The sequence below is a fragment of the Thermocladium modestius genome (assembly GCF_055398215.1).
In genome coordinates this window covers 1,469,088-1,584,430 of sequence record NZ_AP043731.1, presented here as the reverse complement: position 1 = coordinate 1,584,430, position 115,343 = coordinate 1,469,088, and the positions used below count along the sequence as shown (strand labels likewise).

The window sequence follows — 115,343 nt, the reverse complement described above, 5'->3', positions numbered from 1 at the left end:
AAGTACTTGCCGGCTGGGCTATCGATTGGTATGGCGTTGGCGGGCGATATGTGATCCGTGGTTATCCTATCCCCCAACAACAAGAGGACGCGGGCGCCCTTTATGCTGCTAACCTTACTGGGCTCCAGCGACACGTCGTCGAAGAAGGGCGGCTTCCGTATGTAGGTGGACGATGGATCCCAAGCATACAGCTCACCGCTGGGTGCTTTCAATTGCTCCCACAATTGATTGCCCCTGAATACGTCTGAGTACTTCTCCTTGAACAGCTCGGGGACTAGGGCATTCTGTATGGCCTCCTTTATCTCAGCCATGGTTGGCCATATATCCCTCATATAGACGGGACGACCGTTGGGATCGATGCCTATGGGCTCGTTATAGAGGTCTATATCCATTCTCCCCGCCAAAGCGTACACCACTACAAGCATTGGGGAGGCCAGGAACGCGCCCCTGGCCAATGGATGTATCCTGCCCTCGAAGTTCCTATTGCCGCTAAGAACAGCGGTGGCGTAGAGATTCCCATCCCTCACGGCCTTGGCAACGGGCTCCGGTATTGGACCCGTGTTCCCAATGCACACGGTGCAACCGTACCCCGTCACGTGGAAGTTCAAGGCCTCTAGGTAAGGCAGTAGGCCAGAGTTCTTCAGGTACTCGGTAACCACGGTGGAGCCCGGCGCCAGGCTAGTCTTGACGTAGGGCCGCGCCCTGAGGCCCCTCTCCACCGCCTTCTTTGCAACCAAGCCCGCCCCCAGCATCACCGTGGGATTCGACGTGTTGGTGCAACTGGTTATGGCGGCTATTATAAGGGACCCATGGGTCAGCGTCGACGTGGTGCCGTTTATCTCGACCGGAACCTCCTTCTTCTCCTTGCTGAACGATAGTATCAACTCAGTCATGGCCTGCTTCGCCTTCTTCAACGGTATTCTCTCCTCGGGATTCCTTGGACCCGCTATGGATGGCTCTACCTTATCCAAGTTCACCTCAATCACCTCGCTATAATTGGGCTCCTCATCTCCTGTGTGGAACATTCCCTGCACCTTGAGGTACTGCTCCACCAGCTTGAGGGACGCCTCATCCCTGCCCGTGAGCGCCAAGTACTTCATGGTATCCTCATCCACAGGGAAGTATCCCGTGGTTGCCCCGTACTCGGGAGCCATGTTCGCCACAGTTGCCCTATCCCAAGTGGGCAGGTACTTCAAGCCGGGACCGTAGAACTCAACTATCTTGCCGACCACTCCCCTCTTCCTTAGGAGCTCCGTTATGGTGAGCGCCAAGTCCGTGGCGGTGACTCCCTCCTGCAACTCTCCCGTCAACTTCACTCCAACCACTTGGGGAACCTGTATGTAGTGGGGCTGGCCCAGCATCACTGCCTCCGCCTCGATCCCGCCCACTCCCCAACCCAGAACCCCTATGCCGCTTATCATGGTAGTATGCGAATCCGTTCCTATTACCGTGTCCGGATAAGCAATTGGCCCCGAGCCGGTGTCGGAGACGAACACGACCCTGGCCAGGTACTCCATATTTACCTGGTGAATTATGCCGCGCCCAGGCGGCACTATCCGCATATTATTGAAGGCGGATTGAGCCCACTTCAGGAACATGTATCTCTCCCTGTTGCGCTCCATTTCCTTCTCCATGTTCATGTCGAGCGCGTATCCCGTGCCGAAGTAATCAACCTGAACCGAGTGATCTATGACGAGCTCCGAGGGGACTATTGGATTGACTCGACCGGGATCCGAGCCCAGCCTCTTCACCGCGTCCCGCATTGCAGCCAAGTCGGCCACCAATGGAACTCCGGTGAAGTCTTGCATTATGACGCGGGCCGGCTTGTATGGGAGCTCCTTATCGGAGCCGCTGGGGCTCCAGTTGGCCACCGCCATCACGTCCTCCTCCGTCACGACCTTTCCATCATAGTTCCGCAACATGTTCTCAAGCAATATCTTTATGGTTATGGGGAGTTTCGATACCTTGGCCAAGCCCTCCTTCTCGAGTGCATTTATGCTCCATATTGTTGGCCTTGGATGCACGTCCATCTTTTGCTTTACCAGAGAGGTGTCGAACATGATTTATCGGGCGAAAGACGGGCTCCCCGAATTAAAAACATTTTCCAACGGGCGTTTCAGTTGGCGGGCGTTTTCCTGCATCGATATGAACCCAACCTATGTCATTTCTCCATTACATTCAACCTGACCCCCTCCCCCGCCCTTAAGGGCGAGGCTCGTCGTCATTTCATCAAGGCCTGTATTCATCTCATTTTCGAAATTAATCCCGTGGGCCGCCGCGATCCATATGCATTGGGCTGTGCTGCAATGCTTATAAATTATTTATTTGACATAAATAACCTATGAATAATAACGAAAGGCCGGGCTGGGAAGAACTGGAGTCGCTGGACGCCGGCGGATTGGGCATTAATCAATGGATGGCAATAATATCGATATCTCTGGGAATGTTCCTATGGGGCTTCCTGCTGGCGCTGGCGCCCCTGACCACTCGATGGCCCTTCGTGCCGCAAGACATGGTTGAATACGTCCTACTATCGGCGCCGACCGCATTAACTGCGGGTAATCTAGCGGTAGGCAAGCTCTCGGACTCGTATGGCAGGAAGTATACCTTCATGGTGACGCTCGCGCTCTACGGCATTGGTGCATTGCTCATATTATCCGCCAACAACGTGTATGGATTAATGGCTGGAATAGCGATGGCCGAGTTTGGCCTAGGAGGAGAGGAGCCCACCGCATTGGCCTATCTGGCCGAGATGATGCCGACAAGAAGGAGGGAGGAGGTGCTCATTGGTGTGACCAACTCGGCTAACATAGGCGCGGCAGTGGCCGCCGTCTTGGCCTTGGTAACTAGCATGTCAATTAACCTACAGAGGGAATTCTACGGCGCGACCATAGGGGTGGCCCTAGCCATAATGCTGTTGACTAGATTTATGATACCGGAATCCTACCGCTGGATGCTGTTCAGGTCAAGCAGGAAAAACAACTTAATTGGTTCAAGCAGCCTAAGGCTGAGGATATTCGTCCTTGCATCCATGGCAATAACAATCGTGCTTACCTACGCTCTACTGGCCTTGGTAATGGGACCCTACTTATTTCCGAGGTTAACATCATGGATAGTGTTCTTATATAACCTGGGAGAGGCCGTGGGCGGCGCGGTAGGCATAATAATGCTTAGGAGGATCGGCGTCAAATCGTTTACCTTAATGGCTTACCTGGGGGGATTCATAACGATGATGTTATTCATACCTCAATTGCTGCTCATGCCTAGCAACTTAATGACCTTCCTGCTACTGCTGCTGATCAACGGCGTATTCGGAGAGCTGGGCTGGGCCGCTAGGGTTGTGCTTGAACCGGAACTATTTCCGACCAGGACCAGATCCATTGGGATTGCGGCTGTTAGGGCCTCGGCCTATGTCATATACATGGCGTCTATCTTCTTCACGGCTGGCTTCACAATAAATGAATATATAATCTACAACGCCGGATTATGGGGACTGGGTTTCGCTGCCGCATTGACGTGGTACCTAGCCGGCGTGGAGACCAGATTCAGAACGCTTGAGCAGGTAAACGAGGGAGCAAGGAATGCTTGATTCAACGCGTGCATGCACGGAATGCGCGGAGCCCCATCGATCGCAGCCAAAAATGGAAAAGGAAAATCACTTGATTGAGGCATGACTCCCCTCACGGCGAATGCGCAGGCGAGGTAGATTCAGAAGCCGAGGAGCGGGTCCTTGGATGGGGAGTCGCGGGGGCGATCCAACGCCCTGGGCATGCGCGTCGCGCCACCACCGCGTCGTTTGGCATGCCTTAATCTATCTAATGCTTAAAGCTTATTTACCTCATTTATTCCAATAAACACATGAAGTATACATACATGTTCGATGAGGCTAATCCAGATGACGTGAAGCTGCTGGGAGGCAAGGCATCCGGCCTGGTCATGATGACCAAGCTGGGCCTCCCCGTTCCTTATGGCCTGGTGATAACCACTCAAGCGTGCAAGAAGTATTACAGGGACAATAAGCTGCCGGATGGATTGATGGAGGAGGTGAGGACGGGCATGCATAGAATTGAGGAGAAGATGGGAAGGAGGTTCGGGGACCCCGCCAACCCACTGCTGGTCAGCGTCAGGTCGGGCGCGGCGGTCTCCATGCCGGGCATGATGGATACGGTGCTGAATTTAGGGTTGAACGATGAAACAGTGAAGGGCCTAGCCAAGTACATAAACAGCGAGCACGCCGCGCTTGACGCCTACAGGAGGTTCCTCTCCATGTTTGGAAAGATAGTGCTCGGAATAAAGGAGGAGAGATTCAATGAATCGTTGAACAAGATTAAAGCCAAGTATGGAGTTAAGGAGGACCCCGAGATACCGGTGGAGGGATTAAAGGAATTGATAGAGGAGTACAAGGCCATATACAAGGCTGATGTTGGGTACTTGGTGGAGGACCCCTGGAAGCAGTTGGAGCTGGCCATAGATGCCGTCTTCAAGTCATGGAACTCCCCCAGGGCGAAGTTCTACAGGGAGGCCAATAGGATAACTCCCGACATAGCTGATTGCACCGCGGTGGCCATAGTGTCGATGGTGTTCGGCAACGCCGATTGGAGATCAGCCACTGGCGTGCTGTTCACGAGGAACCCATCCACGGGAGAGAACGAGCTGTACGGCGAGTACCTGCCGTACGCCCAGGGAGAGGACGTGGTGGCGGGGATCCGCACGCCCAGGCCAATATCGAAGCTTAAGGAGGACATGCCGGAGGTCTATGATGAGCTGTATAAGTACTCCAAGATGCTTGAGAGGCATAAGAAGGAGGTGCAGGACGTGGAATTCACCATAGAGAAGGGAAAGCTCTGGTTCCTCCAAACCAGGAATGCCAAGATGGGACCGATAGCGATGGTGAAGACAAGCATGGATATGTACAAGGAGGGCGTGTTAACGAGGGAGGAGGCCGTGATGAGGGTGAAGCCGGACCACATAACTCAAATGCTCTACCCACGAATAGACGAGGCGAACGCCCCGAAACCCCTCGCCAAGGGCCTCCCATCATCCCCGGGAGCGGTGAGCGGAAGGATCGTGTTCGACCCTGACTCCGCCGTTGAGTGGGCCAGGAAGGGAGAGAAGGTGATACTGGCCAGGGAGGAGACCAAGCCAGATGATGTGCACGGCTTCTACGCGGCGGTGGGCATACTGACCAGCAGGGGAGGCATGACGAGCCACGCGGCCGTGGTGGCCAGAGCCATTGGGAAGCCGGCCGTGGTGGGGGCGGAGGAGATACGCATGGATTACTCCAGGAAGGAGATGCGAGTCGGCGACTCCGTCCTGAGGGAGGGGGATTGGATCACCATAGATGGCTTCAGCGGCAACGTTTACGCGGGGAAGGTTGGAACGGTGGAGCCCAAGCTGCCCAGGGAGTTCTTCGAGTTCCTAGACCTGGCGGACTCCGTGTCCATATACGGCATAAGGGCCAACGCGGACACGCCGGAGGATGCATCGATAGCCAGGAAGTTCGGGGCGAGGGGGATAGGGCTTCTCAGGACGGAGAGGATGTTCAGGGCGCCGGGACGACTGGAGCTGTTCAGGCGCATAATACTGGCGGAGAGCGAGGAGGAGAGGAAGTCGCTGCTGGACGAGTTAATCCCAATGCTGAGGCAAGACTTCATGGAGATACTGGGAGTAATGGAGGGGTTGCCGGTCACGATAAGGCTATTCGACCCGCCCCTCCACGAGTTCCTCCCCAGCCTCGACGAGTTGATAAGCGAGGTGGAGAGGGCCAGGGCGAGGGGAGCCCCGGATAAGGAGAAGGAGAGGATGCTGGCCAGGGTTAGGGCATTAATGGAGGCTAACCCGATGATGGGGCACAGGGGAGTTAGGCTTGGAATAACCTTCCCTGACATATATAGGGCGCAGGTGAGGGCCATACTGGAGGCCGGGGTGGAGCTGGCCAAGATGGGGAGAGACGTTAGGGTTCAGATAATGATTCCCCAAGTGGCCGAGGCCAAGGAATTGGATTACGTCGTGAGCAACGTCGTGAAGCCCACAGCCGAGGAGACATTCAAGGCCAGCGGGCGATCCATTGAATTCAAGGTGGGAACCATGATGGAGACCGTCAGGGCGTGCTTGACCGCCGACGAGGTGGCGAGGCGGGTGGATTTCATGAGCTTCGGAACAAATGACTTGACCCAGGCAGTGTTCAGCTTCAGCAGGGACGACGTGGAGAACAAGTTCATGAGCAAGTACCTGGAGCTTGGCTTGCTTCCCTACGATCCCTTCACCACCATAGATGCCGGAGGGGTGGCGAAGCTGATGAAGATGGCAATAGAGCTAGCCAGGAACGCGAAGAAGGACATCGAGATAGGCATATGCGGGGAGCATGGGGGAGACCCCAAGTCGATAGAGATACTTGGATCTGCCGTGGGCGACGGGCTCAATTACTTTAGCGCATCGCCCTACAGGGTTCCAGCGGCCAGGCTGGCGGCGGCCCAGATCTCGCTTAAGGTAACCGGGAGGGCCCCAAAGAAGCACGAGTATTGAGCGTGCTTCCGCCGCAGCCATTAATTCAACGCCTTCCTCTTCATTACTTAAACGGACCAGGCTGGACTAGCCCTCGATTCTCTTGCCCATGTCATACAGCAGATTACGTAGGCTGTAGACCAACCTGTACTCCCCCACGCCCAACTCGCCCAGCCTCTTCCTTACCGTTTCCTCCAGTATCTCCTTGCTGGCGGCGTGAATCATGAAGTAGCAATTATAATCCCACTTACCCGGGACCGGTATCCTCTTCACCACGTGGGTCGACTCATCTATTAATGCCGCGCCCTCGCATTGGGCATCGGTGGCGTTGAACACAACCATTGAGTTCTCTCTTATGCCCACCGCATCCGGGTCGAACATTGCATAGAAATCCCGAACCACGCCGCGCTGCCTCAAGTCGCTCAGCAGATCCACCAGCTTGCCGACGGGCATGTCAACGATGGCCGCCGCCTCATCGAATGGCCTCTCCACTATCTTTATCGACCTTATGGAGTCGAAGAACTGCCTGGGCAGGCCCGTGTCCTCTATCGTTGGAACAGTCTCCGGTATTATCCTCATCTTGGCCCGGGAGACCCCCCTCAACACATCGAACTTAACATCTATCTTATAGGTCCGCTCCGCGTAGAGTATAACGTGGTCCTCTATGGAGAACTCATCCACTATCTTCCTTACCTTGGATTCCAGCTCGGCGGTGGTGGGGGCCTTGGTCACGTACCAAATGCTGTACCTGGGATGATCCCTCAGGAAGTTATGCGTAACCGTCTTATCCAGGTTTATGGCAGACGCCACCCTATCCACCCTATCCAGGGGAACCCGGAGGCCCACTAACGCCGCTATTTGCTTCCGTGCCTTATAGTTAGTCAACGCTCCTATCCTCCTCAACTGATTCCTCTCCTTAGCCTTGGAGAGAGCATCCATTACCCAGGACTCGCTCTTACCCAGCCTCTTACCCAACTCCTCGAAGGGCCTATCCACTATTGGAAAATCGTACTGAGCCTCCATAACCAGCTCCGCGAACTCCGGATCCATGCGCTCGCCTATTGCCGACCTCTATAAATAACTGATAAGCCGGCGGTGATAGCGATAGGCGGAGGAGCAAGATTTAAAAGGAGAAACATCACGGCAAGACACGCGTATCCCACCATTAATGAGGCGGGGGCCCGGCGTGTAGACCACCAAGCCCCCAGAATCAGTGGCAGAACCAGTCCAAGCCTTTCATATAAGGGAAACAATAAACTGGTTAAATAATACATGATATTCACGTCTCAGGGCGGGGGCTGTCTTATGGTTGGATGAATTGCGTGTCCAATTATTGGTAACGCTATTAGCTTCCCCATTCTATAAGGTTTTCAACCGATCATTGCTGCTGGATTCCTTGAATGGGGTGTTTCAATTTAAATAGCAAGGTTTTTTAACTTGAAACGAGTAAGTACCTTATGTCCATCCGCATTGTGACGTTCGATGTATATAATACATTGATAAGGTACACGGATAAATTGAGGAGCGAGGTGGCGAGCAACGTTGCCAAGTACTTCAATAAGTTGGGCTACGAGGTCTCGTATAATGCAGTGCTTGAGTTCTACTTGGCCGTTGAGAGGGAGGTGAAGGCGGCTCGAACCAGCAGTATGGCGCTGTCCCCGCCCGCGGAGAACGTTAGGCAGCTCCTAATGAAGGTGGCCAAGAAGTACGGCATAAGGCCCAGCGATAGATACATATCCGATCTGCTCAACGTGATTTCGGACACGGTGATCAACAGCGTCAACATGTCGCCCATAGAGGGCGCCTCGGAGGCATTGGCCATATTCAAGGAGGAGGGGTGGCGGGTCGGGCTTGTGTCCAATGTGGTGTTTTGGCCAGGCAAGGCGTCCAGGGCCGTGCTGAACAGGTTCGGGCTTGAGAAGTACATAGATTACGGCGTCTTCGCCGACGAGGTGGGCTACGCCAAGCCTCATCCCTACATATTCGACACGGCCGTCACAATGTTGGCAGAGGGCCGGGAGCCGGACGTCGTGATGCACGTCGGCGATAACTTCGCGGAGGACTTCGCCGGCGCATTGATGTCAGGGGCAGTGGCTGTTCTCTACGATGAGGAGGGCGAGTACATTAGGGGGGCCGGGAGCCCCCTGGAGGCGATTAAGTGCAGGGGATACGTGATAAGGAAGACAATGGATTCGACGCTGGTTCCCCACATGCTGGATAAGTGCTAGGAAAAACCTTAAAAAATGAGCCTAAAATGGGAGGTTTAGGGCCGGTAGTCTAGCCTGGAAGGATATCCGCTTGGCATGCGGGAGATCCCGGGTTCAAATCCCGGCCGGTCCACCAATGTTATCCTATCGTAAAATCAGAAATGGGGGGAAGGGGCGGATTTTCGCTGAAAAACTGCTCGGGGAATGATTGGGAGGAGCCTTTAAAACCCGGGCCTAAGTGCTAATGCATGCTGTTTGGTTCGATAAGGGACGTGCCGAGCAGCGACGTGGGGTCCACCATAAGGGGAACCCGCGGGTTCCGCATTCAATGGTTGATAACAAAGGAGAATGGTTCATCAAAGTACGCCGTGAGGAGATTCACGGTGGAGCCCGGCGGCAGGATGCCGCTGCACAAGCATAAATACACGGAGGCGGTCGTAATATTGAGAGGCGCGTTGAGGGTCAGGATAAACGAGGAGGAAAGGGTTTTGGGGCCGGGCGATTTCTTCTTCACGGGGCCGGGGGAGCCGCACTCCATCGAGAACGCCGGGAGAGATGAGGCGGAGTTCATTTGCACGATATCGTATGAGGACGACATGTCGATAACAGTGCTTGAGTGAGTTACATGTACTCCCAGATGCCCTTGCCCTTGTAGTTATAGACTATGCTCTTATACGCCGTTACTGACTCTATCGTGTAGCCCACGCCCTCCCTTCCCACTCCTGAGTCCTTCCTGCCGCCGAACGGGAAGTAGCCTATGCCGTGCTTCGGGTAGTCGTTTATGTATATGGCCCCCACCTCAAGCAGCCTCATTAATTTCCGTATCTTGTTGATGTCCTCCCCGAATATGGCTGCGTCCAGTCCATAACTGCGGCCGTTGGATAGGCGAATGGCCTCATCTATGCTGTTCACCTCAGTTATGGCCGCAATGGAGGCGAACACCTCCTTCTTGTAGAGATAGAGGCTGGGGAGCACGTCCTTGCTCACCTCAACCAGCGTCGGCTCTATGTAGTTCCCCCTCCTGGTTCCCCCATGCAGGATCTTACCGCCCTTGGACACAGCGTCCTGCGCCGCCTTCACTACCTCCTCCGCGGTGGCCTCATCTATTAGGGGGCCCATGGTCACGCCGCTCTCCCTTGGATCCCCCACCCTCACCTTGCTCAGCTCCTCCACTATCCTCCGCTTCAACTCATCGTATACCGGGGGCTCCGCGAATATGAACTTTATGGAGTCACAACGCTGGCCCGCATAGCTGGTGATCCCGGTAACTATCTTCGACGCGGCGGAGCCTATGTCGGCATCAGATAGAACTATTGCTGGATCGCCGCCGCCCAGCTCCATTATGTACTGCTTAATCCCGCCCGCTTTAATGACCTCCAGCCCGGCCTCGGTGCTGCCCGTCAGGGACACCACGGACACCCGCGGATCTGAGACGGCCCTACTCATCTGGGAGCCGGGGAGCGTTATTATGGAGAGGGCTCGGCGGGGGAAGCCGGCCATCTCCAGCACCTTGGCGAACATTAGGGCTATTATGGGGGTGGAGGAGGCGGGCTTCACCATTATGGCGTTGCCGGCCACCGTTGAGTACACCACCTTATTGGCCACATCGAATAGAGGGTAGTTGAAGGGGGTTATCGCCAGCACCACGCCCAGCGGCTCCCTCTTTATGACGGCCTCCGCCTCCAGGGTCTCCGTGCTCCAATCACCTGGAACGTACTCTCCGTATATCTTCCTCACGTCCAGGTCGGCTACTCTGAGTCTCTCAGCCGCCGCCTTGACCTCGCCCTCGGCGGCCGGGTATGTCTTTCCATTATTCAACACCAACACGTCCACGAAGTAATCCTTGAACTTAAGGAGGAGGTCCGCCGCCTTATGGTAGATCTCCAGTCTCTTCTCGCCCGGCGTGTCCCTTATGTCGAACCTGCCCTCATCATGCATGCGTTGAAGCGCGGCGTCTATGGCTTGGAAGTCCAGCCGCGGCACCTTGGCCAGCAGGCTCCCATCTATGGGGCTGCGCACGTCCTGCACCTCGCTTGCCTGCACCCACTCCCCGGCCAGGTAAGCCTTGAATACGGGTACTCCATTCCTTACCTCATATATGCCGCTGAATTCCTGTGGTAATTCCTTCATAATGAGGGGACTTCCCTCCTTCAATTTAAACCTTTAAGGTAACACCCGCCTATCCGGTCCACACTGTGCGTCTCAAGTGGACGGATAACACCTTCCCCTACTCCACGCCGAGGGGTCCTAGCACGTTGAGCGAGCCGGGGACGTAGGGGCAGAGAGGATCCTCCCCCAACGGGTCCCCGTTCTCCACGAATGCCCTGGACCTGGAGCCGCCGCACATGAACCTATACTCACACGAGCCGCACCTGCCCCCGAACTCAGCTCTCCTTATCGCCCTCAACACGGGGTTATCCCTGTATATCTTTACGAGGCCCTCCTTCCTAACGTTGCCCAGGGAGAGGGGCAGGAAGCCGCTTGGGCTGACCGTCCCATCATAGCCAATGAATATTATGCCATTCCCATCCCTGGTCCTGGCGAATTGGGGCTTGGCCGGCGGGCCAGGTGGTTCTCCCACCAACTCCTCCAGGCCGCGCCTCAATTGCTTGTAGAGCGGGCCGAGACTTATCTCAGCCCTTACCTTACCCGACTCAACGGCGTACCGCTGAAGAACCGCCCTTCTATGGAACGGCGCCTCCACGGTCCTCACCTGCACGCCGAACTTCGAGGCATCGTATAGGAAGTTAACCACATCCTCCGCCTCCGCCGGATCAAGGGACTCCAGCCCGGTTCCGCGGCCCACGTGTATGAGGAAGAAGACCTCCCACGCGTTCGCCCCGCTGTCCCTCACCAACTTGAAGAGGAGGGGGAGCTCCTCGACGTTCATCTTCATGACCGTCGAGTTGACTTGAAACGGTATGCCGAATTCCCTCAGCATCTTCATGGCGGCCAGCGTCCTCTCGAAGTGCCCCTCCACTCTCCTCACGAACTCGTGCGTGGTCGGCGATGCGCCGTCCAGGCTTATGGAGACGCTGGAGACCCCCAGCCTCTTTATCTCGGCTAGGTTCTCGTCGTTTATAGACGATGATACCGCCGGCGACAATGCAGTGGGCACCCCCAGGTCCCTGGCGTGGCCTATCAGCTCGAATATATCGCTCCTCATGAGGGGGTCGCCGCCCGTGAACACTATTATGGGGTAGGGCCTCCCGAAGCTGGCCACGTCCTCTATCAAGCGATGCCCCTCCTGGGTGGTCAATTCCCCGGGAAGCGGCTTCAATATGGCGTTAGCCCTGCAATGCCTACAGGAGAGGGGGCAGGCCTTTGTGGTTTCCCAGAAGACCAGGATGGGGCGCTCGTTTAGATCCAACGGCATGGATCGGCGAATCAACGAATAGTTTAAATAGCTTCCTCAAGAGACCAGCTCAGTGTTGAGACGGGGACGGTCCGATCAGTGACGAGAAGTTCCACGCACTGCATCAATGATGGTCAACGCGATGAGTACTCACCGTACTGCTCTACTATTGTCTTCAACAAGTTAATTGAATTCTCATCGTAATACTTGGATGAAGAGATCACCAGTATCCTTTCATCCTTCAACTTTATCAAGTACTCATACACCCCGTTCCTGACCCTCATCAAGACGCTCGCCCCCAATTGATCCAGCAACCCAGCCGAGCCGCTGTCCACAGAGCCGCTGCTCTCCACCACGGAGCCGCCGGCCACTATTGCTATGCCATCCAGGGACAACAACTCCCTCAACTCATCCAGCGAGGATGGAATGTAACCCACCTGCGCGTAGGCATACTCTATGTGGGACTTAGACATCCCCCGCACCTCCTCCCGCACCTCCTCCAACTTCTCGCTCAACTCCTTCAAGGCGGACCACAGCTCGCTCACCTGCGACTCCAGCCTACCCAGGGAATCGGGCGGGGGAGGAGGGGGAGGAGGGGGAATGGGCCTTACATCGCCCGCTGGCCTCGCCGCTTGGAGTCCCTGCTTGGGTGGAGGCGTTGATGATGGAGAGGGGGGAGGGGATTGAGGGGACCTCTGCTGGTTCGCCTTGGATTGCTGGGGCGTTTGTGCCTTGGATTGCTGCTTTGGGGCTTGCCTCTGCCCTCTCTGCCTCAACAGCAAAATCACTAGAACGGCCGCGAGGGCCACCGCTAGGGCAGCTATTATTTCAGGCATGAATGCAAGTAATGACATAGGGGATAGATAATAAGAAAAGTTTTTATATCTATCTGTGAACAAGGAGGCCTCGAATCTATTTCTTGATCGACTCAATCGCCTCAATCAAAAGCTTGACTCCCCTTCTTGCCTCCCCGACCGTGGTCTGAGACACGCTCATGCGCAGCCAAGTGGTGAAGCCGCCGGAGACGGAGAAGAAGCGGCCCGGCATGAAGGCCACTCCCAGCCTCAACGCGGCGCGGAGCAATTCCTCCGTGTCCACCCCGGCATTCAACCAAATGAAGAAGCCGCCAACCGGTTCCTGGAAGGAAACGCCGGAGGCCTTGAGGGCCTCGGAGGCGGCTGCCAGCTTCTCCCAGTAAAGCCGCCTAGCCCTCTCAACGGATTTAACCATCAATCCCCGCCTCAGGAATTCGGCGGCTATCAATTGCGTGATGGGGGGCGTGGATATGGTGGTCGCGCTCTTCACGTTGGCTAGGGCGGAGGCGGCCTCATTGGTAGTAATTATGAAGCCAATCCTGAGGCCGGGGGCGATTGTTTTGCTGAACGTGGAGAGGTGAATAACCCTGTCGCCGCCTAGCCTCGCCATGCTTGGGGGGAGCTCCGATACGGCTAGGGGGCTGTAGGGGTCGTCCTCCACCACCTGGAAATCGTACCTCTCCGCCAGCTCCAGCACTGCCTTCCTCTCCTCCAGGCTCATTACCCTGCCCGTCGGGTTTTGGAGGGAGGGCATTAGGTAAAGCAGTCGAAGCCCGACCCTAGCCGCTGCCTCCAGCCCATCCAGGTCCAGCCCCTCCTCGGTTAGAGGTATTGGAACGACGCGGGACGCGTATGTCTTGAACGCTGGGAGGGCCACGAAGTACGTTGGGTCCTCCACGGCGACGGCGTCATGGGAGCCCAGGAATGTCTTTCCAATCAGGTCCAGCCCCTCTTGACTTCCAACAGTTACCACCACGCCGCTTGGATCCCCGAAGCCCTTGAGCCTCACTATCTCTTCCCGAAGCTCCGGCAATCCCTGTGAGTCCCCGTACTGAAACGCGGAGGCGCCGCGTTGCTTGACTACTTCCATGGCTATGTCGACTATCTCGGGGAGTATCGTTGATGGATCTGGAATGCCGCCTGCCATGTTTATGACGCCGCCCCTGGCCCAAGACAATATGTCCGGTACCTTGGTATCGAAGTGCGCGTATCTCTCCGATAGCTTCACGCGCATCTATTTACTTTACCTATTTAAGCATTGCTAAATATATATTAATCCTAGCCATGCAATCAAGAGCGATTTCTACTAATTAAAACGAAAAAACATTTATTAGCGACAACGCGGAATCATCATAGATGAGCAATCAGCACGAGAGGCTGGCCGACATGATAATGGAGGCCAAGTGCGCGGTGGCATTGACGGGGGCAGGCATAAGCACGGCCAGTGGGATACCCGACTTCAGGGGCGCCAATGGGCTTTGGAGCAGGGTGAGCCCGGATAACTGCACGGGCGACGAGATGAAGGTAGATCCAGACGCCGTGTGGAGCTGCGTGATGGAGATATACCAATACGTGAGGGACGCCGCGCCCAACGCCGCACACATAGCCCTGGCAGAGCTGGAAAGAATGGGAAGGCTGTGCGGCATAATAACGCAAAACGTGGACATGCTTCACGAGAAGGCGGGCTCCAACGCCGTAGTTCCAATACACGGTAGGCTGGACGCCGCCGCGTGCCCCAAGTGCGGCGCCGTGGTCCCCATAACCACAGCGATAAGCAGTTGGAGGACCGGGTTCACGCCAATCTGCCCCAAGTGCGGCGCCGTGCTGAGGCCCAACATAGTTCTATTCAACGAGGACGTGCCGAGGCGGGAATACATGAAGGCATTCTATATGGCCAAGAACGCTGATCTACTGCTCGTCGTGGGAACAAGCCTAGCCGTGGCCCCCGCCAACGAACTGCCCCTCATAGTTAAGAAACACGGGGGCAAGGTGGCCATAATAAACGAATCCGCCACGGAGCTGGATGATGAGGCGGATCTAGTGATTAGGGAGAGAGCGGAGATCGCGTTGCCGGACGTGGTTAAGATAATGGAGAGCAAGATGACGCGTTGATCCAGCCCCAAGAATATCGAGACCCAGCCAATAGGAAGTTATTGATTAGAACCGGGCAGTTTTAATTTGGCATTAAAGGGAATCTAATTACTGTTTGGAGGTTTCATTCAGAGCCGAGTAATTCACCTTATACACCAACACCCACCCGTACGGCCTGGAGACGTACACTAATTGGAACCCAGGAGGCGGGGAGAGGTAGTTACCGTAGTACAGCAAGCCATACAATCCCTCCAACCATTGAGTGGCGTTGACGCCGGCAGGCGGGGAGTTCAATATGTTGAAGCCGTACTGCTGCGCGAACGGCTCTAGCTGCACGTTTATGTGAATACCCACCTGATTGGAGGGCGACGAGGCGGTGGTGTAGTAAGGCCAGGTGTTGAAGAACCACAGCGGTATCGGGAATATCTGGTTACCCCTCAACTGGGAATTACTCTCTATCTGGTTAATGCATCCCGTGAATTGACCAGAGAGGGAGGCGGCGTTCAGATTGAAGAGCAGTTGGTAGAGAGTGGAATTGCTGAGGGGCACGTTTATCTCCGTGTTGAATTGAGTGAGGTCGGCCGTGCCCAGCAAGTCGTTCAGTATGTACGAGGAGCTGTGGCCAGATATCAACGCCATCCAGTAGCTCTTCACGAAGTCCCCGCCGGTGGGGTACTCCGGTATCAAGCCGCACACATCTATGTTTTGTTGAGTGGTGGATCCTATGCTGAGGGCAGCCATGGGCGACGAAACCGGGACGGCGACTGCGCTGTACGGTATGAAGACCACCACGTACTGAGCCTTGAGCTCCCTCAATATGGCGAGGGACTTTGTGACGTTCCTCGTGACGAATGCCTCCCCTATCTGCGCTATCTGCGTCCCATTCACGGTGGAGTTATCCGCCAAGCTGCTCTTATTCCCTATTATGGCTGTCCAATACCCGTAATCCCACCAGGACGCCACGGAGGCGTGGGGAGGCAAGTTCATCTGCATCCAGTAAAGCGCGTCCAACCAATCCGATGATGGAACGGCGGGCGACGTGGTGGACACTATCTGGGGCGGGGCCGCGGCTATGGCCACCCCAGGAGCCACTTGCTGCGACAGCGCCACGGCGAAGAGGGCGATTATGAACACGGCGAGGGCCAGCATGGCCACCGTGCGGCGCTGGATGAGGAACCTAATCATCACCACGAAGCCCAGGGCCGTGAGGGGGAACCAGAAGAAGCCGAGGAGCATTATCAACCATGCCTCCGACGACGCGAAGTAGACGGCGGCGGTGGCGGCGAGGGACATCAATAGGCCAGCCACGTCGAACGAGGACAAGAGGAACGCCATCCCCGTCGCAGCGAAGGGAGGCGTGAGGGTCACGGTTTGGAAGAAGCTGTGGAAGGGCGTCGGGGAATGCTCAGCAACGCTCTGCACTATGGCGGACCTGGCCACCGGCAGCAGCGCGCCAAGGAACTTCCCGCCCGGCAGGTGGATTATGCCCAGGCCCGTCAAGGCGGCGGCCACAACCACCGCCGCGGCGGCCACGGCTATCACGTACTTGCCGTACCCAGCCACCTTCCTCACCTGAGCCCGGGTGAGGCGGAGGGCGGGAAGCGCTATCACGGAGAGGAGCGCTGCGAGGGACATGCCCGCGCCAAGCGTGAGGAGCGCGTGGAGGCCGTACCTCGGGGTCATGGATAGGAACGCGACGAAGCCCAGGTACGTGGCTAGGTAAACGTATATGATCCTTTCCAAGCTAACGCCGATTCCCATAACGCCGAGATTGATTACCTTGCCTTTATACGCCCTGTATATTCCATATATCAACATGACTATCATGAACAAGCCATAAACGTTCATTATGAACGTGAAGGAGCCCCAGAGCCACGCCGTGGCGCCGTTGACGGCGGCGCCCAGCACTGCGTACGGTATCCAGTCCCTCTTCCTCAACGCGTCTATGAATAGCCCAAAGCCGAGGGGAACAACGAATTGGAACAGCGTTGAGTCGGCGAACCACCCAGCCGATCCCCTCTGGGTGAATATTATGGAGTAGGCCGTCAACACCGCCGATAATAACCCCACGTACTTCCCCCCAATCCTGGATCCGAGGTAGTACATGGATAACACGGACAACGCGTTTATTACTCCCGGCACCATTATTACCGTGTACAGGAGGGATACGTGGAAGTGCTTCAATAAGTCGTAGGAGAGGAGCCCAGTGAACGAGACTCCCGGCGATAGAACAATTGCCCAATTGATGCCCCAGGGGTACCAGAAATTGGTGAATTTATAGGGATGACCATTAATGAAGCCGCCGCTCAACCACCACTCGATGCCCTTCACGGAGCCGAGGCTAAGCATGAATTGAGTCAGGTAATACCTTATATACGGATCGAACTCGTTTATGTAATAGCCCCATAAATAGACGGAGTACAGCCTTATATATAGAGCAAGGGCGAGCGTGGAGACCAACGCGGCGGCGACGCCGAATAATTGCGAGGAACGCAGCTCAGCGTCCAATAAGGGGACCTGCGCGGCTTCCTGTTTAGCCATACCCATCGCCGGCCACATCGGTATATAAAGATTTGCCTAAATCCCCCCCCCCCGCCTCCGCGGGTCTCAATAATAGCCCAGCTCCGACTCAATCATGGCCAAAAACCTGCACGCCACCTCGTGCGTCCTCATGGGCCTATCCCCTATCCTATACGCCTCCTGGACGACCGCGTACGTGGACTCCTCGAAGGAGCCGTGGGGGAATCCCCCCATTATGACGGCCACGTCCCCCAGGGATAAAACACGGCGCGCCAAGTCGCGGGCAGGCACCTTGACGCCCCTCGAGTCGTCAAGCATCACCACCCTGGAGGCCCGGGACAGAGACACGGCGTCGCCTATCCCGCCCCTCACCAGCCTGAGTAGGGGGGAACCGCTGGGAGGCACCGAGCCCAGCCGGAATAACTGCCGCATCAATCCAATGAAGTTATTGTAGTTCTGCGGCGGACGCTCGCGGGGATCCACTATTATTATCTCATCGTTGACGGTGTGGATCAACACTCGGAGGAGGCCAGCGGCGGAGAGGGGGCTGCCCATAGCCGTCAAGAGGAAGAGGTGAACTATATCCGGCCTGCCCCGCTTGTGGGGATTGGGGAGACGCCTTATCACGGACCTATGCCTGGAGACGTCCAGCACCTCGCCGTTCACCACCTCCAACGCCGCCTCCGCCAGTATCAGCGTGAGCACTCCGCAACCGGGGGCGGACGCATTTAAAGCTGGCCTCCCCTCCTGGGCGCTCGAAACCGTGAGGGCCTATGCTTATTAAGAGGCAATGGAGGGGACTGGGGTGGAGAGCTGGCTGAGGGCATTGGGCGATATCTTGATCGGCAACCTGCGGAGCACCATGCTTCCCCTCCCCGTCGATAAGGGCGTGTGCACGAGGTGGGCGGAGGGGCTTGGAGTGCCGAGGGGCGGGGACACGATAATCTATACATCGTGCCTTTATCAATTGGTGCCGGCCATAAATAAGCTCGTCTCCTTAGTGGGCGCGGCGTCCAGGGTGCCGGAGCTTGCCAGGAGGGCGCCTCTGGGATTGATGAGGGCCCTCACGAAGCCCGACGAGGCGGAGGTGGAGCGAATGAATGGGGTGGTGAGGAGGATAGCGGGGCTGCTTCGGAGGAGCGGGGTTGAGTTCGGGTACCTATACGAGGAGGAGCCGTACTCCGGCGCGTTGCTGTACGAGTTGGGGTTCGAGGAGGCATTCAAGGAGTACTCCGCCGTCGTGGCGAGGGCGTTGGGGAGGGCGCGCAGGGTAATAACAATTGACCCCCACACGCATAACCTTTTGAAGAACGTGCTGCCCAAGTACCAACGGCTCGATGCCGATGTCGTTAATTACATGGAGTTGGTCAGGGGAGTCAAGCCCAGCGGGGCGGTTGAGGGGGGAGTAGTCGTGCACGACTCATGCCTGTACTCCCGCTACCTTGGGCTGAGGGACGCGCCGAGGAGACTGCTGAACGAGGCCGGGGTGGCCAGGAGGGAGGACCCATACGTGACCGGGGTCGCCACGTCGATGTGCTGCGGGGGCCCCGTGGAGTCCATAAACCCATCCCTATCCAACTCCATAGCCGCGGCCAGGGCGAGGGACTTGAGCAGGCTATCGAAGACCATAGTGGTGGCGTGCCCCATATGCCTGGGCAACTTATCCAGGAACGCCCCCAGTGGGGTTAGGGTGGTGGATCTGGCCGAGGCGATATCATGAGGAGGGAGGATTGGGGCATTGCAATAGGGAGGGCGGTGGAGCACAACGTGCCGAGGACCATGAATGTGCTGGAGAAGTATCCCTACGTGGTGGAGCTGGCCCGCGAGTTGAGGAGGGCCAAGGAAGCCGTGGTGGCCGACATGGATCGATTCATAGATGAGGCGATGACTGCCGTCAAGTCCCTGGGCGGGAGGGCTTACCTGGCCGCCACGGCTGAGGAGGCCAGGAAGTACGTGGAGGGGGTCGTGGGCCGGGGAAGGGTGGTGGTGATGGGTAAGTCAATGGTGGCCGCCGAGGTGGGGTTGAGGGAGGCATTGAGGGAGGCCGGGAACGAGGTGTGGGAGACGGACTTGGGCGAGTTCCTGATTCAACTAGCTGGGGAGCGGCCTAGCCACATAATAGCACCGTCACTGCACATGACGCGGGAACGGGCGGCCCAAGTCATTAGGGATAAGCTGGGCATAGACGTGAAGCCGGACCCGGCCGACATTGCTAGGGCTGCTAGGGAGTTCCTCAGGGAGAAGTTCATAAAGGCAAACGTGGGCATAACGGGGGCCAATGCGGTGGCTGCGGACACAGGGGCCGTGCTGCTTGTGGAGAATGAGGGAAACATAAGGTTCACCACGGTGGCTCCCCCCATCCACTTATCGGTTACTGGGGTCGACAAGATAGTGCCCACGCTTCACCACGCAATGATGGAGGTCCTCGTCCAGGCCGCGTACGCGGGGCTTTACCCGCCCACATACGTTAACCTGGTGGCCGGCCCCTCCTCCACCGGGGACGTGGAGCAGGTTAGGGTGAGCCCGGCTGAGGGGCCCAGGGAGTTCCACTTGGTGCTTGTGGATAACGGTAGGCGGGCGGCCGCGAGGCACCCCGTCCTCCGGGAGGCGCTGCTCTGCATTAGGTGTGGGCGGTGTCACTTCCATTGCCCCGTCTATAGGGCACTGGATGGGGAGTGGGGCATTCAACCGTACTCCGGCCCCATGGGAATAATGTGGAGCGCGGTCATTCATGGCGTGGAGAAGGCGGGCCCGCACGCCGTTCTCTGCGTGCACGCCGGCACGTGCAGGGAGGTCTGCCCCATGGGGATAAACATACCTGAAGTGATTAATTGGGTAAGGACTCAATACGTGAATAAGGTGGCAGGGGGAAGAAGCGATTTTAAGCCCAGTCAAGCGGGCACGAAGCGTTAACTGCTCTCCATTAGGGATATGTCCTTGGTCTCCCTGAACTTCACGGCGGAGGCTATCGCTATTAAGCTGAATACGACGGCGTAGACGGGGTAGAGCGGGTACGCTATCGCGCCTAGGTAGAGCGAGACAAAGGACGCTGGGCCCGCGACAAACGCGTTGCCGAACTGGTAAGCCATGGAGTTCCCGGAGTACCTCACGTTGGTTGGGAATATCTCGGAAATCATAGATCCAAGGGGCGCGTAGCCGGTGCCGTGGGCCACTCCGTAGAGGAACATGAAGGCTAGGAATGCGGCCGCCGTCTTTACGTAGAAGGAGGGGTAGACTATGACGAGGAATATGAGGTTGGCCACTATCACCATCGCCCTCCTCCCGTACCTCTCGGACGCCATGCCGCCTATGAAAACGAATATTATGTCGGCCACCGCGAACAGTATAACGCCTATCTGGGCGAATGATGGGGTGACCACCTTAAGCAGCTCGAACAGGGATGGAATTAGCGCAGCCCCCACGTAGAAGAACGTGCCGGAGGAACCCGTGATAAGCGTGCCGAGGAGGAGCGGTAGCCAGTGCTTAGAGAACAATTCCTTAGCGGGAACCCTAACTATCTTCCTCTCCCTCTGGGCGGCCTCGAAGAGAGGCGTCTCGGGAATCCTCTCCCTTATGTATATCCCGATCGCCAGTATTATGAAGGCGAGGAGGTACGGTATTCTCCAGCCGTACGCGAACATCTGGCTCTGCGGGAGCACTGCGTCCAGCACGTAGAACGCGGCCGCGCCCAGTATGAGGCCTATGCCTACCGTTGATTGAATGAAGGCGGACCAAAAACCCCTCCTGCTCTGGAAGTTCTCCAGGGTGAGAAGCATGGCGCCGCCCCACTCGCCGCCCAAGGCGAAGCCGAGGATGAGACGCAGAACCACGAGGAGAATCAATGCCGCCGCGCCTATTTGGGCGTACGTTGGGAGAACGCCCACCAGGCCCGTGGAGAGACCGGATAGCACTAAGCTTATTATCAGCATGTTCTTCCTGCCTATCCTGTCCCCGTAGTGGCCAAACACGACAGCTCCGACCGGCCGGAAGAGGAAGCCTATGGCGAATATGAGGAGCGTCTCCGCTATCGCGTAGTATGGGCTGGTCTTGGGAAGGAAGTTCCTCCCGATATAGATGGCGCCGGACGAGAAGAGAAACACCCCGTACCACTCCAGTATCGTGCCTATCATGGATGCGGAGAGTATCTGCGTATCTCCTTTATTCATAACAAAACACCTATTGGCTATTTTTAAGCATTAACTTGCTATTTATAATGAGGCATTGCCTGTCTATTTGCAAATATGGGACGCATGGAGTGCCGCGGCTCAAAGCTTTAAAAGAGCGGGGACCGAGCTCCATTTAAGGCCCCGGTAGTGTAGCCTGGTTAACACGCGAGCCTGTGGACGCCGGCAGACAGCTTGAAAACCCGGGTTCAAATCCCGGCCGGGGCCCCACTTGCTTAAATGATTGAAGACCTCCATTGAACCGCCGGGGAGGAACCGCTTCAAGGACCGGGGCGGCTCTAGACCCCCATGTACCTCTTGCCGAGCCTCGACGCCGGCTCCCTCCAATCCGGGACCGGGGGGAACAACTCGTTCTCAGGGGCCGTCCTCACCTCCATCAAGGCGGGGCCGTCGGAGGATAGGAATGAGGTTAATTGATCCAAGTCGCCGTTGCCGACCGCCAGGAAGGCATCCAATCCATACGCCCTAGCCACGTCCACGTACTTGACCTCGGCGAATTCGTCAGTCAAAGCCGCGCCGTACCTAGCCGCGCTGGCGGCGTTTATCCACCCGAAGGATGAATTATTTATCAATATAATCTTCAAATCGATGCCCAGCCTCCTCACTGTCTCCAGCTCCCCCGCGTTGAACCCAAAACTGCCGTCGCTGGTGATCACCAGGACCCTGGGACCGCCGAGCCTTGCACCGATGCCGGCGGGAAGCGCGAAGCCCAGGGCGCCTATGGAGTAATCGTACAGGAACCTCCTGCCCGGCTTCCTGACCTCCATGAAGGCCGAGGTGTATATGGCCCCCACCCCCGGATCCACCGCCACCACCCAGTCATCGGGCAGGCTCCGCTGCAGCGCCTTAACTAGCAGAAGCGGGTCGACGCCCCTCCCTCCCTCATCAACCGCCGGTTGAAGGCTGGAGACCGAGGCCAGCCTCTCGCTCCTCACGTCTATCCTCTTCCTGCTGAGCCCCTTCTCCCTTGCAAGCTCTATCATTCGCCGCAACGTTAGCTTGGCATCGCCCATCAGGAAGACGTCGGTTCTATACATGTTGCCCAGATTGGCCTCGCTCACGTCCAGGTGAATCACGGCCTGGCTCCCTCCCCGCGGGGGCACCCTCCAGTCCCACGTGTCGACCGAGTCCGCGTTGGTTCCCACCAGGAAGACCAGGTCGGCGCCCGCCACCATTGAGTTGGAGAACGAGGAGCCGCCGCGGCTGCCAACAACTCCTATGGAGAGGGGGTTATCGTCTGACACCGCTCCCTTGCCCGATATGGTGGTGCCGACGGGCATCCCCATGAGGGAGCTCAGCTCCTCGACCTCATCCCAGGCCTTGGAGAATAGAACGCCCTGGCCGCAGATCATGACGGGGCGCTGGCTCTTCATTATCAAGTCGAGCGCGGCGGATATATCATCATCGCTGGGCCTGAATCGAATCGAGGGGAACGAGGAGAAGCGGGGCTGGGCGTACGCCTCGCCCTCATCGACGTCTCCCTCCCACACGTCGCTGGGCACCACCAGGACGACGGGGCCGGGGAAGCCCGTGGTTGCCACCCTGAAGGCCCTCCTGACTAGGCGGGGAAGGGAGGCGGGGGACTCCGCCTTGAGCACCTCCTTGGCGGCGTCCAGGAACATGGACTCCTTGGGGTACTCCGTCAATGTATTGCTGCGCTCGCTGCCGAGGGGAACGTCGGACACGACGGCTATCACCGGAACCCCCGACGCGCGGGCCTCGAGCAATCCGGGCAGCGCCATGGACGCCCCGACTCCCGGCAACTCCACGACTCCCGGCCTCCACGTCGTCCTGGCGTACCCATCGGCCATTATGGCGGCGTTCCTCTCGTCCCTCGCCATCACGTGCTTGAGGGAGGACTTCCTCATATCGGAGTAGAGAGGGAGGGCGGTCTCGCCGGGCAGGCCGAAGACGTGTGAGACCCCGTACTCCTCAAGCATCTTTATGAATGCCCTGCTGGCCCTCACTTGGACCACCCGTAGTGCTTCTTGGCGTACGACTCCGTTATTAACCCGTTCTCCAAGTCCCTCCGCACCGCCTCTGGGTCCCTCTGCATGGGGTCGCCGTAGCCGCCGCCCCCGGCAGTCCTTATCTCCAAGTAGTCCCCCGCCTCCAGCTCCACCGTCACCTTAGTATCAACCTTAACGCGCCTCCCCCTCCTGCCCACTATCACCTCGGTGGTGGCGCCGGGCCCTCCCCCCATTAAGCCCCACGGGCCGTGCCTTCCCCTATCGGCCAGGACAGTCACGGTCACCCTGCCCGTCCTCACCATGTATGACCTAACTATGCCGCTTCCTCCCCTGAACCTCCCCGGCCCCGAGCTGTTGGGGCGGAACTCGTACCTCTTTACCAGCAGAGGGAGACTCCTCTCTATCTCCTCTATGGGCGTATTCATCGTGTTAGTCATGTTGGCGTGAATCCCATCCACTCCATCCATGCCGTCCCTCCCGCCGAGGCCCACCCCTATCGTCTCGTAGAACGCCCACGTCCTGCCCTCGTGGACTCCCCCCATCATTACGTTATTCATGGAGCCGCCGGCGGCGGCGGGCACCTCCCTCGGCATCGCCTTGCTCATCGCCAGGTAGAGCAGATCGGCGTTCCTCTGGCTAGTCTCCACGTTGCCTCCAGCCACGGGGGCTGGGAAGGTGGGGTTAAGCACGGAGCCCTCCGGAGCCCTCACCTCTAGCCTGCTGAACGCGCCGTGGTTGAGCGGGACGTCCTCCCCCAAGAGGGTGCGGAACACGAAGTGGACCCCGCTTATCGTGACTCCCAGCACTGCGTTGAGGGGCATGGGGACTTGGGGATCCGTTCCCTCGTAGTCGACCAACACCTTGTCCTCGCCTATCACCACCTTCACGGCAAGCCTTATGTCTCCCCCGCCAGGCTTCTCCAGGTAATCCACGGCCTCATACGCTCCCCGCGGCACGGATTCCAGCCTCTTGATGAACATGGTCTCGGCGTACCTGAAGGCCTCCTCGTTGGCCTCCAGGAAGCTCTGGAGCCCGTACTTCCCAATCACCTCCAACACCCTACGCTCCCCCGTCAAGTTAGCGGCGGCCTGGGCCTTTATGTCCCCCATCCTCTCATAGGGATTCCTGGAATTAGAGGCGAAGAGGCTTATCACGTCCCTCTGGAACTCGTTTCTCCTCATCAATAGGACTGGGTTTATTATGAGCCCCTCCTCGTAAATGGACCTCGCGTCGAACGAGATGCTTCCCGGCACCTTGCCTCCCACGTCGGAGTGGTGCGCCTTATTGGCGGCGAACGCCACCAAGCGGCCGGAGAAGTATATGGGGCGTATCACTGTGACGTCGTTCAAATGCGTCCCGGCTATGTATGGATTGTTCACGACCACCATGCTCCCCTCCTCGAACTCCACGCCCTCCCTCCTCATGTACTCCACAGTGTTCTTCAGCCCCCAGGGAAGCGAGCCGAGGTGGACCGGTATGTGCTCCGCCTGGGCCAGCATCCTCCCCTCCGCGTCGAATATGGCGGCGGAGTGATCCATCCTCTCCTTTATGTTCGGCGAGTAAGCGGAGTTCCTCAGCACTATCCCCATCTCCTCGCTAGCGTAGAACAGGGAGCTCCTCATTATCTGGGAAGTGAACCTATCCATTCAAGTCACCTCCTCAACACCAGGTCCAGGTACTCATCCACCTCCCACCGCCAGCCCCCGTTCACCACCACGGTGGAGTCGTACCCCTCCACCACGGCCGGCCCCGATCCCTGAAAGCCCGGGGGGAGCCTCTCCCTCTCGTATATCGGCGCATCCACGAACTCGCCGGCCAGGTACGCTCGCCTCCTGCTGCGGGGCTCAGCGTCCCCGCCCCGCCTGGCGCGGCTCATCAGCTCCAGCTTGGGGACCTTTGCGCGGGCAACCACCTTGGCCGCAACAGCCTCCACGGGGTCGGGGGAGAAGTAGCCGTACAGCCTCCTGTGCTCCGCCTCGAACGCCTCCCTCAAGCCCGTCCCACCTCCGCGGTAGTTCACGGTTATCTCGAATGACTGTCCCCTGTACCTCATGTCGACCAACTCCTCCAGCTCCACGTCGTGAAAGCCCTCAGCCTTCATCTCGCCCACCGCCCTGTCGCGGAGCTCGGAGAATACCTCCTCCAAGTTCCTCCCCAGGGCGGACGCCGTGAAGACCCGCGTCACGTCCACCGTCAGCAATCCATAGGCGGAGAAGAGCCCGGGGTGCTCCGGCACTATCACCTCCTTAATCCCCATCTCCTCCGCCAAGTCGCACGCGTGAACGGGCCCGGCGCCGCCGAACGCTATCATTGAGAAATCACGCGGATCCCTCCCCCTCTCCACGCTTATTATGGATATGGCCCTAGCCATGGAGTTATTTATCAAGCGGATCACGCCCACGGCGGCCTCGATGGCATCGATGCCCAGCCTCCTCCCTATCCTCTCGTCCAGTGCCTTAATGGCCAGCTCGCCGCGTATCCTCATTGCTCCCCCGAGCAGGTACTCGCCGCTCAATCGACCCAACGCTATGTTGGCGTCAGTAACGGTGGGATCAGTTCCACCCCTTCCATACGCCGCCGGCCCCGGATCCGCTCCGGCGCTCGCCGGGCCGACCCTCAGGGAACCAGCCTCGTCTATCCAAGCAATGGTGCCCCCGCCCGCGCTGACCTCCGCTAAGTCGATGAAGGGGAACCTAACGGCGTACCCACTTCCCTTTATTGAGCGACCGCTGTGGGTTCTCCCGGCCGCCTCGAATTCGTAGGATACGTCGGGCTTCCCGCCCACTATGGCGCCCGCCTTGGCCGTCGTGCCCCCCATGTCAAACGTGATGACGTTCTCCAACCCCAGCCTCGACGCGAGGAAGCCTGAGGCCAGGACCCCGGCGGACGGGCCGGACTCTATTATTGATATCGGCATCCGCGCCGCGTAGTCAACTGTGTTGAGGCCGCCGTTGGACGCCATTACGTAGAGGGGAGCGGCCAACCCCCTCACCCCCTCCTCCAGCCTCCTCAGGTAGGTGGTCACCACTGGGGCCAGCACGGCGTTGACAACCGTGGTGCTGGTCCTCTCGTACTCCCTATACTCCGGATCCACCTCCGAGGAGAGGAAAACGAAGCCGCCGTAATCGCCTATGTAATCCCTCACCTTCCTCTCATGCACTGGATTCACATACGAGTTAAGGAGGGAGACCGCCACAGTCTCCACCCCCTCCTCCATTAATCTCTTCTTGACCCTCCTCAAGTCCGCCTCCGGCACGTCCTCCGCCACCGAGCCGTCGGCCAGAATCCTCCCCCTAATCGTAAAGCGCCTGCTCCTGGGTATGAGCGGGGGAGGACGCGCGAATCTTAGGTTATATATCTCGGCCCTCCTCTGCCTTCCTATCTCCAACACATCCCTGAACCCCTCATTTGTTATGAGCGCGGCGCGCGGCAAGCCGCTGCGGGTGAGGAGGGCATTAGTCGCCACGGTTGTGGCGTGGTTTATTATGGCCACGTCCCCGCGCCTTAATCCAAGGGAGTTGAGGGCGTTTATAACGGCCTCCTCCGGCCTCCTTGGAGTGCTGGGAACCTTGAGCACCCTCACGTCGCCGGTGGTTGAATCGAATAGAACTATGTCTGTGAACGTGCCCCCAATATCTATCCCAATATAATACCTAGGCACTCGCTATGGGATTGCCGCGACTTATTAAGCATTCCCGGCCTTGATGGGAAGTATACGGCTCCCGCCATCCCTGTGGGGAATGGATTATTTAAACCCGGGACTGCCTTATAGACCCACGTGTGGACCTATAGATATTAATGTAATACCTATTTGAGCGACGTGATCGTGTTTTAGACCCCCGGAAGCGGCTTGATTTAATGATGGCTCTGGAGAGAATCAAGCCCTCCGTGCAGTTAATCGACTCGTGGGGCTCGGAGGATCTCGTGGCGGGCATGACTGACGTGATTTACAGGGGGGCGCCGCCCTCAAGTAGGGTTCCCCAGGAGAGGGTGGAGAGGAGGATTCGCTCCTTCCTGAGGGATGGGCATCACAGCGTGCTTGAGTTCATGGGCGCCTCCTGGCTGCTGGAGTGCTCCCGAGCCTGCACGCACGAGTTGATTCGGCACAGGGTGGCGTCTTACTGGCAGGAGAGCCAGAGGTACGTGGATTACGGGAGGGGGTGGTTCAGGGTGGTTGCTCCCCCAGGCCTGGACGTGGGCGACGCTGGCCTCTCCCACTACCTCTCACTGGAGAGGATGGGGGCGCCGCCAGAGGACGCGCGGTACGCGTTGGGGAACGCCGTCGCGTCGAGGATCTGGGTTCAAATGAACGCGAGGGAGTTCTTCCTAGCCTTCCTCCCGTTGAGGACGGGGTTGGGGGCTTTCCACGAGATTAGGCTCGTGGCGTGGCTCATGTTCTCCGCGGTGGCGGGCAGGTTCCCCGTAACGGCTAGGTGGGCCTGGGAGCACGTCACGGATCACCCCGATTATTGTAGGGGATTGAAGGCGGAGGACAGGGCTGAGTGCAGGTCAAAGTCCATCATAGACGCGTTCACGAAGTGGGGCGTCGAGGTGCCGAGCGAGCTTACGCAATTCATGGGTGAGTGACGCATCCGTAATTCCATTACCTCCCCGAGGAGGGCGGGGCGTGAAAGCTTGGTAATTAAGCTCAATGCCTGCCCGCGGCGTCAATTCATTCAATTCAAAAACCCCTAGCCGTTCAGCATGCCGAACCCTATCATTCCCCGCCTGGAGCTGCCCAGCCCTACCTCCCGCTTGGCTAGGAGTAGGTACTCCTGGAACTGAGCCGCCGTGAACGTGGCGTAGTGGTGCGCCAGCATTAATAATCTATTGTAATTTAATGGATTAACGTATTGCGACATGAGCAGTTGCGCATCCATTCTCCAGTCATACTCGTAGAACAACTTCCGAGGCAATTCATCGCTGAGGAACCTCCATTTATGGAGGGGGGTCTCCACCATGAGGGGAACGTCCTGGTCCCCTGCCTTTACGTGGAACATCAATATGCGGGGGAGCCCGGATAGGGCGGTGATTGCATCGAAGCTCGCGCCGGCCTCTCGCGCCCGCCTCTCCATTGCTCTACCCAGGGAGTCCACGGAGTCCAGCCCAGCCCTCTTCAGGTACACATCGACCGCGCCTATTAGCATGGGCCTCGACACTCCACGCCTAACCCCCTCCCTCCTCGCCATGGAGTCCAGCAGCAGGGAGTCCCCCAGGTACTGATCCAGCTCCTTCTCGACGAGGAGCCTCACGAGGTCGCCGTCAACCCCCTTATACTCACGGGCAATCTCAGCCAGCCTCTGCCTCCCGCTCCGTAACCAGGACAGGGAGTAGAGCTGGGCCCCCCTGCTGAGCAGCTCAAGGTCCTCGCCGTCCACGTGCCCCGCCAACAGTCTCTGGAGGGCCGTGAAGATCAGGTAATCCTTGATTATCTTGAGGTGGGAGTCCTTGGAGACGAACAGCGGCCTCGCGCCGGCGTCCTTGCAAGCATCGAGGAAGTCCTTTATGGACTCCAAGGTCCTGACCGCCTCCCTTACCTCCGGTCCCGGCGCCACCTTGTCTAGGGCGATGACGTGGATCAGCGTCATCATCTTTACGTAGAGAGAGCCGTCCATTAAGGCGTAATCCACGTCCCCCTCCCTGACCGCCTTCGCCGCCACGCTCATCTCCAGCCTAGTCATCATGCTCACCCCAACCCCGCCTCCCTGGGGAACCACGTCCAGGTCCACATCCCTCACGGGGGCTGATCCAGCGCTGCTTATGGCTATCGCCCTAGCCACCACGAGCTGCCTGCCATCGCTCAAGCCAGCCGCTTGAACCCCTCCATCCACGGCCACCGCCGAGGCGTTCGGCGGCGCAACCCTATCCACAGCGCTCCACACCCTCTCCCCAATGATCTCCGCGAGCGGGTCGGCCAATATCGGCGCGAAGACACCGCTCTTCTCCCTGAGCCTCCGCGCGAATAAGTCGAAGAAAAGGTCGGGCACCCTCCCTCATTGGTTCCCATGCATAAAACGCTGCCGCGTACAAAGCATAAGCGGTAGGAGAGGGGGAAGAACCAGTTAGTCATAAGTTTCATCCAACGACTAGGTAAAGGTTAATAACTATGCGCGGGATCTCGATAGTTCAAAAAATGCGGCTTATAATTAAGGACGTGGGACCCATAAGGGAAGCCGAGTTGGAGCTGGGTGACATAACCGTGCTAGTAGGACCATCCAATACAGGAAAGAGCACTGCCTTGAAGTCCATCTTCTACTCACTTAATCTAAGCAGACTAGAGGAGTACGTGGATGAGGATGATTTTAATATGGAGGGGCTCGATATTAATGAATTGATAAACCGAGGAAGAACCATCGTTAATCTAAGGATTAGCAAGAACCATATAATAAACGCCTACAGGAAATACGTGAAGTCTGCATTGCCAGGCATAGACTTTAAGTTATACCCCATCAATGTGGAGGACTTCATACGGAAAATTTCCCTTAGAATTGAATTAAACGAAGAATATACTATTCCAAGACTGGAAATATTCCTCCCGGCTGAGTGCGATAAAGAAAGAAGACAGATACGTAGAGTGACGATATCGCTTAGAGGCGAGATTAACGGTAAAACGGAATTATATATGCGGAATACGCTTAATTTAAGCGATGAATGTAGATCCAAATTGGCGGATCAGTTAAGCTTTCTGGTGAGACGGACAATATATAAATACCTGGTTAAAAAACTAGAAGATTATATAAATAATGGCATACGCAATGAATTAGAGCAAAGAGAAGGAATAACGAAGGTCATCTTTAAGTCATATACAAGCTCTCTGAATTTGTACAACGCGATAAGTTGGATGGAACCACGGAGGCGAACATTGACGGAAGTCTATAATGAAATGGATATAAGACATAACAGGTTACCAATAGACCGCATGCCAGAACCAGATGCCGATATATTGAGAATGGCGGCTCCCCTATTTGGAAATAGTCTTGTTAATACAAATAGGGGATTGAGGTATGTGGTGAATGGCTCTCCAATCCCTTGGAATTATGTCTCTGCCTCCGTAATCGAATTGACCAGCATGGCATTACTCATTAAACGCAACTCGCTGATCCTAATTGAGGAACCTGAGACGCAGCTGCATGAATCGCTTCAATTACTCGTGGCATTCTTTTTATATGCACTCACTACCAAGGGAGTAAAGATAGTTCTAACGACTCACAGCACCACCATAGCATATGCCCTAGCCCATCTATACATGCTGCGGCCCAAAAAGGAGGAGGCGGCAGAGCTTTTCGATGAAATAGGGTTAAGCAACTACAATGACCTGGCAGAGGCGGCGGCCATGTCTAAGGCTAATGTTAAGTTCTATTACTTCAATAATGGGAAGGCCGAGGAGAAGCGGGCAGATGAGGTGGCAGCTGGGCTGCCGGGCACTCAGGACGTGCTGGAGAAGGAATTGAGGTGGTATTCAGCGCTATACTCCAATAGAATGCACGAGGAATGATAAATAATGCCCGGACTACGTATAGATAACGATTCATGTGCTTACATCACGGAGAGTGGCTGTAATTATAAATTGAAAGGCGAGATAGTATTATTCCTAGACGTGGAAGCATTATACAATGAGTTAAAAGGTAATTCATCAAAAATTGAAAATAAAGAGGTTAAGAATTATATAAAAGACCATGGAAATGGCCCACACTGCGATTCCTTTTTGATCAAAAAGGTTAATGAGAAAGAAAGTAAAATACTCTTCATAGAGCTAAGCAACAACCCAAGCCGGGCAATGAGTGAATTTATAGATAAGGTAAAGAATACCATTGGGCTTGTGGACATAATGATAAGAAACCTGACATCTCTAGACCTGAGATCAATGAATAAGGAAGTGATCCTAATAGTAAATGAGAGTAACGTTGAAATAGAAAATAATCTACGGAAATTAAAAGGCCAATTAATAAAGACACTACAACCATTAGGCGGAATAAACTTCTATGTTGAATATTGTTAAACACGATCCATTGCTAAGCCGTTTCCAATCCCTCACCAACACATCGCTTTCCACACCCATGCTATAGAATTAACTATATTATTGATATTTAACTATTGATTGACGCGCTCCTCTACAACATATATCTCGGCATCATCGCTTATCCTCACGGCGTCGGCCGGCCTCTCGTCGAAGGATATCCTGGCCTTATGCATCTCCCTCAACTCCCTCTCCAGAGGCCTTAAAGACGCCGGCGCGTATAGAGTGCCGTTGAGGGGCTCCGCGAGGCTTATCCGCCTCTTGTTCTTATAGGCCCAAACCGCGCTGTTCAGCTTCATGAACTCCCCCAACATCTTGGATAGGTCCTCCCTCCACTGCCCGGGGTCCCCTATGGTCTCGTCGTGGATGGACTTGCCGTGGGTCCTCCTCCATATCTCGTCCGTGACGAAGGGCATTATGGGCGCCAAGAGCTTCAGCGATTCATCCATGACCGTCCTCAACGCGTGCCACGCGCCCCTCTGCTCCCGCTCCGGGAAACTGCCCTCCCTATTATAGGCGCACGACTTAACCGCCTCCACGTAGTGATCGGCGAACACGTGCCACACGAATCCGAAGAGGCCCTGCGCAGCGGTGTACACGTCCAAGTCCTCGTAGGCCCTTATGGCTTGCTCCTTCACCTTATTCAACTCATTGATGATTATCTCGTCCAATGCCGTGAGGGAGTAATCCCCGCCCGCGTCTGGGAAGGAGTAGGCGAACCTAGCCGCGTTCCAGAGCTTCGTGGCGAAGTCCTTCCCCGTCCTCAACAACTGCTCCTGGTACCTGTAATCATAGCCCAGCTTCCCCGCCGATGCGGCCCAGAACCTGGTGGCGTCAGCGCCGTACCTCTCTATTGGATGCATGGCATCCACCACGTTCCCCTTGGACTTATGCATGGCCTCCCCCCTCTCGTCAAGCCCCATGCCGTTAATCCTGACCCTGGAGAAGGGCGCGTCCCCATACAGCAGGTACGCCCTGAGCACCGAGTAGTACAGCCAGGACCTTATTATCTCGTACCCCTGAGGCCTTATTATCCCGCGGGGGTAGGCCTTCTCGAACACTCCGGGGAACTTGGTGCGGCCGGAGGCGTACATCCAGGAAATGGAGGAGTCGAACCAAGTGTCAAGTATCCTCTCCTCCCCCACCAACCTCCCCCTGCACTGCTCCTTGACCTCCGGCGGAGCCTCATCCCTCCACGGCCTGTAGTACCGGCCGCCGCGGGGTAGGATGGGGGTTACCTTGCCATCCTCCACGCAGTACCAAATGGGTATCTCAGTGCCGTAGTACCTCCTCCTGGAGATGGGCCAGTCGAATTGAAGCGAGGACACCCAATTGATGAGGGTCTGGGCGTACTCCGGCGGGTGGAACCTCATCTTCTCCCTAATTATCCTCAACAACTCCTCCTTGAACGCCAATTGCCTGAGGAATAATTCCTTGGTCACTATCACCTCTATGGGGGTGCCGCACCTCCAGCAGACCGGTACGGAGTGGGCTATGCGCTCCCTCCTCACCAGGAGGCCCGCGGCCTCCAGGTCCTTCACGATCTCCTCCCTGGCCTTCGCCACGCTCATGCCCGCGTACTTCCCGGTAGCGTCCCCCATCCTCCCGTCCTGAGTCACCACTATCTTCATGGGGAGCCTCAGGTCGTTGACTATGCTTAAGTCCCTCGTGTCGCCGAACGTGCTTATCATGACCAAGCCGCTCCCGAAGTCGGGCTTCGCCGCTGGGTGCGGCAGTATTGGGACTTCCTGGCCGAAGATGGGGACGATGGCGTGGAGGCCGTTTAATGGCTTGTACCTATCGTCTCCTGGGTTGAATATCACCGCCACGGTGGCGGCGAGGAGCTCGGGCCTCGTTGTGGCTATCACTATGTCCTGCCCCGTCTCCTTGACCTTGAACTTGATGTAGTTGAGATGGGTCTCCCCCTCCTTGTACTCCACCTCGGCCTCCGCCAGCGATGTCATGCACCTCGGGCACCACATGGTGGGCCTCTCCGCCTCGTATATGTGCCCCCGCCTCCACATCTCTATGAACGTGGATTGAGTCATCGTCCTATACTCCACGCTGTCGGTTCCCTCCCTCCATTGATCCGCGGAAACTCCCCACCTCCTCAACGCGTTTCTCCACGCGTCCTCGTACTCGTCCAGCACATTCCTGCACATGTCGAGGAACTTCTCCCGAGGCACTTCCTGGAGCCTCACGTTGTACCTCCTCTCCACCTGCACCTCCACGGGCAGCCCGTTCCTGTCCGCGTAGAACGGGAAAACGACGGAGTAGCCCCTCATCCTGTAAAACCTAACTATCATGTCCATTTGAGCATAAGATGCGAACTGACCTATGTGGGGCCTCCCGCTCATGTAGGGAGGCGGCGTATCTATGACGAGCACGGGCCTGCCCTCCTCCACCTTTGTCGAGAACCGGCCCTCCGACTCCCACACCTTAAGCAGCTCCACCTCCTTATCGACTCTCCACCGCTTATCCGACATATGGCAAGGGTGGCCTATGCATGTTTATTAAGCATTATTAGCCGCGGTCTGCCGGGCCTTTCAATACCAATGATGGAGGCGCTTGCCGCTGAAATGCTTTTAAACACTTGATTCACCTCCAATTATGCCAAATGATAAGGCAATGGGAGGGGCGCTTCTCGCGGTGTCCATCATAGTGATAATAGTGTATGCCTGGTTGGTGTTCTTCTCTCCGTGGAAGGCGTTGGTGATAGAGGCGACGGCGTTCATTGGAGTGGCCGCCGTGTTCGGCATACTGGCGTGGATAGGGTACGCGCTGGCCACCACCCCGCCGCCCAAGCCTATAGAGGAGATAGAGAAGGAGATACAGGAGGAGTTGAATAAGCTGGAGAAGGAGACCAAGGAGGGGGAGGGGGCCAAGCAGTAGGATCGCCGCAACAGTTAATTATCCTCGACCAATCCGCCCATCTTCATGATGAATAGGAAGCAGTTGGCGGTCGCCGCGTCAATGTACGCCGTTTTCGCCGCGGTCACCGCGTGGGTGTTGAGGGTGGGGGAGGACTTCCCGTTGAACGCTTACATCCTTTACGCTGTGATAGATCACCGCCTCGCCGTCCTCAATCCCTTCCTATCGCTCATCAGCAGCGATGATTATGGGAGGGCGTTCTTCTGGATCCCCGTCGCCCTGGCCCTTTGGTTCACCAGGTACAGGAGGACGAGCGACTCCATGATAGCGGCGTTCGCGCTCAGCTTGATCCTGGGGGAGGCGTTGAAGCACTTGATGTACCTGCCCCGCCCATTCACCGTGCTGCACGTGAGCACGTTGATAAGCACGGCCCCGGATTCATCATACCCATCGGGCCACGCGTTGATAGTGTCGACGGGCGCCCTGGCCGCGGCGTCCCTTCCGTGGTACCTATCTATCCCCCTCGCCGCGGAGGCCATCATGGTATCGTACGGGAGGATTTACGTGGGGGTGCACTGGCCCCTGGACGTGGTGATGGGGTGGGTGCTGGGCGCCGCCGACGTTGCCCTCATCAACGCGTTCCCGCAATTGCCCCGGGCAGTGGATGCCGTGCTCCAGGCCGTGCTGGGAGGCTTGAGGAGGAGAGGAGGGGAATGAGGGGGTGCCGCCCCGATTAAAAGTTTAAATGCCCGGCCGCCTACGCGTCTGCGAATTCATGAATACGGCAGAGGCTGAGGCCGATGGGGATGCGTTGAGCCTGCTGCATCCTCTGATCAAGGAGTTGCTGGCCAGGAGGGGGATAACGGCTCTTACGGAGCCCCAGCGCCGCGCGATTCCCCTCATAATGGAGGGGCGTAATGTATTGATCATTTCCCCAACAGGGAGCGGGAAGACGGAGGCGGCAATCCTCCCCGTGCTGTCGATGTTCCTACGCGCGAGGGAGAGGGGGGAGCTGGGGCCCGGCATCAATATACTCTACATAACCCCGTTGAGGGCGTTGAATAGGGACCTGCTGGATAGGTTGTCCTGGTGGGGAGGAGAGCTGGGGATGGAGGTCGCCGTGAGGCATGGTGACACCGACGCAAACGAGAGGAGCAGGCAGAGCCGAAGGCCTCCTCAGATGCTCATAACGACGCCGGAGACCCTTCAATTAATACTGACTGGGAGGAGGCTTAGGGAGCACGTTAAGTCCGTCAAGTGGATCATAATAGATGAAGTGCACGAGCTGGCGGAGGACAAGAGGGGGGTCCAGTTATCGCTGACGCTGGAGGTCCTTAAGTGGTTGATTGGATCCTCGCCTCAATTGATAGGGCTTAGCGCAACCATTGGGTCCCCCAGGGAGGTGGCGAGGTTCCTCGTGGGGGAGGGGGATGCGGAGGTGGTGGATGCCTCCATGATGAGGAGGACCAAGATGGAGGTGATAGGCCCCGCCGCCCCGCCGCCGGACCCGCCCTCGCTGCGGGAGGACGCGGAGGAATTGATACACAAGGACGCCCTGGGGCGGTTGCTGCACGTTAAGAGGTTAATAGATGAGGGGGGCGGGGCCACTATAGTGTTCGTGAATACTAGGTCCATGGCTGAGCTGCTCGCGTTCCGCTTCTCCCTGCTTGATCCCGGGTACCCCGTGGCGGTGCACCACAGCTCGCTGTCCAAGGTGTCCCGCATCAACGTGGAGAGGCTGTTCAAGGATGGGGGGTTGAAGGCCATAATAGCCACGTCCAGCCTCGAGCTGGGGATAGATATTGGGAGGGTTGATCAAGTCATACAGTACCTATCCCCGCATCAAGTGACTAGGCTGGTGCAGAGGGTTGGGAGGAGCGGGCATAGGCTGGATAGAACGCCGAGGGGCTTCATAGTGACCGAGGATTTAAATGATACCCTGGAGGCCGAGGCCATCATAGGCAGGGCGCGGCGGGGGTGGATAGAGCCCTTAACGGTGCCGGAGAAGCCGTTCGACGTGTTGGTTCACCAAATAGTGCTGTTGATGATGATCAGGAACAGGTGGAGCCTGGGCGAGATCCACTCCATCTTCAGCAGGTCCTACCCCTACAGGGGCCTCTCCATGGAGGAGTTGAGGGGCGTGGTTAAGTTCATGAGCGAGGTCCTGAATCCCCGCCTGGTCTACTTCGTGGATGGGGAGGACGTGGTGCTGAAGCCCAGCGGGAGGAGGGCTAGGATGGAGATGTATAGGTACTTCTTCGATCAGCTATCCATGATACCGGAGGAGCAGCAGTACGTGGTGATCAGGGAGGACACGGAGGAGCCCGTGGGGGTGCTGGACGACGCCTTCATAGCCGAGTACGGCCAGGTGGGTGTGAAGTTCGTGTTCAGGGGAAGCGTGTGGATACTGTCCGGCCTCGATGAGGATAAGGTGTACGTGAGGCCCACTGAGGACCCGGTCGGCGCTATTCCCTCCTGGATAGGGGAGGAGATACCCGTGCCTCGTGAGGTGGCGGAGGACGTGGGCAGGATCAAGGCGCGGCTGGCGGAGGCGGTTAGGAGGGGAGAGGCCCCGAGCCGCGTGGCGGGGGAGCTGGGGCTGGGGGAGGAGGTGGCGAGCTACGCGTTGGACTTCGTGCGGAGGCAGGCGGAGGTGGCCCCCGTCCCAACCCACGAGGAGGTGGTGGTGGAGGAGGTGGGGGACTTGGCCGTGGTGCACGCGCACTTCGGCACGTTGATCAACAGAACCCTTGCGAGGATGCTGAGCGAGCTGATAACCAGGGACACGGGCTTTCCCGTCGCGGTTCAACAGGATCCCTACTCAGTGGTGATTCAACTGCCTAGGGGCGCCTCGAGGAGCGGGCTGGTGGAGGAGGAGCTGGTGAAGCTGGCGTCGCTGGGCGGGGGGGAGTTGATAGAGCTGGTGAGGAGCGTCGCGTTGAGGACGGGCTTGCTGAGGAGGAGGTTCATGCACGTGGCCAGGAGGTTCAACGTCCTCTCCAAGAAGAGGAGCTGGGGGGAGGTGAACATGGGGAGCGTGATCGAAGCGTTGAGGGACACGCCCGTCTTCACAGAGGCATTCAAGGAATTCCTGGTGAGGGACGTGGACCTGGACGGGGCGGCTAGGGTGCTTGCCCGCATCAAGTCCGGCGAGGTGAGGATTAGAACGGTTCGGCTGGCGGCGCCGAGCCCCATGGCTCAGGAGATAATAGATAAGATAAGCCATAAGATGGAGCTCATCGCCCCGGAGCGGCTGGATAAGCTGGTGCTGGAGAGCGTTAAGGCGAGGCTACTCAACGAGTCCCTCACACTGGTTTGCAGGGAGTGCGGCAGCACATTCATGGCCAGGGTTAGGGACGCCATGAACGCCAAGTGCCCCCAATGCGGCTCCGCGAGGCTGGGCGCCGTTAAGCTGGAGGAGGGAAAGGCGGCGGACCTGGCGGCGCGGGTGAGGGAGGGCAGGGTAAGGAAGGGGGATAGGAGGCACGCGGACGCGCTTGAGAGGAGCACGGAGCTGGTGGCGAGGCATGGGTGGAGGGCGATGGTTGTCCTGGCATCCCGGCTCCCCCTGGATGAGGCGGAGGCCCTCCTGGAGAAGACCGGGGAGGCGGGTCTGGATGAATTGGCGGCCGCCATCTACGGCGCGGAGAGGGAGCACATGAGGCGTAGGTTCCTATCGAATGAGTGATCGCGGGTTCCTTACCCTTACTTACCCACTTGACCTCTCAGGGCTTTTCTCACTGGGTTTGGGCTACCGTTATCTCCGCCTTCTTGGCCTCGCCCGGCTTGGTGGGGTATCTTATTACCTTCAACTTCATTACCTCCGCCTTCCTCAATGGGTATATCTTCTTGCCGGCCTCCATTAGGCTAATGGATAGCTTGCCCATGGCGGCGTCCCTCACGAGCGTGGCGAAGTCAGCGTTAGCCGTGACCTCGCTGAGCCTAGAGCTTATCGCCGCCCTTATCCCCCTCTTCCTGCTCGTGCTGCACCTGTAGGTAGTCACGGCCAGCACCTCGAACCTCAACACGGCGCCGTCGCTCGTGGTCACATCCTGAATAACCATTACCTTGCTGGACCCCCTCCTCACCAAGCTCCTTATGTAATCCCTGGCCAACTCCATCTCCTTGAACCTGGTGAACGCCTTGTCTCCCTCAACCCTATCTATTTGGAACGTGAGCTTTATGGTGAGGTGGGACAGGTCCTTGGTTATGTCGAACAGGGTGACCCCTATTGTTCTATTGACCAGCTTGCCCGCCTCCTCCGCGGGGGCCTCGCCGACAAGCACCTCGTTGAAGACGGCGGGGGAGTAGACGGGGTACCAATTCTTGAACGCCCACTTCCCCATTGCCGATTTCTGCGCGCTTTGCTGAGACATTGAAGAAACGGGGACTGGGGTCTATTAATAAATCTTAACCAGCAATGGGAAGGAGGAGCCCGGCCGGTTAACTACCCTGCCCTGTTGGCTTTAAATAGGGCCGCCCGGCGCTTGACGCATGACGTCGGTGGAGGTTCCCCCAATTGAGGTGAGGAGGGCCAAGCTACAGGCCCGGGAGACCGCCGTGGTGGTCGTCGACATGCAGAACGACTTCGTGAGGAGGGATGGGAAGCTCTACGTGCCGAGCGCGGAGGACACTATAAAGCCAATAGCGGAGCTGCTGGGTAGAGCGCGGAGGGCGGGCGCGAGCGTGATATACACGCAGGACTGGCACATGAAGGATGACCCCGAGTTCAGGATATGGGGGGAGCACGCGCTGGCCGGGACGTGGGGCGCCGAGATAATCGAGGAGCTTGCCCCGGCTCCGGATGATGCGGTGATAAGGAAGTTGAGGTACGATGCGTTCTTCGGGACCTCCCTGGACTACCTCCTCCGCGTGCGCGGCATAAGGAACCTGGTGCTCGTGGGGACCGTGGCCAACATATGCGTCCTCCACACGGCCGGCTCCGCCGCCTTGAATTGGTACAACGTGGCGCTGGCGGTGGATGGGGTATCCGCCTTGACTGACTTCGACCTATATTCAACTCTTCGCCAAGTATCTTTCCTATATAAGGGAACGATAACCAAGACCACGGACATAGAATTCATTTAATTGAGCTTGCCTTGATGGATCCATAATTGATATTATTGCAATTCACCTGTAATCTTATTGGCGGGATACCATTTATATACTACTAGCGTTACAAGGGAAATACTTATAAACATAAATCAATGCTTATGCCCATGATAACTATAATAGGCGCGGGGAGGGTGGGCGCCTCGACCGCCTACTCGCTCCTAATGAACGAGGTCGACACCGAAATAACCCTGATAGACATCGTCCAAGGGCTGCCCCAGGGAGAGGCCCTGGACCTCAACCACGCGGCGGCCATCCTGGGGAAATCCGTGACCGTCAAGGGAAGCAACGACTATAAGGACATGGAGGGCAGCGACATAGTGATAATAACGGCTGGCCTCGCCAGGAAGCCCGGCATGACTAGGGAGCAGTTGGCGGCCCAGAACGCGGAGATAGTGGCCGGCATCGCCGACCAGGTGAGGAAGTACGCGCCTAACTCCATAGTTATGCTGACCACCAATCCCTCCGACGTGATGGTCTACGTCCTCTACAAGCGGCTCAAGTTCCCGAGGGAGAGGGTGATAGGGTTCAGCGGGGCGCTGGACACCAGGAGGCTGGCCTACTACGCCAGTCAAATAATTGGGATATCCCCCAGCGCGATAATACCAGTGGTGCTGGGCCAGCACGGCGAGAACATGTACCCAGTGCCTGAGGCGTCCATGGTGTACGGGAAGCCCCTCAGCGAGTTCCTCACCAAGGAGCAGATGGATGAGATAGTGAAGAAGACCATACAGGCAGGAGCCGACATAACCAACCTCAGGAAGTTCAGCAGCAACTGGGGACCCGGTGCTGGGTTGACCATAATGGCGGACGCCATAAAGAAGGACAGGAAGACAGTGATAGAGGCCAGCGTTTACTTGGACGGGGAGTACGGCGTTAAGGATGTCTTCGTGGAGGTGCCCGTCGTCTTCGGAAAGAGGGGGGCGGAGAAGGTGATAGAGTTGAACCTAAACGCGGAGCAGAGGAGGAAGTTCATGGAGAGCGTGGAGGCCGTCAAGAACAACCTAAAGACGGTGCCTCCCCAGTACCTGCAATGAGTTGACGCCCGCCTTCGGCGAAAACAAATAATATTATTAATGTTATCTTTATTACCTTTGCCTCCTTTCAGCGCTTGCCCCCTTCATTGGACTTGCCCGAGGTGACTTTGAATCGGTTGCGCATGCCCTTTACGGTGGGCGGCAAATTATTAATCCGTCCCCTCCTCGGCTCCATCATGGAGGACAAAATAGCCGCGCTCACCAGGGAATTGAAGAAGAAGGAAGACAAGGAGACCGCGAGGAGGCTCCTATTCATGCTCAACGGGGCCAGGGACGACACGATATACGCCCTGGAGGCGCGGGCCTTGGCGGCGTGGGTGTTGGGGGATAGGGAGCAGATGGATGCGGCTGAGGTGGTCCTAAACAGGATGTGCGACAACAAGTCCCCGCTCTGCCACTTGGCCAGGGCGTTGGTGGAGAGGTACATAGCTGAGGTCAACATGGGGCAGGCGGAGCTGGCCCTCAACCACGTGGAGCAGGGCCTATCCTCCACGAGGAGGCTGCTGAGGCACCCGGAGGACGTCCCTGAGGATTACTTGAAGCGCACCGGCTTGGACGTGGCGGGGATGGCGAGGGAATTGAGGGAGGCGGAGGCGAGGTACTTGCTGCTCAGATCAACCCTGCTCCCAGAGATAGGGTTCGATAAGGCGGTGGAGGCGGATAAGGACGCGGACGCCGCGGCCAATGAATTCGCTGGGCTCGGATTGATAGAGGACGCCGTACGAAGTAAGCTGTGGAGGTTCAGGCTGGGGGCCGCCCGCGGCTCCATTAATTACGAATTGATAGAGGACGCCCTCTCCCAGTCGCGCGGGACCAGGGCCTTCAGGCTGGCCGCGGCTAATTACCTGGGGGCCAGGGCGGTGGCCGGCTTGGGCTCCGTGCCGGAGCTGGTCGAGGAGGTCAAGGCGGAGGCGAAGCTGTCAGCCCCCACCCTTGGCTTGATGGCGCTCTTCGGGGCCGTGGATGCGGGGGAGTTCCGGAAGGAGTTGGAGAGATATAGGGAGGAGTTCATGCCCTCATTCGTCGCCCCCGCTATAGCAGTGTTGAGGAATCGAATGGGGGTGGAGGAGGCGATGGCGAAGTGCAGCGATGCCTCGCCGGATGAGGAGACGTGCAGGGAGTACGTGAAGCAGGCGGAGGAGGGCATTGTGGGGGAGGAGCAATTGCTTTACGTGGCATTCATGCAGGACCCCATAGGGTCCCTCTCCTACGTAATGGATGAGTGCCTCGCCGGCGGCCTGGACATGGGGAGGGAGTACATAATGTACTGGGCATCCCCGAACACGAACAGCGCCATAAAATGGAGGCTATACAGCGACCTCCTGGAGAAGGCGGAGGGCGGCTGCGGCATTGATGCTAAGAAGGCGGTGAGCAAGATCTTCTTCTACCTGGTCTGACCCACCCCTCAGGCAGGAAAGACGAAGCGAGCGGCGATCACGGACCCCTCCCTGAGGTCATGGACCCGCCTCGCCCCTATTAGGAGCGGCTAAAACACCTGTTCCACTGCTTTATTGGACTGGAGCGCAAAGCGGCAATGCCCAGTCGATAAGGCATGCCCGGGTGATTTCTTCAATGAAGCGATGATCGCCGAGGAGCGGGAAAAAATTGATTTTACCGTAGATACCGCGCTCGACGGCCGCGGTTGGAGAGGCGATTCATGATCGCCGATAGCTTGGCCAATATTATGGAGAGTATTACGGCGATTATGAAGGCGCCCAACGTCCGCCATTGCTGGGGCAGGAAAGCCTCCGCCACCAGTATGGCGCTGATCACTGCAGACATAATGCTAAGGACCAGCATGGTTAGGTTCACCTGCCGCGAGTCCTCATTGACTACGAGGAAGTTAACCCTCTCCAGCTTCTCCATCACGGCCTCGTACGCGCTATCAACCCTGAGCCTCTCCATGGCTAGCCACCACCAGTGGCTCGACCTGGAGTATACCTGGTGCCTGACCTCATGCACGTCCTCCATCCCCTTAGCCACCCTCCTCTCCACCCTGAACAAATCGCCCGCGCTCCCGCCGTCCAACACCCTGCTCAACTCGTAATCGAAGAGGTGGAGAAGCAGCCGCACCCCTATCAACAAGCCGAAGTCATCCGCGTCCTTCGCCGCCTTCCTCAAAAGAGGGGAGTCGATGCCGCCCGCTGTCGCTCCGCCCGTCCAGGCCCTGCTGGAGCCCATGAATAGGGACACCATGCCGCCCACGAATTGGCTGCCCTCCTTGGACTCATATATGTCCACGAGCGAGTTGGCCACCCGCTCGCTCTTCCTGGTTCTATAGCCCTCCTTCTTGTGGGAGACTATGCCGAAGACCTGCCTTGGAAACCTCTTCACCACCTCCTCGAACACGTCGTCCCCATCCACCAACGCGTGTATCAACACGTACGGTATGAAGCCGGCGCCGCTTATGAACCTGAGGAACTCATACTCCTCCACCCCCGCGTCCCTCCAATAATCCACGTAGGCCTTGTGGTAAGCCGTCAACGCGAGGATCGAGAACACCTCCCTCAAGCTGCACTCCCCCCTCCCGAACAACAGCAAGTCATTGAGGCAACCGCTTGGAGGGAAGTAAACGGAGCACCGCCACCTCTTGCCTCCCATGCGCGACGCATCGCATGGGAAGTCATCTAGGCAAGCCATGCCCAGCGCGTGGCTGGCTTGAGACAGGGCATTCCTGTACTCCTCGCTTAACTCCACGCCCACCCTCAACTCCTCAAACGATTCCACGAAGTCCATCAAGTCCTCCGCCGAGCATTGCCCCGCGTTGCCCATGAAGAGCGCTATGTAGGCGACGCCGCTTTCATGGATGGTGAGGACGGGCACCGCCCGCATCGGCTCCCTGCCTGGATCGAGGCTGGGGAGGGGGGCTTCTTCATTGGCTTTCCGTTTGGGCCGCAGCGTCACGCGGAGCGGGGGCATCACCGACTTCCACCGCCGCTGGATGGTTATGAAGCCAAGCTCCTCCTCCGGCTCAATATATCTCTCAACCAACTTCTTCACCGCGTAGCTCGCATCGATGTCATTTATGTCAAGGTTGAAGGGGCTCCACGTTCTTTTCCTCAAACCATCCACCATGCGATCAAGCACGTCGTGGCTCCACCCCCGACCGCGCCCGAGGGCGGTGGCGCCGAAGTTGAAGGCAAAGACGTAGGTCAGGAGGTAATCCTTGAACTCTAGCCTGCCCTCCGGCTGTGCCTCATCCACGTCCTTCACGCTCATGGTTTTAAGCGGGGATGGTACCGGATGCCTAGCCGTGCGATTTAGGCGAGGAGCCCGATATAAGCATTACTGCCTAGACGTCGAGTATTCCTAGCCGCAACGTGGGGGCCCCAACCCATGAAACGCCATCACTGGAATGGAGCCCTTTCAGGGAGGGGCCTCCCGGTTTCACGCCCGTTGGTCGGCGGCCTGGAAGGCATGAGGTTGCTCCCTCCCCCATGCTGCTCATTCATCCTTTACGGGGTTGACCAGCTTGCCCACCTTCTCGACCTCGGCCTCCACCGTGTCCCCATTCTTCAAGTACTTGCCCTTGGCCTCGCCCACCCCCTGGGGAGTGCCTGTTGATATTACGTCGCCGGGCCTCAGCGTTAATCCCTGGCTGGCCCAGTGGATTAACTGGGGCACGCCGAATATCATGCCCCCCGTATTGCCCTCCTGCTGGGTCTCGCCGTTCACCTTGAGGGTTAACTTGAGGTTGCCTGGATCGCCCACCTCGTCCGGGGTCGCTATTACGGGGCCCATGGGGGTGGCGGAGTCCATGCTCTTGCCCCAGATCCAGTTCTGGCCAAAGGCATTGAGCTTCTCGGGCCAGCCGGGCGGGAACTGCCAATCCCTCATGGATACGTCGTTCACCACGGTGTACCCGAAGACGTGGTTGAGCGCCTCCTTCTCGTCCACGTACTTCCCCCTCCTACCGATCACTACCCCAAGCTCCACCTCCCAGTCCACCCTGTAGGAGACGCGGGGCTTGAGTATTGGGTCCCCATTCCCTATCAAGGCGTTCCTGAACTTGGGGAAGAAGTAGGGCTTCTCGGGCGGCGCGTGCTTTGTCTCCTCGCCGTGCGCCTTGTAATTCACGGCCACGCATAGGATCTTCTCCGGGTCCGGTATTGGGGGGAGCCACTTTATGGAGGATGGATCCAGCAATAGATCGGAATCCGAGCGGCCCCTATCTATTAATTCCCTTACCACGCCCACCGCGGGATCCCCAAGCTCCGCCAATCGCCGCATGGAGTAGAGAAAATCCGGGGCAGCCTCCGTCCCGTGGATGCTGGAGTAGGCGAGGGGCAGGTCCAGCACACCGCCCGCCACGAGGGCCCCCACCCTCGGTATTCCGTCCTTCACGAAGGAGAGCAACTTCATGGAAGTCGAGGCGAGGGGAGTTAATTAAACATTGCCCAGGAACTCGGCTGGGCATTCCTTACCCCATCCTTACCAAAGCATCGAACAATAGTAATACAGAGACCGGCGGATAAAGAGGCAATAATTTTTCAATCCCTCACGTATACAGTAAGATAAGACAGTAATGCCAGCAATTTCGGGCAGCAAGTACCAAATCTATGTTACTGTGAGATCCAGATGCCTAGACTTGGGACTGAGTTATAGATGCGCATAATTAATAAAATAATAATTATTAGCACTCATGGCACCAGGAATGTTAAATCCCATTGCGTGGACCGGCGGGAAGGGGCTGAACTTGCTTCCCCTCAGCCGGCTAAATCGTGAATCATCTATCTAAGAAATTCTCAAGTACACACTGACAAGGAATGGATTACTTTCACTTCAAAAAGCTGCCCGCAAGTTGCCATCTCAATTCACCACAAGCTTGGGGTCCTCCCAGGGAGCTGGGGCCGCACACTGTGGAGCAATGTTTTTCTGCTGAAACCGCCAAGGCGGCCCGTGAAGCTGCTTGAGCCCTTCTACATAAGGGACGTGAAGCTTAGGAATAGGGTAGTCATGGCCCCAATGATAAGCAACCTGGCGGCGCCCGGGGGTTATCCCACGGATGAGCATATAGCGTACATGGCTAGGAGGACGGCGTCCGCCGGACTCATAATAACGGAGTACACTTACGTGGACGCCGTGGACTCCAGGGGGTCGCCCAACGAGTTGGGGCTGTACAGCGACGAGGTAGTGCCGAAGTTCTTCAGGTTAACCGATGCGATTCACTCCAGGGGGTCCAAGATATTCGTGCAGCTGGTGCACGCCGGCAGGAAGACGAGGCCCAGCTTGATTTGGGGGAACGAGCCCATAGCTCCATCCCCAGCCCCCCTCCTGGGGCCCGTGAGGGAGATGGGGGAGGAGGACATACGGAGGGTGGTTAGGGAGTTCGGGGATGCAGCGGAGAGGGCGGAGAGGGCTGGTTTTGATGGGGTTGAGATACATGGGGCGCACGGCTACTTAATAGCTCAATTCCTCTCCCCCGCCGTGAACAGGAGGAGGGATAGGTACGGGGACGGGGTTGCGTTTCTCGAGGAGGTGCTGGGCGAGGTGAGGAGGAGAACGAGCCTCCCCGTGGGGCTCAGGATAAGCGCCTCCGAGTTCGACCCCAACGGGCTCTCGCCCAGGGACGTCTCAACCATAATAGGGAGGGTGGCTGGGATGCTGGACTACGTCCACTTGTCGGCTGGGAGGGATGGGCCTCTCGGGTCCTCCATGCCCTTCTACTGGAGGAGGCCGGCCTTCGTGGATTTGGCGAGGGAGGTGGGAGCGGGCGGGCTCCCGCTCCTGCTCGTGGGCAGCGTGGTGACGCTGGGGGACGCGGAGGAGGTGCTGCGCGTGGCGGACGCGGTGGTGTTGGGGAGGCAATTGCTGGCAGACCCCGAGTGGCTCCCCAAGGCGGTGGGCGGGAAACCGTTCAGGCCCTGCATTAGGTGCAACCAGTCCTGCAGGGGCTTCGCGTCCCGGGAGGTCAGGTGCGACGTTAATCCGGAGCTGGGGTGGGAGTTGATCCCGTTAAGGCCTGGGAGCGGGCGCGCCACGGTGGTGGGCGGGGGGTTGATGGGAATGGAGGCGGCGAGGACCCTCGCAGAGAGGGGGTTCAAGGTCACGCTGCTGGAGAGGGGGGAAGCGTTGGGCGGCCAGTTGAATTGGTTGATGGATCCATGGAAGCGGGAGGAGTTCCTCCCCCTCCTGAGGTTCTACGAGGCGGAGCTGGCCAGGCTAGGCGTCGAGGTGAGGCTCGGCGAGGAGGGCGGGAGAGAGGAGGGGGTGTGGGCCGTGCCTGAGGAGAGGCAACCGGCGTTCACGCCGTACTCTGGGAAGACGGTGCTGGTGGATTCGAACCTCTACGCGTACCAGGACTATGCCTTCAAGTGGGCCGAGGAGAATAAGGTCGTGGTGACGGAGAGGGGCTTGGAGGGGCTTGATAGGACTAGAGGGTACTTGCTGGCGGAGGCGTACCGTAAACGCGGCGTCGAGGTGGTTAAGGACTGGAGGGACGCGGAGGCGGAGGCGGACGTGGTGATTAGGGAGTTCTCTAGGAGGCAACCCAGCATTGGGTCCGCGATATGGAGGGGGCACTGGATGGCGGCCGAGTACGAGCCGTGACGCCCAAGGCCTGTTTAATCCATAATCGCCGCCGGGCTTTATAATGCATCATAGACTTTCCCTTTACAATATATTATTAAATATCATAGTGAATTAACAGGTTTGTTAAACAGACTTTCTACGATATTTAAAAACGTTCAGGTCGTAGGGTAGCTATGAAAGAGGAAAGAGCCATGCACGCGCCTCATCGCTGCGCGCGGGGCGTGGCGGGAATCATCGTTATAGTGCTGGCCATCGCGGTAGGGGTAATCATAATCTCCACGGTCCTCGCAGTCTATGTAGAAATGAACCCCAGATCAGTGCATCCGTCGACGACGCCCACGGTCGTGTACACGCCCTACAACGCCACCGGGCCCAGCCTCACCTCGCTATTCAACATAGAGCCGCGGCAATTAACAACGCAGCTGCGATTAACTCAGGTGCCCAGCTCCCTGGTGAGGAACATCCCGGGGCGGGAATTGGTGGCTTTCCAATTGCCGCCGGGCTACCCATATAACTACTCGGTGGTGATGGTTGGCGGGGGCTGGGTCGCCGTGTACCTGGTGGGCAGCAGCGGGGATAAGCTATTCTACGAGACTGAACACCCATTCAAGACAGCAGTTCTGAGCCGCGTGTACTCCAACAAGTCCGGCGCTGAGGGGCTGGGCTTGGTCGTGATTAAGCTGTATAGGGCAAGCGTGCCTGGGCCCCAGGGAAGCACCATTACGATATATCCCTCCGAGGACTCCTACGAGGCGCTTTGGTACGTGGGGGGAGCCTTAGTCGTGAACACGACCGCGGCCGGTTGGTTCTACGTGGATTACGGCAACGAGGTGGTGGGCGCCGTGCCGGATGGTGGCTCATGGAATGGCGCTAGGTGGGCTGACTGCACCTCGGATGCGCCGGGCGTGGTTAACGGGGTTGGAACCGCCGCGGCTTACACCGTGACTCACGGCGGGTACGCGTTGGATGATTGCCCCGTGACCGATGTTATAGCCAACTGGCCCTTTGTCGGGGTTGATGCTTGGGGACACATCCTACTTCCAACGTCATTCCCGGGAAGCAAAAGCATCGCGCTTGCATGCGGGTGCTACGGTTAATGTTTAATGTTCAACTCTCCTCCAGCAACAATCAAAACGAGCGGCTGTTAAAAAGCGTACATACGTGCTAAGCTATTTAACGAACTAAACTACGAGAGGGGGCAGCAATTCTTCCATGAAGGGAAAGTAAACCTAAAAAGAGAAAAACAATGAGGCTTGGCCATCGTTCTTCTCCCTTCTAAAGTTGAAGAAGGAAGGGAAACTACCACCGCACATGCTGAAAGCTTCATAACCGCACTGGAAGTGAAGAGAATAGGCTTGGTGGATGGGGTTGGTAGTGTGGTGTAGCTTTATCATTATGTTGCGCCTTGATCTATACTTACTTGGATTATTACTTGGTAATTAGTTGCAGTATTGCTTTATGGTTTTGTCCTTTGTGGTAGGTATTACGGTGATGATCTTTGTCTTTTTGCCATTATACTTAATGGATGTGTAGATAATGATAACCATAACATTACCACATTTATTGATAGGCATGCATAATATATGCTGATCGTTACGAACCTTTACGTACTCTCCATTGCATGCATGCTCTATTGCCTTTATGATTTCCTGCTCGAAGTCGTCAATACAGACCCCACTGGATTTAAGTTCATAAATCCTTAATCGCAATCTCTGTTTTGCATGAAACGTTAATTCACACATTCATTTCATCGCCAGAATACTGACCAATTGAGTACTATGCATGGTGAGCCGAATTGGTCCCTATAGTCTGGGTAGAAGGATATGTTCGTTGGTTTGATTATGACCTCCTTCTCACCACCGTCGCTTAACTTAAGCCTTAAGACACCATCACTAATTACTTTATTCTCGGCCTTGGCGGGTCGACCCATTATAACGGTTGGGTTACATTGAGGGCCTGGCCTTGGCTTGTTGGTCTTCGTTGATACTATCATGTTTACCCATATTGAGTAGTTATTCTCATACTTGAGGACCTTAAACACCACAGGCAGTGCTGTGATAGTTAACTCCTCATCATCGACTAAGGCCTTAATTACCATGGGCTTTATTGAGATTATTTCGAAGTCTAAGTCAAGGTAATTATACATTGAGACCACTTACACGGGAGGCCCTGCCCTAACCCTACTTATGAAGCGAGCTAGGTCCTTATCCTCGGGCTCGATACTTATGTACACCAGCTTATCCTCCTCATCAACACCAACGGTGACAAGGGCCAAACCCTCCTCAGACTTAACGGGTGGCCTATCGCTGAGGATTATCAACACATTACCAAACTCCCTATCAACGTTCACCTGGATGGGCGGTAAAGCGGGGTAATTACCCAATACCTGGACCACGCCGCCGGGGTTACCGAGACTAATGGACATTAGGTAATTAGCTTAATCCGATATAAATACTTTATCCAAATCCAATTATTGGTAAACTACCCCCGCCCTAACGGACGGAGTCTCCACAAATTGATGAAGAGTTATTAAGGGAGAAGAGGAGGTTGTTAAAGAAGCTGTATGGACGTCTCCTACACCTGTACAGAAACCTAGCATCACACTTGGTCAGAACTCTACATGAGCGGGGAGTATCAACGATCTATTCCGGTTACCCCTATAACATCGCGCAGGAGAGGGGTAGCAAGTTCACTGTGAATTTGTGGTCTTATCGTGAACTAATGGATGCTATTGAGTTGAAGGCTCGGGAGTACGGTATGGAGGTGTTTGAGGTAGTTGAGTATAATACAAAAATATTGTGCTTACCACGGCGTGGAGGTTAAGAGGGGATCGAGGGGGTCGTTAATTGCCCTAGGGGGCACAGACTGCACAGTGACTTAAAAGGTGCCTTAAACGCTCTGAAGAAAGCTGTAGGGAAAGTAGTGAATGCAGTAAATGAACTCCTATCTTTCATAGCAGGCCATAACCGAGCATCGCCCGTTAAAGGGGCGTAACCCCCCAGACCCGGGAAACCCCCACCCCTAAAGGGCGGGGAGGAGGTCAGTGGAGCAAAATAATGAGAATATGGAGAGAAATTCTATATGAAAGATCTAATAATATTCTCGCCGACAAAATGTGAGATAAGGAATTAATAATAGACCTTCTCAAAGCGAGGACAGCCATTAACGTCAGAAAGTCGTGAGAGTATCTGAAACGCATGTTCAGAAATCCACGGCTATCTCCCGCGTCTTGGGGGTGGGTATCGCCATCACAAGCTCGGCGTGGGCTAGGTAGTCAAGCCCCTTCTCCGTCAGCTTATTGAAGACGCACCTCCTCCTAGTCCCCGCGCTGCACCTATCCCTATACCTCTCCACCAACCCCGCCTCCTCCAAGGAGCGCAGGACGCTCTCCCCATACCCCCACGACCTCAACAATCGAAGCAACTCCCTGGTGTAGGGATCCCTCCCCGTTTGTGAGTTGAATTGACGTATGGCGTTGAGGAGTCGCGTTGTTGATGTGATTTTGTTTCTTTGCATGCGTGTCCAATTTTTGGTAACGAATATATAAACATTACGCTAATGCCCAACCATTCATAACAACAGATGAATGCAGCCATATGGGAGGCAATGAATAGCTAAGTGACAGGCTTGCGTATCGGGTATTGTGAATTGATTTGGTTGGGTGTTTTCCTTGCCTACTGCGTGTCCAATTATTGGTAACGCATTTCCAACGCAGCTCCACTCAATAAAGACCGTACACGCAGCGATGAAGCGTGGAGAGCGGAAGCAGTGTGTTAGGCGGTCGGTGCGCTAGGGGGTTCAGTTACTGAAGGGGGTGTGCGCTTTGCCCTGTGGTTATAGAGATTGGGGGCATGGTTGAGGGATGCCGTGAGGGGCTCAGGTTTTTAACTGTAGGGGCTTCAGCTGCTGAAGGGGGTATGTTATTCGGCCTATCGCCTAAGGTGGATAGGAGGGAATTGTTCGGGAGAGACGCTGAGCTGGAATTCATCAAGGCCCAGATAGTCGCCGGGAATTGGGTTATCGTGGCGGGGCAGAGGATGATGGGCAAGACCAGCTTGGTTAGGGTGGCGCTGAGCGAGCTGGGAAGAGAGGGGTTCAGGTCCATCTACGTAAATCTCATGGGGATAAAGTCACTGAGGGGATTATTGCAGCGGCTGGAGGAGGCTTGGAGAGGCGCATTGGGAGGGATTGACGCCTCGATAAATCTGTCCCTTGGCCCCTTCCAGGTCGACCTGAGGCGGAGAGCGGATAGGAGCAACCTACTGGGTTTCCTCCTAGGCATTAATGAAAACGCAGTGATAGCGATGGATGAGGTGCAGGAGCTGGCGCCGGCGACTCCCCACCTGCTCCGGGTTCTGGGCAACGTGTTCGCCAGTAACCCTAGGGTTAGGTTCATCTTCACGGGATCATACATGGGATTGATGAAGATGCTCCTGGACTCCGGCCCGGACTCCCCCCTCTACGGAAGGCCCCCAGTCGAGGTCAGGCTGAGGCCCTTCACGGTGGATCAATCAACCGCCTTCCTGAGCAGGGGATTCGAGGAGCTGGGCATCTCGTTCAAGAACCACGAGGAGGTGGTGGAGCGATTGGATGGAGTGGTTGGCTGGCTAACGCTCTTTGGGAACTACCACGGAGTGAGGGGGCTGGAGCTGGGGGATGCGTTGAAGCGGGCGGTCGAGGAGGGGGAGAAGATAATCAGGTCCGAATTAGCTCACTTCCTTGAGGGCAGGGACGCTGATCTACACCTAGCCGTGCTTGAGGCCGCCAAGCGAGAGTCTAGGTGGAGTGGAATAAAGAGGGGGGCGGAGATAATACTGGGAAGGAGGCTGGACGACAGGACGATAACCAACGCCCTCAATGCATTGGTGGAGGGAAACATCATTGAGAAAACCGCTGACGGATACAGAATAGCGGATCCCATAATGAGGAACATGGACTTCTGGACGGCAAGGCAATGATAGCTGACCTCCCTCCCCGACCAAAAGGCGATTGCCTCTTTTTCCCATCGAGAAGCGACGGCTCCTCCTTTCTTGTTGGTATGATATGCCGATATGATTGAATGAATTGCGTGTCCAATTATTGGTAACGCTTATGAGAACGGCATGGGTTAAAGCATAATAAATGCAATCATGCTTTGAGTCTGGGCGACCTGGCCCTTGCGAGGAGGGACTCAGAAACTATAAGATAATTGAAAGCTAAGGAGGGAAGTTCTGATGAGGCATTCGTTGGGTTTAATTGACTCCCATTGAGTCGCATGAGGCTGAGTCCATGATTTAATCGAGGCTGGGCGAGTACATCGGGGAAGGTTTAAATACATTACCATGCCGTAATCTACTGTGTCTCTCAGGGACGAGTTCATAAAGCTGCTTAGGGAGGATGAGACGTTTAGGATGGCGGTAGCCGGGCTGCTGGGGCTGGATTCCATCCTCAACGAATTGAAGAGCCTCAGGGAGGACTTTAAAGAATTGGTGAAGCTGGAGAAGGAGAGGCTAGATGAAAATAACAAGAGATGGGAGGAAAACGACAAGAAATGGGAAATGAACGAGAAGAGATGGATGGAGAACGACAAGAAATGGGAGGAGAACTTCAAGAGATGGGAGGAAAACGACAAGAAATGGGAAATGAACGAGAAGAGATGGATGGAGAACGACAAGAAATGGGAGGAGAACTTCAAGAGATGGGAGGAAAACGACAAGAAATGGGAAATGAACGAGAAGAGATGGATGGAGAACGACAAGAAATGGGAGGAGAACTTCAAGAGATGGGAGGAAAACGACAAGAAATGGGAAATGAACGAGAAGAGATGGATGGAGAACGACAAGAAATGGGAGGAGAACTTCAAGAGATGGGAGGAAAACGACAAGAAATGGGAAATGAACGAGAAGAGATGGATGGAGAACGACAAGAAATGGGAGGAGAACTTCAAGAGATGGGAGGAAAACGACAAGAAATGGGATGAAGCCATGAAGAGGTTCTCCAGGATTGAGCTTGAGCTGGGCGCGTCCGTGGAGAGCCAGTACAGCCGCTATGTTTGGGAGGATTTGAGGGATGAGTTGAGGGCAAGGGGGGAGGTTGTTGAGCAGCGCGTCAGGAATATGGACTTGGATGGGGTGGAGATAGACCTATTGGTGACGACGGATAGGGCGGCGTACGTGGTGGAGGTTAAGGTGAGACCCACCATCAATGACGTGGGCGCCCTCCTCGCCAAGGCAGACGTGGTGCGGGAGAAGCTGGGTAAGCCGATCGTGCCGATACTGACCGGCTCGTATATAGGCAGTGAGGTGGAGGCCTACGCGAAGGGCAAGGGGGTAAGGATGTATAGGTACTAACGTTCACGTATTGTGCCTAACGCGAACTAAATCCTCTAACATACTAAACAGGGACCCTCAATGCTACAGCATCGGCGGCAAACCGCTATTCCCAATAAGTATCCCGCACTAGCCTAACGGAGGGCTGTGGGTGAGGGTCTCCATCACAAGGGGGGTACTCCCGTCCTTTCGGGCGGGGTGGTTAGCTTCATAAAATCATTAAATCATCTTGGTTGCTTCATCCATGGTTTAGCACGGTAGATTGTTGATCTTTACGTGTCCAATTATTGGTAACGCTTATTATATCGATACTGAGGATTCCATCTGCCCGGCAACGTCTGGAGCTTATGGCTGAGTTACCACGGGCGAGCTGGACGGCTAGGCCGGCAACGCTGAGCATGATTCGCTGGTGGATCAAGTAGAAAATAGGCAATCGCCTTTTGAGGCGGGGGCTAGGTTTTCAGGCAGTCCAGTGGCGGGGTGGTTATCCCTCTCCTGGTCAAATCTTGGGCGTGAGGGGGCGTGAGCTGATTTACCTCCGCAATACCAAGGGAGGGAGCGAGTAGCACCCGTTAAAGGGAGCATAAACCTAGAGGCCTCGGGAAACCCCCTTTCAGGGCAGGGGTCTGTAGGGGCATTTATCCTACCGTATTTAAGCCACAGTTGGTCTGACCAACAGACCAATTGCATGGTTTAAATAGGAGGGACGCCTAGGCAAAGCATGACTAGGCCTAACACGACCCAGCTCTCCCCAGTGGCGCGCGGCTCCTCCACCGTCCGCATAGCGCTGGTCGTCGCTTCCATAATTGCCGCGCTAGTCGCCGTTCATTCGCTGGCTGGGTTGTTGAGGGCCCAGTACGCCCCTGTCCCCGCTTTTTCAGCAAATCAATCAACTCCCGCCTCTGTTGACGCGGCCATTTCCACGTACGTGGTAGGTCCGTCGTCGCTGGCGGGGGAGGTGAGGGCGCGCCTTCCCAACGCGAAGCTAATACAGCCCAGCTTCATTGGGAGCATCCCAGCAGGCTCAGTGGTTATTGTGGATCTGGGGTATTTGGAGGGATGCGTGGGTGGGGATGGGGCGATTATCGACCTCTCCAGCTTATTGAGGGATGGGGACTTGGTGGTGATATATGCCAATGACTCTCGCCTGGCCGCTTATGAATTGGGGAGGGCGTGGGCATCCGCCAACGGCATTGAATTCACCGCAGTGCCGACCTTGGTGGGAGGAGGGATGGTGGCCGCGTTTGGGGATGGCGATCGCTTGGTCTATATGACCCTCAGGGGACTCGCCGGGCTGTATGGGGCAGTCATAGAATACATCCGGCTGGGACAGGCTTGGCGGGGATCGCCCGGCATAGCGTTGTCGCCAATAGCGGCATCGCTTCAATCATCAAGCCAAGCAACGGCTCCTGATCCTTGTTACCAATATGAGACGGGGGAGGGCGGAAACGGCGTGACCATCGATTACCTGCCCGATTACAATGATGTGCCGGGCGAGGCTTTCTCTGATGGGAATGGAACTTTTTACTATGATACGTGCGTGTTCGTGTATGATGGAGTCTTCAAGGCAGCGAGCGGGCTTCCGTACATGTACGTTGACCCCGCCGTCTGGATCGCCTACGCGCCGTCGAGCGCCATGGTGAGGGGCCTGGGCCGCATCGACTACTACGTGGGAACCATAGATCACGAGGCGGGGTATCGAGAGTATAAGGAGGGGATCACGAATTCATTCATAAGCTACTTCGATTACTACGACCCGGGAAGCACGGGCTCCGGGGCCTACGTTTCATCTTTCAACGTGGGCTTCACGCTGGCCGGGCCAAGCGTTGGCTTCACTCTAACGTACGTGGAATCCCCATCATCGGTCAACGTGGATTACAGGAACGCCGGGGGAACCCAAGGCTTCGATGTCAATAATACGTGGAGGTTCTCCTTCTTCGGCAGCCCCAGCTCAGGCCAGCAATACGGCGTGGCCTCTACGGATGACTCCACTTGGTCGCTGATGCAGGGAGTTGAATCGACCAATGCAGCCGCGTTGGACAACGAGATCGGGGTAAACTTGGTGACCTCCATCCAGTATTATCCATGCACGGCGGTGTACAGCCATGAATACATATACGTCGATGCCGGGTGGATCCTTTACTACGACCCAGGACAGTCTCCGACAGGCAGCGCAGTGAGCTCCTCGCCGGCCGCGAGGGACCCATACATAACCGGCATTACCTCATACTCCCAAAGCACGTCCTTGCTCTGCGGCACGTAAGGGGCTGAGAAAATCGGGTTCTGCGTTTAATTCCATTCAATCAGGGTGCTCGCCGCGGCGATGGATGCCCATAGCTGTTGGCCGCGGTACCGTCGTCGAAGTGATCGCCCCCCGCGGGACCACGTGCTTGTTGAGCTTCCTTATTCCCTTTACCTCCCTTTCCCCGTTATGATGCTACACGTTACCTGGATCGGCGGCACGGCTCCGTTAACCCCGCTCAGCAGGTCCACCTCGGCTTCCCCGGATCTCCGGTTGTGGAGCTCGTACTCCCTCAAGGCATGCCTCGGCACGCGCTGCGCCGCCAACGCCTCAATGCACCTGCCCAGCGAGGCTTTTTGGGAGAGGCTGAGGCTGTTCCAACCTCCTTCCCGTCCCAAAGGATGGGGCTTGCCCTCCATCGCCTTGGCCCAAGCCAATCAACGAGCTCCCTCGCTGGCCTCCCCCCATCTCCCCCTTCCCTGGGCCTCATCTAGTCTCAGCCACGGTGGAGGATTCACCCCGATTCACGGGACATGGAAGGAGGGGAGGAGGGGAGAGAAGAGAAGAGGAAGAGAAGAGGAGGGGAGATGAATCACTGCCCTGTCTCCGTGGAGGTCCTCTCCCTGGTTGGCCGCGCGTTCCTCACGTCCATGTAGCTCTTGATTATGCCGTAGATGCCTATGGCGCCGACGACGACCACGACGAGGAGGAGGCCGAGGTTCACCGCGTCCAGGTTGGGTATGGGAACTCCCGTGGATATTGCCCAGGCATCGATGGATGGGAATGCCACGACGAGGGCGCCTGCCAGCACGAATGCCCAACCCCCGTAGTATAGGGTTCTGCCGGCCGCCATCTTCCCTATCACCTTCACGTCCTCCTCGCTCAAGCGCTTCGCCCTCATTATGCTGCCGAACACCGCCCCGAACATGACTTGCATGGCCATGGTGCCCAGGCCGAAGAGGAGGCCGGGCAGCGGGGCGTAGTACACGTTGGGGACCTGCGGCGCCAACGTGAAGGTTATTATGGTGGCGTACGCGCCGAACCCGAAGCCCGCTATCAGGCCGTGCACTATGGTCATCTTGAGGGGGACGTCCCTCTCGTGCGCCTCGTGAAGCGGCAGTCTCCTGGCCTCACCGGTGTGGTGGGCCCTTCCCCCCAGCAGCTCATCTATGGGCAAGTGAATGTATCTTCCCCTCAATATGTAGGACCCGGCGATGGCCATGACCAGCCCCACCACCACGTAGACTGGGCCGTCCAGGTTGTACTTCTCGTATATGTAGGCGAGTCCCAGGTACCCTAGCGTCGTCAGCAGCGCTCTTTGGACGGTGAAGCCGAGGCTGAAGAGGAGGCCGGCCTTCATGCCTCCCCTGGTGCTGTACTTGCCTATGGCGTAGCTGAAGGTTATGGGCCAGGTGTGCTCGTCTGGGGTGGCGCCGTGGAGGAGCCCAAGCACGAAGCTGATGAACGCTATCTCGCTCAGGCTCAGCCCCGTGGGTGGGTTGAGGAGGAACTGGAGGGGGTCCATAATTAGGGTCGCCCTAATGTATTTTAAAAACCTTGCGTCGAACCCCAACCCCGCCGACGACTCGATTCACGGCCGCGAGGGGGGATTCGTAAAAACCTATATTAAGCCACGCACGTGCTTTTCCCGCCGTGATGGTGAGGAGGTGCAGGGCGGATTTCAACGAGTGCGTTGCCGCAATAAAGAGGAGGATAGAGGAGGGGGGAGCCACCGTGTTCGCAGTGATAGATCACTCAAGGAACGCGAGGGACGCTGGGCTTGCACTGGATGACGACGTGGTCATCATATTCGGGAACCCGAGGGCCGGCACCATACTGATGCAGCTGGACAGGAGGATGAGCTACGACCTGCCCCTCAGGGTGGCTGTGTGGAGGGGGGAGGACGGGGCGACGTACATTGGGTACAGGATGCCCAGCGACGTGGCGCGGGAGCACGGGGTCTCCCACGACGTTGTTGGGAAAATGGATGAATTCATGAACTGGGTGTTGAATGGATTGACGGAGGAGGCGACAAACGAGGACGGGGCCGGCGGGGACCATTGATGTAAACGCAGCGGGTTCCCAGGAAATCGGGTTGACGTCATTTCCCGCAACTCCTTCGATGCCTTGGCCAGTATGAAACACTTTAACTAATCACTACATTGATTCGCTCCTTATCTATGTACTCATCTTGGTGTGAATCATCTCGCATACAGGGGAACTCCGTACCTAGGTCATTATTCAATAATTCCAGCTCAATAGAAGTGGGTGGTCTATATTTGGTGTGAACCATAATGCATCTACTGGTCGTAAGGATGATCTCAGCGATGGGGACTTAGTAATTTATCCAGTAAATTGCTGACCTCCTTAATTACTGAGCCGGGAACCTCGCCATCGCTCCAGAGCACGTACCTCTTGGCTATGAAGTCGGCTATCCCCATTAAGGCAAAGCTGAGCACCTCTGGATCGTGCTTGGCTATTTCATTTCTATCCATGGCCTCAGATAATCTCTCGGAGTATCTCTCCGCGAGTTTCATGTAGTGCCACTTATAGAGCTCTATGTTGTTTGATTCTGCCTCTATTAGTATTCTATAGAGATACTTATTCCGCCGCATCCACTCCAAGAACGCCTCGAACCCCTTCTTCTCAACCTCCACCCTGTTTGGAAGGTCGGCGGTGCTGGTCGTCAAGTAATGCCTCATGTCCTTGTTTATTCTTCTGACCAGCTCAACAAGGAGTTCGTCCTTGTTCTTGAAGTAGAAGTAAAAAAGGCCATGGGACACCCCAGCCCTCGCCGTTATTTCCCCTATAGAGGCTGAGTTGAATCCCTTCTCTGCTATCACCGCTATGGCAGCGTCAAGCAGCTTGTTGAGAGAGTCTGCTCCCCGCTTGGTCTTCGGCGCGTATTTCATTAAGACAAACAGAAGTGTGGAGGGTATTAAGTTTCTCCGTGGACTCGCCTTATTACTGTAGCGCCCCATGTCCAACCCGTCCCAGCGGAGACCAGCACAGCCACGCTGCCCCTCCGTATTATTCCCCGCTCCTCCGCCAGCCGTAGTGATAGGAAGGGATCTATCGATTGCATATGTCCATAATAATCCAAGTATATCGACTTATCCGGCGGAATACCAAGTTCCTTGAGAATACCATAATGGAAGGAACGCTTCATGTGAAGGAGAGCGAGGTAATCCACATCATCCACGGATAGGCCGCTCTTGGCTAGGGCATCCCTCACTACCCAAGCGAAGTTCCTAAGGGAGACTTCCTCGAAGACCTTTGAGAACTCCTCTGTCCTATTGACCCTGAGCATATAATCGCCGGAACTATCCATGAATCTCTCCCCCAGTCCCTGGTAGACCACGTCGGAGAACCTGCCATCCGTCAATACAGAGCTTTCCAGCACTTCGTACTTGCCTCCCGAGTTGCCCAACAGAACAGCAGCAGCGCCGTCGGAGAAGTCATACATGAAACTGGATGCCTTATCTGAGTAGTCGACTATCATGCTCTGCTTTGTGGCGGCCACCATCAATGCATGAAAACCAACCGCTGCCGTCCTCAGCTTGGCAGCAAGCAAATCCAAGGCAACTATGCTACTTGCACATTGCATGGAGATGTCCACCCCATAGGCGGAACCCAGGCCTAGCTCGCCCATAACCTTAGGCGCTATGTCCCACACGTATTTATCCTTGAAATCAGAACCGGCGTATGCAACTATCCCTACATTAGCCCTTGGGTTCCTCCTCAGAAGTCGCTCTGCGGCTTTCCGGGCCATCTCGGCAACAGATAGTCTCCTCTCCACTGGTTTCCTCAGTATTCCCATCTTATCCCTGACCACCCAATCCGGTAATCCAGTCGAAGCAGCTAGTTCCTCGTGGCTTACGAACGTATCTGGCACATAGATGTCATAATCAACTATGTAGGCCTTTCCCATTCCATCACCGCTCATCTAGGAACTCCCGCAACCCATCCTTGAGATACATATCCCTTAATTCCCTCTTGGATACCTTACCTACTTGGGTCCTTGGTATTTCCCTTACGAAGACCACTTTCTTGGGTATCTTGAATGATGCCAATAAGCCCTTCAAGTCCCTCCTAACGTCCCCCTCCGAGACCGGCGAGCCTGGCTTCCTAACTACAGCAGCCACAACAGCCTCCCCCCAATGCTCATCTGGTACTCCGAAGACGGCCGCATCATCCACGTAGGGCAACTGCTTCAAGGCAGCCTCCACTTCGGTCGAGTACACGTTCTCGCCTCCCGTTTTTATCATGTCCTTCCGCCTATCCAGGAAGAAGTAATCCCCATCCCTGTCCACGGCAAATAGATCCCCAGTCATCAAGTAGCCGTCCTCCGTGAACACTGTCTCCCCCGACCTGTTCCAGTATCCCTTGAACACATGAGGCCCACGTACGAGAAGCTCACCATCCTTGGATAGCTTTACATCCACGAATAAGATGGGCTTGCCCACCGTGTTCTCCTTGAATTTAAAGGTCTCAGGCGGCGAGTAAAAATTATTAGGACCCGCCTCCGTCAATCCATACCCTTGGAACAATTTGTATCCCCTCTCCGTGAACCTCCTAGCGACGCTGGAAAGAAGAGGACCCCCACCGCTTATGAATAGGACCCGCGATAAATCGGTTGATGCGAATGATGGGGACTTGCTCATGGAGTCTAGCATGGCTGGCACTCCCATGTAGACCGTGCATCCCTCCTCAGCCAATGTCTTTATCGTCCACTCCGGGTCGAATACATCGGACTCAGGCAAAATAACTCGACCGCCCACGAAGAGTAATGGCATTAACAACACGTTCCAGCCGCCGGTGTGGTAGAGGGGAAGGGAGACCACGGTGCAATCATCCTTGGTGAGGCCCCAGGACAACACTGTCATCACGGCGTTCCAGATAATGGAGCCCTCATGTATCATGGCGCCCTTGGGTGGGCCTGTGGTTCCACCCGTGTACAGTATCATTGCTGTTTCCTCCAAATTCATTCTGAAGCCAAACTCGCCTTCCTTACCACCCCTGTTTAGCTCGCTCGATGAGATGCCCATTCCTTGATAATCATCTATCACCAAGGCCGGCTTCACATCATTTATTACGAAATCCATGAAGGATCTCCCCAGCCTTGGGTTCACGGGAACCATGATGGCCCCCACCTTTCTGACCGCAAAGAAGAGAGCCAAGTGATCCAGGGGAGCCTTCACAGAAGTCACGATCATATCGCCGCCGCGGATCCCCAAATCAATGAGAGCGGCCGCCATACTGCTGGACAAAGCATCCAGCTGGGAGTACGTATATGCTTGGTTGCCCACCTTGACCGCCACGGAATCCCTTATCCTTGCCCTGTGTCGCAGTAGGCTCTCTAACATATTTAGATCACCTCCGCCTCCTTGGACGGCTTGAAGGAGCCCCTGAGCACCTCGTTCATGAAGGATAGAACCAATTCATTATAATCGTCCGCCCTCTCGATTATAGCTAAGTGCCCCGCTCCCCTAAGTATAACGAGCCTGCTGTTGGGCATTAATCTATTCATTATTCGCGAGTTCTCTGGATTCACGACCAAGTCCTCGTCTCCCGTAACTATTAGGGTGGGAGTCGATATCTTGGGCAGCTCATCCATGAAGTCAAAGGACAGAGCGGCCGCGAGCTGTTCATTATACGCCACGGGCTCACTCTCCATACTTGCCCTCAGGGCTACTATTTCCTTTACCTCGTCCTCATTCTCTTCAAAATACTTCCTAGAGAAAGCTACACGCATCCGCTCAAGCAATCCTTGCTTCGCATCGGTAGAGGGCGGCTTCGTCAATACCTCCATAGCTTCCCTATCGGGGGGGCACTGACCTGATCCCAAAGTTGGTCTCACCCAGTATTAATCCCCTCACCTTGTCTGGGTTTCTTCTGGCAAAAGCCATGGCTATCATGCCGCCCATCGAGACCCCCCATAGGAACGCCTCGACTATGGAGAGGGCATTCATTAAGTCCTCCAAGTCGTTCACGAAGTCATTCATGGAGTAGGGACCCCTCGGCCTGGACGATAGGCCGACTCCCCTATTGTCGAATATCACCAACATAGCGCTCTTAGCCAGGGGTCTCTGCATCGCCCACATCCACCTGGAGTAGCCCAGACCCTCTATTAAGACCAGGGGCTCGCCCTCCCCATCCACCTCGTAATATATCGATGCGCCTCCCCTGGTCTTAATGGTGCCGTTCCTGGTCATACCCGATCACTCAGATACTTGCTCTAGTCTCAATCGCGTGGTCCTGGGCCCCGTCAACACTATTAGGGTTGCTATTATCTCGAAGACACCTAGTAATGCGAAGGTCCATATCCCGGTGCTCACAGGGTCAAGAGGGTTGAAGATCAAGTACACCACGAATGGAACTATAGCACCGCCTAGATGACCAACGCCGTCAGCTATGGCAAACCCGCTTGCCCTAGCCCTGGTTGGGAATAACTCAGCCGTGTACGTATATGCAGGCACTGCGAAGGCTGTCGCAAATGCAGCCAAGAAGGCGCCCACCGTCAATATTGGGGGAGAACGTAGGGCTACTGCCAATGCGTAAAGGAATACAGCAAACGTCGCTATGCTAAAGGCGGAGGCGACCAAGTACTTCCTTTCCCACTTATCGGCTATGGGAGCCATTGCCAACGCGCCTACAATATACCCAACGCTTCCAAGTGCTATGTACCACGTGGCCGTGGTAAACGTGAAGCCCGAGGCTACGAATATGTATGGAGCGAAGCCAATTACGCCGTAGGCCAGCATGTAGTCGAAGAACCAGAATAGAACTGCCATGAGAAGCCTCAGCCCGTACTTCCTATTGAATAGCTGGGCCGTGGGGAATCCGGAGAGCGATCTCTCAGGTAGGGGTGTAGGGATGGGGGGTAGTGATCCTACCCTCCTTGCCGCGAATTCCTCTAATCTCCTGACCACCGCCTCGGCCTCTCCCGTCCTACCTCGTATCGTAAGCCACCTAGGGCTTTCGGGGAGCATGAATCGAAGCGGGACCACCGCCGCCGCAACTAGCGCTCCTAGGCCGAAGAGCCATCTCCAGCCAACTGGGGATGATGGGATTAGAGCTATGGCTATGAAGGGGGTCAACGCGAAGCCCAGAGCTCCGGCCAGATACGTTAGTTGTACCATCTTGCCCCTGATGCCGGCCGGGGTTACCTCTGACACGTAGGTGTTGATAATAGCTATCTCAGCCCCAATGCCAAGACCAGTTACGAATCTGCTGGCTATTAGGGAGGCGGCGTTTATGGATAGAGCGCTCGCCAAGGAACCCACGGCTATGAGAACGGCGTTTACTATTAGCCCCCATCGCCTTCCCCAGTAATCACTTATAGTGGCCACGAAATAGGCGCCTACTATGTAACCGAATAATGATGCGGAAACAGCATCGCTTAGCTCTAGCCTAGAGAGGGATAATTGTTGAACCATGGGGGACACCAGGGCGAAGGAAAGCGTAAGTATATCGTAGAAGGCGAAGAAGTAGCCCAGGCCTATCACCACCATCCATGAGATGGGATACGGCCTCACCGGTATCCGATCTATTCTAGCCCGAATCTCGCCGAGCTTGATCTCTTTTTCTGACACCTGACTCACCTGCCAAATTTCTATACGAAGCCATTTTTAAGCTTTATGTAATGATAATTAATCGATGATTAACCATATCTAATTTGATAAATGTAAATATTACTTGATAAAATACTAGGGAAAGAAATACACGATAACCTAGAACCACGGGATCGGAAGAATGGTGAAAATAAATAATAGAAACCCATTAAGAATGGCAAAAATCAACTCTTAAGAGCGCATTTACTCGACTTTGCCCAAGTGAATTAGGACCCAGGAAGACGGGGGAGAAGCGGTAAGTTTTTAACGTGCATATAGGCGCCGACCCCCGTTGGCGATGAGCGGGGAGACCATTGATGCCAGGAACTTGCGGGATGAGACGAGGAGGGCGGAGGGCAGGGTCGTCGTCACTTTCGTGGAGGTGCCCATGGACTCCATAAAGAACACCAAGGTGGAGATAGACCCAACCATGATGAGGGAGATAACTATTGGGAGGGCGCCGGACAACGTGATAGTGATCCCCGACATGACCGTGTCGAGGCACCACGCCGTCCTATCCATAGGCGAGGACGGGAGGATGACGCTTAAGGACTTGTCCAGCAAGAACGGCACGTACCTAATGGTGGACGGCGCTTTCGTTAAGGTGGATAGCAGGGAGGTTGGAAGCGGGTCCCTCGTGAAGCTGGGCCTCTACACCATGATAAGGATAGACAAGCCCTGAGGGCGCCGTTAAGGGGAAACGCGGTGCTTAAATTTCCCGGCCGCGCCTCCATCCCATGCCGTTAGGCAAGCCTCCCTACTCATTCGATGACTTCCAGGTGGGCATGAGGATTGAATCCCCTGGATTGACGGTGACGGAGGCCCACATAATTCAATTCGCTGGGTTAACGGGGGATTTCAACCCCATTCACGTGGATGAGGAGTTCGCCAGAGGCACTGTGTTCGGGGGGAGAGTGGCGCACGGGCTCCTCACGCTCTCCCTATCCATAGGCCTGTTCGCTCCCCTGGTGGCTGGAACCACCATAGCTCTGCTGGAGGCGTCTGCGAGGTTCCTCAAGCCCGTGAGGGCGGGGGACACCATCCACGTAGCGAGCGAGGTGGTCAGTAAGAGGCCGAGTGATAAGTATGATGGGGGAGTGGTGGAGTTCAGGCACGAGGTGAGGAACCAGAGGGGCGAGGTGGTGGCCACGGCGGAGACCAGGCTCCTCATCTCAAGGGGCCCCGCGAACAGCATCGGCAATGCACGGAGCTGAACCTGCACCTCCCCGCTCATGTTGGTGGAAGGAACCTCCATCCCAAGCCATAACAACTTCCCTCGGGGCTCTAAAGGGCTTCCCGAGGCTTTTACGACGCTCCATTAACGGGCACTGCTCCGCCGTGAAGTGCGGGGAATGGTAATTGATCCTTAATTTCAGATGCAATAACCCCAATGATGCCCCTCCTCAATGCTCAGGGAAAAACGCGTGCATTAGCTTCGTATTTTTTTCTTTCGTATCTTCCCTGCTTCGAAGCTTGTTCTTTCATGGAGGTTTTTTCTTAATGCGTTACCAATAATTGGACACGCAGTTGAAGAGGGCATAGACGGGCCAGTCTGGCCAGCAGACAAACGTATTAATTTAAATAGAAGCGATTTATAGTTGATGCGAATCGTGGGGGATTGATGTGAGCGACTTGAGCGCCTTGATTGATGATTTGAGGGATATACGGGTGAAGTTGGTGCGTAGATCGGCTAGGCTTGTGTCGGTCATGTTGATCGTCGTGTCCGCCGTTGCCTTTGTGGAGCAGGTCGGCTTATTGATGAATAATGGGTTCCTCCTGGTATGGGCTCCAATGCTCGTCGAGGTCATCATGTTCGTGCTCTCCATTGGGTTGATGCGGAAGTACACGTTCCTGTCCAGGTTCATGTCGTTGATCGATGCCAGGTATAGGGGCAGGCTGCGGCGCGGCTTTTTTATATACGTGGGGGAGTTGGCGGCGTACTTCGCCATAGGTTACCTCCTGTCCCGGGCATCGCTTTCAATGGCCTTGGCCTTCGAGGTTTCGTTCCTGCCAGTCCTATTGAGGCTCCCTGCAGAGGAGGTGAGGAGCAAGGCGGATAAGTTATTCATAATATACCTAGCCTCATCACCATCCTACTTCCTGGTGCCGGAGTGGGGCCTATCAATCGCCGGCGCATTGCTACTCATGGGAGGGATCTACGTTGCTCGCCGATAAGGCGAAGATACTCATCCTCGTGTACCTCTACGTGTATGGATCGCTGTCCTTCACGGACCTGCTCAACCTGTTGGCGGAGAGGATGAGCATTACTAAGGGCAACCTGGACAGCCACCTGCGGTACATGGAGAAGAACGGCTTGATAAGGAGGAGGAAGACCCTCTACGCGATATACGGCAAGAGGACGGTCTATGGAATAACGGATAAGGGCAGGGATGAATTGATCAACTTGATAGATGAGATAAATAGGCTGGCCAATATTATGAAGCCTGGCTCAGCGGCCGATCATCACGGTGAAGGCAACGAACCTATTGGCTGAGTCGAGGGATAGCGCCTCGTTCAAGTCGTAATCCACGAAGGACTCGTACGGCAGCGACCGCAGCCCCAAGGCGCTGGCCAGCAGCACCACGTTCTCCGTTATTATGCCGGCCTCCAGCAGGGCCAGCTTCAGCCCTATCTCCCCGTACTTAATGGACACTCGGCTCATTGTTGTGACCAATAGAAATATCGCCGCCGCAGACCCCGCCAGCTCTTTCTCAAGGAAGGAGGCCCTCGCCCTCCCCAGCCTCCCCTCGTCCTCGCTCACGATGTAGAGGCCCAGCTTCTCTGGGTTGAAGTAGTATATCCCGGGCCTCAGCCCCTGAACGTGGTTGGCGATGAGGTACACGTCGTTGGGGTACAGCGCGCCGGGGGATGGGTAGGCCCTCAGCCACCTGCCTATCCTCTCCTCGTAGTGGGTTCTCCCGCAGCAGTTGACCAGTATGGTGGATAACTCCTCGAAGCTCATGGGCCCGCGAAGAGACCGGCTGCTCCTCCTCTGTGCGAGCAGCTTGGGTAGGTCGACTTGAATTTCGCTCAATGGCCTTAGCGGAATGATGGGGCCGAACTCGTAGGTCTTAACGTCTATGTGGGGAGAGATGTCGGGGGAAATGAAGAACCCCGACGTCATCCTCAACCTGTGCATTATCTTTTCCTGCCTGGTTTGATCGATGTAGAGGCTCCACATCGGCGGGATTGATGAGTCCTCCACAACCCTATCGCTCACGCCCAGGTACTTGAACGTCAAGTGAAGCGGGGATGAGTACCTAACCTTCACTTGGAGCCACCCTCAGCCTGGTGGACCAATAACTCACGTCGTAGTGGGCAGCGCACGAGCCCTCCACGGCCTCCCGGGACGGGGAGGTGAGCACCACGGTTTTCTCCCCGGCCAGCTTGAGGATGTAATCCCTCAGCTTCTCCATGGAGTCCCTGTCCAGGTTGGAGTAGGGCTCATCTATGAGTAGGACGGTGGATGGCTGGGACAAGACCAGCTCAAGCATGAGCTTCTTGGCCGTCCCCGTGGATAGCTTGGAGTACGGGGTTCTCCGCCACTTCCCGTATATGTTGAATAGATCCACCACGTCCGTCCCATACACGTCCTTGAATATCCTGTAGTAATCGTCGACGCTCAGGTGGCCGTATGGCTTGAAGCCCTCCATGTAGAAGCTAATCAATCCCCTCCGCCTCGCCTCGACCACATCCACCCCGGAGAACCGTATGCTCCCCCCGCTGGTCGGTATGATGCCGGCCAGCGCCAGCAGGAGGCTTGTCTTTCCAACCCCATTATTGCCGAGCAGGCACACGGGGCTCCTCTCCTCGCGTATGTTGACGCCCTTCAACACGGTCTCGCCCCCGCGCTCCACCGTTAGGTCCCTGACCTCAAGCATCGGCCATCCCCCTCGCCCTGACCGCCAGGGCCATTATTCCCACCAGGAGGTTGGCGGCTATGGATAGGGCTAGATCCGCTGAGGAGAATTGAATTATCGGTAGGCCGCCCTTGGTGCCCGCCGATAGGGATGCAATGCCCAGCTTCATCGCGTTCGACAGCGACACGGTCAACGCGTAGGCCAAATCCATGAATGGGTAGGCCCTTCCCACGCTCAGCGCATATATCAATACTCCATTATACACGACGGCGTAGAAGATGAAGGTGAACGCGATGGCTATCTTGCTGTTGCGAAACAGGGACCCGACGCCGATTATTTGGACCTGCATGGCTAATGCCATGGCGAGGAAGAGGGGGAGCGCGGTGGAGAGGCCCGCGGCCAGGCCCAGCCTCAGCGATAGCGCAGTGATGAATATTACGGAGGAGATCCCTATCAGGGCGAAGGCCACGGCGATGGATAGCCACGCCTTAATCCAAACGTACCTCCTGGCGTTCCTGAACACGGACCGCAAGAAGATGAACCTCCCCTCGCTTCCCAGCTCCTCGCTCACGGCGTCCGAGAGGAATATGGAGGAGAAGTAGAGGTTGTAGGCGAACAACGCGCTGGCTAGGGATATGATGGCCGTGCCGCCGTACGTGGATGCCAGCGATGAGTCGTAGAGCAGCGTGAGCATCTCCGCCACGGCGAATAGCCCGGATAGGTAGAGGAACCTGCGCTTCTTGATGGTGGCGGTGAATACGGCCGAGGCCATTCCCATGCTTGGTCTAGGTCGGCTTGGATTGCCGTGATTAAAAGCATTATAGTTAGTCTGTAAAACAGACCTTCTCCTAAGCTTAAAAACAAGCGACGCGTTAGTTCGCCGAACCCCTATGAGAATGAAAATAGAGGTACGGGAGAGGCAAATAGACCTGATGGGGGTCACCGAGGCCGCGGCTCCCAAGCTTATAATGGGCAACTCATGCGGCATGTCGTCGCTGAGCTGCTGCTTCATAAGCTGCAGCTCCTTCTAAGGCGGGCCCGGTGGCAACCGTGAAAATCAAAATAAATCGAAACGCTCGTTTTTTCATTCTTGGCAAGGATGAGATCGAGATATTAATAGATGATGGGATTAACGCGTCCAGAATAGTGTTGGAGGACGATGAGAGGAAGGGCGTGTTATCGGACGCCGTGAGGAGAATCATCGAGTGGGCCCCGGATCAATACGATGAGGCCGTGAGGGGGATCTCGAGCTCCTTCGGACTGCGAGAGGATGAGGCGAGGGAGTTGATCGACTCCATGATTAGGTACAACATAATAGAGGCCGTTTCCAGCGATGGATCGGGGGCGGGGCAATACGATGGATTAATGGATTCGATTAGGAGGGCGGGGGCGGTGGGCAATGATGGTGGGAGAGCCGTCGTCTCAATCCTAGATTTAATGGGGGGAGAATCGATGAGGGACTTGAGGAGGGCAATGGAGTTGCTTGGACGGGACGGGTTTGTTCACAGGTACTTATCGCCAGATGAGGTGGGCAGGGTGGGGGAGGGGAGCGGGAGGGAGGCCGTCGTCATGCTGGGCGGCCTCAACCACTTGAGGGGCATGGTTAGGTTGACTAGGCAAGTAATCGATAGGGGTGGCGTTTTCATAATCTACATTGTGATTGGCGGCAATGAGGTTTTCCTGTTCGACACAATCCCGAGGCGCACCGGGTGCGTTGAGGATTTCCTGGGGCAATTGGTGATAGGCGGAAGCGAGGAGCTCAGGTTCGCCGGCGGCGATGGCTTGGACGTGGCGTCCCCCATGCACCTCAACAATGCGTTGCTATTCATGGCGTTGGGGTTCGCCGTCTACGACGCGCTGCACCTCCTCAACACCGGGGAGGGGCTGCTCACGGCTAAGGTGTTATCCATAAACTCAGTCACGTTGAACATGAGGTTATCCAAGCTGCTTAGGTCCCCGTTCTGCGGCACGTGTGGTTCAGGGCATGCATTGATGGAGAGCGTGGTGAGGGAGGGGGTGGGGAGCGGTGAGGATAAGGACGACTAGAAGCGATTGGGACTTGGAGAGGGACTTGATGGCCAACCGCGACTCGTTGATGGGAGGCCTCACGCTGTTGGTGTCGGATTACTCGTTTCACGGCATATGCACCGCCATAGCCTCCAGCTACATATCGATGAGGGGCCTCAGGAAGATATTCTGGTTCTACTATAGGGACCGCGCGGGCCGCTACTCCATACCGGACAAGTACTTCAAGTTCGGCGCCGGGGGATTCACCGTGCAGAGGGCCGTGAATAAGACGGTGGGGGAGTTCTTCGAGAGGGCGGCCATGATTTTCATAGATGAGGAGAAGGTGCAGGTGCACAGCCCGTCCCAACTATCTAGGAGAGGGGTGGATTACTACGACTTCATTGACTTATTGAGGAGGGGGTTCCTGTCCTCCAGGGAGTTGTCCAGGGAGGACGAGTCGGCGCTGTGGGATGCAGATGTTCCGTGGGTGGAGGGGGAGCGCTTGGTCTCCGGCCGAAGGGTGCTGGTTCCCCTCTTCATGGTTTCCTTCGTTCCATTGACCGTGATGGATGACGTGCTGGGAACAGGGGTGGGCAGGGTGCTGGGGAAGTACGACGTTAGGACCACCAGCAACGGAACCGCCGCGGGCTTCGATAGGGAGTACGCCGCAGCCAGGTCCCTCCTGGAGTTGCTTGAGAGAGACGTGGCGATGGATTGGTGGTTGTTCAATAGGAGGCCGGATGAGGTGATCAAGTACGTGAATGGGTTTAAGGATTCCTCAATACATGTCGGCATCTTCAACAAGTACGGCAGGGTGACGGCGGCCATCTCCATCTTGGTGCAGGAGCACGCGTTGCCGTTCCTCAGCATAGGGTCGGCGGCCGACCTAAGCGTTGATGCGGGCGTGCTGCGGTCCGTGGAGGAGTTATTGTTCGGTTTCCACAGCTTTAGGTCTAATGAGGCTGGGGATGAAGTTGAGACGTCGGGTTTGATTAACAGCGCTAGCCTGGACGCGTATGACTTGGGGTACATCTACTACGCCATGGATAGACTGAACCTAAGCAAGTTCAAGTCCATATTCAGGGAGACATTCGATGTGGAGAAGACCGTGAGTTACGATCAGGCGAGCTTCTCGGAGTTCATAGGAGAGGAGTTGCGGAGGACGCGGGGCTCGTATGACCTGCAGCCCCTCAGGCTCACGTTCTCCGAGGAGGTGGGGGAGGACCCCGTAATCGTGGATGTTACTCCATCAATGTTCAGGGGCGAGGCGATTGTCTATAAATCGCTATCCACGAAGTTGATACCGTTCCATCCATATAATTACATCAACCCAAACAACCCCATCTTCCGGGACAGGAAGCCCCTCAACGCGCTTCCCAACCCGTTTCCGTGAGGTGATGATGAGTGTCCAAGCCCATTAATCCAAACACTGTCCTGCTTGAGTTGGCGGCCATCTTCATAACTGCCGACACCGCGTTGTACGTGGCGTATAATTCCTTCATGGGCGGGGTGATGCCTATCTACGCGTTCGCGCTGTTGTCCTACACGTTCATAATCGCCGCCCTGGTTTTCATCTTCGACAGGATCACCTCCAATAAATACTCGAGGGATGAGAGGGGGCTGATCGACTCGTTGAGGATGGTGGACACTGCCCTATTCACTGCATCGGTCCTCGCGTACTCGTTCGTGGCGTTGATGCTGGAGGAGAGGCTGTTCGGGAGCAATTACATAGTTTGGGTCCCCACGGCACGAGCGGATAACGCGTTCATGGATCTGTACTACGTCTTGGATTCAACCGCTGTTCCTTACCTGGAGTTCGCTTTATTCGTAAAGCGGCTCCCCAGGTTGGCGGGGCCCCTCAAGGCGTGCGCCTTCTTCGCCGCGATCCAGGCCCTGGGCGCGTTGAACGTCATGGTGATGCTGTACCAGGTGGCAATTAATGCGGGCTACTATGCATTGGTCTTCTATCTATATAGGAGGATAAATAACGTGAAGGCGTTGCTGGCCCCGTTCGTCATCTATTTATTGATTAAGCTGGTCTAGGTTGATGGGCGATGAAGGCCATGAGCAGCTCCATTAGGGGACTGCGGGGGAGGGCGCGGCTGTGCTTCACTGCGTGGTTCAAGCTGGGGAGGGGGGTTGCCCTACTGGCCCTCTACGCGGCGGCGATAGCCGCGCTGTGGCTGGTCTTCATGAACCCACTGGTAGTTGCTCATTACGGCTCGACCGCTCCCCTGGTTGCCGGGTTTAACCTCTACTTCTTCTCGCTTCTCTTCATGGTGGGTTACTTGGCGGGCGTCGTGTCGGATGACTTATCCATGGATAGGTTCACGTTCTTGACTAGCCTGCTCAGGAACGGGGTGGGGGGATTCATCGCTGGGAAGGCCATTGTTTCCCTCGCAGTCACGGCGTTCCTGGCATCAACCGCTCAATTGATGACTTACTTCTCCCTCCTGGATCGGTACGGGGTTCGGGCCGCCCACCCCATTGAGTTGATGATTTACTGGGCATTGTCCATAATAGATTACGGCCTGGTAATAGTCCTGGTGGATACCGCGGCGGCGGGTAGGTCGGCTTCCCTGTACGTGAACGCAATAATCGCGGTGCTGGGGCTCTCCCTGGCCTCTTACTACCTGCCCAAGTACTACCCATGGAGCGAGCCCTACCTGATCTTCCTGTGGCCCATATACTACGGGGAACTCACCTCCAAAAGCGCGTGGAGCGCCTACGTGAGGCTCATGGGAGAGAGCGGCACTGCAGTGGTCACTGCCCCAATCAGCGAGCTACTCATGATAGCCGCGGCGTACGCGGCGATCCTCGCCGCCCTAAGCTACGCCGTCATGCGCGCCAGGCTGAAGCGGCTCAGCGAGGCGTCTTGAGGCCACGGCCCGACCTCGCCGGCATAACCACCGTCCCTTGAACAACATACTTGGGCGGAGGGAAGGTAATGGGAGAGAGGGGAGGGGAGGGTTGTTGAGTTTATCGTTCTCTCTCATTTCCGTGGGGATTTATGGGAGCGTTACCAAAAATTGGACACGCAATCAATACAACCATCAACCACGCCCAACACAAACATGCCAATACGATGAATTCCCTCCACTTAGCGCTAATTATCATCCTTGATCGCCCTCCGCTTTCATTCATTGATGGGCGTGGCAAGCTCTTTTTGGGATTTGAAGTTTTAATCGCCCTTCACGTTGCCTTCATCCCCTCCCATCCTCCTCTGAGTGCTTGCTTCTAGGCCTAATGTTGAGGCATGGCCATGGCGTGTTTAAGGCGTGGCTTGGGTTGTGTGGTTAACGTCAAATTAATTAAACCGTGCCTGTGTGGTCGGCGATGAGTGGAGATCTCGGTCCGTCCCTTGCAGTGGTGGGGGTGGGGTTGGCCGTCATTGGGTTGTTGATAACGCGATCCATTCCCCTGACCATTCTGGGCGCCTCGGTGGCAGTCATGGGCGTGTTGGCGGGGTGGGGGGAGGGGGCGGTGGAGGAGTCCCTGCTGGGGCTGTCCAGCGCGTCCTGGGATGACTTGGCACTCCTGCTGGAGGCGGTTGGGGCTGTGGGGAGGGCGGTGTACATACCCTCCGCGTTGACTGAGGACTCCAGGCCCTGCGCCTTGATACCCCAGGGAGGGGAGGGGGTGTGGGGCGGCTTCAGTGGCAAGCTTCCCGCGGGGTTCGTGGTTAGGTACGGGCCGGGGCCCTCTGGAATCGGCCTTAGGCTGGCCACCATGGGCTCTAAGGCGGTGGAGGCGTGCATGGAGGCCGGGGCCGTGTCGGGGGACTTGGGCTCCACCCTCTCCAATTGCCTAGTGAATCACCTCTCGCTGGCGAGGAGGGTGGAGGCTTCGTCGCAGGGGGACTCCGTTACTGTGGTCGTCTGGGGCTCCAGGGCGGGGGCGGTGTATGGGGGCACGGTGGTGGAGGCCGTTCTTGGCTCCCCCACGGCTTCCATGGTGGCGGCGCTCGCGGCGGAGGCGCTGGGGAGGCCCGTGGAGGTGGCTGGGGAGGAGAAGGAGAGGGGGGATGCGGCGAGGAGAGGGGGCGGTGCTCTCCGCGTCTCCCTCAGGGTGGTGTGAGGTGGCGTTGAGGGGGCTCTTGGTGGTCCAGGCCGCGTTGTACGGCATTGCCTACTCCTTCCTTGCTTACCTGGGCGTTGGGAGTCCCGGCGTCTACGTCTCCATCATGGCCATAATATACCTGGTCACCGTGACCGCGTACGGCCCGCTGCCGAGGAGGGTGAGGCGGGTAAATTACGTGGTCACCGCCGCGCTCGTGGCGGCGTTCGCCTACTACGCAGCTATTCAATTAATGAAAATAATAAGCTGACGCCACAAAGCGTCGGAGAAGAGAAGAAGAGGGGAAGGAATGGAGACGACGTATTATTGATGGAATGCCGCGTGGGGAGAGAGGGACGTATTATTTATTCTTGGGCGTGTTGGGGCACTTGCCTGCCGTTATTTGGGTTAAGGCCTTCCTCGCGGCGGCGGTCGTGGTTAGCGCTGTTACTAGGAGGGCGGTGGAGGCTAGTATTGGGTCGAGCCTTATTCCCCAGGGGGTGTAGTTGAGGATGAGGCCGAGGAGGGGCTCCACGGCCAGGCTTAGGCCTATGGATAGGGCCAGCCTCTCCAATGGGCTTAACTCGTCGCCTCTCGGATAGAGGGCCTCCACCAGGGAGTAGCCTGGCAGGAAGAGCACTAGGAGGGCGCCAAGCGCGTACCTGAGGTAGATGAGGGGGGTTCCCCGTACTAGGAGGATTGAGGCTAGGGAGGCGGCCGTGAGCGCGATGATGCTCCAGTACCAGAGTCCCTGCGTGGTTAGGAAGTAGGGGGCCACGCCGTCGTATGGGTAGTCCAGCTGTATGGCTCCCTGCCTGGTGAGCATGAACACCTCGTACGCCGCGCGGCTCCTGGGTATGCGGAACTCCCTCGCCACGTCCTCCACCAACTCCTCCACCCCAACGCACCCCCCACCGCCCCTCCTCACCCTCTCCATCACGTACTCCCTTATCTCCACGTTAACTCACCGTGGCGTTGAAGTATAATTGAACGTACTCCCCAGTATAGGTGAGCGTCAAGTTGCTGGGGCTGTACATCCAGAGCTCCGCCAACAACTTGTAGGAGCCGGGCTCGCCCACCGAGGGAATAGAGAGGGGGGCAATCCAGGACTGATTATTGAGGAGAATCCTCTCGTAGGTGAGGAGAGGCGGGGCGGTGACTGGGGGTTGAGAGGAGGCGTTGATTAGGTATACGTCCACCACGTACCAGACCGGCTCGCCCATGTGGTTATAAACGTATAGGTAGAGGCGGGGCGAGGAGTTCACTGGGATAGTGGATGGGTACCCCCCAAGCTTGCCGCCGGGCCCGAGGAGACCTATGGCCGAGAAGCGGGTGGAGTAGTTGCTCACCACGGACTGGGCGGTGATGAACACCACCAATATTATGAGTATCGCCAGGACTATGGATGCGACCTCCTCATTGAATAGGAGGGTGGTGGGCTTGCCTGGCCCAGCCCTCACGGAGTCCCCGCTCCTCAGCCTTAGCCATAACTCCCCAATTATCTCGCGGCGCTTGGCGTAGATCAGAGCAGCGGCGGCTATGACGGCGGCGGCAGCGGCTAGGGCGATTACCTTGGAGGCGAGGATCCCGTTTAGGCTGGCCCTCGCCCCGGGGAGTTGGGCGAGGACCTCGTTAATCAGGGGGGAGGCGTTGCTTGCCTCGCCCTCGCTCGTCAGGTTTATGGCTTGGTTCAACTCATTCACGAGGAGCGTCACGTTGGCGCCGCCGGCGCCCAGGCGCGCCACCTCGCCGTAAGCGCTTAGGAGGCTGGGCGGCGGGGGTTGAGAAGCAGCGTGAACGATTAACGCGATCGCCATTACCGCTGCGATGATCAATGGCAGCAACATCAATGTATTTGCCTTCATCATGGTTCGTCTAATGCCTAGGTATTTATGTATTTGGCCGCCGACGTCAAGCCTCAGGGTTGCGGCACCACAATCACATGATTATGACCACCCAATTACAGATAACTTATTTCTCTTTTTATCAAAGAATATAATATATTATTTCTCTGAAGGAGCTAATTCATTAATGGAAGTTTATTAATGTGAAATGGTAAATAAACATCTTTATTATAACTTATGTGATCTACTCCATAGTAAATTATATTTCTTTTTCTCCAAGCTTATCCTAACGACCAGTCTGTATGGGCCAACAATACATGATGAACGCAGTGAGACAAACATCATATCGACAATGAGTCATTCAAAGCAAAAGCGACAACCATAAACATTTATATTCCCCTTACCTCCTCATATTTACAAAAACATTAATGAATCAAGCTGCGACTGGTTAGATTTCAATTCTCTTAAACATAGTGATGCTTTTAACCCAGCGCGAAAAGAAACATTATGGTTGTTGGTTTGGTGTTGGCGGGCGGGTACGCCACCAGGCTCAGGCCCACCTCACTATCCACGCCCAAGCACCTAATCCCCCTCGCCAACAAGCCGGTAATAGGCTACGTGCTGGAGGACCTGGCCGCTGCCGGCGCAGAGGAGGTACACGTGATAGTCGGCCCACACAATGGAGACGCAATAAGGGAGTACGTCGGGGACGGATCGCGATTCGGACTAACGGCTCGGTACATAGTCCAGGAAAAGCCAATGGGGATAGCCCACGCAGTCTCCCTGGCCGAGAAACACATAAGCGAAGACTTCATCGCCTACCTGGGAGACAACCTAATACAGGGAGGCGCATCGAGGTACCTAAGCAGGGCCAAGGGCCACGACGCCTTCCTGCTGCTCAAGGAGGTAGAGGACCCCTCCAGATTCGGCGTAGCCGTGCTGGACAGCGACGGCAAGCTGACCCGCCTCGTGGAGAAGCCGAGGGAGCCGCCCTCCAAACTGGCCCTGATGGGGGTGTACTTCCTAACCCCCGCGTTCTTCGACTACACGAAGCGGTTGAAGCCATCATGGCGCGGCGAGTACGAGATAACGGACGCCCTAGACCTAATGATGAGGGACGGCAGGAGCGTTGGGTACGCCATCCACGAGGGGTGGTGGCTGGACGTGGGGAAGAAGGACGACGTCCTGGCGGCGAACGCGGTGATACTGGACGAGAACGCGCGGCGAGAGGTAAGGGGGGCGGTGGAGAACAGCAGGCTCGAGGGGCGCGTCCTAATCGAGGAGGGCGCTGTCGTCAGGAACAGCGTGGTTAGGGGGCCCGCAGTAATTGGGAGGGGAAGCACCATAGACGATTCACTGATAGGCCCATACACAAGCATCGGGGATGACTGCGTAATTAGGCGCAGCGCGGTTGAGTACAGCGTGTTAATGGAGGGTTGCGCCGTGGAGGGCGTTGAGAGGATTGAGGAGTCTATAATAGGCAGGCACGCGAGGATCATAGCGAGCGGCCAAAGATCAATTAAGCTGCACGTGTCCGATTACTCCATCGTAGAAATCTGAGGCAAAACGTAAAAACCCGCATGCGCGGGCCAACCATGAAGATCCTGGTGACCGGGTGCGGGGGGTACATAGGCACAACCCTCGTGCCCTACCTGTTGAGGAGGGGATACGGAGTCAAGTGCGTCGACTGGCTGGCCTTCGGCGAGGACGTCCTCGGCCACGTTAACGGCGAGCCGGGCTTCCAGTTAATTAAGGCGGACGTGAGGGACATCGATGGCTCGGTCTTCGACGGCGTCGACGCGGTCGTCGACCTGGCATCCATCTCGAACGACCCAGCCGGCGAGCTCGACCCAGAGCTCACCCTATCCATAAATTACAGGGCCAGGGCGCGAAACGCCAAGCTGGCCAGGGAGAGGGGGGTCTCTAGGTACGTGCTGGCGTCGAGCTGCAGCGTCTACGGGAGGCAGAGCGGGGTCGCCGATGAGTCGACGGAGCCCAACCCCCTCACCACGTACGCCAAGGCGAACCTGATGGCGGAGAGGGATGTATTGCCGCTCGCCGGCGATTCATTCACAGCCGTCGCCCTTAGGTTCGCCACCGTGTATGGACCGTCGAGGAGGATGAGGTTTGACTTGGTGGTTAACGCGATGACCCTCTCGGCAATGCAGGAGGGGAGGATATACGTGGAGGGCGATGGAATGCAGCAGAGGCCCTTGGTTCATGTCCTCGACGTTGCGAGGGCCGTAGCGATGATGCTTGAGGCGCCGCGGGATAGGGTGAGCGGGGAGGCGTTCAATGTGGGCTCGGATGGGCAGAATTACAGGATAATCGACGTGGCCAAGGAGGTTCAGGCGATCACGGGGAGCGAGGTGGCGTTTAGGGGAGAGGTTGATAAGAGGAGCTACGCCGTGTCGTTCAGGAAAATACGCTCGCTTGGCTACGACACGCTGTACGCCGTTGGGGATGGGGTTAGGCAGGTCTACCACGAGGTGCTGCTTGGCTACTTGAGGCCCGAGGAGCGTTGGTGGACCGTTAAGTGGTATAAGAGGCTGCTTGGGAAATGAGGGGCCTAATCCTTGTCACCGGGGCCAGCTCGTCGCCTGGGTTTAAGACCCTAGCTAGGCTGAGGGAGTTGGGCTACGACGTCTTGGGGGTCTACAATCAGCACCCAGTCGATGGCTCCGTTAGGTGGGACTTGACCAATCCCACCGGCCTCCTGGATCAGTATAAGCCATCGGCGGTGGTGCACATGGCCGCTATGGGCGATGTTGATGGGTGCGAGGATGATGTTGAATCATGTTATAGGGTTAACGCCGTGGCCACTAGGGATGTGGCTAGGTGGTGCCTAAGGGCTGGGGCTAGGCTGTTTTACCTCTCCACGGACTACGTCTTCCGAGGCGATAGGGGTCTTTACGGTGAGGCAGATGCTCCAAGACCCATAAACTACTATGGGTTAACTAAACTACTGGGTGAGGAATCCGTTTTAGCAGTTGATGGTGTCGTTGTTAGGGTTGCCTGGATTTATGGTTTTGGGCCTGGTAGGCAGAATTTCGGTAGGACTGTGGTGGAGAAGCTTAGCCGTGGTGAGGAAGTTAAGGCTATTGTTGATCAATGGGGTTCACCAACATTAAACACCCTGATTGCTGAGATGATTACTAAGCTACTGCCAATTAATTACAGTGGAGTACTGCATGCAGCTGGCCCAAGGTTATCCAGGTATGAGTTCGCCTTAGCCATAGCAAAAGCCTTTAATTTCCCAACTGAGTTGGTTAAGCCAATATCGATTAGTCAATTATCCTTCAAGGCCCCTAGGCCAAGGGATTCAAGCCTAGATAGTTCAAGAGCCGTTAAGATACTTGGAATACCAGTTAACGACATTAATTATACACTAGCAATATTTAAAAAAGAGTGGGAATCATTTAAGTATGCCTCTCATTAATGTTAAGAGACTAGATATACCTGACGTAATGCTATTTCAGTTCAAGGTGTTTGAGGATGATAGGGGGTTCTTCACTGAGCTTTGGAAGCGTACAGAATACTTAACTACTAACTTGCCTTATGATTTTACCCAAGTCAATCTATCCTACTCAAGGCCCTACGTTGTTAGGGGGCTTCATTATCAGCTTAAGCCTGCGGAGCAGGGTAAGTTGGTTTATGTGGTTAAGGGTAGGGTTCTTGACGTGGCCGTGGACATTAGGAGGGGTTCACCGTGGTTCGGCAAATACGTGGCCGTTGAATTAACACCGGGCCTGGCCCTATGGGTACCGCCAGGTTTCGCCCACGGTTTTCAGGCCATTGAGGAGTCATACTTCCTATACCTAGTTACCAAGGAGTATAGCCAACAGCATGAGAGGTGCATAGCCTGGAACGACCCAGAGCTATCGATACCATGGCCAATAAGGGAGAGGGTAATATTAAGTGAGAAGGATTCAAAATGCCCGCCACTGAAACAAGCAGAAACAAACTTTGAATATCCAATATAGTGATAATTTTAGGCATATTCGCTATTAAATCTAAGCTCATTAGCTTGAGGAATTAGACATTATTTATATATTTAATCAAATTATGTTTAGGAAGATATTCTATAATACTTGAATTATAATGTTAAAAGGCATGAGATAAAATATCAATTCATAATTAGTATTAGCACTTATATCTTAAATAATATATTTACATTTAAATATTTACATGCAATATAGCCATTGAATAGTGTTAAATATTCTAGCTGGTATCCATAATCTAATCGTTCTATTTTCACAATATTTAAGAGCTAATCTTCTTATTAAAGGTGCATTTTTTAAGTTCACGAGATCTTTTGTTCTGCTACCAAGTATTATAGAATACAATGCGATATCTGATAGATCAGCTGGCTTCCAATTGCTAGGTTTTCTTGCCTTTAAAAAGACGCCAGGCTCTTGATGATCCTTTTCTAAAGTTATTATTTCAAAGTCACTGAATATATTAGCCATATCATGAATTTCATAGCGCCAGAAATCAAAGGGATACGCATGGTATGGGAATCCTCTTGATCTAGTTGTTATATATATATATAACCGCCTGGCTTTAATACCTCCTTTATGGCATTTATAACTCTCTGCCAATCATATACATGTTCAATTACCTCTGTTGATATTACTACATCAAACCTATTAACGCCGAAAATATTTGTAGCAGCTTCAGCTGTGGTAACAATATCAACATATAAACCTGGTTCAAGATCAATACCTATATAGAGTTTAGGTTTAAGGAATTTCTCAATGAACGGTCTAACACTACCATTAACATATTTGCTGCCAATTTCGAGAACTACCTTATCCTTAAATTCATCGACTTCAGCATAATGATGGAAAAATTCTATAACTGCTATATTACACATATTGATCTACACCCTTATACAATGAATCATTCCATGTCTATCTAATCCTATTTTTATAGCTTGCTCATTATGCGCATATCTCATACATGTAAAGTTAATGTATTTTAACTTATTAATTAATTGATCAACAGTATAATTTCTAAGATATCCGCTATATTCAATTTTTATGATATCGAATGACTTTAAGGAATCTAATTCGTTATTTACAACATCCCATTCGCATCCTTTGCAGTCCATTTTTAATACCTTGGTTTTAAATTCACCGATATTAACGCCCATTTCCTTAATGTTATTTAAAAGGGACTTAAGAGTAACTGCCTTTACCCTTATCCTGCTAGCTCCATCTTTATATATTGATACGCCTCCATCAAGATAATCACCATCTACTGCAATATCTACATAACCATCACTATTAGCTATCGCTACATTTATTGGCAAGATTTTAGTTTTAAATTCTGGATTAAGTCCAATATTCTTTAACATTAATTCAAAGTGTTTAGGTGCAGGTTCAACTGCCACAACAAAGGCACCTTTACTCGCATAGTAAAGCGCTGTGTCACCAATATAAGCCCCTATATCAAGAATAAACCATCTATTAAGATTAAAATCAAGAAAATGAATATCATAGAGCCAAGTTTCAAGTAAAACCGTCCAGTCAATTAATCTAATAGAATCTATGTAAAGTTTAATATTATCAGGTGTTACTAGAAAAATCTTACTATCATCCGTAATGTTAAATCTAAAGTTATTCTGTATAAATTCTATTATGTTATTACATTTAAAATTAGTAATATAACCATCGTAATGAGCATTAATAATGAATGAATATATATCTGGAGTAAGCCTATGTTTTTTATCATTGCATTTCACCACTATAGAATCCTTAGCTAAGCCATATTTAATAAGCATGTACTTTAAACCTGCATATAGCCAATTTTCAAATAAATCACTACTTCTTAAAGCAACAAATAGACTTCTAAGTAAATTCATCAATACCCTAAATACCTTTAGATTTTAAGTATTTCTGCATCTTAAGGATAATATAAGATGTGCTTCTTCTTATAGAATATTCTAAATATTTAAGCCTTATGCTATCAGGCATATATTGGAGTAGGTATGTTGATAATGCATACAATAAGCCATACCAAAAGTTCTTCCCCATAGTATAAATCTCATAGAATTTACCAAATTTTTTATAAAATTCTAATTCATCTTCAAAAATACTTTTAGCATTCAAAGTATTTATTAACTTCAATATAGTTAAACTCCTTTGTAACGTATTATTATTTATTAAAATAGCGTCCTTAAGCATATTAAGTACATTAATCTCTAATATTCTATATTTGGTAGAATACCTTAGCATCTCTAATTCCATGGATTTAAGAAAATCTTTATACATGTTTGATGGGCAGTTAATATTTGCCAATTTAACAATATTATTGACATTTTTAATCCGTATAAGTGCTAATAAATATCTTTGCATTATAAGTTTAATAATGTACTTTTCATTAATAGGATAATTTAAAGAACTGTATGCTGATAAGTTTGATGAATGTGTTCTATAATATGTAAGCTTTAGTGATGTTAGATATAAAGATCCTATGAATGCGAATGTTTTTGAATATAAGTAAAGATCTATACCTGTTTGCATACTCTTTAATACGTTTAGATCATTTTTACTTAATGATATTCTTCTTATTGCTATTGATGAATTGTTAAAGTCTGCGCCTGTAAGTAAATTGATGTAATCCATCGCACATGGTATCTTTTTTAGCTTTTCATCTATTATCATGTCAGAGTAGTTAAGTAATGCTCCATAGTGTATCATGTATCTTGCTATAGTTAATGGTATAACGTTGCCATGTTCATCAATTACATCTTGCCTATTATGGAAATAAACCACATTTCTATACCTGCTGAATACATTTTTTATGAATTGTAACCGTTCAGGTTTATACATATCATCGTCTTCTAAGAATGTAATTACTTCACCTTTAGCTTCCTCAAGTCCAATGGCTATTTTACCTCCTAAAGGTATAGTATTGGTTACTATGTTTTTCCAACCATTGCGGCTTATGATATTGTCTATAGCTTTATCTTCAAAATTTTTAACTATAATAACCTCAAATTCCCCTTTATCTAATGTCTGTTTTTCTAGGCTCATTAAGGCTAGGGGTAGGAATCTTCTCCTATCATGGGCTGTAACTATGACCGAAATATAGGGATCCATTCAAATGGCAGTAGGACCTTTTAATTTTTAAGCTTAATTTTAATTAAATAAGCCTCTTATCAATATATCCCTCATGGCCGAGTAGTGCGTGTAATAGGCCCAGGCCTAGGGCCTTTATGAATTTCTTGGGACCATCCTTAAATAGGATTTTTATACCAAGTTGAATGATTTGATTAAGGTATAACCTGGAGTATAGCCTTCCCTCTAGTAGGAGTATTGTCGAGTTTCTCACTATATAGTAGTATCTCCATGGTGGTTCATAAATAGTATACCTAGATAATACTGGTATCCATTTAATTACCCCTAATTTATGGTCTATTAGCCTACAGTTTAATAAAAGTGTTAGATATCCTATTCCCTTACTCTGGCATATAAGTCATGATCTGCCTGGTCTAGGAAGAAGTTTACCCTGCAGCATGTCTTAACGGCTACATGGCTTTTAATCAAAGTTCCTGAAAATGCATTATGATGCGTCTCATAGATCTTGCAGTCTCCATCCGATGTGCTAAGTTTAATTAACCCTATTCTCTTAACATTGATTGGAGTCTTTTCATAGATGGTTAATGCTGTTTTTACGGCATTCCTTAAGACCATGGTATCGTCGTCAAGAAATAGTAGCCACTCAGGCCTATAATTGACTACGGCGTAATGCACACCCTTCATTAATGCATAGGCTACTCCACTATTAAAGTTTAGCTTTATTATGCTACAATTAGGTATGCTACTGCATAATACCTTAATTTCATCAATATTATCTGATGCATTAAACAATCACAATACTATCAACTTCATAGACTAGTGACCTAAGAATATTCCTAAACCTAGATAATTTGGGGTTATGTGTAATGATAATGGCAGTAACTCCGGCCATTAAGGTACATTAAGGGAAACCTACTTATAAAGATAACCATGCGTCTTCACCTATAGCCCGCGTGGCATCATTATGTCATCACTCTTATTCAAGCGGTAACATTAATAAACGCTATATAGAGGAATGTATCAATGCGTACTAAAGTCTCGGTTATCTGGCTCAATTATAATAGTATGAAGTTCATGGATACGGTGTATAAGAGTCTTGAAGCATTCCTTAATATGGACTTTAACAGCTATGAACTTTTAATAGTTGATAATGCTTCTAATGATGGTAGTTTTGAGCATATTGTAAGGTTCCTTGAAGAACGTAAGCAGGATAATGTGAAAGTTAAGATTATTCGCAATGACAAGAATCTAGGTTATGCTGGTGGTATGAATGCAGGTTGGGAGGCTAAGGATCCTGAAAGTAAATATGTGGCATTCGTGAATAACGATTTAATACCAGCACCGTACTCATTAGCTAAATTAGTGGAATATATGGAGGATGGTGAAAGGGTAGCGGCCGCAAGCGGACTAATACACTACCCGGATGGGAAGATAATATACTCTACAGGAGGATGGATTGATGAACTTTGGATTGGCGGGGGTATCTGCAATGGATTAGTCGCAGACGAATGCCCTGGGATTGATAAGATACATTACGTAACGTATCCAGATGGGGCATATATGGTAGTGAGGGTTGATGCTATAAAGAGGGTAATGCCTAATGGTAAACCATTCATAGACGAAACATTTCTATACCTGGATGATAGTCTCTTAGGATTAATATTATGGAATAGGGGATATCAGGTCAAGTATATACCGATAGATATAGGTATACATTACCAAGGCATGGTAACAAGGGGATCACTCAGCAACTTCTATGGAGTACGTGGATCAACAGCCCTAAGTCTAATCGTCAAGACTAGATATTCAAATACACTAATTAGCAGAATATTAAGATCAAGGAGACTATTTTACTTATTCATTAATAAAGTTAATTACCGTGGCTTCATCGATGGTATGCAGCTTGCTAATGTACTAATAGAAAAGGTAGGCGTATTAAACCTTTATTGCGCACCATACCGCTATGTCACCCCATTAGAGGTGACTAGTGAACTACTTTTACTTAGAAGACGCTACTTAAAGGTAAAATTAAATGAACTTAAGATAAGAAATCGATACCTATGAAAATATAAATTATTTAATAAAAACATTACTTAACTTCATTGGCGAATTAAGGCATTAAATTATTTATATTCATGTATATCTCTATTCACATTATGCATTACTATATTGATAACTCTCAAAATATCACCAGCAACTCGATAGATACTACAATTATTAGGAGTTCACTGGGATAGTGGATGGGTACCCCCCAAGCTTGCCGCCGGGCCCGAGGAGACCTATGGCCGAGAAGCGGGTGGAGTAGTTGCTCACCACGGACTGGGCGGTGATGAACACCACCAATATTATGAGTATCGCCAGGACTATGGATGCGACCTCCTCATTGAATAGGAGGGTGGTGGGCTTGCCTGGCCCAGCCCTCACGGAGTCCCCGCTCCTCAGCCTTAGCCATAACTCCCCAATTATCTCGCGGCGCTTGGCGTAGATCAGAGCAGCGGCGGCTATGACGGCGGCGGCAGCGGCTAGGGCGATTACCTTGGAGGCGAGGATCCCGTTTAGGCTGGCCCTCGCCCCGGGGAGTTGGGCGAGGACCTCGTTAATCAGGGGGGAGGCGTTGCTTGCCTCGCCCTCGCTCGTCAGGTTTATGGCTTGGTTCAACTCATTCACGAGGAGCGTCACGTTGGCGCCGCCGGCGCCCAGGCGCGCCACCTCGCCGTAAGCGCTTAGGAGGCTGGGCGGCGGGGGTTGGGGGACGGCGAGGGCGGTGAAGGCCATGGCGATTGCCGCCACAATCATCAAAGGCAACAGCGTCAAAGCGTTTATCCTCATCATAACCCGGCCCAATGCCTCTGTATTTATGCGTTTAGGCCCCGCGGAGAAGTCTCTATGATTGGCTGCAGTGTTTATATGAAAAGCCATCTGCATATTATATAGTTATTGTAAATCTATATGGTTATTACATGTTCTTTTTATATCATTCTCCACCATTATTCGCACTAATTCTTTGAAACTAGTCTTAGGGGACCATTTTAGCAATCGCTTTAGCTTTACTATAATCTGCTACGTAATTATCCGACTCAAGGGGTCTATAGTACTCTGGGCTAACTTTCACTAGTATTCTCTCCATATCATCAACACCTACTTCCTTAAGTCCCTCATCTTTCCAATGTATATTAATCCCTACTGCCTTGAAAGCCTCCTCAGCGAATTCCCTCACCGTATGTAGCTCTCCAGTGCCTAGCACGGAGTCATCCGGTCTCACGTAGTTAAGCATCATCCACATCCCCTCCACGTAATCCCTAGCATAACCCCAATCCTTTCTGGCATTTAAATTGCCCAACACAATTGGATCGCTAGAACCACAGTAAATCTTTGCTACACCAAGCGTAATCTTCCTGGTAACAAACATTGGACCCCTAACCTCACTCTCATGATTGAATAGAATACCATTACTCATGAATAATCCATAAGCCTCCCTGTAAATTTTAACTGACCAAAAAGCCGCGAGCTTCGACACAGCATAGGGCGACCGCGGCTTAAAGGGCGTGTTCTCGTTTTGCGGTGTTTGCTCGGGCTGCCCATAGATCTCGGAGGTTGCTGCATTATACATCCTAGAGCTAGACGAGTAGTCCTTAATGGCATTAATTACATTAAGCGTACCACCAATGTTTATATCATAGGTGTACATGGGATTCTCGAAACTATAAGGCACTAAGCTTTGAGCAGCAAGGTGATAAACTTCATAGGGCTTAAGTTTACTAATAACGTCAGCTACAAAATGAGCATCAGTCACATCACCGAAGAGTATGTGAATGCCATTTCTTTTATCTTTAGGAAGGAGATCAAGCATACCTAAGCTGCCATCAGCATGTCTCCTCGCTATCCCATATACTTCATAACCCTTCTCAATCAACAGTTGAGATAAAAAGTAGCCATCCTATCCAGTTATTAAGGCCTTACCTCTCATTATTTTTCTAAAAAATTAACTATTTTTAAGGTTGACGTCTACTTTTAATATCGTATGCTTTTTCTATTACATTTTTAAGCCGCGACTTATAATTATCCCATGAGAAATCACTAGCTATTTCTGTTGACTTTTTAGAGAGCTTGATCCATAAATCATTATTATGAAGTAATGTTTTTACAATGTGTGTAGCTTCATGTACATTAATGTATCCTAGCATTGGGTCTATTCTTGATGCTATGTCTAGCCAACCACCGCCATCCCTATAAACCACAGGAACAGCACCAGCGGCTGATGCTTCTGCTATAGAGATGCCAAAGTGTTCAACATAGAGAGGGTGAAGGTATATTGGTGCATTGCACATTAGTCTCAATAGTCGGTTCCTCGATATATTGAAGAGTAGGTGGAGGTTCTTAACCTTAAGTTCCTCTAACCTGTTAATAAGCTTATGTACCACTGTTTGGGATGCTTGTGTTACCGACCCAGCTATGTAGAATTCGGCTTCAGGAACCATTGAGGCGATCTCAACTATTGATGTAAGGTTCTTTTCAGGACTATACCTGGACACTGTGAGCACCATATCCTTATCCTTCCTATCATATGACCCGCAGGCTGTAAACACGTCATTATCAATGGGTGGGTATAATACATTGGGCCTTATGCCGAATTTCCTATAGATCCTAACTGCAGTCCATGAACTGTTAACTAGGGTTAACCTGGGCTTACCTAGGTTCCTCCTAATCTCAATGTTTAAGAAAGCCCTATATAGGAAATTCATTAAGCCTCCATGGGTATCTTCACCTAGGGGTAAGTGTATGTAGGATATGTCTGTATCCATGGGCACGTTACTCATCGTTTCAATAACTATATCGTAGCCCAGACCCCTAACAACCTTAAGCAGATGCCTAGCTGCGACAATGGCACCACTCACAGGAGCCCTCGTTATATCGCCCATTCTTCTAGTTAACCTAGTCTCAGGATCCATGGGTATCAACATAGGTTTAGGATCCGTTGAACTGGCTAGGAGACTCCATGCATCGTAATTAATATACGATGCATATATATCAACTACATGACCAAGCTCCCTTAAGGCTCTAGCCATTAAAAATACCAACCTCTCACCACCACCAACCATGCCAATTATGGCATGAGCTATGGCAATCCTCATGGTCCCGTTGATACTAGATTTAACCCATCATTATATATTATTGATGAATTCAATATGCTAGATAAGGCATTCCTAAACGATTCAAGATTAACATCATTTGCCAGATACAGTAGGTCATCCTTATTAAAGTCAAATAACTGGTAAGTACATGGATTATTAATACTATGTGTAAGTTTAAGGAGCTCATAGCCCGTTAGCCAATTGGTATTGTAGTATGTTGCTAAATTACAGTGATAGCCTAACCCATACATTAATCTGAAGGATACCCAAGTAACTGGGTTACCTGCCGAGTAGTCCCAGTAAATGGTTGAGCTTGAGAATATTAATCCCATGAATCCGAGAATCATCAGTATGGGAATTATAAAATATATTATATTTCTCCACCTCTTAACAATCCTCCAAAGGTATGCCCCTAGGAATCCTGATAGAATTGGCGCAGTGTATATAACTACCCTATTGCCGTATGAACCTAATGCTATCGTTACCAATGCTATAACAACCAGTCCACCAACCATAACCGATGCATATGCTTCTCTAAACTTATCACCACCTCTCAATAGTAGCCATAGGTATATCGATATTGAGGCTATGAGTTCGAAAACAGCCATTGCATAACCCCCATGAAGCTCAAGCCTATATACCATTAATCTTAGTGGATATACTGATTGCAATGACTCTTCGAAGAATACTGCATGTGAGACTCTTCCTAGCAGTAGTGTTATTAAACGCTCAATGGCTGATGGTGAAAAGACTCCGCTAATAATCTCAATATTACCCATGAAGGCGTATATGCTATAGGCCATGAACATGGCTGATGAAACAGTAAGCATGTTTAATGCTATGGGCCAATACCTAGCCCTCCTTACAAGCCTAAGCAGAAGCAACGCAGCCAGGGAGGCTATCAATATGGGCATCTCGGTCTGGTGAGTTAGGGTTAACGTTACGGCAGCTAGTGACAGTAAGCCAATAGCCTTAGAATCACCACCAGTGATCATTGGAAATAGCGGTATTAAAAGCATGAATAGGACTATGTTAAAGTCCTGGGGTGAGAAGTGGAATTGGTAAGACCAGATTAGAGCAATGTAGATAAGCATACTGAGCAGTGCTATATGTATGGAATCTTCTCCTTCGTAAAGCCTACGACTCACAAGGTAAGCCACCAGGATTAGGAATATAGGCTCTAGAAAACCGTAGATTGAGGATAGCCTTATTGGTTGAAGCCCAGTAACCTTACCTAGCATAGCCTCCCAAATTAAGGCAAGCGGATAGAACCCATTATTATAAAGCATCGGCCTAACGCTACTATATCCAAAGAGCGAAATCATTGAAGACTCTGCTGAAAACGATGTACCATCAGCAAGGTAAGGTGGATATGGGCTTAATAATAGAGGGTAACCCACGAGGTATATTAATATAATGAAGATCAGCAATAAGCTAAGTAAACGGCTTCTAAGCATTAACATGTTAATGGTTAATAATACGCTAACTGCTAATACCACAAATCCAATGAGGTAAAATACATTGAGGGTGCTTAATATCCCGATGGCTGAATCCTGGAGATTCAAAGCTTCAACATTAGAAATCAATATAATGTTGGATTTAATAGCTGAAACATACAACAATCCTAGCGACACCATTAAACATATGGCCAGCACTATAGCTCTAATTCTATTGTTCATAGGTTTCCAGAAGTCTCAATCCATTTTTAAATTCACACAATACAGATAATTTAACGATACGTAGGGTATGAATAATGCTGTTAATGAACGCCAGACACCAAAAAGAACCATATATGGATTACTATTTTTAACAATACTCAATGCATAATGCAAATTAGGTACCCTTCTCTCCACAATAAAGCATCTAAATCCATTACTCTTAAGTGATTCATAGATCTTAATTAGGCCTGTTTTACCGTAAACATAAGGGTGTAATTCACCCACTATTATCTTAACCCTTTTAAGCCATTGGTTATCATGGGTAAGTAAATAATATTCAGCGCCCTCAATATCCATCTTAAGTAAATCTATATATTCCCCATACCCTTTCTGCTCAAATATATTAATTAACGTGTTCATTGATATAGATTCAGCATAATTTCTAAAACCAGCCCAGTCAAGGGTCTTTATAACTCCATCCGCTATATCGATAGCCTTTTGAACTACTTTTACCTTTATATTCCTTTTAATAGCATTATTTAAAATATTATTTACAGCTAAAATATAATTATATATAATTGGTTCAACTGCTAATACTAAGCCATCATCCATATTATTGATGATTAATATTGTGAAAACTCCTATATGTGCACCTAAATCCACTACGATTCTAGGTTTAGTTTTTAAAGCCCTATAATATTGACCTAATACAATTAACTCATCAATAACCTGAAGCCCCTCATAATGTGTATAAAGTCTATAGTTATTAATATTAATGTTTGTTTATTTATCATTAAGAATCTAATAACTTTAATATATAATTCTCTTAATTTAGAGCCTATGAGTATTAATAAATTATTATTCATTATTTCTCAATAATCCTGGTTATTATATCAAGGTAATTTGACGCTATTTTAATATGGTCAAAATTTTTAATGAATTCCCGGCTATTTCTACTTATGCTTATCCAAAGTTCCTCATTGTTTAATAATCTTTCTAATGCATTGGCATAGTCTATTGGGTTTAGGCTGTTGACTCTGATGCCATTAACCCCATTAATAAGCACCTCTTCAGGTACTGCACCTGAGACTATGGGTGGTGTTCCGCATGCCATAGCCTCCAGGGTGGTGAAGGGAAAGGCCTCGCCACTTGACGGAAGTATCAGCGCCTTGGCGCTACACAATACCTCCAGTTTAGTTCTCTCATCAGCATTAAATAGAACCCTTACGAAATCCTTATCCATAGACACTTCCTCAACTTCTTTAGAATAGCTACCCACTATGGCTAACTCCACATTATAGCCTCTTCTCCTCAACTCCTCCACCACCTTAATGCTGATTTGGGGGTTCTTAATGGGCCTTGTCCCAATATGAACTATCACATTACCCCTTTCCTGGAGTCTTACAGGCCTGTATAGACTAAGCTTAAATGGCAAGGGCACTACGGCGTCGCAGTCGGTTATACTCCTATATTCCCGCCTGCTTTGCTCTGATATACAAACAACTTGTCAGATGTCGCATAAAGCGCCTTTAACACTAAACGCTGCATAATGGATATATTGCCGAGTGGACCGTGGGCCACCGCGATTTTTGACTTAAATATCAATGGAACTACACCATTAACGACAGCCACATCTACGCCTTCTTTCCTGAGGAGGGATCCTCCCTTGGTTAACCACCGTAGATTCATCTTAACCCAGGGATCTCCGGCACAGGGCTTATCCTCAATGGTAAGTATTGGCACCTCATAGTCCAGCCCGTGCATTTCCCTAAACCATCTAGGTAATTCTTCCCGTTTTACAGAGCCGCTGTAACACCAACTGGCTATTACCACATCGTGGCCCAGCCTTATTAAACCCTCAGCCAGCCACGCTATGAACCTATTAACGCCATCCAAGTGCGTTATATACTCTCGTCTGATTATAGCAATCTTCATACCAGTTTCTCTATCTCCGTATTTTTGTATTGATTACTGGCAAAACATTTCATGAGATGAATTAAGCATTGTCATTTTGCTTTTCAACAGCATAGATTGGGCCTTGCATGACTTCATCATAGAGCCCGAGGAAGCCCTCCACGACCTCGTTCCATACCTGTATATTAGCGTTTTTAACCAGTAGAGCGTCACTAGCAATCTCCTCTCCTCGCATGTTTAAATTCCCTGCAATGATTCTGCTAACTATAGATGGAACGCCCATGGCTATCGCCTCCGCTACGAATATGCTGAAGGCCTCAGCCTCGCTTAAGTTAATGGCGTATCTAGCAGATGCTATTGTTCTCAAGTATTCATCCCGGGGAAGAAAGTCCCTGAATTCCACGTCATATCTCTCAGCGAGCTTCGCTAGACGCGGCTTGTCGGGACCCTGACCTATTATCAACAATCGGAGACCCAGCTTGTGGGTTAGCTCCATGGCTTTATCTATTCTCTTGTACCTCTCCAATCTTCCAGCATACACTGCATAATTGCTGTCTTGACCAATCCATCTATATTGGAGGACGTCCTCATCGATCCCGTTTGGAATAATGCATAACTTCCCGCTTGCATCCGGGAAATCCTTCACCACTCTCTCTCCCTCCATTTTGCTCACAGCGTGAACCGCATTAACTGCCTTCACCAATTCCCTAACTCTGTGCAGCCAAGCAAAGCCCCATAACAGCTTCCGTACAAGCGTGTGCCCTCCACCGTGATAGTGAAGCGTGAAAACCAACCTTGCGCGGTTTTTAGCAGCAAGTCCTGCATATACCGGCAAAACGGCGTGCGCACTATGTATGTGGATAACGTCATTTTGAGATGCCAGGTGGCCTATCATGACCTTCAATTCGGTAGGCCTCCTCGGTATGTGATACGCCCCGCTTGGGTTCCAGGTGGGCCATCTTATCACATGTACGTCGTTTATCTCCTCCTCGTGGGGTTTCTCGATCTCTGTTTCTCCCGCCAGCACTGTTACTTCATGTCCCATCTTGACTAGCCTTTCAGCAGTCGACTTTACTACGTACTCCACACCGCCGATATGTGGGTAATACGTGGGCGATATAATTAGTATTTTCATACTATAACAAAGAGGCGCATTCCTGCCAAGCTCTTAAATACCATTGTCTTTCTCATGCTGATTTAGCTCATTCAGTCTGTTATATAGTTCTCCCTCCCATACATGTCATAGCCTTAACATCAGTTCCCCCACGCATTTCCAAAGGTATTGCCGCTGGCCACGTCTATCCTGTACCACTTCGGCGTGTTCAGCCAATTAATGCCCATCACTATCAACTCCCCGGCGGACGCCCTAAGGCCCGCCCTCGCCGCCAGCCTGAGACCGACGACGTACGCGGCGAACCTAACGCTTCCCCTCAACAAGAGGGTTAATGCCTCCACGACCGCCCCCCTCAGCAAGCCGAGGGCGTGGGCCGACGTGAACCTGAACCCGCGGCGCATGTAGGCGATGGCCGCCTCGAGGAGGCCCCTCCTCACCGGGCTCAACCTGAACCAGGCCCGGGACCTAATCGCCCTCCTCCTAAGGGACAATAGAAGCGGCAACCCAACATCCCTAACCCTATCAGCGACGAACTCCTCAATCAACTCGGGAACCTCCCCCGGCAGCCCATTCACGATTCACTCCTACCAATATCCTTTTTAAGCATTGCCCAAGAAAAACGAGGCCGTAGAATTAACAGTTTCACGTCTATGAACTGCTCCATCCCTTCGGGCCGGGGTTCTCCGCCGCTCAGTGACGAATCCCGCATCAAGGCGATCCATTGATGGTGGTAAGGGATGGGGGAAGCCACGTAATACATATATTGGGCAACCGCTCCGGCCACGCATGGAACAGGCCGCGGCGCGCCGCAGGGAGTCTATGCGCGACGATAGCTCGATCGCCTGCCCGGCGAGCCCCTCCCCAGCGGGGATCAACGCGGTGGGCGGGGTGTCCCCGTGAGGGCCCTCTACATAGCCATAGCCACGGTGGCGGTGATCGCCATAGCGGCACTCATGGGACACAGCCCAACCCCCTCGACTCACATCCAGCCCCTCAACCAATCCTTGACGGGCCTAATAATCGCCAACTATAACGGCTTCATCGGCGTTAACATAACGGCTATGGCCGACCTGATCCACGGCAACTCATCCCAGCTATCCGCTCTAAGGGGGGAGTTAAGCAACATCAACTCCGGGCTGGCTAGCCTCTACTCCACCTACAGGGAGGCGTTGAGCGAGGAGACGGTTAATTACAGCGAGGCCAGGAGGCTGGCGGCGGAGGGAGTGGCGCTGGACCGGGAATTGTACGGCGAGACCAAGGGGGCCATCAATGAATTAATGGCAGTGCTGCCCCAGTACTCGGGCTTGGCTAAGGTGATTAATCTCTCCATAGCCCAGGAATTGACCTCCATCAACGAGACCCTGAACGGGGTGCTGGCGGCTCCCAGCAACGCGGCCCTCTCCCTCTACCAACCCACGGCCCTGGCCGTTAACGTGACGGGGGCGGTTCGCTGGGGCCAGGCCGTTAACGTGACGGGGCAAGCGACTGGACCGCCCTCCAGGCCCATCACCATAGCGGTGGACGGCGAGACGATCCGGACGGAGACGCGCGGTGGGGAGTTCAGCGCCTCTATTGGCACGCTGCGACTGGCGCCGGGCAACTACACTGTGGCGGTGTACGCCGCCCCGTACGGGGGTTACGGACCGGCCGCCTACACGGCAATGGTTCAGGTGATCGGCGTTCCCACCAGGGCCAGGGTGGCCGTGAGCTGGGTGGCGGTGGCCGGCTTCCCCTTCCAGGTGGGCGTGGCGGTAAGCCCGTGGCTGGCGAGGAGAGTCAACATCACCATAGCGGTGGGTGGAGAGGCGATTAACGTGACGGCGGAGTCCCCGGCCGTGGTGGAGGAGATCAGGGCGCCCCTGGATTGGGGGACTGGGTATCAACCCGTGGCCGTGGCGATCAGCCCCAGCTACCCCCTTGAGGGGGGGAGGTACTACGCGTCCATCCTGGTGGTGAACCCACTGCAGATAGCCATGCCCATCGCCTTCACGCTGGGGCTGGCCGTGGCCGTCAAGCGATCGATGCGGAGGGAGAGGGAGGAGAGGGTGGGAAAGGAGGAGAGGGGGAGAGAGGTCAAGGCATTGGCGGAGAGGCTCTCGGCCGGGACCAAGCGCCTGGGGCCCAATGGGGAGAGGGCGGTCAAGGCATTGGCGGGGGCGATTCGCGGGGTCGAGGCGGTGACTGGCGTGGAGTTCGCGCCCTCAATGACTCTCAGGGAGTACCTGGCCGCCGCATCCCAGCGCCTTGGCGAGGGGGCGAGGGGGGAGGCGTTGAGGGAGTTGATAGAGCTGGCCGAGCCCATCCTCTACTCAGCTCACGAGCCGGGGGAGGAGGAGGTTAGGAGGGCTGAGGAGTTGAGGAGGGTGGTGGCTGGGTGAGGCACGTGATCGCCGCGGCCGCCCTAGTAGCCGCCCTAGCGTTGATCGCCCTTTACTACTCCGGGTCCGACACACCCTATGGGCCCCATAACACGGCCTGGAACGGTTACTCCATGGCCGCCCGCACCTGCTTGAGGCCGGTCTACTACCCGGACTACAACGCTGACTCCATATTCATAATACCCATGAACCCCATAAGCGAGGAGAAGGGGCTGGAGGGATTCGTCGTGGGCGGGGGGAGGCTCGTCGTCCTTGGGGATAATGAATACGCGGCTGAGCTGTTGAGGGGGTTGGGCATCAACGCGAGCTTCATCAATGGAACCATAACGGACACGGCCTTCAACGCCCTCAACGAGGACTTCCCCCTCGCCATAGTGCTAAATAACCCCGCCATCACCAGCAACGCCACAGTGCTGGCCCTGTACGGCGCGGAGCCCATCCTGGTAAACGGGTCCTACGCGGCGGTGGCGGAGACAAGCGAGCTAAGCAGGATCAACACGGGGGGAGGGGGCGCCGTGAAAGGGCCCTTCCTCGTCGCCGCCGCGGTTCCCCGCGGGAGGGGGTACGTAATCATCATATCGGACCCAGCCATCTTCATGAACTCCGTTATAGGGCTGCGGGACAACGAGGAGTTCCTTCAATCCTTGTGCGGGGGGAGAGCCGTCCTCTGGGCCAGCGGGTTGAGGGGGGACTCCCCGAGCCGCTTGGTTAGGCTGGCCATGGGATACGCCGCCCGCGTCGCCTCCACGCCCTGGCGCTATGCCTTTATCGCCGCCCCCCTCCTCGTCGCCGCGATACTGTTAAATTCGAACCGTGGAGGGAGTCGCGATGAGTCGTAGAGACGCCGTGGGGGAGATGTGGAGGTACATCACCAACGTGTTCCTGGGCGACGCCCACTCAGCGATGGCGATACTGGCCACATTCATGGCCGGGGGGCACGCCCTGCTCGTGGGCCCCATTGGGTCCGGCAAGACGACGCTGGCCAGGGCGTTGGCCCAAGCCATTGGGGGGACGTATAAGAGGGTGCAGGTGAACAATGAGACCCTCCCCTCCGACATAATAGGGTTCACCGTGTACTCAAGGGACGGGGACTCGAGGGTGGTTAAGGGCCCCATCTTCGCCAACGTGACCCTTCTGGACGAGTTGAACAGGGCGCCCCCGAGGACCCTCTCCGCGCTCCTGGAGTCGATGCAAGAGAGGCACGTCACCATCGACGGCACGCCCCTCCCCCTCCCCTACCCCCACATGGTCGTCGCCACCATGAATAGGACGGAGGAGGAGCTGGGCTTCACCTCCAGGCTACCCATAGCTGTGCTGGACAGGTTCGCCGCAGCCATAGAGGTGAACCACGTGCCCAGGGAGTACGAGGAGGCAGTTGTGAGGAAGGCGGACGAGATAGAGGACTCGCTGGAAAAGCCCCAACCCCTCTCCCTGAAGCCGGAGGAGGCGGGGAAGTTAATGGAGGCGGCTAGGGGGGTGTACGTTGATGACTCGGTGCTGAACTACATCTTCGACGTGGTGGAGAGGGTGAGGGGGGATAGGAGAGTGGGGGTCAGGCTAAGCACCAGGGCACCCATAAGCATGTATAGGCTGGCGAGGTCGCTCGCCTTCCTGAACGGGCGGGGCTACGTGGTGCCGGACGACGTGAAGGAGGCCGCAAGGCTCGCTCTTCCCCACCGCGTCGTCCTCAGGGAGGAGTACGAGGAGGACGTGAGCCCCAATCAGGTGGTTGAGGACGCCCTCAACGAGGTCCCGGCCCCAACAGTGGCGGTGCGGGAGCAATGAAGTGGATCCACGCAGCTAGGCTCGCTAGAAAGGCATTCCCCGCCCTATACGTCGCGCTGGGGCTGGGCCACCCCGCCGTGTACGCCCTATCCGCCATCGCCCTCGCCGCGGAGTTCATCCCTAGAGGGAGAGGACACGACGCTGTCCAGTCCCTGGCTCACTTGGCCGCCATCGCCGCCGTCCCTCCCCCGTACGACGCTGCCCTAGCCCTAGCCTTCCTGCCCCTCCTCGAGGCGTCCCTCCGCCTTAACCCACGCCCCTGGTGGGCCTACGTGGCTCCCCCCTCAATCGCCCTCGTCCTAGCACTCCCCCTGGCCGGGGTTGCCCCATTCATTTCCCTCCTCATCCCCGCCGCCTACGTCTCCCTCAAGGCCCTCGTGGAGTGGGGAAGGATGGTCACCGCCAGGATAGCGGTGGAGGCGGATAGGAAGTTGAGGACCGTGGCGGGCAGGAGAGTGAGTTATGTCTTGACCATATCCTCAAGGCCTCGATTGAGGGGCGTTAGGGCCGTTATCCACGCCCCAAGCGAGGTGAGGCTGGAGCGGGTGGGCGTTGACGTCGGCGGCGACTCCGTTGGGGCGGAGGCGAGGTACGGGCTCGGCGGGGTGAAGAGACCCATGCTTCTCTTGGAGTTGAGGAGCGGGGACGGGCTGGTCAGCGCTTCGAGGCGAGCGCCTCACCCGCCCATAATCGTCACGCCCAGGGCTAGGCGGGCCGTGGAGGTTGGGGAGCGGTTGTTGAGGAGGGCCTCCGTGGCGGGGGCGGGGGACGTGGTTGAGGTGAGGGAGTACGTGGCGGGGGACCCCGTTAGGAGGATTCACTGGAAGAAGTCCCTCAAGCTGGACAAGTACGTCGTCAAGCTGATGGAGGCCCCCGAGGTTAACCCCGTGATATCAGTGCTGGCCTACGCGTCGGATGGGGAGGCGGTTGATAGGTTGGGAGCGGCCCTCGCCTCCGCCGTGGCTGCGCTGCTCGTGAGGAGCCCGGGGGTGAGAGTGATATTGATAGGGAGGAGGGGGGAGAGGGGGGAGCGCGAGGTTTCCCCCGGCAACTACGTGGAGGCCATGGACTCCATCATGGGGGAGATCGAGGCGATGAACATAAGGCGGTTAGGGGGAGCGCTTGGCGCGGCGGGGCTCCTCGCGGATCTGGTAATTGCCCGTAGGGCAGCCGTGCTCCGCGCTGCACGGGGGGCCGGGGTAATTCTAGGGGAGCGGGCTTGGTTGAGGCACGCCTGCCGCCCGCCTCCAAGGGACGTGGACTGCATCGCCGTCTGACGCCGAGTGCTGGGAGAGGGGATGGGGGAGAGGGGTGGTTAACTTCCCTTCCTTAACCTCGCCTTGCGAAGTGCTTGACTATGGGTCTTAGGAGGGGCGGGAATTGGCCGAGGGAGTCCCAGTCCAGGGGCTTCACGGCTAACAGGAATAGGATTAGGAGCAGTACGGCTAATGCCTGCGGCGCGGGCCACATACCCAACGCGTAAGTTATGGCAGCGGACGCGGGCACGGCGAGGGAGACAACTATGGTCGACACCATCCTGGCGCCCCAGGGCCTATTGTTTATCCAGTAGAGGATGGACGTGACGGCCATGCCGACGTACGAGGATAGGACGGCGGCGTAAAGCCCAAGCCTGCCGGCCGCGGCGACGTATATCGCGATTGTGATTACGGCGCCCACCGCCGTGCGCTCCACCGCCAACCACCCCCTCCCCTCCACCCAGTAGTAGGTCATGTAGACCGAGTCCAGCGAGGAGAGAGACGCTGTGCCCATGAATAGCATTGCGTATGGGAGCGCGGCGACGTAGTTTCCCACCAATACGCCGAGGGGCACTAGGAGGGGGGCCAGCAGCACGGCGAGGGAGGACAGCAAAGAGGCGGCGGCCACGGCGGACAGCGCGTACCTCTTGGCCATTTCCCCCACGTCCAGCCCCATTCCCCAGGCGTGGGAGGCGGAGGAGCCGAACACGTTGCCCACCGCTGCGCTGAATCCGCCCACCGCCCCCGTCATAACCACAGAGATGCCGAATAAAGCCGATGGAGTGGGGCCTAGGAATAGAAATACAAGGTAGGAGAGGATATTGCCGGATAGGGAGCCCAGGTACGAGGCTATCCAGTACTGGAAGCCGGAGTTGAAGAAGCTCCTCAATCTCCCCCTCAATAATCTGAACCCCTCAATTACCCTAGGAGCCACTCGTACATGAACTAGGAAAAATATCAACGTAGCCAAGTTTCCGAGGAGGGAGGCGATGGCTATTGCATATACGTTTCGCATCGCCAGTATCAACGCTATTTGGGCCAATCTATATGTGAGGGAACCTATTGTAGACCCCAATCCCTGCGTCGCAGTTCTTTGCGTCGACCATAGGTAGAAGCCCATTGGGCCAACCAACACGTTAATTATTATCCCCGCCGCTAACAAGTAAACTATGGGAACCAGATATGATGGAACCCCATGATAGCGGAGAATGGGGGCCAAGAAAATCAACGCGACTGCGTACATTATGGACAAGAACATCGTCAATGACGCCAACGCGGAGTAGTAGGGAATCACGTCCCCGCCCCTCGCGTGGGTCCCCGCCGCCTCCCTGGCTATGGCGTTGTCCACGCCCAGCGTGGGAAAGAAGAGACTTATTATTGCTACAAAAGAGACTATTGCGTTGTAGTAGCCGTACTGCTCTATTGGGACGTACCTGGTGAGGACAATCACGTAGGCAACCGCCAAGCCGTAGTTCACCAGGGTCTGGGCGTAGTTCAGGATTATCCCCATCACCCTGGACTCCTCCCTAGGCTTGGCAGTGGGCCTCATTCACGAACTCAATCCAATTGGCTTATTTAAAGTTACCCAAAACTCCCTCGAGAATTAAACAATACGCTGAGAGCATCCTTAAATCAATGCAAACAGGAACGAGACCCCTTCACCACCAGAGAGGAAAGGGAGGAGAGGGGAGACAAATAATCGCGCCATTATCAAGCCAAGCGAGACATAAGCCCTCCCACTTATCCCACCCTAGCACCTCTCTACGCCGCCAGTATGAGGGGTATCACCACGGGCACTATTAGGGTTAGGATGAGGCCGTTCACCATTGCCGGGATGGAGTACTCCCTCCCCAGTACTGCGGCGTAGAGTGGGAGCGTGTCGTCCATGGTGGTGGCTCCCCCCATGCTGATCAGCGCCGCGGGGTTCCCTGGCAGGAGGGGGACCACGGCGAACGTCAACTGCTCCCTGAGGAAGTTGGCGAGGAACGCCATGACGCCCAGATAAGGACCGGCGTACGCCGCCACGGCGGGTCCATCGAACGTGTACCACCCAAAGCCCAACGCCACCGCGAGGGACGCCCTGAGAGGGACCCGGAGAATGGGGGAGAGGACCAGCCCGGCCAGGAGGGAGCCGGCCACGGCGAGCCCCACCGCCTTAACCCCCTCAACCCCAACCGACCCCAACGCCCCACGCCCCACCTCCCCGCCCAACCCAAGCCCAACCACGCCGGCCAAGACGTAGAGCTCCCCCGTGATGATGGACTCCGGGCGAGGCAGCTCCACGAACGACCCCACTGCCCAACCCACGGCCAGGTCCAGCACGAAGACCAGCCCAAGCCTAGGCGGCCCCGCCCCACTAACTCCCCTCCCCCGACCAACCCCGCCCAGCCCAAGCCCCATGGAGTAGCCCAGGAACATCGTGGAGACGGCGTACGCGGCCGAGTAGGCGAGCAGCGAGGCGGCTCCCCTCACAGTCCTAATCGAGTTCCCGCCCCACATGCTTATGGTGAAGACCAGCACCACGACTATGGGAAGCATGGCCCGCGCGAAGAAGGGGGAAGCGCGGGGAACCAGCCTACCGACGCCCAGGGCGGCCAGGAAGACCCCTATGAAGGCCAAGCCAAGCAAATCCACGAAGAGACGCGGACAATGCCCATTTTAAGCTTAGCTGCACGAGGAGGCCGCCCATCATGAGGAAAAACCCAGCTCCACCCCAACCCCCAGGGACTCCTCACTTCACGATGCCCTCCAGGGAATGAACCGGGCAAGTGCCGTTCCTCAACAAGTTTAAAAACCGACGATGAGCTTTAACAACGTGAGCATGTGGGTGAGCAATGCATACAGCAACGATTTAGTGTCAAATCAAGAGTCTCCGGCTCCATCCATTGCAGCGGCGTTCACGGCTCACTACGATACGTCGGTGGAGATCGTCTCTATGAGGCTTAGGGATGGGGAGCCAAAGTACGTTGTAGAAGGCAGTGGTCACTTTGCCATCTTCGCCGACGAGAACGGCGTGTGGGGCGTTGACCTGGAGGTGGTGAAGTGGGATGGGGATTATGGGGAGGTCATCAACGCGTTGAGTAGAGCCGGTGTGGAGGTATGGTGACTCCGCTTGAGGTGGAGGTGCTTGAGAGCCAGCCCGGCGAGGTCGAGGCGGCAGGTAACATAGAGATAATGTATAGAATTATGGGCGTTAAAGCGGCTAGGGTGGGCGACGGCTACAATATAACGGTGGTCGGCATCTATACAGCTTCAAGGTTCAAAAGCCAGCCACAGCAAGTGGTTGGAGCATGTATAGGCAATATCCCCTATAGGCCTGTACCTTTCAATATCATAAAATTAGCACATGCAACAATAAAGGTTGAGGGAAGGGTATTCGACATCTTTGTAGAGCCCATAGCCGTCATGATAGCCGATGCAATAACACCCTTCGGTGAACCATGTATAGCAATGAACCCGGTAATAGGATGGAGTCTGACCTCCTCCCCGCCTTGAGGGGTGGGGGTTCCCTCTGGGCGGTTCATTGGTTCGTGGTGCACCGCCTTCACCCTCATCGCTTCACAGCTAGTGGGTGCGTAAAGCACCCCGCTCCGCTCGTCCAGCGGTGAACCACTGGCTGGGCCTTCAACCCATTACCCCTATCCCTCACCGAGGGGAGCCCTCGACCCGCGGTTCTTAGGGACTCGGGGATATGTGGAGCCCTTATCGGGCATCCCCATGCGGGGACACGCTCCATTATGCTTTAACGTTTCAGTACTTAAAAACTATCCCCGCCCCTAGAAGGGGCGAGGCTTATCGTTTAACTTTGTCAAGTATGTTGGACATGGAATCCTCGACGTAATAAAAAATAAGGCACTCATTATATATGAAAACGCCGCGCGAGAGGATGTGCCGGATAGGCTTAAGGACAGGGAGCTAGAACGTAGGAGAGCTATTGTGGAGCATAGGGGTAAAACGCTGCGCATAATCATTGCCAAAACGAGGAAGTGCTTCACGATAGTGACTATATTCCCAGATCCCGGCCAAATACCTGACATCACATTGGATTAATACATGAAGAAGAACGGGATAAAGCTCCCTCCCACGCGAGGGCACGCATTGACCCGTTAATGAAGGGACTAGCCCTTAAGGCTATAAGTTAAGGCACGGTTAGGCGCGAATGACGGTCTTGAGCTGGATGGAATTACGTGGTTGCCGCGATCAAGCTAGACGACCCGCTACGCTTAATTGCGCGGCAAATTAATGCTAACACGGCATCAAATCCCTCCTCCACTCCGAGCTCCGTCCATTAATCCCAATCCAGGTCCAGGCGGTCCCGCACGACCCTCGCCACCTCGTCCACCCCCGCCAGTAGGGCGTCGATCAACCCCCCGCCGCTCCTCCGCTGCGGCAACCCCCTCCTCCTCCTGCGCCTCGTTCAGCACCAACTCCCTGAACCCCGGGTCCCCGAGAGCGCCGTGCAGGTGCGTCCCAGCGACGCCCAACGCCTCATCCCAAACCCCGTCCAACACCTCCACGCGCGACCCGTTCCTCTCCACTATTAGGGAGGAGGGCCGGGCGGAGCCGTACGACACCCTCCCCCTGTGTATCTCGTACCCCCTGAACTCGAGCTCCACGGGCTCGACGAGCTGCGCCCTGCTCCTGCTCACCACCTTCTCCGCCGCGTACACCACCTCGAAGTCCCCCAGCCCCAAGCCCCTATAATGCCCCGGTGCCCCGCCCTCCACGCCTAGGGGATCGCTTATCCTCGCCGCCATCAATTGAAACCCGCCGCACACCCCCAGGACGAGGGAGGAGCCCAGGGCCCTCCTCAACTGGGCCTCAAGCCCCGTCCTCCTAAGCCACTCCAGGGAGGCGGGCACGTTCCTGGACCCGGGGAGGATGATTAGGTCAGGCTCCCCCAGCGACCCTCCCCGCACGAACCTCACCCCCACGTCGGGCTCCAGGGAGAGGGGCTGGAACTCGTTGAAGTTGGATATCCATGGGTAGGCGATCACGGCCACGTCAAGCGGCCCCGACCCGAAGCCCTCCATGGACTCCGAGTCCTCGGGCCAGAGCTTGTGGACGTCCATCCATGGAATAACCCCAACCACCCTCCTCCCCGTCCTCTCCTCCAACCACCTCACCGCCCCATCCAGCAACCCCTCCTCCCCCCTGAACTTGTTTATTATGAAGCCCCTCACCAACCCCCTCCACCGGGGCGGTATTGACGCCATGAGGCCCAGGGCGGAGGTGAACGCGCCCCCCCTCTCGATGTCCAGCACCACGTACGCGCCCCCGCCCAGGTACTCCGCGGCCCGGAAGTTAGCCACGTCCCTTATGTTGGGCTCGAAGGCGGACCCCGCCCCCTCCCCCACCACCAAGTCAAACCCGCTCCTCAACTCATCCACCGCCCCCCTCACCACGCGCCACCTATCCAGGATGGAGGAGGAGTACTCCCCGAAGCCCCCAATGAAGGCCGGGCGCCCCCTAACTATCACCTCGCTCCTATCATCCCCCAACGGCTTGAGGAGTATGGGGTTCATGGCGGTCGAGGGCTCCACCCCAGCCGCGTACGCCTGCATGGCCTGCGCCACCGCCACCTCCCCACCATCCACCGCCGGGTAACTGTTGAGGGACATGTTCTGCGCCTTGAAGGGAGCAACCCTCGCCCTCCTAGACAGGACGCGCGCAATGGCCGTCACAATCACTGTCTTCCCGCTGTTGGAGGACGTGGAGAGCACGAACACGAAGAGCCGAGCAGCGAGGGAAAAATAAAGAAAGCGGGGAAGGGGAGGGAAAGAAGGTAAGGGGCGGTAAGGAGGGAGAAGAAGGGAAAGGGAAATGGATGGGGAAAGGGGAGTCGTTACTTGTTTTTCACATTTTGAAGGCTCCCTCCATCCTGAAGCGCCTCCTGGAGTAGCTGAAGAGGGTTCTCCACAGGCCCACGCTCAGCGCCACTATGGTGATGGCGAGGAGGAGGGAGGCGGCGTTGAGGCCCGCCACGTTGCCCGTGGAGGTGTAGTAATCCATGAGCCCCGATATGCCGTTCACCATGTAGTAATTGCTCCCTATCTGAATGTACTCAGCCAATTGAAGCCCGCCCCAAGTGCTGCCCACGGTGCTGGCGAGGCCCGTCACCATGGCGGGGAAGGCGCCGGGGAGGACGAGGTACTTCATCCTCTGGAGGAGGGTTAGCTTGTACGTGGAGCTCAACTCCCAGAGCTCCCTGGGTATCGACTTGACGCCTATGTACGTGTTGTAGAGTATGTACCACACGGTGCTGAGGTAGGCGGTTAGGAGGGCGAGGAACTCCAGGGAGCCGTTGAACCCCATGAACTTGCCCAGCGCCGTGACGAGGGGGGTGGCTATGAGGGGGATGTAGGACGGGGCCGGGATTGAGGCCACTATCTCAAGCGCGTATATTAGGAACGACTCGGCCCCCCTCCTCACGGCCATGACGTACGCCGCAGCTATGGCGGTGGCGAGGGAGGCGACTGTGACGACCAGGACCCTCAGGTAATCCAGCCCAAGCAGGTATAGGTAGAGGTACAGGTGTTGCCTCAAGTCGCTGAACATGGAGAAGGCCGCGGGCCCCGTGAAGGCCAGGTAGACGGCGTACATGAAGAGGCCGGCCAGGGCCGCGCCCATGGCTATGGAGACGACCCGAGGCACGCGGGGCCTCAGCCTACCGTACGCCCTCTGCCTGGAGTTGAGGGAGACGAGCCTCGCCCTGCCGGCGGGCGTCATCAATTGAGGCCTCTCCGGGAACATCCTCCTCAACCTCCTCACCCCCCTCGCCATTCCCCCCCTCAACCTGCTCGGCAGGGCCGCCAAGCGATTCGCGGGGACGGCGAGGAGGGGGTCGTAGGTGAACTTCATGGACCAATCGATGAGGGGGTAAAGGATGAAGTAGGTCACGGCGATTACCAGGACCACGAGGACGCCGAGGGCGGCGACGGCCATGCCCGCCTCGCCGGCGACGGTGTAGTCGTATATCAGGGTGCCTATGCCGAAGGCCGAGTACTCCGTGGTTCCCACGGTTATCACCTCGCTCACCGTTATGTAGAAGAGACCCACGGCGAAGCTAGTCACCACGTTGGCGACGGTCCTCGGTATGGTGGACGGTATGTACAGGTGCCTCATCTTCTCCATGAACGTCAAGTTAAACATGTCCGCCACGTCCTCCAGGTTCTGACTAATGGTCTTTATCGCCTCGTACTGCCCCACCCAGATGTTCCACGCGACGCCCGTGAATACGAGGAAGTCCACGGAAAGCTCCACCCCAATGCCCCGCGGCAGGTGGGTTAGGAATATGGCGAGGACCAGCGGGAAGAAGGTGACTATGGGCACCCCCTCCAGCGTCTGCGTTGTGGAGAGGAAGACGGACTCAACGCTCCTGTTCCTGGCCGCCAAGTACCCCAGGAACCACCCCGTCACTATGGCGAGCCCTATCATGGCGAACACCCTCCCCAGGGTGGCGAGCCCCGCCAGCACCATCAACAGCGCGGGGGGGATCACTTCACCTCGCCTCCTTCACCGCCGTCGATATCACGGAGTACAGCCTATCCACCACCTCGTTGAAGGTGGGGTCCCTCGAGCTCCTCGGCCTCGGCAGCTCTATGGGGACTTGAGCCACCACTGTGGCCGGCCTCCCGCCCAGGATCACCACCTTGTCCGACAGCTCCACCACCTCCTCTATGTTGTGGCTCACCATTATGACGGACTTAACCGTGGACTCCCTGCTGAACACTATGTCCAACACCTCCCTCCGCAACCCCTCCGCGGTTATCGCGTCGAGGCTGGCGAAGGGCTCATCCATCAACAGGACCACGGGCTCCGCCACAAGCGCCCTGGCAATGGCCACGCGCTGCCTCATGCCGCCGCTCATCTCCCTCGGGTAGTAATCCTCGAAGCCCCCCAGCCCCACGAGCTCCAGCATCGACTGCGCCCTGCGCCTCCTCTCCTCCCTGGGCAGCCTCTTGTGGAGGAGGGCCAGCTCCACGTTCTGCACAGCGGTGAGCCAGGGGTAGAGGGCGAAGTCCTGGTAAATCATGGATATGAGGGGGGTGGGGCCCGTCACCTCCTCCCCCATCAGGAGAACCCTTCCCTCATCCGGCTTCACCAGGCCGCTGATGATCTTCAACAGAGTCGTCTTGCCCGTGCCGGACGGCGCTATTATGGAGACGAATTGATTCTCGCCCGCGTCGAAGGAAACCCCCCTCAACACGGGCATCACGCCCTTCTCCGTCCTGTAGCTGAAGGATACCCCAATCACATCAAGTATTGCAATAATCCCACCGATCGCCGCTTCTATATAGGGTATTTAAGCATTGCCGCCGAGAAAAACTTAATAGGGAGAAGCCGGCGGCGGGGGGAGAGGTAACCCCTCGGAGACCTGTCGAAGACAGGACAATGAAGTGGGCGGGTTACCCCGGCCTAATTCTAACCAAAAACGCCTGAGCGTTGAAGTGGAGGCCGTATCCCAGCGCCCCGCGTAGGGGGGCTTGGGGCTGGTCAAGGCGTTGCGCGGCCGCAAGTATTACTGCTCATCCTGAGGCTTATGTTTATATACATGGAGCATGGAGCGCCCATATGGCCATAATAGTGTATTGCCAGCACTGCGGGAGGGACGTGGCCGTGTTCAGGAAGCTGCGCACGCCGCCCGAGCTGCTTCAATTGATCATCTACAGGATAGGGCCCTCGTGCCCCTACTGCGGCGCTCCCTTCACTGCGTTGGACACCAGGAACATCAAGTACTCCGTTAGGCCGGTTCAACAACCGAGGCGCGTGGTGAGGAGGGCGCATTAAGGACTGGGGACTGAACGGCTTCGTCGTAATGTTTAATAGATCAAGAACTCCCCAGGGCCGTGAGCAGCGTCTACTACGCCCTAATCACTGTGGGAGTCCTTGTCTCCGCCTCCAAGATCCTGGGCGTCGCGTTCGAGAGGGTCGGGGTCAATCACATAGTGGGGGAGATGCTGGGCGGGATGGTTATGGGCCCGTACGCGCTGGGGTACATCCTCAACAACGCGCTGCGAGGCGTAGTTGGGTTCGACCTAATAAACATCAATAATTACGTCGTGGCCATATCGGACATAGCCCTAATATTCCTCATCTTCTCCTCAGGGGTTGGGGAGGGCTTCGCCCCAATGAGGAGGAGCGGGGGGAAGGGACTCGTGGTGGCGGTGGGCGGGGCCGCCGTGCCGTTCGCCGCCGCGTATTACTATTACTACTACGTGGCGCGGTACGACGTGAAGGCCGCGATGCTGCTCGGCGCCACCTTCATGGCCACCAGCACCGCCGTGGTGGTGAAGATGCTGGACAGGATGGGGAACAGGGACGCCAGGGAGCTGGTGTACAACGCGGTGGTGCTGGACGACGTGGTGGGCATCATCTCCCTCGCCGTCGTCCTAACCCTCGCCACCGCGGCCAGGGTAACCATAAGGACAGCCATCGAGACCGCCGCGGGCTTAATAGCGGTTTGGGGACTCATGCTTGTCCTATCCCTCCTCATAATACCGAGGGCGATGAACGCCCTCAAGAGGCCAGAGCTGATAGAGTCCTCCTCCCTCGCCGCCGCCTTCGCAATGAGCGGCATCTCCGTGATGGTGGGGCTATCCCCCGTGGTGGGGGCCTACCTGGCCGGGATATCGGTGGGCGAGTCGCTGATCAGGGAGAGGGCGAAGGCGTTCTCCCAAACCATAGAGGAGAGCCTGGGGCCCCTCTTCTTCGCAGTGCTGGGAGCACAGATACCGCTGGCCAACTTCCTCAACCCAGGCGTGGACCTCGGCGTCATCACGGTGACCGCGATAGCCATAGCCACCAAGGCGCTGGGCGCCATGATCTTCTCCCTCCCCTTCACCAGGAAGATCAAGGACTCCGCCGCGATTGGAGCCATGATGATACCCAGGGGCGAGGTGGGGCTAGTCATAGCCGCGACTGGATTCGACATGGGCGTGATAACGCCCCAGCTGTACACCGAGGTGACCATGATGATAATGCTCACCACCCTCCTCGGTCCCCTCCTGGTCTGGAACGGCTCCCGCAATGGATCCAGGGATTAGGGGCGAAGCCTTGAGCGCTCCGCTCGCAGTTAGGATCCCAAGGCCAGCTGCGTTTAAATACTGGATCCACATATAAGCCCGTGGAGTCAATAGTGGGTTCTGCCATTGATAAGGCCATGGATGCCGTCATCAAGAAGGTCCAGGAAGGCAAGAAGCTCTCCAACGAGGACCTCATCACGTTGATCATAGGAGTGTTAAGGGAAGCCAACAGGAGAATAGATGAGACCAACAGCAGGATGAACGAAATGAACGACAGATTGCTGGAGCAAATAGCGAATACGAACAGGGATGTAAACAACGCGATGCGCGGACTGACCAACCTAATCGTGACGACCGAAATTAATCTATCAAGCAAAATAATGGAGGCAAACAAGGAGACAAACAAGGAAATCGAAACAGTACGAGATGGACTATTAAACAAAATAATGGAGACAAACAAGGAAATCGAAACAGTACGAGATGGACTATTAAACAAAATAATGGAGACAAACAAGGAAATCGAAACAGTACGAGATGGACTATTAAACAAAATAATGGAAACAAACAAGAGAGTTGAAGCTATACACGATGGGCTGTCAAACCAAATAGCTGAAACAAATAAGAGGATTGGGGCGATACATGATGGACTATTAAACCAATTGGCGGAGACTAACAGAAAAATAGAATCTGTACGCGATGAATTGCTGAAACAAATAGCTGAAACAAACAAAAGAATAGATGACACAAACAAAAGAATAGAAATAATGCACGACGGGCTATCAGTCCAAATAGCGGAAACCAATAAAAGAATAGAGGCCATACACGATGAGGTACTGAGACAAATAGAAGACACAAACAAGAAAATGGACGGCCTAAGAAACGAACTAAATGGAAAAATAGAAAACACAAACGATAAAATTGAATTAGTGCGCAATGAATTATCAAGCCAAATAGCGGAAACCAACAAGAAGGTGGATGAGCTTGGCAACAGAATCGGCGAGAGAATGGATAGGCTATACGACTTGCTGGGAAGGATTTATGACACATTGATCAGTACGGAGAAGAAGCACTAAAACCCGACCCCCTTTCCCGCCTTGAGCGGCAGGCTTATAGTTCATTATCAAAGCCTCCGTTTGTCCCTACACTTTCATTTCGATCATTTTATGTTCATTCATGATCGAGTGTAGGGACTTGGCCCTCAGCCACCTACCAAGTTTAACGGTAGGTGGGTCATGGGGCCCCGTCGAGGGCAACGGCACGGCCCTCCCATCTCCGGCCTTCCTTACTAGGTTGTATAGTGCGACGACATCCCTGTGCCACAATTCACCACCCTTCTCGCACTTACCCACCCTTTGGGCAGAGCCCACATTGGGTGAGTAAGTGATCCTGCAGTTGTGGATTGGGCAGGTTGAGGAGGTGTAGGCTGGGTTAACTGGGATTACTGGAACACCGTACTCCCTAGCCTTCTCAATGATAGCATTCTTCATTGAGGAGAAGGCTGAGCGGTAAATCCTCAACCTAAGCTGGGGATCCCTAATGCCCTTAATCATCTTCTCCGGTGTATTCCTAGGCAGATTCTCAAGGACTATGGCGCTTCTACCTTCTAATGCAGCCTTGACGATTAGATTAGCCAACTTCCACCTAATATCAGCCTTCCTATCCCCCTCCCTCAGCCTCCTCAACCCACTCCTAACATCCCTATCCTTAGTTGACCTACCAGTGGTGATTGCCCTCCTCCTATACTCATAGCCCAGAGTAATTTTCTTGATATTAGTCTCTAAAAGGATTGGATTTCCATCAACTAATACAGAGACTGAATTCTCGTTGAGATCAACTGGAATAAATGCTTTAGGCTCGTAAGGTTTAGGCTCATCCTTCCTAAAGACGATGTAGAGTTCCACCACGTTGCCCTTCAACGATTTAAACCTAGCCTCGCTCGCAATTGTCCAACCGCCATTATAATACTTCCAGAAGAGCTTAGGGAGGGTCGGCGAAATGAAGACTTTACCCCTCTTTATTGAGATAGAGATAGAGTCTAAGCTGAATTTCCACAAGTGATCATCTAAATGGACAGTCACTTTCTTTATCGTTGGTTTATCAGTAAAAGCCCTACCCTTCCTCTTCATTTTCTCGAAACTGCTCAACCTCTCGCTCGCGTCTTCGCACGCCGTGTAGATGTAATGCGAAGGTAAGTCCTTGTGCTTCTCCCTCTCAGTCATGTAGACCCCAGCCCTAATCCTAGTGAAGGAGGTAGTCCTGTTCGCAAGCCCATAACTCACAGCGTCCTCTAGAACCTCCCTGTACTCCTCCTCAACTTCCTTAAGTGCCGAGTACGTAGCGTAGTCAACCCTAACCCTTAACTTCACCGTCCTATCCATTTAACTCACCCATCAACTTTTTTACACCCTGAACGAGCAGTGTTTTCTTATGGCTCCTCATACCGTAAATTTTCCCGGCGAACGAGGTTATAATCGAGATTAAGTCCTCCACGAGTTCTTGTGTAGCCTCCTTGGGTTCTTCTCCGAAAACCACCTCAATCCTAACCCCCATTGTGGAGAAGAACTCCTCTAAGTACTCAAAGCCGAACCTCGTCAACCTATCCTTGTAGGTTATTAATACGACGTCAATACTCCTCCCTTCAACTAGTTTGAAGAGCTTCAGTAAACCTTTCCTTTGCGTGTTCAACCCACTCGCAACGTCTTTCAAGACCTCGACCACTTTGTAACCTTTAGCCATCGTATAGTTTGTCAGATAGTTTATTTGCCTCTCCAAATCCTCTCTTTGGTCAGTCGATGAAACCCTTGCATAGATCACTGCCCTCGTCTCCTCCCTCCCCTCCAAGTACTTCTTAACCTCACTGTAAGGTATCCTATACTTCCCGCCCTCGGTCGTTACCGCCCTAATCTTCCCCTCCCTGATCCAGCGAAGGAGCGTTGAGTACGAAATACCGAGTAGTTGGCAAGCCTCCTTAGGCCTCAGTAGTCTCTCCACAAAAATAATTGATAATAAATGAATATAAAAAGATTTCTATTAACGTGAAAAAGGATTCAGCCCCGTAACTGAGGAGGAGAGGGAAGGGGAGCCGTTAATTATTATTTGATCGATCCAGGGCGTGAATTCGCATCGCTGGAATGATTGCTCATTGATAGGCATAGCTCCCCGCCGCGGGGGATTCATTGATCATGCGGATTCAGTGGTCTCCTTGAAGATCTGCGTCAGCCTCTCCATTGTCTTGGCCATGGTATGCATTGTGGCCACCTGCCTCCCATTGCTTCCCATGGCGTCCCCGTCCCCCATCAATGCTTGAAGCATCTTGGCCGCCAAGTCACCCTCATCGTTGGCCCTAAACACGAAGCCGTTGACCCCGTCCACCACGAGCTCCGAGGACCCGGCCCCGCTGCTCACCACCACGGGCCTCCCGTGGAGCCACGCCTCCAGCGTGGTTATCCCGAAGCCCTCCAGTTGGGAGGGGAGAACCACGAGGCGGGAGGCCTCGTAAAGCGCGGCGAGGCTCCTATCATCGACGAACCCCAGCATCTTCACCCTATCCCCCAGCCCCAACTCGCGCACCAACGCGGTCAGCTTCCCCCTCCACTCCGCGCCCTTGCCGTGACCCAGGCCGGAGCTGGTGAAGCTTCCATTCCCAACCAACACCAAAACCGCGTCCCGCCTCCTCTTGGCGACCTCGGCGAACGCCCTTATCGCCACGTCCTGCCTCTTTATGGGGTCCATCCTGGCCACCACCAGCACTACCTCCTTCCCCTCCAGCCCGTACCTGCTCACCGCCTCCCCAACGGCTCCGGGGGGCACCGAGTGCTGCGCCTCATCCACCCAGGGATAGACCTGGAACGCCCTGCCGTGGTACCCCATCCTGGTCAGCCCCTCCATCTCCCTCCTCGTGCTCACTATTAGGGAATCGGCCACCTCCATGTTCTTCACAATGAACCTGGCTATGCTGGGCTGCATCAGGGAGGGGATGAAGGGTATGTGCCACTGATAGACAACGGGGGCCGAGGGGCCTATGATGTTGCTGACCAGCATCAATTGGAAGTCGTGGACCCAGTAGACGTCGGTGTCGTTGAGGAACGCCATCAATTTCTCCGCCACCGCCCAATTGAACGACGCGAAGGCCTCGTACTCCGCCCTATCCAACTCCATCCTCGAAATGCCGTGAATCTCGTTCCAGAGGGCCTCCTTGAAGTTGGTGTAGAGGGGCACCTTCTCGCTGGGCATGTACACGCTGTGATTCTCTATCCCGCTCGCCACGAAGCACGGCGGCGCGCTTGGATTGAAGGACACCCACCTCACGGAGCTGAATTCACCGCTCCTTATAAGCGAGGAAACCATGGGTCCAACCATGGCCGTCACGCCCCCCGGGCTCTTCTGGTAATCCTCCGCATCCATGGCCTCCACGTCCACGCAGTCAGCCTCACCGTACTTGATCAGCAGCTCCTCCATGGACAACTTAAACCTAACCAGGGGAGTTTGAGTTGATACGACAGCCCTAATTCCCATTGCCTAAACCCGCACCCATTAAAAATAAACTTTTCCAACCAATATGCCCCGACACGCTCCTCAATCCAGGCCTCCCCCTCCACCTCCTTCCGTCCCCCGCTCTCCCGAGTTCACCGTTCCCCGCCGGTCAAGGACCTCAGGGCCGGCATTAATCCGCACAAGTCATCTATGTTCGCCCACCCCCTCGCCTTGCCGCCCACCGCCACGGTGATCAGCCCCAACTCGCCCGCCCCCATGTCGTTATCCTCGTCCCCAACCATCACGGCCTCCCCCGGCGAGCAGGCGAGCCTCCTCAACGCCCTCCTGAATATGTATGGGTGCGGCTTCCTCCTCAGCTCCCTGTCGCTGCTGATAACCGGGATCCTCGGGTACCCGTACCTCCTCAGGAAGCCCGTTATGAATTCCCTGTTGGTGACGTTGGACACTATGGCCACCCGAAGCCCAGCGGAGAGAAGACCCCTCACCACCTCCAGGGAGCATGGGGTGGGAACGGAGTTGTCTATGAATGACTTGGTTATGATCCTCCTAACCACGTCCGCCCTGCACCCCGTGTAGTGCTCAATCAACGCGGCCTCCGCGTCTATGTTTATCTCCACCATGCTGGCCCTCCTCAATATATTGGTGCACCGCCTCACCTCGTCGTAGCGATTGGAGAGGCCCGCGACCCCGCACAGCTCCACCCCAAGCCTCTCCACCTCCCCCAGGAAGGCGGCCTCGTCCCCGAACCTAGCCACGGTGCCCCAGAAGTCAAGCAGGACGCACCTCACGGCGACCAATCCCCAACCCCTCTCCGCATCATCATAGCCCGGCTCATCACCGCGGTCAGGCCTTGCAAGCTAAATCACTCAAAGCTTCACGGCCTCAATCCCGTCCAGCGATGCATCCACCCCAGAGTAAACCTTGGCTGGGGCGCACTTCCTAACGAGGAGGCCGAACACCTTAACCGCGCCCTCAGCCCCGCTCACCTCGTACAGTTCTATCCTTGAATCCATGTTGTTGGCCGTCACCTCGTTGGCCGTGAGCAGGTAGGAGTTGTAATCCGCCCCGGGGCACAGTATGGATATAGCGATGAGCCTACCCCCCTCCCGCCTAGCCCTCGTCAACGCATCGCCCAGCAACCTCCTGTACCTATCCGCGTCATTGCAGAACTCCAGGAAGGCATAGGTGCATCGAGGCTCCTCGCTGTCCCTATCGCTCATTAACCGCGGCAGTAACCAGCTTTTTTATTTTTAACCCTCACGAAGAGCGTTACCAAAAATTGGACACGCAAACCACCAACAAGAAAACATCATACAGCTCACCGCCCAATTAGCCCCCGCTCCCGGGGGATCCCCCGATTTCCTCATTGGTTATTGGGGCGTTGGTCTGGGGGGCTTGGGTGTCTTGCCATTTAAGTTATAAAGAGCGGGGGGAGAGGGGGTGGGATGCATTCGGTGCTGGGCTGGGAGTTGGGCGACGACGTGTACGCGGTCGTGGAGTTCAGGGTGAGGGTTAGGGCCGACTCGGTTTACCTGGTGGGCTCATTCACCTCGTGGCACCCAGGCACGGCCCCCCTCTCCAGGGTTGGGGAGGATGAGTGGGTCGGGAGGTTCAGGGTGAGGGAGGGGAGGCATTACTACGCATTCATGCTCAACGCGAGGGAGAAGTACGTGGGGGAGTGCGAGAGGACCTCCGTGGACGTGTTCGGCGAGGCCTGCGCCCTCCCCCTCATCAATGGAGTCGAGAGGTACGCCGGGACGGGGTGGCGGTTCCGCGACGGCTTCAACTCGACCCTGCTGGAGAGGGTTAGGACCCTGGGGGAGGCGGTGGAGGGGCATCGCGACCTGGGGGAGGTGGATGGGTTGAGGTGGTGGGAGAGGGAGGTTCAGGGTGAGGGGGGTGGAGGGGGTGGGTGCGTCCTGGAGCCTCCCGGGTGGGCCGTGGGGGCGGTCTTCTATCAAGTGTTTCCGAGCAGCTTCATGAGGGACTTCCGGGACTTGGGGGATAAGCTGGGCCACGTGGCGGAGATAGCGGACGCGGTGTACCTCAACCCAATATGGGAGTCCCCCTCCTATCATGGATACGACATCGTGAATTACTTCAAGGTGAGGGAGGAGTATGGGGGGAACGCGGGCTTCCTCGAGTTCCTGGACAGGGCTCACTCCATGGGCCTCCGCGTCGTCCTGGACGGCGTGTTCAATCACGTGTCCTCCGCCCACCCGGTCTTCCAGGACGTGGTGGAGAGGGGGAGGGGGAGCCCCTTCCATGATTGGTTCTTCATATACGGGGACAGGCCGGACCCCTTCCAGTTCAACTACGAGTCCTTCCTCTGGGCCAGGAGGATGCCCAGACTGAATTACGGGAACGAGGCGGTTAGGCGGTTCGCGTTGGACGTGGGGGAGTACTGGCTTAGGGCGGGAGCGGATGGGTGGAGGCTCGACGTGGCCCACGGCATTCCCCCGGGCTTCCTGAGGGAGTTCACCGAGGCCATGACGCGCGCGAGGAGCGGCGCGTACGTTCTTGGCGAGGCGTGGGGGGAGCCCGATCCGTGGGTGTGCAGCCTGCACGGCATTACGAACTTCGCCGTTTATAGGTTCGTGAATGGCTTGGCGAGGGGCAGGTTAAGCGATGCTGAGGTGAGGAGGCTGAGGCTGGTGCCGAGGAGCTTCCTCCACTCCTCGTGGAACTTCATTGATAACCACGACACGCCGAGGCTGTTGACCGAGGCGCGGGGAGACGCCAGGGTGGTCAGGCTGGGGCTGGCCATGGTCTTCGCCATGCCGGGGGCCCCGCTGATCTACTACGGCGACGAGGTGGGGCTGGAGGGGGGTGGGGACCCCGATAATAGGAGACCCATGCCGTGGGACGAGGGGAAGTGGGACATGGAGACGCTGGGGCTCGTCAGGAAGCTGGTTGAGGCGAGGAGAAGCCTGCCCCAGCTGGCGAGGGGGGATTGGGAGTTGATTGTCGGCGGGGAGGCGGGAAAGGGAGAGGGAGTGGGAGAAGGCGGGGGAGGGAGGCGGGGGGCGTTGATTAGGATTAGGAGACGGTTGGGGCGGCGGGAGGCGGAGTTGGTGGCGAATCCACTCGACTCGCCCGTGGAGGCGGGGGAGGGGGTGGGGACAGATTTAATTACGGGTAGGGACGTGCGGAGAATTGAGCTTGGACCCTATGGCTTCGCCCTGGTGGTTCCATGATTAGCCTGGCCAGGTGCGGCGAGGAGGACGCGGGCAAGGTGGAGGAGCTGGAGAGGCTGATATTCAAGCCCAGCGAGCAGTACACCATGTCCTTCATAGCCTGGCTCTGCAGGAGCTGCTCCAGGTTCTCCTTCATAGCCTACGACGACGGGAGGCCCGTG

The 115,343-nt window shown here is 55.0% G+C and carries 106 protein-coding genes, 2 tRNA genes and 2 pseudogenes (2 of these 110 cut by a window edge); 53 read left to right on the top strand and 57 right to left on the bottom strand.

The features are described 5' to 3' along the window. On the bottom strand, positions 1–2,060 hold the 5' portion of the coding sequence (acnA, locus tag ACZ5ZS_RS08160) for an aconitate hydratase AcnA (RefSeq protein ID WP_188595581.1). Its footprint begins 601 nt before the window's first position; 2,060 of the gene's 2,661 nt are visible here — the first part of the coding sequence; the start codon lies at positions 2,058–2,060; the stop codon falls past the left edge of the window. A 281-nt stretch (positions 2,061–2,341) separates the two neighbouring features. Here acnA and ACZ5ZS_RS08155 point away from each other — a divergent pair, with 281 nt between their 5' ends. Both ACZ5ZS_RS08155 and ppdK read left to right on the top strand, forming a co-directional pair. Continuing rightward, positions 2,342–3,589, top strand: a complete 1,248-nt coding sequence (locus tag ACZ5ZS_RS08155; RefSeq protein WP_188595580.1) for an MFS transporter — start codon at positions 2,342–2,344, stop codon at positions 3,587–3,589. A gap of 269 nt (positions 3,590–3,858) precedes the next feature. Next, on the top strand, positions 3,859–6,525 hold the full coding sequence (gene ppdK, locus ACZ5ZS_RS08150) for a pyruvate, phosphate dikinase (protein WP_188595579.1): 2,667 nt from the start codon (positions 3,859–3,861) through the stop codon (positions 6,523–6,525). A gap of 66 nt (positions 6,526–6,591) precedes the next feature. Here ppdK and ACZ5ZS_RS08145 read toward each other — a convergent pair whose 3' ends face one another. Beyond that, on the bottom strand, positions 6,592–7,554 hold the full coding sequence (locus ACZ5ZS_RS08145) for an Lrp/AsnC family transcriptional regulator (RefSeq protein WP_188595578.1): 963 nt from the start codon (positions 7,552–7,554) through the stop codon (positions 6,592–6,594). A 407-nt stretch (positions 7,555–7,961) separates the two neighbouring features. Here ACZ5ZS_RS08145 and ACZ5ZS_RS08140 point away from each other — a divergent pair, with 407 nt between their 5' ends. From ACZ5ZS_RS08140 to ACZ5ZS_RS08130, 3 genes are all read left to right on the top strand, one after another. Beyond that, positions 7,962–8,732, top strand: a complete 771-nt coding sequence (locus ACZ5ZS_RS08140) for an HAD family hydrolase (protein ID WP_188595577.1) — start codon at positions 7,962–7,964, stop codon at positions 8,730–8,732. A gap of 38 nt (positions 8,733–8,770) precedes the next feature. Next, positions 8,771–8,847 (top strand) — tRNA-Ala (locus ACZ5ZS_RS08135). A gap of 112 nt (positions 8,848–8,959) precedes the next feature. After that, positions 8,960–9,331, top strand: a complete 372-nt coding sequence (locus ACZ5ZS_RS08130) for a cupin domain-containing protein (RefSeq protein ID WP_188595576.1) — start codon at positions 8,960–8,962, stop codon at positions 9,329–9,331. 1 nt (position 9,332) lies between these two features. Here the strand turns inward: ACZ5ZS_RS08130 and gapN are convergent, their stop codons facing one another. From gapN to ACZ5ZS_RS08110, 4 genes are all read right to left on the bottom strand, one after another. Then, positions 9,333–10,841, bottom strand: coding sequence for an NADP-dependent glyceraldehyde-3-phosphate dehydrogenase (gapN, locus tag ACZ5ZS_RS08125; RefSeq protein WP_188595575.1), 1,509 nt, complete (start codon positions 10,839–10,841; stop codon positions 9,333–9,335). Positions 10,842–10,938: 97 nt separating this feature from the next. Next, positions 10,939–12,087, bottom strand: a complete 1,149-nt coding sequence (locus ACZ5ZS_RS08120; protein WP_188595574.1) for a TIGR04053 family radical SAM/SPASM domain-containing protein — start codon at positions 12,085–12,087, stop codon at positions 10,939–10,941. 113 nt (positions 12,088–12,200) lie between these two features. Beyond that, a complete protein-coding gene (locus tag ACZ5ZS_RS08115) occupies positions 12,201–12,920 on the bottom strand; it encodes a hypothetical protein (RefSeq protein ID WP_188595573.1) in 720 nt (239 codons plus the stop codon). A 58-nt stretch (positions 12,921–12,978) separates the two neighbouring features. Continuing rightward, complete coding sequence (locus ACZ5ZS_RS08110; protein ID WP_188595572.1) at positions 12,979–14,109, bottom strand: aminotransferase-like domain-containing protein; 1,131 nt, start codon at positions 14,107–14,109, stop codon at positions 12,979–12,981. 128 nt (positions 14,110–14,237) lie between these two features. Here ACZ5ZS_RS08110 and ACZ5ZS_RS08105 point away from each other — a divergent pair, with 128 nt between their 5' ends. Continuing rightward, positions 14,238–14,993 carry an SIR2 family NAD-dependent protein deacylase gene (locus ACZ5ZS_RS08105; protein ID WP_188595571.1) on the top strand — a complete coding sequence of 252 codons (756 nt, stop codon included), beginning with the start codon at positions 14,238–14,240 and terminating at the stop codon, positions 14,991–14,993. An 87-nt stretch (positions 14,994–15,080) separates the two neighbouring features. Here ACZ5ZS_RS08105 and ACZ5ZS_RS08100 read toward each other — a convergent pair whose 3' ends face one another. Both ACZ5ZS_RS08100 and ACZ5ZS_RS08095 read right to left on the bottom strand, forming a co-directional pair. After that, the gene (locus ACZ5ZS_RS08100) at positions 15,081–17,513 is read right to left on the bottom strand and encodes an STT3 domain-containing protein (RefSeq protein WP_188595570.1); all 2,433 of its coding nucleotides are present in this window, start codon (positions 17,511–17,513) and stop codon (positions 15,081–15,083) included. 66 nt (positions 17,514–17,579) lie between these two features. Beyond that, the gene (locus tag ACZ5ZS_RS08095) at positions 17,580–18,197 is read right to left on the bottom strand and encodes a ribosome biogenesis protein (RefSeq protein ID WP_188595569.1); all 618 of its coding nucleotides are present in this window, start codon (positions 18,195–18,197) and stop codon (positions 17,580–17,582) included. 100 nt (positions 18,198–18,297) lie between these two features. Between ACZ5ZS_RS08095 and ACZ5ZS_RS08090 the strand changes: the two genes are divergently transcribed. Beyond that, on the top strand, positions 18,298–19,212 hold the full coding sequence (locus ACZ5ZS_RS08090) for a heterodisulfide reductase-related iron-sulfur binding cluster (protein WP_188595568.1): 915 nt from the start codon (positions 18,298–18,300) through the stop codon (positions 19,210–19,212). After that, positions 19,209–20,405: an LUD domain-containing protein gene (locus ACZ5ZS_RS08085; RefSeq protein WP_188595567.1), complete on the top strand. Its 1,197-nt coding sequence runs from the start codon at positions 19,209–19,211 to the stop codon at positions 20,403–20,405. The genes ACZ5ZS_RS08090 and ACZ5ZS_RS08085 overlap by 4 nt, the downstream gene beginning before the upstream one ends. Here the strand turns inward: ACZ5ZS_RS08085 and ACZ5ZS_RS08080 are convergent. Next, entirely contained in the window at positions 20,402–21,658 is a 1,257-nt protein-coding gene (locus ACZ5ZS_RS08080) for an MFS transporter (protein ID WP_188595566.1), read from the bottom strand. The two genes, ACZ5ZS_RS08085 and ACZ5ZS_RS08080, sit on opposite strands and share 4 nt — an antisense overlap. A 138-nt stretch (positions 21,659–21,796) precedes the next feature. Here ACZ5ZS_RS08080 and ACZ5ZS_RS08075 point away from each other — a divergent pair. Beyond that, positions 21,797–21,886: transfer RNA gene (locus ACZ5ZS_RS08075), tRNA-His, on the top strand. 68 nt (positions 21,887–21,954) lie between these two features. Here ACZ5ZS_RS08075 and ACZ5ZS_RS08070 read toward each other — a convergent pair. Genes ACZ5ZS_RS08070 through ACZ5ZS_RS08060 form a run of 3 tightly spaced genes read right to left on the bottom strand, consistent with a single transcriptional unit; the run spans position 21,955 to position 27,307 of the window. Further along, positions 21,955–23,643 carry a thiamine pyrophosphate-binding protein gene (locus ACZ5ZS_RS08070; RefSeq protein WP_188595565.1) on the bottom strand — a complete coding sequence of 563 codons (1,689 nt, stop codon included), beginning with the start codon at positions 23,641–23,643 and terminating at the stop codon, positions 21,955–21,957. Further along, positions 23,640–25,292, bottom strand: a complete 1,653-nt coding sequence (locus tag ACZ5ZS_RS08065; RefSeq protein ID WP_188595564.1) for a hydantoinase B/oxoprolinase family protein — start codon at positions 25,290–25,292, stop codon at positions 23,640–23,642. Before ACZ5ZS_RS08065 ends, ACZ5ZS_RS08070 begins: the two co-directional genes overlap by 4 nt. Positions 25,293–25,297: 5 nt before the next feature. Further along, complete coding sequence (locus tag ACZ5ZS_RS08060) at positions 25,298–27,307, bottom strand: hydantoinase/oxoprolinase family protein (protein WP_188595563.1); 2,010 nt, start codon at positions 27,305–27,307, stop codon at positions 25,298–25,300. A gap of 197 nt (positions 27,308–27,504) precedes the next feature. Here ACZ5ZS_RS08060 and ACZ5ZS_RS08055 point away from each other — a divergent pair, with 197 nt between their 5' ends. Beyond that, positions 27,505–28,233, top strand: a complete 729-nt coding sequence (locus ACZ5ZS_RS08055) for an FAD-dependent thymidylate synthase (RefSeq protein ID WP_188595562.1) — start codon at positions 27,505–27,507, stop codon at positions 28,231–28,233. 104 nt (positions 28,234–28,337) lie between these two features. On the opposite strand, the gene ACZ5ZS_RS08050 is transcribed toward ACZ5ZS_RS08055, so the two are convergent. Then, positions 28,338–29,633 carry a DNA double-strand break repair nuclease NurA gene (locus ACZ5ZS_RS08050; RefSeq protein WP_188595561.1) on the bottom strand — a complete coding sequence of 432 codons (1,296 nt, stop codon included), beginning with the start codon at positions 29,631–29,633 and terminating at the stop codon, positions 28,338–28,340. A gap of 146 nt (positions 29,634–29,779) precedes the next feature. Here ACZ5ZS_RS08050 and ACZ5ZS_RS08045 point away from each other — a divergent pair, with 146 nt between their 5' ends. Next, entirely contained in the window at positions 29,780–31,141 is a 1,362-nt protein-coding gene (locus tag ACZ5ZS_RS08045; RefSeq protein WP_188595560.1) for an AAA family ATPase, read from the top strand. Positions 31,142–31,243: 102 nt separating this feature from the next. Continuing rightward, positions 31,244–31,645: a hypothetical protein gene (locus ACZ5ZS_RS08040; RefSeq protein WP_188595559.1), complete on the top strand. Its 402-nt coding sequence runs from the start codon at positions 31,244–31,246 to the stop codon at positions 31,643–31,645. Positions 31,646–31,737: 92 nt separating this feature from the next. Here the strand turns inward: ACZ5ZS_RS08040 and ACZ5ZS_RS08035 are convergent, their stop codons facing one another. Beyond that, the gene (locus ACZ5ZS_RS08035; RefSeq protein WP_464858246.1) at positions 31,738–34,149 is read right to left on the bottom strand and encodes a valine--tRNA ligase; all 2,412 of its coding nucleotides are present in this window, start codon (positions 34,147–34,149) and stop codon (positions 31,738–31,740) included. Positions 34,150–34,273: 124 nt separating this feature from the next. Between ACZ5ZS_RS08035 and ACZ5ZS_RS08030 the strand changes: the two genes are divergently transcribed. Genes ACZ5ZS_RS08030 through ACZ5ZS_RS08020 form a run of 3 tightly spaced genes read left to right on the top strand, consistent with a single transcriptional unit; the run spans position 34,274 to position 38,222 of the window. After that, a complete protein-coding gene (locus ACZ5ZS_RS08030) occupies positions 34,274–34,555 on the top strand; it encodes a transcriptional regulator (RefSeq protein WP_188595557.1) in 282 nt (93 codons plus the stop codon). A 45-nt stretch (positions 34,556–34,600) separates the two neighbouring features. Beyond that, entirely contained in the window at positions 34,601–35,251 is a 651-nt protein-coding gene (locus tag ACZ5ZS_RS08025) for a phosphatase PAP2 family protein (RefSeq protein ID WP_188595556.1), read from the top strand. 58 nt (positions 35,252–35,309) lie between these two features. After that, complete coding sequence (locus tag ACZ5ZS_RS08020) at positions 35,310–38,222, top strand: DEAD/DEAH box helicase (RefSeq protein ID WP_188595555.1); 2,913 nt, start codon at positions 35,310–35,312, stop codon at positions 38,220–38,222. A gap of 49 nt (positions 38,223–38,271) precedes the next feature. On the opposite strand, the gene ACZ5ZS_RS08015 is transcribed toward ACZ5ZS_RS08020, so the two are convergent. Beyond that, positions 38,272–38,910 carry a 30S ribosomal protein S3ae gene (locus tag ACZ5ZS_RS08015; RefSeq protein ID WP_188595554.1) on the bottom strand — a complete coding sequence of 213 codons (639 nt, stop codon included), beginning with the start codon at positions 38,908–38,910 and terminating at the stop codon, positions 38,272–38,274. Positions 38,911–39,028: 118 nt separating this feature from the next. Here ACZ5ZS_RS08015 and ACZ5ZS_RS08010 point away from each other — a divergent pair, with 118 nt between their 5' ends. The 3 genes from ACZ5ZS_RS08010 to ACZ5ZS_RS08000 all read left to right on the top strand — a co-directional run bounded on the left by ACZ5ZS_RS08010 (position 39,029) and on the right by ACZ5ZS_RS08000 (position 42,080). Further along, entirely contained in the window at positions 39,029–39,622 is a 594-nt protein-coding gene (locus ACZ5ZS_RS08010; protein WP_188595553.1) for a cysteine hydrolase family protein, read from the top strand. 131 nt (positions 39,623–39,753) lie between these two features. After that, positions 39,754–40,683, top strand: a complete 930-nt coding sequence (locus tag ACZ5ZS_RS08005; RefSeq protein ID WP_188595552.1) for a malate dehydrogenase — start codon at positions 39,754–39,756, stop codon at positions 40,681–40,683. Positions 40,684–40,859: 176 nt separating this feature from the next. Continuing rightward, positions 40,860–42,080, top strand: coding sequence for a hypothetical protein (locus tag ACZ5ZS_RS08000; protein WP_188595551.1), 1,221 nt, complete (start codon positions 40,860–40,862; stop codon positions 42,078–42,080). Between the two features lie 214 nt (positions 42,081–42,294). Here ACZ5ZS_RS08000 and ACZ5ZS_RS07995 read toward each other — a convergent pair whose 3' ends face one another. Beyond that, positions 42,295–43,902 (bottom strand): hypothetical protein, encoded by a 1,608-nt coding sequence (locus ACZ5ZS_RS07995; RefSeq protein WP_188595550.1) that lies wholly within the window; start codon positions 43,900–43,902, stop codon positions 42,295–42,297. 225 nt (positions 43,903–44,127) lie between these two features. Next, positions 44,128–45,045: a fumarylacetoacetate hydrolase family protein gene (locus tag ACZ5ZS_RS07990; protein ID WP_188595549.1), complete on the bottom strand. Its 918-nt coding sequence runs from the start codon at positions 45,043–45,045 to the stop codon at positions 44,128–44,130. Positions 45,046–45,639: 594 nt separating this feature from the next. Here ACZ5ZS_RS07990 and ACZ5ZS_RS07985 point away from each other — a divergent pair. The 3 genes and pseudogenes from ACZ5ZS_RS07985 to ACZ5ZS_RS07975 all read left to right on the top strand — a co-directional run. Further along, positions 45,640–47,232, top strand: a complete 1,593-nt coding sequence (locus ACZ5ZS_RS07985) for an oxidoreductase (protein WP_342766256.1) — start codon at positions 45,640–45,642, stop codon at positions 47,230–47,232. A 155-nt stretch (positions 47,233–47,387) separates the two neighbouring features. Continuing rightward, complete coding sequence (locus tag ACZ5ZS_RS07980) at positions 47,388–48,311, top strand: hypothetical protein (protein ID WP_188595547.1); 924 nt, start codon at positions 47,388–47,390, stop codon at positions 48,309–48,311. A 54-nt stretch (positions 48,312–48,365) separates the two neighbouring features. After that, positions 48,366–48,540, top strand: a pseudogene (locus ACZ5ZS_RS07975) (RNA-guided endonuclease TnpB family protein); the annotation flags it as partial. 421 nt (positions 48,541–48,961) lie between these two features. Here the strand turns inward: ACZ5ZS_RS07975 and ACZ5ZS_RS07970 are convergent. The 3 genes from ACZ5ZS_RS07970 to ACZ5ZS_RS07960 all read right to left on the bottom strand — a co-directional run bounded on the left by ACZ5ZS_RS07970 (position 48,962) and on the right by ACZ5ZS_RS07960 (position 50,730). Further along, positions 48,962–49,360 carry a hypothetical protein gene (locus ACZ5ZS_RS07970; RefSeq protein WP_188595546.1) on the bottom strand — a complete coding sequence of 133 codons (399 nt, stop codon included), beginning with the start codon at positions 49,358–49,360 and terminating at the stop codon, positions 48,962–48,964. A 9-nt stretch (positions 49,361–49,369) separates the two neighbouring features. Then, positions 49,370–49,639: a hypothetical protein gene (locus tag ACZ5ZS_RS07965; RefSeq protein ID WP_188595545.1), complete on the bottom strand. Its 270-nt coding sequence runs from the start codon at positions 49,637–49,639 to the stop codon at positions 49,370–49,372. A 776-nt stretch (positions 49,640–50,415) separates the two neighbouring features. Continuing rightward, a complete protein-coding gene (locus ACZ5ZS_RS07960) occupies positions 50,416–50,730 on the bottom strand; it encodes a helix-turn-helix domain-containing protein (protein WP_188595544.1) in 315 nt (104 codons plus the stop codon). A gap of 401 nt (positions 50,731–51,131) precedes the next feature. Here ACZ5ZS_RS07960 and ACZ5ZS_RS07955 point away from each other — a divergent pair, with 401 nt between their 5' ends. The 3 genes from ACZ5ZS_RS07955 (at position 51,132) to ACZ5ZS_RS07945 (ending at position 55,785) form a co-directional block, all read left to right on the top strand. Beyond that, on the top strand, positions 51,132–52,172 hold the full coding sequence (locus tag ACZ5ZS_RS07955) for an AAA family ATPase (RefSeq protein WP_188595543.1): 1,041 nt from the start codon (positions 51,132–51,134) through the stop codon (positions 52,170–52,172). A 378-nt stretch (positions 52,173–52,550) separates the two neighbouring features. Then, complete coding sequence (locus ACZ5ZS_RS07950; protein ID WP_464858240.1) at positions 52,551–53,543, top strand: hypothetical protein; 993 nt, start codon at positions 52,551–52,553, stop codon at positions 53,541–53,543. 700 nt (positions 53,544–54,243) lie between these two features. After that, entirely contained in the window at positions 54,244–55,785 is a 1,542-nt protein-coding gene (locus ACZ5ZS_RS07945; RefSeq protein WP_188595541.1) for a hypothetical protein, read from the top strand. Positions 55,786–55,934: 149 nt separating this feature from the next. On the opposite strand, the gene ACZ5ZS_RS07940 is transcribed toward ACZ5ZS_RS07945, so the two are convergent. Then, positions 55,935–56,201, bottom strand: coding sequence for a hypothetical protein (locus ACZ5ZS_RS07940; protein WP_188595540.1), 267 nt, complete (start codon positions 56,199–56,201; stop codon positions 55,935–55,937). 155 nt (positions 56,202–56,356) lie between these two features. After that, on the bottom strand, positions 56,357–57,289 hold the full coding sequence (locus tag ACZ5ZS_RS07935; RefSeq protein WP_188595539.1) for a hypothetical protein: 933 nt from the start codon (positions 57,287–57,289) through the stop codon (positions 56,357–56,359). Positions 57,290–57,420: 131 nt separating this feature from the next. On the opposite strand from ACZ5ZS_RS07935, the gene ACZ5ZS_RS07930 reads away from it, so the two are divergent. Beyond that, positions 57,421–57,828, top strand: a complete 408-nt coding sequence (locus ACZ5ZS_RS07930) for a DUF302 domain-containing protein (protein WP_229657643.1) — start codon at positions 57,421–57,423, stop codon at positions 57,826–57,828. 257 nt (positions 57,829–58,085) lie between these two features. On the opposite strand, the gene ACZ5ZS_RS07925 is transcribed toward ACZ5ZS_RS07930, so the two are convergent. From ACZ5ZS_RS07925 to ACZ5ZS_RS07900, 6 genes are read right to left on the bottom strand one after another with little or no spacing between them, the layout of a single operon-like run. Beyond that, positions 58,086–58,676 carry a TetR/AcrR family transcriptional regulator gene (locus tag ACZ5ZS_RS07925; RefSeq protein WP_188595537.1) on the bottom strand — a complete coding sequence of 197 codons (591 nt, stop codon included), beginning with the start codon at positions 58,674–58,676 and terminating at the stop codon, positions 58,086–58,088. Positions 58,677–58,702: 26 nt separating this feature from the next. Then, positions 58,703–59,710, bottom strand: coding sequence for a 3-oxoacyl-ACP synthase (locus ACZ5ZS_RS07920; RefSeq protein WP_464858237.1), 1,008 nt, complete (start codon positions 59,708–59,710; stop codon positions 58,703–58,705). Further along, positions 59,700–61,130, bottom strand: a complete 1,431-nt coding sequence (locus tag ACZ5ZS_RS07915) for a class I adenylate-forming enzyme family protein (protein ID WP_188595535.1) — start codon at positions 61,128–61,130, stop codon at positions 59,700–59,702. Before ACZ5ZS_RS07915 ends, ACZ5ZS_RS07920 begins: the two co-directional genes overlap by 11 nt. Positions 61,131–61,132: 2 nt before the next feature. After that, on the bottom strand, positions 61,133–61,624 hold the full coding sequence (locus ACZ5ZS_RS07910; protein WP_464858236.1) for an alpha/beta fold hydrolase: 492 nt from the start codon (positions 61,622–61,624) through the stop codon (positions 61,133–61,135). Then, positions 61,584–61,979 (bottom strand): alpha/beta fold hydrolase, encoded by a 396-nt coding sequence (locus ACZ5ZS_RS07905; RefSeq protein WP_188595533.1) that lies wholly within the window; start codon positions 61,977–61,979, stop codon positions 61,584–61,586. Before ACZ5ZS_RS07905 ends, ACZ5ZS_RS07910 begins: the two co-directional genes overlap by 41 nt. 6 nt (positions 61,980–61,985) lie before the next feature. Beyond that, the gene (locus ACZ5ZS_RS07900; protein ID WP_188595532.1) at positions 61,986–63,368 is read right to left on the bottom strand and encodes an MFS transporter; all 1,383 of its coding nucleotides are present in this window, start codon (positions 63,366–63,368) and stop codon (positions 61,986–61,988) included. A gap of 307 nt (positions 63,369–63,675) precedes the next feature. Between ACZ5ZS_RS07900 and ACZ5ZS_RS07895 the strand changes: the two genes are divergently transcribed. From ACZ5ZS_RS07895 to ACZ5ZS_RS07880, 4 genes are all read left to right on the top strand, one after another. Then, complete coding sequence (locus tag ACZ5ZS_RS07895; RefSeq protein WP_229657642.1) at positions 63,676–64,059, top strand: FHA domain-containing protein; 384 nt, start codon at positions 63,676–63,678, stop codon at positions 64,057–64,059. Positions 64,060–64,114: 55 nt separating this feature from the next. Beyond that, positions 64,115–64,591: a MaoC family dehydratase gene (locus ACZ5ZS_RS07890; RefSeq protein ID WP_188595530.1), complete on the top strand. Its 477-nt coding sequence runs from the start codon at positions 64,115–64,117 to the stop codon at positions 64,589–64,591. Positions 64,592–65,000: 409 nt separating this feature from the next. After that, on the top strand, positions 65,001–65,552 hold the full coding sequence (locus ACZ5ZS_RS07885; protein WP_188595529.1) for a hypothetical protein: 552 nt from the start codon (positions 65,001–65,003) through the stop codon (positions 65,550–65,552). Further along, entirely contained in the window at positions 65,539–65,871 is a 333-nt protein-coding gene (locus tag ACZ5ZS_RS07880) for a winged helix-turn-helix transcriptional regulator (RefSeq protein ID WP_075060259.1), read from the top strand. Before ACZ5ZS_RS07885 ends, ACZ5ZS_RS07880 begins: the two co-directional genes overlap by 14 nt. Here ACZ5ZS_RS07880 and ACZ5ZS_RS07875 read toward each other — a convergent pair. From ACZ5ZS_RS07875 to ACZ5ZS_RS07865, 3 genes are read right to left on the bottom strand one after another with little or no spacing between them, the layout of a single operon-like run. Next, positions 65,827–66,648: a SagB/ThcOx family dehydrogenase gene (locus tag ACZ5ZS_RS07875; protein WP_188595528.1), complete on the bottom strand. Its 822-nt coding sequence runs from the start codon at positions 66,646–66,648 to the stop codon at positions 65,827–65,829. The genes ACZ5ZS_RS07880 and ACZ5ZS_RS07875 overlap by 45 nt on opposite strands. Then, positions 66,638–67,258 carry an ATP-binding cassette domain-containing protein gene (locus ACZ5ZS_RS07870; RefSeq protein WP_188595527.1) on the bottom strand — a complete coding sequence of 207 codons (621 nt, stop codon included), beginning with the start codon at positions 67,256–67,258 and terminating at the stop codon, positions 66,638–66,640. The genes ACZ5ZS_RS07875 and ACZ5ZS_RS07870 overlap by 11 nt, the downstream gene beginning before the upstream one ends. Next, the gene (locus ACZ5ZS_RS07865) at positions 67,251–68,015 is read right to left on the bottom strand and encodes a hypothetical protein (RefSeq protein ID WP_188595526.1); all 765 of its coding nucleotides are present in this window, start codon (positions 68,013–68,015) and stop codon (positions 67,251–67,253) included. The genes ACZ5ZS_RS07870 and ACZ5ZS_RS07865 overlap by 8 nt, the downstream gene beginning before the upstream one ends. A gap of 112 nt (positions 68,016–68,127) precedes the next feature. Here ACZ5ZS_RS07865 and ACZ5ZS_RS07860 point away from each other — a divergent pair, with 112 nt between their 5' ends. The 7 genes from ACZ5ZS_RS07860 to ACZ5ZS_RS07830 all read left to right on the top strand — a co-directional run bounded on the left by ACZ5ZS_RS07860 (position 68,128) and on the right by ACZ5ZS_RS07830 (position 73,571). Then, positions 68,128–68,268, top strand: coding sequence for a hypothetical protein (locus ACZ5ZS_RS07860; protein WP_188595525.1), 141 nt, complete (start codon positions 68,128–68,130; stop codon positions 68,266–68,268). Positions 68,269–68,287: 19 nt separating this feature from the next. Next, positions 68,288–69,283 (top strand): hypothetical protein, encoded by a 996-nt coding sequence (locus ACZ5ZS_RS07855; RefSeq protein WP_188595524.1) that lies wholly within the window; start codon positions 68,288–68,290, stop codon positions 69,281–69,283. Further along, entirely contained in the window at positions 69,264–70,637 is a 1,374-nt protein-coding gene (locus tag ACZ5ZS_RS07850; RefSeq protein ID WP_188595523.1) for a YcaO-like family protein, read from the top strand. The genes ACZ5ZS_RS07855 and ACZ5ZS_RS07850 overlap by 20 nt, the downstream gene beginning before the upstream one ends. An 11-nt stretch (positions 70,638–70,648) precedes the next feature. Further along, complete coding sequence (locus ACZ5ZS_RS07845) at positions 70,649–71,287, top strand: hypothetical protein (protein ID WP_188595522.1); 639 nt, start codon at positions 70,649–70,651, stop codon at positions 71,285–71,287. 11 nt (positions 71,288–71,298) lie between these two features. Next, a complete protein-coding gene (locus tag ACZ5ZS_RS07840; protein WP_188595521.1) occupies positions 71,299–72,123 on the top strand; it encodes a hypothetical protein in 825 nt (274 codons plus the stop codon). 457 nt (positions 72,124–72,580) lie between these two features. After that, positions 72,581–73,321, top strand: a complete 741-nt coding sequence (locus tag ACZ5ZS_RS07835) for a DUF7982 domain-containing protein (RefSeq protein ID WP_188595520.1) — start codon at positions 72,581–72,583, stop codon at positions 73,319–73,321. Position 73,322: 1 nt separating this feature from the next. After that, positions 73,323–73,571, top strand: coding sequence for a hypothetical protein (locus ACZ5ZS_RS07830; protein ID WP_229657607.1), 249 nt, complete (start codon positions 73,323–73,325; stop codon positions 73,569–73,571). A gap of 90 nt (positions 73,572–73,661) precedes the next feature. Here the strand turns inward: ACZ5ZS_RS07830 and ACZ5ZS_RS07825 are convergent, their stop codons facing one another. After that, complete coding sequence (locus ACZ5ZS_RS07825) at positions 73,662–74,258, bottom strand: DUF1616 domain-containing protein (protein WP_229657606.1); 597 nt, start codon at positions 74,256–74,258, stop codon at positions 73,662–73,664. A 1-nt stretch (position 74,259) separates the two neighbouring features. Beyond that, complete coding sequence (locus ACZ5ZS_RS07820) at positions 74,260–75,165, bottom strand: DUF1616 domain-containing protein (protein WP_188595518.1); 906 nt, start codon at positions 75,163–75,165, stop codon at positions 74,260–74,262. A 486-nt stretch (positions 75,166–75,651) separates the two neighbouring features. Between ACZ5ZS_RS07820 and ACZ5ZS_RS07815 the strand changes: the two genes are divergently transcribed. The 4 genes from ACZ5ZS_RS07815 to rfbC are packed head-to-tail and all read left to right on the top strand — an operon-like array spanning position 75,652 to position 79,127. Continuing rightward, positions 75,652–76,704 (top strand): glucose-1-phosphate thymidylyltransferase, encoded by a 1,053-nt coding sequence (locus ACZ5ZS_RS07815; protein WP_188595517.1) that lies wholly within the window; start codon positions 75,652–75,654, stop codon positions 76,702–76,704. Positions 76,705–76,739: 35 nt separating this feature from the next. Next, positions 76,740–77,708, top strand: coding sequence for an NAD-dependent epimerase/dehydratase family protein (locus tag ACZ5ZS_RS07810; protein WP_188595516.1), 969 nt, complete (start codon positions 76,740–76,742; stop codon positions 77,706–77,708). Next, a complete protein-coding gene (gene rfbD, locus ACZ5ZS_RS07805; RefSeq protein WP_188595515.1) occupies positions 77,705–78,583 on the top strand; it encodes a dTDP-4-dehydrorhamnose reductase in 879 nt (292 codons plus the stop codon). Before ACZ5ZS_RS07810 ends, rfbD begins: the two co-directional genes overlap by 4 nt. Further along, on the top strand, positions 78,570–79,127 hold the full coding sequence (gene rfbC, locus ACZ5ZS_RS07800) for a dTDP-4-dehydrorhamnose 3,5-epimerase (protein WP_188595514.1): 558 nt from the start codon (positions 78,570–78,572) through the stop codon (positions 79,125–79,127). Before rfbD ends, rfbC begins: the two co-directional genes overlap by 14 nt. 554 nt (positions 79,128–79,681) lie before the next feature. Here the strand turns inward: rfbC and ACZ5ZS_RS07795 are convergent. From ACZ5ZS_RS07795 to ACZ5ZS_RS07780, 4 genes are all read right to left on the bottom strand, one after another. Further along, the gene (locus ACZ5ZS_RS07795) at positions 79,682–80,020 is read right to left on the bottom strand and encodes a class I SAM-dependent methyltransferase (protein ID WP_229657605.1); all 339 of its coding nucleotides are present in this window, start codon (positions 80,018–80,020) and stop codon (positions 79,682–79,684) included. Between the two features lie 6 nt (positions 80,021–80,026). Then, entirely contained in the window at positions 80,027–81,010 is a 984-nt protein-coding gene (locus ACZ5ZS_RS07790; protein WP_075060440.1) for an FkbM family methyltransferase, read from the bottom strand. A gap of 7 nt (positions 81,011–81,017) precedes the next feature. After that, entirely contained in the window at positions 81,018–82,250 is a 1,233-nt protein-coding gene (locus ACZ5ZS_RS07785; protein WP_188595513.1) for a glycosyltransferase family 2 protein, read from the bottom strand. Between the two features lie 351 nt (positions 82,251–82,601). Further along, complete coding sequence (locus tag ACZ5ZS_RS07780) at positions 82,602–83,021, bottom strand: glycosyltransferase family 2 protein (protein ID WP_075060443.1); 420 nt, start codon at positions 83,019–83,021, stop codon at positions 82,602–82,604. Between the two features lie 231 nt (positions 83,022–83,252). On the opposite strand from ACZ5ZS_RS07780, the gene ACZ5ZS_RS07775 reads away from it, so the two are divergent. Then, positions 83,253–84,293: a glycosyltransferase gene (locus tag ACZ5ZS_RS07775; protein ID WP_188595512.1), complete on the top strand. Its 1,041-nt coding sequence runs from the start codon at positions 83,253–83,255 to the stop codon at positions 84,291–84,293. 153 nt (positions 84,294–84,446) lie between these two features. On the opposite strand, the gene ACZ5ZS_RS07770 is transcribed toward ACZ5ZS_RS07775, so the two are convergent. The 9 genes from ACZ5ZS_RS07770 to ACZ5ZS_RS07730 all read right to left on the bottom strand — a co-directional run bounded on the left by ACZ5ZS_RS07770 (position 84,447) and on the right by ACZ5ZS_RS07730 (position 92,622). After that, on the bottom strand, positions 84,447–85,061 hold the full coding sequence (locus ACZ5ZS_RS07770; protein ID WP_464858227.1) for a hypothetical protein: 615 nt from the start codon (positions 85,059–85,061) through the stop codon (positions 84,447–84,449). Between the two features lie 184 nt (positions 85,062–85,245). Next, a complete protein-coding gene (locus ACZ5ZS_RS07765) occupies positions 85,246–86,142 on the bottom strand; it encodes a GDP-mannose 4,6-dehydratase (RefSeq protein WP_229657604.1) in 897 nt (298 codons plus the stop codon). 79 nt (positions 86,143–86,221) lie between these two features. After that, entirely contained in the window at positions 86,222–87,361 is a 1,140-nt protein-coding gene (locus ACZ5ZS_RS07760; RefSeq protein ID WP_188595510.1) for a glycosyltransferase, read from the bottom strand. Then, positions 87,358–89,040 carry a hypothetical protein gene (locus ACZ5ZS_RS07755; RefSeq protein ID WP_188595509.1) on the bottom strand — a complete coding sequence of 561 codons (1,683 nt, stop codon included), beginning with the start codon at positions 89,038–89,040 and terminating at the stop codon, positions 87,358–87,360. Before ACZ5ZS_RS07755 ends, ACZ5ZS_RS07760 begins: the two co-directional genes overlap by 4 nt. Before the next feature lie 15 nt (positions 89,041–89,055). After that, complete coding sequence (locus ACZ5ZS_RS07750; protein ID WP_188595508.1) at positions 89,056–89,682, bottom strand: FkbM family methyltransferase; 627 nt, start codon at positions 89,680–89,682, stop codon at positions 89,056–89,058. A 202-nt stretch (positions 89,683–89,884) separates the two neighbouring features. After that, positions 89,885–90,454: a glycosyltransferase family 4 protein gene (locus ACZ5ZS_RS07745; RefSeq protein WP_229657603.1), complete on the bottom strand. Its 570-nt coding sequence runs from the start codon at positions 90,452–90,454 to the stop codon at positions 89,885–89,887. A 23-nt stretch (positions 90,455–90,477) separates the two neighbouring features. Then, positions 90,478–90,954 carry a glycosyltransferase gene (locus tag ACZ5ZS_RS07740; protein WP_229657602.1) on the bottom strand — a complete coding sequence of 159 codons (477 nt, stop codon included), beginning with the start codon at positions 90,952–90,954 and terminating at the stop codon, positions 90,478–90,480. 61 nt (positions 90,955–91,015) lie between these two features. Further along, positions 91,016–92,020, bottom strand: coding sequence for a glycosyltransferase family 4 protein (locus ACZ5ZS_RS07735; protein WP_229657601.1), 1,005 nt, complete (start codon positions 92,018–92,020; stop codon positions 91,016–91,018). Positions 92,021–92,187: 167 nt separating this feature from the next. After that, positions 92,188–92,622, bottom strand: coding sequence for a hypothetical protein (locus tag ACZ5ZS_RS07730; protein WP_188595506.1), 435 nt, complete (start codon positions 92,620–92,622; stop codon positions 92,188–92,190). 321 nt (positions 92,623–92,943) lie between these two features. Here ACZ5ZS_RS07730 and ACZ5ZS_RS07725 point away from each other — a divergent pair, with 321 nt between their 5' ends. Genes ACZ5ZS_RS07725 through ACZ5ZS_RS07710 form a run of 4 tightly spaced genes read left to right on the top strand, consistent with a single transcriptional unit; the run spans position 92,944 to position 97,487 of the window. Continuing rightward, positions 92,944–94,425 carry a DUF4129 domain-containing protein gene (locus ACZ5ZS_RS07725; protein WP_188595505.1) on the top strand — a complete coding sequence of 494 codons (1,482 nt, stop codon included), beginning with the start codon at positions 92,944–92,946 and terminating at the stop codon, positions 94,423–94,425. Further along, complete coding sequence (locus ACZ5ZS_RS07720) at positions 94,422–95,264, top strand: DUF4350 domain-containing protein (RefSeq protein ID WP_188595504.1); 843 nt, start codon at positions 94,422–94,424, stop codon at positions 95,262–95,264. The genes ACZ5ZS_RS07725 and ACZ5ZS_RS07720 overlap by 4 nt, the downstream gene beginning before the upstream one ends. Continuing rightward, positions 95,254–96,210: an AAA family ATPase gene (locus ACZ5ZS_RS07715; RefSeq protein ID WP_188595503.1), complete on the top strand. Its 957-nt coding sequence runs from the start codon at positions 95,254–95,256 to the stop codon at positions 96,208–96,210. The genes ACZ5ZS_RS07720 and ACZ5ZS_RS07715 overlap by 11 nt, the downstream gene beginning before the upstream one ends. After that, a complete protein-coding gene (locus ACZ5ZS_RS07710; RefSeq protein ID WP_188595502.1) occupies positions 96,207–97,487 on the top strand; it encodes a DUF58 domain-containing protein in 1,281 nt (426 codons plus the stop codon). Before ACZ5ZS_RS07715 ends, ACZ5ZS_RS07710 begins: the two co-directional genes overlap by 4 nt. A gap of 52 nt (positions 97,488–97,539) precedes the next feature. Here ACZ5ZS_RS07710 and ACZ5ZS_RS07705 read toward each other — a convergent pair whose 3' ends face one another. Together ACZ5ZS_RS07705 and ACZ5ZS_RS07700 are read right to left on the bottom strand one after the other, a co-directional pair. Continuing rightward, positions 97,540–99,015: an oligosaccharide flippase family protein gene (locus ACZ5ZS_RS07705; protein WP_188595501.1), complete on the bottom strand. Its 1,476-nt coding sequence runs from the start codon at positions 99,013–99,015 to the stop codon at positions 97,540–97,542. A 212-nt stretch (positions 99,016–99,227) separates the two neighbouring features. Further along, positions 99,228–100,100 carry a LysO family transporter gene (locus ACZ5ZS_RS07700; RefSeq protein ID WP_188595500.1) on the bottom strand — a complete coding sequence of 291 codons (873 nt, stop codon included), beginning with the start codon at positions 100,098–100,100 and terminating at the stop codon, positions 99,228–99,230. 187 nt (positions 100,101–100,287) lie between these two features. Here ACZ5ZS_RS07700 and ACZ5ZS_RS07695 point away from each other — a divergent pair, with 187 nt between their 5' ends. Together ACZ5ZS_RS07695 and ACZ5ZS_RS07690 are read left to right on the top strand one after the other, a co-directional pair. Beyond that, positions 100,288–100,572 carry a hypothetical protein gene (locus ACZ5ZS_RS07695; RefSeq protein ID WP_229657641.1) on the top strand — a complete coding sequence of 95 codons (285 nt, stop codon included), beginning with the start codon at positions 100,288–100,290 and terminating at the stop codon, positions 100,570–100,572. Then, positions 100,566–100,961: a hypothetical protein gene (locus ACZ5ZS_RS07690; RefSeq protein WP_188595498.1), complete on the top strand. Its 396-nt coding sequence runs from the start codon at positions 100,566–100,568 to the stop codon at positions 100,959–100,961. The genes ACZ5ZS_RS07695 and ACZ5ZS_RS07690 overlap by 7 nt, the downstream gene beginning before the upstream one ends. A gap of 8 nt (positions 100,962–100,969) precedes the next feature. On the opposite strand, the pseudogene ACZ5ZS_RS07685 reads toward ACZ5ZS_RS07690, so the two are convergent. Next, positions 100,970–101,160 (bottom strand): annotated as a pseudogene (locus tag ACZ5ZS_RS07685) (hypothetical protein); the annotation flags it as partial. 194 nt (positions 101,161–101,354) lie between these two features. On the opposite strand from ACZ5ZS_RS07685, the gene ACZ5ZS_RS07680 reads away from it, so the two are divergent. Next, positions 101,355–101,516 carry a hypothetical protein gene (locus tag ACZ5ZS_RS07680; RefSeq protein ID WP_229657599.1) on the top strand — a complete coding sequence of 54 codons (162 nt, stop codon included), beginning with the start codon at positions 101,355–101,357 and terminating at the stop codon, positions 101,514–101,516. A gap of 206 nt (positions 101,517–101,722) precedes the next feature. On the opposite strand, the gene ACZ5ZS_RS07675 is transcribed toward ACZ5ZS_RS07680, so the two are convergent. The 3 genes from ACZ5ZS_RS07675 to ACZ5ZS_RS07665 all read right to left on the bottom strand — a co-directional run bounded on the left by ACZ5ZS_RS07675 (position 101,723) and on the right by ACZ5ZS_RS07665 (position 105,681). Continuing rightward, positions 101,723–103,195 carry a cobyric acid synthase gene (locus ACZ5ZS_RS07675; protein WP_464858221.1) on the bottom strand — a complete coding sequence of 491 codons (1,473 nt, stop codon included), beginning with the start codon at positions 103,193–103,195 and terminating at the stop codon, positions 101,723–101,725. 127 nt (positions 103,196–103,322) lie between these two features. After that, entirely contained in the window at positions 103,323–104,966 is a 1,644-nt protein-coding gene (locus tag ACZ5ZS_RS07670) for an ABC transporter permease subunit (protein ID WP_229657597.1), read from the bottom strand. Between the two features lies 1 nt (position 104,967). Continuing rightward, positions 104,968–105,681, bottom strand: coding sequence for an ABC transporter ATP-binding protein (locus ACZ5ZS_RS07665; protein ID WP_188595986.1), 714 nt, complete (start codon positions 105,679–105,681; stop codon positions 104,968–104,970). Between the two features lie 359 nt (positions 105,682–106,040). Here ACZ5ZS_RS07665 and ACZ5ZS_RS07660 point away from each other — a divergent pair, with 359 nt between their 5' ends. From ACZ5ZS_RS07660 to ACZ5ZS_RS07650, 3 genes are all read left to right on the top strand, one after another. After that, on the top strand, positions 106,041–106,256 hold the full coding sequence (locus ACZ5ZS_RS07660) for a hypothetical protein (protein ID WP_188595497.1): 216 nt from the start codon (positions 106,041–106,043) through the stop codon (positions 106,254–106,256). Between the two features lie 59 nt (positions 106,257–106,315). Continuing rightward, positions 106,316–107,512 carry a cation:proton antiporter gene (locus ACZ5ZS_RS07655; protein WP_188595496.1) on the top strand — a complete coding sequence of 399 codons (1,197 nt, stop codon included), beginning with the start codon at positions 106,316–106,318 and terminating at the stop codon, positions 107,510–107,512. 80 nt (positions 107,513–107,592) lie between these two features. Next, positions 107,593–108,564, top strand: a complete 972-nt coding sequence (locus ACZ5ZS_RS07650; protein ID WP_464858218.1) for a hypothetical protein — start codon at positions 107,593–107,595, stop codon at positions 108,562–108,564. Positions 108,565–108,630: 66 nt separating this feature from the next. Here ACZ5ZS_RS07650 and ACZ5ZS_RS07645 read toward each other — a convergent pair whose 3' ends face one another. From ACZ5ZS_RS07645 to ACZ5ZS_RS07625, 5 genes are all read right to left on the bottom strand, one after another. After that, the gene (locus tag ACZ5ZS_RS07645) at positions 108,631–109,869 is read right to left on the bottom strand and encodes an RNA-guided endonuclease InsQ/TnpB family protein (protein WP_188595494.1); all 1,239 of its coding nucleotides are present in this window, start codon (positions 109,867–109,869) and stop codon (positions 108,631–108,633) included. Beyond that, the gene (locus ACZ5ZS_RS07640; protein ID WP_188595493.1) at positions 109,862–110,482 is read right to left on the bottom strand and encodes an IS607 family transposase; all 621 of its coding nucleotides are present in this window, start codon (positions 110,480–110,482) and stop codon (positions 109,862–109,864) included. The genes ACZ5ZS_RS07645 and ACZ5ZS_RS07640 overlap by 8 nt, the downstream gene beginning before the upstream one ends. 189 nt (positions 110,483–110,671) lie before the next feature. Further along, the gene (locus ACZ5ZS_RS07635; RefSeq protein WP_188595492.1) at positions 110,672–112,006 is read right to left on the bottom strand and encodes a glycosyltransferase family 4 protein; all 1,335 of its coding nucleotides are present in this window, start codon (positions 112,004–112,006) and stop codon (positions 110,672–110,674) included. A gap of 110 nt (positions 112,007–112,116) precedes the next feature. Next, complete coding sequence (locus ACZ5ZS_RS07630; RefSeq protein ID WP_188595491.1) at positions 112,117–112,773, bottom strand: HAD family hydrolase; 657 nt, start codon at positions 112,771–112,773, stop codon at positions 112,117–112,119. Between the two features lie 78 nt (positions 112,774–112,851). Next, positions 112,852–113,205, bottom strand: a complete 354-nt coding sequence (locus tag ACZ5ZS_RS07625) for a hypothetical protein (RefSeq protein WP_188595490.1) — start codon at positions 113,203–113,205, stop codon at positions 112,852–112,854. Positions 113,206–113,430: 225 nt separating this feature from the next. Here ACZ5ZS_RS07625 and ACZ5ZS_RS07620 point away from each other — a divergent pair, with 225 nt between their 5' ends. Next, positions 113,431–115,182, top strand: a complete 1,752-nt coding sequence (locus ACZ5ZS_RS07620) for an alpha-amylase family glycosyl hydrolase (RefSeq protein WP_188595489.1) — start codon at positions 113,431–113,433, stop codon at positions 115,180–115,182. Then, positions 115,179–115,343 carry the start of a GNAT family N-acetyltransferase gene (locus ACZ5ZS_RS07615; RefSeq protein ID WP_229657595.1) on the top strand. The gene runs 489 nt beyond the window's last position, so only the first 165 of its 654 coding nucleotides appear in the window; its start codon is at positions 115,179–115,181; its stop codon lies off the right edge, out of view. The genes ACZ5ZS_RS07620 and ACZ5ZS_RS07615 overlap by 4 nt, the downstream gene beginning before the upstream one ends.

Bases quoted from the DNA above. Each gene is read 5' to 3' on its own strand.
- ACZ5ZS_RS08155 (WP_188595580.1), top strand. From the start codon at position 2,342: ATGAATAATAACGAAAGGCCGGGCTGGGAAGAACTGGAGTCGCTGGAC.
- ppdK (WP_188595579.1), top strand. From the start codon at position 3,859: ATGAAGTATACATACATGTTCGATGAGGCTAATCCAGATGACGTGAAG.
- ACZ5ZS_RS08145 (WP_188595578.1), bottom strand. From the start codon at position 7,554: ATGGATCCGGAGTTCGCGGAGCTGGTTATGGAGGCTCAGTACGATTTT.
- ACZ5ZS_RS08140 (WP_188595577.1), top strand. From the start codon at position 7,962: ATGTCCATCCGCATTGTGACGTTCGATGTATATAATACATTGATAAGG.
- ACZ5ZS_RS08130 (WP_188595576.1), top strand. From the start codon at position 8,960: ATGCTGTTTGGTTCGATAAGGGACGTGCCGAGCAGCGACGTGGGGTCC.
- gapN (WP_188595575.1), bottom strand. From the start codon at position 10,841: ATGAAGGAATTACCACAGGAATTCAGCGGCATATATGAGGTAAGGAAT.
- ACZ5ZS_RS08120 (WP_188595574.1), bottom strand. From the start codon at position 12,087: ATGCCGTTGGATCTAAACGAGCGCCCCATCCTGGTCTTCTGGGAAACC.
- ACZ5ZS_RS08115 (WP_188595573.1), bottom strand. From the start codon at position 12,920: ATGTCATTACTTGCATTCATGCCTGAAATAATAGCTGCCCTAGCGGTG.
- ACZ5ZS_RS08105 (WP_188595571.1), top strand. From the start codon at position 14,238: ATGAGCAATCAGCACGAGAGGCTGGCCGACATGATAATGGAGGCCAAG.
- ACZ5ZS_RS08100 (WP_188595570.1), bottom strand. From the start codon at position 17,513: ATGGCTAAACAGGAAGCCGCGCAGGTCCCCTTATTGGACGCTGAGCTG.
- ACZ5ZS_RS08085 (WP_188595567.1), top strand. From the start codon at position 19,209: ATGAGGAGGGAGGATTGGGGCATTGCAATAGGGAGGGCGGTGGAGCAC.
- ACZ5ZS_RS08080 (WP_188595566.1), bottom strand. From the start codon at position 21,658: ATGAATAAAGGAGATACGCAGATACTCTCCGCATCCATGATAGGCACG.
- ACZ5ZS_RS08065 (WP_188595564.1), bottom strand. From the start codon at position 25,292: ATGGATAGGTTCACTTCCCAGATAATGAGGAGCTCCCTGTTCTACGCT.
- ACZ5ZS_RS08055 (WP_188595562.1), top strand. From the start codon at position 27,505: ATGATGGCTCTGGAGAGAATCAAGCCCTCCGTGCAGTTAATCGACTCG.
- ACZ5ZS_RS08045 (WP_188595560.1), top strand. From the start codon at position 29,780: ATGCGGCTTATAATTAAGGACGTGGGACCCATAAGGGAAGCCGAGTTG.
- ACZ5ZS_RS08035 (WP_464858246.1), bottom strand. From the start codon at position 34,149: ATGTCGGATAAGCGGTGGAGAGTCGATAAGGAGGTGGAGCTGCTTAAG.
- ACZ5ZS_RS08030 (WP_188595557.1), top strand. From the start codon at position 34,274: ATGCCAAATGATAAGGCAATGGGAGGGGCGCTTCTCGCGGTGTCCATC.
- ACZ5ZS_RS08025 (WP_188595556.1), top strand. From the start codon at position 34,601: ATGATGAATAGGAAGCAGTTGGCGGTCGCCGCGTCAATGTACGCCGTT.
- ACZ5ZS_RS08020 (WP_188595555.1), top strand. From the start codon at position 35,310: ATGAATACGGCAGAGGCTGAGGCCGATGGGGATGCGTTGAGCCTGCTG.
- ACZ5ZS_RS08015 (WP_188595554.1), bottom strand. From the start codon at position 38,910: ATGTCTCAGCAAAGCGCGCAGAAATCGGCAATGGGGAAGTGGGCGTTC.
- ACZ5ZS_RS08010 (WP_188595553.1), top strand. From the start codon at position 39,029: ATGACGTCGGTGGAGGTTCCCCCAATTGAGGTGAGGAGGGCCAAGCTA.
- ACZ5ZS_RS08005 (WP_188595552.1), top strand. From the start codon at position 39,754: ATGATAACTATAATAGGCGCGGGGAGGGTGGGCGCCTCGACCGCCTAC.
- ACZ5ZS_RS08000 (WP_188595551.1), top strand. From the start codon at position 40,860: ATGGAGGACAAAATAGCCGCGCTCACCAGGGAATTGAAGAAGAAGGAA.
- ACZ5ZS_RS07995 (WP_188595550.1), bottom strand. From the start codon at position 43,902: ATGAGCGTGAAGGACGTGGATGAGGCACAGCCGGAGGGCAGGCTAGAG.
- ACZ5ZS_RS07990 (WP_188595549.1), bottom strand. From the start codon at position 45,045: ATGAAGTTGCTCTCCTTCGTGAAGGACGGAATACCGAGGGTGGGGGCC.
- ACZ5ZS_RS07985 (WP_342766256.1), top strand. From the start codon at position 45,640: ATGGCCCCAATGATAAGCAACCTGGCGGCGCCCGGGGGTTATCCCACG.
- ACZ5ZS_RS07980 (WP_188595547.1), top strand. From the start codon at position 47,388: ATGAAAGAGGAAAGAGCCATGCACGCGCCTCATCGCTGCGCGCGGGGC.
- ACZ5ZS_RS07970 (WP_188595546.1), bottom strand. From the start codon at position 49,360: ATGTATAATTACCTTGACTTAGACTTCGAAATAATCTCAATAAAGCCC.
- ACZ5ZS_RS07965 (WP_188595545.1), bottom strand. From the start codon at position 49,639: ATGTCCATTAGTCTCGGTAACCCCGGCGGCGTGGTCCAGGTATTGGGT.
- ACZ5ZS_RS07960 (WP_188595544.1), bottom strand. From the start codon at position 50,730: ATGCAAAGAAACAAAATCACATCAACAACGCGACTCCTCAACGCCATA.
- ACZ5ZS_RS07955 (WP_188595543.1), top strand. From the start codon at position 51,132: ATGTTATTCGGCCTATCGCCTAAGGTGGATAGGAGGGAATTGTTCGGG.
- ACZ5ZS_RS07945 (WP_188595541.1), top strand. From the start codon at position 54,244: ATGACTAGGCCTAACACGACCCAGCTCTCCCCAGTGGCGCGCGGCTCC.
- ACZ5ZS_RS07935 (WP_188595539.1), bottom strand. From the start codon at position 57,289: ATGGACCCCCTCCAGTTCCTCCTCAACCCACCCACGGGGCTGAGCCTG.
- ACZ5ZS_RS07930 (WP_229657643.1), top strand. From the start codon at position 57,421: ATGGTGAGGAGGTGCAGGGCGGATTTCAACGAGTGCGTTGCCGCAATA.
- ACZ5ZS_RS07925 (WP_188595537.1), bottom strand. From the start codon at position 58,676: ATGAAATACGCGCCGAAGACCAAGCGGGGAGCAGACTCTCTCAACAAG.
- ACZ5ZS_RS07920 (WP_464858237.1), bottom strand. From the start codon at position 59,710: ATGAGCGGTGATGGAATGGGAAAGGCCTACATAGTTGATTATGACATC.
- ACZ5ZS_RS07915 (WP_188595535.1), bottom strand. From the start codon at position 61,130: ATGTTAGAGAGCCTACTGCGACACAGGGCAAGGATAAGGGATTCCGTG.
- ACZ5ZS_RS07905 (WP_188595533.1), bottom strand. From the start codon at position 61,979: ATGACCAGGAACGGCACCATTAAGACCAGGGGAGGCGCATCGATATAT.
- ACZ5ZS_RS07895 (WP_229657642.1), top strand. From the start codon at position 63,676: ATGAGCGGGGAGACCATTGATGCCAGGAACTTGCGGGATGAGACGAGG.
- ACZ5ZS_RS07890 (WP_188595530.1), top strand. From the start codon at position 64,115: ATGCCGTTAGGCAAGCCTCCCTACTCATTCGATGACTTCCAGGTGGGC.
- ACZ5ZS_RS07870 (WP_188595527.1), bottom strand. From the start codon at position 67,258: ATGCTTGAGGTCAGGGACCTAACGGTGGAGCGCGGGGGCGAGACCGTG.
- ACZ5ZS_RS07865 (WP_188595526.1), bottom strand. From the start codon at position 68,015: ATGGGAATGGCCTCGGCCGTATTCACCGCCACCATCAAGAAGCGCAGG.
- ACZ5ZS_RS07860 (WP_188595525.1), top strand. From the start codon at position 68,128: ATGAGAATGAAAATAGAGGTACGGGAGAGGCAAATAGACCTGATGGGG.
- ACZ5ZS_RS07840 (WP_188595521.1), top strand. From the start codon at position 71,299: ATGAAGGCCATGAGCAGCTCCATTAGGGGACTGCGGGGGAGGGCGCGG.
- ACZ5ZS_RS07835 (WP_188595520.1), top strand. From the start codon at position 72,581: ATGAGTGGAGATCTCGGTCCGTCCCTTGCAGTGGTGGGGGTGGGGTTG.
- ACZ5ZS_RS07820 (WP_188595518.1), bottom strand. From the start codon at position 75,165: ATGAAGGCAAATACATTGATGTTGCTGCCATTGATCATCGCAGCGGTA.
- ACZ5ZS_RS07815 (WP_188595517.1), top strand. From the start codon at position 75,652: ATGGTTGTTGGTTTGGTGTTGGCGGGCGGGTACGCCACCAGGCTCAGG.
- ACZ5ZS_RS07810 (WP_188595516.1), top strand. From the start codon at position 76,740: ATGAAGATCCTGGTGACCGGGTGCGGGGGGTACATAGGCACAACCCTC.
- rfbD (WP_188595515.1), top strand. From the start codon at position 77,705: ATGAGGGGCCTAATCCTTGTCACCGGGGCCAGCTCGTCGCCTGGGTTT.
- rfbC (WP_188595514.1), top strand. From the start codon at position 78,570: ATGCCTCTCATTAATGTTAAGAGACTAGATATACCTGACGTAATGCTA.
- ACZ5ZS_RS07795 (WP_229657605.1), bottom strand. From the start codon at position 80,020: ATGTGTAATATAGCAGTTATAGAATTTTTCCATCATTATGCTGAAGTC.
- ACZ5ZS_RS07790 (WP_075060440.1), bottom strand. From the start codon at position 81,010: ATGAATTTACTTAGAAGTCTATTTGTTGCTTTAAGAAGTAGTGATTTA.
- ACZ5ZS_RS07785 (WP_188595513.1), bottom strand. From the start codon at position 82,250: ATGGATCCCTATATTTCGGTCATAGTTACAGCCCATGATAGGAGAAGA.
- ACZ5ZS_RS07775 (WP_188595512.1), top strand. From the start codon at position 83,253: ATGCGTACTAAAGTCTCGGTTATCTGGCTCAATTATAATAGTATGAAG.
- ACZ5ZS_RS07770 (WP_464858227.1), bottom strand. From the start codon at position 85,061: ATGATGAGGATAAACGCTTTGACGCTGTTGCCTTTGATGATTGTGGCG.
- ACZ5ZS_RS07760 (WP_188595510.1), bottom strand. From the start codon at position 87,361: ATGAGGATTGCCATAGCTCATGCCATAATTGGCATGGTTGGTGGTGGT.
- ACZ5ZS_RS07755 (WP_188595509.1), bottom strand. From the start codon at position 89,040: ATGAACAATAGAATTAGAGCTATAGTGCTGGCCATATGTTTAATGGTG.
- ACZ5ZS_RS07740 (WP_229657602.1), bottom strand. From the start codon at position 90,954: ATGAAGATTGCTATAATCAGACGAGAGTATATAACGCACTTGGATGGC.
- ACZ5ZS_RS07715 (WP_188595503.1), top strand. From the start codon at position 95,254: ATGAGTCGTAGAGACGCCGTGGGGGAGATGTGGAGGTACATCACCAAC.
- ACZ5ZS_RS07710 (WP_188595502.1), top strand. From the start codon at position 96,207: ATGAAGTGGATCCACGCAGCTAGGCTCGCTAGAAAGGCATTCCCCGCC.
- ACZ5ZS_RS07705 (WP_188595501.1), bottom strand. From the start codon at position 99,015: ATGAGGCCCACTGCCAAGCCTAGGGAGGAGTCCAGGGTGATGGGGATA.
- ACZ5ZS_RS07695 (WP_229657641.1), top strand. From the start codon at position 100,288: ATGTGGGTGAGCAATGCATACAGCAACGATTTAGTGTCAAATCAAGAG.
- ACZ5ZS_RS07690 (WP_188595498.1), top strand. From the start codon at position 100,566: ATGGTGACTCCGCTTGAGGTGGAGGTGCTTGAGAGCCAGCCCGGCGAG.
- ACZ5ZS_RS07665 (WP_188595986.1), bottom strand. From the start codon at position 105,681: ATGCCCGTGTTGAGGGGGGTTTCCTTCGACGCGGGCGAGAATCAATTC.
- ACZ5ZS_RS07660 (WP_188595497.1), top strand. From the start codon at position 106,041: ATGGCCATAATAGTGTATTGCCAGCACTGCGGGAGGGACGTGGCCGTG.
- ACZ5ZS_RS07645 (WP_188595494.1), bottom strand. From the start codon at position 109,869: ATGGATAGGACGGTGAAGTTAAGGGTTAGGGTTGACTACGCTACGTAC.
- ACZ5ZS_RS07635 (WP_188595492.1), bottom strand. From the start codon at position 112,006: ATGGGAATTAGGGCTGTCGTATCAACTCAAACTCCCCTGGTTAGGTTT.
- ACZ5ZS_RS07625 (WP_188595490.1), bottom strand. From the start codon at position 113,205: ATGAGCGATAGGGACAGCGAGGAGCCTCGATGCACCTATGCCTTCCTG.
- ACZ5ZS_RS07620 (WP_188595489.1), top strand. From the start codon at position 113,431: ATGCATTCGGTGCTGGGCTGGGAGTTGGGCGACGACGTGTACGCGGTC.